The sequence below is a fragment of the Angustibacter sp. McL0619 genome (assembly GCF_049994355.1).
In the GTDB taxonomy this organism is placed as follows: domain Bacteria; phylum Actinomycetota; class Actinomycetes; order Actinomycetales; family Angustibacteraceae; genus Angustibacter.
The window spans coordinates 335,048-450,390 of the sequence record NZ_CP188257.1; the positions used below are offsets into that span (position 1 = coordinate 335,048).

Sequence of the window (115,343 nt, forward strand, 5' to 3'; positions counted from 1 at the left end):
GCTTCACGCTGGAGGAGCTGGCCGCTCGTGCCCCCGGTTCGTCCGTGGAGGTGCGGGTGCCGCCGTTCGGCGTGACCCAATGCGTGCAGGGGCCGAGGCACACCCGCGGAACGCCCCCGAACGTCGTCGAGGCGGACGCCGCCACCTGGCTCGCGCTGGCCACCGGCGCCCTCGACTGGGCCGGCGCGGTGGCAGCGGGCCGGCTGCAGGCAAGCGGCGAACGGGCCGACCTGTCTGCCTGGCTACCCCTGGTGCCGCCGTGACACGGCCGCGGCTCAGCCGCGCAGCGCCGCCGCGGCTCAGCCGCGCTGCACCAGCACCGCGAGCGGCACGTTCGCGCAGCGCAGCAGCTGCCAGTCGGGCTCGCCGGTGGCGCCGTCCCGCATCCACTCGGCGACCGGCACCTCGCGGACCAGGTCGCCGGTCACCCAGCCGGCCCCGGACGCCGTGACGACCCGCCCCGTCGCGCTGACCAGCGCCGCCGAGCCGGGCAGCCGAGCCAGGCTCGGCAGCACCCGGGCCTCCAGGGCGCGGACGAACAGGTCCGCGCCGACGACCCCGACCAGCTCGCCGTCGGCCATCACGGGTTGGGTGAAGGTCAGCGTGTACTCGTCGGTGCACAGGTAGTCGACGTACGGGCCGGTCAGGTGCGGCAGCCCAGTGGCCTGCGGTCCGGTGAACCAGGCGAGCGCGGTGTAGTCACGGAAGTCATCCGCCACCGGGTCGGTCTGCACCTGCAGCTGGGTGATCTCGGGAGTCGCCGCGTCCGGGTCGGTCGTCCACCACTGCAGCCAGTACGGGACGTCGGACAGCGCGTCGTGCGCGGCGACGAACCCAGCGCCGGCCAGCGGCAGGTCGGGCAGCCTGAGCATGGCGGCGGCCAGGTCGTCGATCCCGAGCTCACCGTGCGTGGGACGCCTCGGCCCGGTGAAGCTCATGCCGACGGCGAGCCGGAGCCCGTCCAGCAGTCCGTGCACCTGGCCGCCGATGGCGTCGGCCGCGGTCACGACGTCGGAGGCCGTCACCGAGCCGGTGCCGGGCGCGCCGGTCACGCTGGAGGGGTTGCTCACCGTTCCATCATCCACCGTGGCGGCCTCGCGGTCAGGAATTGGTCGCCGATCGGACCCCGGCTCACGAGCGGCTGACCTCGAGGTGCAGCGCCCGGACGGCGGCGAACATCTGCCCGACGTGGTCCTCGGCGGCCGCGCGGGCGGCTGCCCCGTCGCCGGCGGCCAGAGCGCGGTGCAGCCGTCGGTGCACCTCGCAGGCGGCGTGCACGGCGTCGTCGCCGGAGTAGGGCAGCCACAGCACCGGGCCTACCAGGCTCTGCAGCCCGATCTCCTCCCGGGTCAGCCGGGCCGACTGCGCGCCGGCGGCCAGCTCGAGGTGGTACTGGCCCTCGGCCCGCCGCCGGGCGCCCGCGTCCTTTGCGGTGGCGAGCCGGTCGTTGGCGGCCTCGAGCCGAGCCAGGTCCTGGTCGTCGGCCCGGTCGGCGGCAAGCCGGGCACAGGCGCCGCTGACCGCCGCGTAGTGGTCGGCGAGGTCCCGCAGCTCGCCGACGCTGAACGTGAGCAGCCGGGCTCGCAGCACCGAGGTCGCGGCGTCCGTGGGGGCGCACACGAAAGAGCCGCCGCCACGCCCGCGCCGGGTGCGCACCAGCCCCTGCTCGCGCAACGTGGTGAGCGCCTCCCGCACCGTCACGGTCGAGACGCCGAGCCGCTCGGCGAGGTCGCTCTCGCTGGGCAGCTGCTCGGCGTCCGGGAGCAGCCCGAGCGCGATCGCGTCGGAGAGCCGGCGGCTGACCGCCTCGGCGCGCCCGCTGGGTTCGAGCGGCGAGAAGACCGCGGCGCGGGCCCGTGAGGACATGTGGGACGGAGCGGACGCCGAGCTGCCGGTCGCGCTCACGTGCCCCTCCTGCCTGGTCGGTCACGAAACGGTAGCGGTCGGGTCGGAGTTCCCCGGAGCCCTTGCGCGTTGACCTATGAAGTCATAGGTTCACGCCCGTGTCCAGCCCTGCACCCCATAGCGAGACCTCGGTGACCGACCCCGCCACGACCGGCCCGGCGATCCGGCTGCGCGGCCTGGTGAAGACGTTCGGCGTCGGCACCTCGCAGGTCACCGCCGTGGCCGGGGTCGACCTCGACATCGTGGACGGCGAGTTCCTCACCCTGCTCGGACCCTCCGGGTCCGGGAAGACCACCGTGCTGCGGATGATCGCCGGCTTCGAGCTGCCCACCGAGGGCACCATCGAGCTGGCCGGCCGTGAGGTGACCCGCGTCCCGCCGTTCGACCGCGACGTCAACACCGTCTTCCAGGACTATGCGCTCTTCCCGCACATGAGCGTCCTGCAGAACGTCGAGTACGGGCTGCGGGTCAAGGGTGTGGCCAAGGCCGAGCGCCGGCGGCGGGCGGTGGACGCCCTGGATGGCGTCCGGCTGGGCGACTACGGCCAGCGCAAGCCGGGGCAGCTGTCCGGCGGCCAGCGTCAGCGCGTCGCGCTGGCCCGCGCCCTGGTCAACCGCCCCAGGGTGCTGCTGCTGGACGAGCCGCTCGGGGCCCTCGATCTCAAGCTCCGCGAGGAGATGCAGGTCGAGCTCAAGGTGATCCAGCGCCAGGTCGGCCTGACCTTCGTGTTCGTCACCCACGACCAGGAGGAGGCGCTGACCATGTCCGACCGGATCGCCGTGTTCCACGACGGCCGAATCGAGCAGGTCGGCACGCCCGCCGAGATCTACGAGCGACCGTCCAGCCCGTTCGTGGCCGGCTTCGTCGGCACGTCCAACCTGATGAAACCTGCTGCGGCACAAGCGATCCTGGGTCGCAAGGGCACCTGGTCGGTGAGGCCGGAGAAGGTCCGGATGGTCAGCGAGGAGGAGCCGGCCGGCGCCGACGAGCGATCTGCCGACGGCACCGTCGCCGAGGTGGTCTACGCCGGCGCGGCCACCCGCTTCCTGGTTGACCTGGACGCCGGCGCCCGGCTCACCGTGCTCCAGCAGAACCTGCACACCTCGTCGATGCAGGTGCAGACCCTGCGTGGCACCAGAGTCCGTCTGCTCTGGCGCCGCGAGCACGAGTTCCAGCTCGACTGATCACGTACGACCGACAAGCGAAGGAGATAACAGATGGCGACCAAGCGTCGTACGGCATTCGTGGCCGTGGGGGCAGTCGTGGCGCTCGCGATCGCCGGGTGCGGCAGCAGCGACGGCGACTCCGCCAGCGGTGGCACGCGCGCCAAGCCGCCGAGCATGAAGCCGCTGGCCAGCCTCGGAGCCGGCGAGGGCGCGGTCAACATCCTCGCCTGGGCCGGCTACGCGGAGAACGGCACGACCGACCCGGCGGTCGACTGGGTGACGCCGTACGAGAAGGCGACCGGCTGCAAGGCGAACGTCCAGGTGGCCAACACCTCCGACGAGATGTTCGAGAAGATGGGCACCGGCGACTTCGACGTCGTCTCGGCCTCGGGTGACTCCTCGCTGCGGATGATCTACGCGGGCAAGGTGGCGCCGGTCAACACCTCGCTGCTCACCAACTGGGCCGACATCGCGCCGTTCCAGAAGGCCCAGCAGTGGAACTCCGTCGGCGGCGTGGACTACGGCATCCCGCACGGCTGGGGTGCCAACCTGCTGTCCTGGCGGACCGACAAGGTCAAGCCGGCCCCGGACTCGTGGAGTGTGGTCTGGGACCAGAACTCGCCGTACAAGGGCAGCATCGGTGCCTACGACTCCCCGACCTACCTGGCGGACGCAGCGCTGTACCTGATGGCCACCAAGCCCGACCTCGGCATCAAGAACCCGTACGCGCTGGACCAGAAGCAGTTCGACGCCGCGGTCGCGCTGGCCACCCAGCAGAAGTCGATCCTGTCCGGCTACTGGTCGTCGTACACCGACGCGCAGAAGGCGTTCACCAACGGCACGTACGTGCTCGGCACCTCCTGGCAGATCATCGTGAACCTCGCCCAGGCCGACAAGGCACCGGTGGACGCGACGCTGCCCAAGGAGGGCTCGACGGGTTGGGCCGACACCTGGATGATCGACGCCAAGTCGAAGCACCCGAACTGCGCCTACCTGTGGATGAACCACATCACCACGCCCAGCGTTCAGGCGCAGGTCGCCGAGTGGTTCGGCGAGGCTCCGGCCAACCTGAAGGCCTGCACGCAGACCACGGACGCCGGGCACTGCAAGGTGTTCCACGCGGACGACGAGCCGTACTTCAAGAAGATCTGGTTCTGGGCCACGCCCCAGTCCGACTGCCTCGACGGCCGCACTGACACCAAGTGCATCCCATACTCGGAGTGGACGAAGGCGTGGAGCACTCTGCGCAGCTGAGACAGCCTGCGGCGCCGTCGGCTGTCCGCCCACCTGTTCCGCAGTACGCGCACCCGGCTGGCCACTCTGCTCGGGCCGCCCGTGCTGTGGCTCGGCCTGATCTACTTCGCGGCCATCTTCTCGCTGCTCTCGACCGCGTTCTTCAGCGTCGACGAGTTCACCAACGCGGTGGTACACACCTTCACCACCGCCAACTTCGTGGACGTCTTCACAGAGCCGGCCTACCTGCGCGCGACGCTGCTGACGGTGGGGATCGCGCTGTCGGTCACGGTCCTGTGCGTCTGCCTCGGCGTGCCGATGGCGTTCTTCATGGCCAAGATCGCCAGGCCGCGCTCGCGCGGGCTGCTGGTCGCACTGGTCATCACGCCGCTGTGGGCGTCCTACCTGGTCAAGGTCTACGCGTGGCAGGCGATGGTGCAGCCTGGCAAGGGCGTGATCGCGTGGCTCGGCCAGCCGTTCGGCCTCGACGGGCCGGGTTTCGGCCGGGTGGCGATCGTGCTGACCCTGACCTACCTGTGGCTGCCGTACATGATCCTGCCGGTGTACGCCGGGCTCGAGCGGCTGCCGGACTCGCTGCTGGACGCCTCCGGTGATCTCGGCGGGCGGACGTGGCGGACCCTGCGCAGCGTCGTGCTGCCGCTGACCTACCCGTCCATCGTCGCGGGCACGATCTTCACGTTCTCGCTGAGCCTCGGTGACTACATCACGGCGCAGATAGTCGGCGGCAAGGTGCAGATGCTCGGCAACATCGTCTACCAGAACTACGCCGCGAACCTGCCCTTCGCCGCGACCATCGCGATCATCCCGATCGCGATCATGCTGATCTACCTGGCCCTGGTCCGTCGTACCGGCGCGCTGGACAACCTGTGAGAGGGACGACGTGAACTTCTCCGGCCCCGCCCGCTGGGCGTTCCGGCTGGCCATGGCGCTCGGGCTGGCCTTCGTCTACGTGCCGCTGGCCGTCGTGGTGATCAACTCGTTCAACGCCAGCACCGTGTTCGCCTGGCCGCCGCAGAGCTACACGCTGCACTGGTGGCAGTCGGTGTGGGGCAACACCGGGGTGCGCGAGGCGATCCTCACCTCGGTCAAGGTCGGCCTGATGGCCACTGCGGTGGCCATGACCCTCGGCGCCCTGCTGGCGTTCGCGCTCAGCCGGTACAAGTTCTTCGGCCGCCAGACCCTGTCCTTGCTGGTCATCCTGCCGATCGCCCTGCCCGGCATCGTCACCGCCCTGGCGCTGCGCACCGCCTTCCGGACCATCCTGTCGATCGAGCTGTCGATCTGGACCGTCGTGGTCGCGCACAGCACGTTCTGCATCGTGGTGATCTACAACAACGTGATCGCGCGGCTGCGGCGCCTGGGCACCAGCCTCGAGGAAGCGTCGATGGACCTGGGTGCGGACACGTTCACCACGTTCCGCCGAGTGACCTTCCCCAACCTGCGAGGAGCGTTCCTGGCCGGTGGCGTACTGGCCTTCGGGCTCTCGTTCGACGAGATCGTGGTGACCCTGTTCACCGCGCCGCCCGGGGTGACGACACTGCCGATCTGGATCTTCCAGAACCTGTTCCGGCCGAACCAGGCGCCGGTGGTCAACGTCGTCGCGGCCGCGCTGGTCATGCTCTCGGTGATCCCGATCTACATCAGCCAGCGGCTGGCCGGCGAGTCCACCGGCGGTGGGCGGATCTGAGGCGGGTTACCGTCGGTGCGTGAACGAGCAGCCCGACACCGAGTCGTCCGACACCGAGTCGCCCAGCACCAAGCCGCCCAGCACCGAGTCGTCCAGCACCAAGCCGTCGCAGCACCCCCAGCCCGGGCAGACCCGGCTACGGGTCACCCGGGCGCCGCGCTACGGCAGGTTCCTGCTGACCGGCGCGGCAGTCGGCGTGCTGGTCGCACTGGTGGCCGGCCTGGCGGGCCCGGTGGGCGCCGACAGCGGCCGCGGGGCCCTCGTCGGCTACCTGGCTCTGCTGCTGGGCCTGTTGGGTGGTCTGCTCGGCGGTCTCGCCGCGATCGTCGTCGAGTGGGTGTCCCGGCGCCGCTAGGAGCACCTCGGCTGTGCGACACTCGTCAGGTGGCACGAGGCGACGGGCTGCTGACCCATGACCTGCTCCCCGGCGAGAAGTCCCCGCAGGACGCCTGTGGCGTCCTGGGGATCTGGGCCCCCGGGGAGGAGGTGGCCAAGCTCACCTTCTACGGGCTGTACGCGTTGCAGCACCGCGGCCAGGAGTCGGCCGGCATCGCGACCAGCGATGGACGCCGCCTGCTCGTCTACAAGGACATGGGCCTGGTCGCGCAGGTCTTCGACGAGACCGCCCTGAACTCCCTGGCCGGGCACCTGGCGATCGGGCACACCCGGTACTCCACGACCGGCGGCAGCGTCTGGGAGAACGCCCAGCCGACGCTGGGCAACACGGCCGGCGGCACGGTCGCCCTCGCGCACAACGGCAACCTCACGAACTCCGCCGAGCTGCGCGACGTCGTCCAGCAGCGCTACGGCGCTCAGGCCGCCGGTGAGCTGTCCCGGGGCAACACCACCGACACCGCGCTGATCACCGCGCTGCTGGCCGGCGACCCCGACCACAGCCTGGAGTCCACCGCACTGGAGATCCTGCCCGAGCTGCGCGGCGCGTTCAGCCTGGTCTTCATGGACGAGCACACCCTGTACGCCGCGCGGGACCGCAACGGCGTGCGGCCGCTGGTCCTCGGCCGCCTGGAGCGCGGCTGGGTGGTGGCCAGCGAGACCCCGGCGCTGGCGACGATCGGCGCGAGCTACATCCGCGAGATCGAGCCGGGCGAGCTGGTGGTGATCGACGCCGACGGCCTGCGCTCCTCGCACTTCGCCGAGCCCGACCCGAAGGGCTGCGTCTTCGAGTTCGTCTACCTGGCCCGGCCGGACACGACAATCAGCGGGCGCGTCATGCATGAGGCCCGGGTCGAGATGGGCCGGCTGCTGGCCGCCGAGCACCCGGCCGAGGCCGACCTGGTGATCGGCGTCCCGGAGTCGGGCACGCCCGCCGCGATCGGGTACGCGGAGGCCAGCGGCATCCCGTTCGGCCAGGGCTTCGTGAAGAACTCCTACGTCGGGCGCACGTTCATCCAGCCCAGCCAGACGATCCGCCAGCTCGGCATCCGGCTCAAGCTCAACCCGCTGACCGAGGTGATCCGCGGCAAGCGGCTGGTCGTGGTCGACGACTCGATCGTGCGCGGCAACACCCAGCGCGCCCAGGTGCGGATGCTGCGCGAGGCCGGCGCGGCCGAGGTGCACGTGCGGATCTCCTCGCCACCGATCAGCTGGCCGTGCTTCTACGGCATCGACTTCGCGACCCGGGCCGAGCTGATCGCGACCGGCCTGGGGGTCGAGGAGGTGCGCGCCAGCATCGGCGCCGACAGCCTCGGCTACATCAGCGAGGACGGCATGATCGCCGCGACGAACCAGCCCAAGGACCGGCTGTGCCGGGCCTGCTTCACCGGCCAGTACCCGATCGAGCTGCCGCACGCCGACCAGCTGGGCAAGAACGTGCTGGAGACGCTGCCCGGGCTCGAGGTCGGCCCAGCCGGGATGCGGGACGCGGACGGCGTACCGACCGGGTTGTCCGGGGGCGCCCCCGACGCGCTGTCCCGCCCGTGACCGCGGACCGGACCGGCGCCGTGGCGCCGGTGACCTATGTGGGCGCCGGCGTGGACACCGAGGCGGGCGACCGTGCCGTCGAGCTGATGAAGGAGTGGGTCGCCAAGACTCGCCGCCCTGAGGTGGTCGGTGGGCTCGGTGGCTTCGCCGGCCTGTTCGACGTCAGCGCGCTCAAGACCTACCGGCGACCGCTGCTGGCCACCAGCACCGACGGTGTCGGCACCAAGGTGCAGATCGCCCAGCGGCTCGACATCCACCACACGATCGGCTTCGACCTGGTCGGCATGGTGGTCGACGACATCGTCGTGGTCGGCGCCGAGCCGCTGTTCATGACCGACTACATCGCCTGCGGATCGGTCGTCCCCGAGCGCATCGCGGCCGTCGTCCGGGGCATCGCGGAGGCCTGCGTGAGCGCGGGCTGCGCGCTGGCCGGCGGCGAGACCGCCGAGCACCCGGGCCTGCTGGCGCCGGGTGAGTACGACGTGGCCGGTGCGGTCACCGGGGTCGTCGAGGCGGACGACGTACTCGGTCCCGAGCGGGTGCGCAGCGGCGACGTGCTGGTCGCCATGGCGTCGTCCGGGCTGCACTCGAACGGGTACTCGCTGGTCCGGCGGGTGCTCGAGGTGTCCGGGCTAGGCCTGGAGCAGCACGTCGACGAGCTCGGTCGGACCATCGGTGAGGAGCTGCTCGAACCGACCCGGGTGTACGCCCAGGACGTGCTCGACCTGGTTCGAGGAGGCCGCGGCGACGGCATCGACGTGCACGCGGTCAGCCACGTCACCGGCGGCGGTCTGGCGGCCAACCTGGCGCGGGTGCTGCCGCGCGGCCTCGAAGCGGTCGTGGACCGCTCGACGTGGACGCCGGGCCCGGTCTTCGGGCTGGTGCGGCGCCTGGGTGCCGTCCCGCTGGACGACCTGGAGCGCACGCTGAACCTCGGCGTCGGCATGATCGCTGTGGTCAGCCCGGACAGCGCGGATGCCGCGGTCGCTCGGCTCACCGCGCGCGGCCTGCCCTCGTGGGTGCTGGGCAGCGTCGGACCGGCGGACGGCAGCCGTCAGGACGGCGATGTGACGCAGGGCGCGAAGGGCGTGGACGGCGGAGCCGTCCGGATGGTCGGCGTCCAGGCCGTCTGACCTGCGACGCCCGCGAAATGGGCCCCGTCAGCTGGTGACAGGACCCATTTCGAGGGAAGTCGAGTTGGAGCGGACGAGCTCAGCGCTCGCCGGAGGCCCAGCTCTGGTAGTCGTCCTCGTCTTCGTCGGAGGGCGCAGCCCGGTCCGGCTCGGTATACGAGGGTGAGTCAGCGTGGAGCTCACGCTGGAGGGCAGTCAAGTCGGTGCTGGGGCTGTAGTACTTCAGCTCCCGGGCGACCTTGGTCTGCTTGGCCTTGGCGCGGCCGCGACCCATAGCGTCGACCCCCTCATGCGTCGACCGGGGCGGCGAGATGCGGCCCCGGAATTGTGTGATCTCGTCGTGAGGACAACGGTACATCGTCTCCGGGGGTTCCACCTACCCGGCGTCGACCGCTCATCGGCGGCCAGGCAGGAACAGCCGCTCGTTCGGCGCAACGCCGGCGATCCGACGCTCGGCCAGGCGGTCCGCAGCGACCGACGGGGCCACGTTCTCCTCGTCCGCCTCGCGCAGCACCGCGGCGGTCGCGTCGAAGATCCCCAGGGTGCGCTCGCGGGCCCGCTCGAACGAGAAGCCGCGCAGCTCGTCGGCCACCTGGATGACCCCGCCGGAGTTCACGAGGTAGTCCGGCGCGTACGTGATCGCGCGGGCCAGCAACTGGTCGGCGACGGTGGAGTTCGCGAGCTGGTTGTTCGCCGCACCGCACACGATCTGCGCCTTCAGGCCGGCGACGACCTCGGTGGTCAGGGCGCCGCCAAGGGCGCACGGGGCGTAGACGTCGAGGTCGGCCAGGACCAGCTGGTCGGTCGTGGCGGCGACGATCACCTGAGGGTGCTGACTCTGCACCCGGGCCAGCGCCGCCGGCGAGACGTCCGCGATCACGACGTCCGCGCCGTCGGTGACCAGCAGGTCGGTGAGCAGGTGCCCGACCTTGCCGACCCCGCTGATCCCGACCCGGCGTCCGGACAGCGTGGGCTGGCCCCACCGGTGCGCCGCGGCCGCGCGCATCCCCTGGAACACGCCCAGCGCGGTGAGCACCGAGGAGTCGCCCGCGCCGCCGTCCGCCTCGCTGCGTCCGGTCACGAAGTCGCAGGTCTGCGCGACGACGTCCATGTCCGCGACGTAGGTGCCTACGTCGCACGCCGTCACGTAGCGCCCGCCGAGGCTCTGCACGAAGCGGCCGTAGGCGCGCAGCAGCTCGGGGGTCTTGTCGCGGGCGGGGTCGCCGATGATCACGGCCTTGCCGCCGCCGTGGTCGAGGCCGGCGACCGCGTTCTTGTACGTCATGCCGCGCGAGAGGTGCAGCACGTCAGCCAGCGCGGCCTGGGTGCTCGGGTACGGGTAGAACCGCGTGCCGCCCAGGCCCGGCCCGAGCGCGGTGCTGTGCAGCGCGATGATCGCGCGCAGTCCGCTGTCGGGGTCGTGGCAGAAGACCACCTGCTCGTGGTCGGCCGCGAACGCGTCGCTGCCGTCCTCGATCGGCGGGTGGGTGGTCGGGCTCCCAGTCACGGTCACGGTAGTGGCTCCTCAGGTGTGCCGGGGTGATCGACCCTCGTGAGGTCGACACCCGCCGTCCGGGGGGTCTGCGACCCCGTATGCCTCCAGCCTAGAACTGTCCGGAGGTGACACTCTGGGGGTGTGCCCACCGTGACCCGTCGCCCGCCGTACCAGGCTCACCTGCGGGTGTACGAGCCGGTCGCCACGATGCCTAAGGACCAGCGGCGTCGCTGGACGGCGTATGCGGCGAACGCTCCGCCGCCGGCCGAGGTGGAGGCGCAGCTGTACGCCGATACGGTTCGCCGGCTCGCCGGCCGCCCGCCGGTGCCGGTGCCGGTGACCGAGAGCACGCACGGCCTGGTGATCGAGCAGGACGGCGCGCTGTACGTGTGCCCCCTGCAGCCGCGGCTGCAGGTCTGGACCCGACTCGGCGCCCCCGACGCGCCGGGTGAGCTGCTGCCGGGGGAGGGCGTGGTGCCGCCGGCGCTGCGCGAGCAGGCCGCCAGCGACCTCGCCGCATTCACCCGTTCGGGTGGTGATGTGCGCCTTTTCTCCCGTACTGCGGCCTGGCACGTGCCGGTGTCGTGGTTCGTCCCGTTCGCCGCCGACGAGCGTGAGCTGACCGTCGGCGAGCATCCCTCGCTTCGCTACCGGACGGCGATGTCGTCGGCTCGACGTCGTGCGGCAGTAGGGCTTCGGGCCGCGCGCGACGGTCTGGGCGAGATCGACGTGGTGGACGAGATCGAGCAGGTCGCGCGCTGGATGGAGGATTTCCACCCGCTCAGCCTGCTCGAGCTCGACTACGGCGGGCTGGCGACGCTGTTGGACGCCGAGCATCTGACCAGCGATGATTCTGCTTCGGACGTCGCGGAAGGTCTTGCCGCGCTGTCCGAGGGGGATGCGACGTCCGCGGCGGCCGCGTATCGGCGGTGGACGACGCGATGGCATCGGGTGCAGCTCCTGTCCAGAGCCTGCTGAGCCGGAAGATCGTCGGACTAGTCACCTTGTGGCCGGAAGCACCGTGTAACTAGTCCCGACGGTACGGAACACAATGATCCGTCCATAATGTTCCCTCAAAGCAGTAAAGGGGGCATCCTTGTATCAGCAACCGCGTCGACCGACGCGGGCCATCTGAAGGAGTAAGTCATGGCCACCAAGAGCCCCGACGCGCAGTCGCTGCTGACGCCGGCCGAGGTTGCGGCCCTGTTCCGCGTAGACCCCAAGACCGTCACGCGTTGGGCCAAGGCGGGCAAGCTCACCTCGATCCGCACTCTCGGTGGCCACCGTCGCTACCCCGAGGACGAGGTTCGCCAGCTGCTCGCGGGGATTCCGCAGCAGCGCAGCTGAGCAGTCCGTACCTGCACCGACGGCGCCGTCCACCCTGTGTGGCCGGCGCCGTCGTGCTGCCCGGGCCCGTACTGCCCGGCTCGAGCTCGACCGCACAAGGTCACGACTTAGGCGTAATCCACCCAAAGCGGTGCTCGGCCCTGGTGCGAGCCGTAGGGTGGTTGTGTGAGCAATCGTGAGGTGCACCCGACCGAGACCATCTCGGTCTCCGACCCGCCGCACGCCCCGGTGCTCGAGCTGCTCGACGGCCGCGAGGTCCCGATCAGCAAGACGAACCTGGTCAACCGCACGCTGCCGCACCGTGAACGACGGATGGTCGGCGCCTGGTGCTTCGTGGACACGTACGGGCCTGATGCCGTGATCACCATGCCGGGCATGCGCGTGCCGCCGCACCCGCACCTGGGCCTGCAGACCGTGAGCTGGCTGCTGGACGGTGCGGTGGACCACCGCGACAGCCTCGGCAACCACCAGCTGGTCCAGCCGGGGCAGCTCAACCTGATGACCGCCGGCCGCGGCATCTCGCACTCCGAGGAGTCCCCGGCCGAGCGGCCGCCGTGGTTGCACGGCGCCCAGCTCTGGATCGCCCTGCCGGAGGAGTCCCGGCACGTCGAGCCGCGCTTCGAGCACGTCGAGCAGCTCCCGGTGGTCCAGCTCGGCGCCGTCACGGCGACCGTGCTGGTCGGCTCACTGGGCGGCGCGACCAGCCCGGCTCGCGTCCACTCCCCGCTGCTCGGGGCGGACCTGGAGGTGGTCGGACCGGGAATCGTCCCGCTGGATGCCGGTTTCGAGCACGCTGTCGTGGTGCTGCGCGGGCGCATCGAGGTCGAGGGCGTGGCCGTCGAGCCCGGTCGCCTGCTCTACCTGGGCAGCGCGCGGGACCAGATCGAGCTGTCCTCGCTGGACGGCGGCCGCTGCCTGCTGCTCGGCGGTGCGCCGTTCGAGGAGCAGATCCTGATGTGGTGGAACTTCGTGGCGCGAACCCACGACGAGATCGTCGCCGCCCGGCAGAAGTGGATGGGCGGGCTGGACGGCGGGTCCGTGTTCGGGCGGGTCGAGGGGTTCGACGGCGGCCCGCTGCCAGCCCCTGAGCTGCCCGGGGTGCCGCTCAAGCCGCGGGGTCGGGTGCGCTGACCGCAGGGAATTGCAGGACCTGGTCCTACACTTGCGCGCGTGTCGAGACGTCTTGCAGAGGTAGCGCGCCGGGTCGGAGTCAGCGAGGCCACGGTCAGCCGGGTGCTCAACGGCAAGCCCGGGGTCTCCGACGCGACCCGCGAGAGCGTGCTCACCGCCCTCGACGTGCTCGGCTACGAGCGGCCGACGAAGCTGCGCGGCGAGCGGGCGCGGCTGGTCGGGCTGGTGATCCCCGAGCTGCAGAACCCGATCTTCCCGGCCTTCGCCGAGGTGCTCGGCGCGGGTCTGGCGCAGAACGGGATGACCCCGGTGCTGTGCATCCAGACCGCCGGAGGGGTCTCGGAGTCGGACTTCGTGGACCTGCTCATGCAGCAGCGGGTGGCCGGCGTCATCTTCGCCGGTGGGCTCTACTCCCAGCGTGACGCCGACCATGAGCACTACGAGCGGATCCTGGACCGCAAGCTGCCGGCGGTGCTGCTCAACGCGGCGATCGAGCACCTGCAGATGCCGCAGATCGTGTGCGACGACGCCAGCGCGATGGAACAGGCGATGGGCCACCTGCTGGCACTGGGGCACCAACGGATCGGGCTGGTGCTGGGACCAGAGGACCACGTGCCGTCCGAGCGCAAGCTGCACACTGCCCAGCTGATCGCGGCCGACGCCGGCATCGAGCTCGGTCCGGAGTACGTGGTGCGCAGCCAGTACTCGCTGCAGGCCGGCCAGTCGGCCGCGAACAAGCTGGTCGCCCGCGGGGTGACCGGCCTGGTCTGCGCCAGCGACCCGCTCGCGCTCGGCGCGATCCGGGCCGTCCGTCGGGCCCGGCTCAGCGTGCCGGGCGACGTCTCCGTGGTGGGGTACGACGACTCCGCCTTCATGAGCTGCACCGAGCCGCCGCTGACCACCGTCCGGCAGCCGATCGAGGCGATGGGCCGCGCGGCCGTCGACCTGCTGATGCGCCAGATCGGCGGCGAGAGCACGCAGAGCGACGAGCTGCTCTTCGAGCCCGAGCTGGTCGTCCGGCGATCCACCGGCGCAGCACCGACGTCCCCCGTCTGACCCCGCCCTCCTTCCCTCCCTCGCACGCCCCCCTCGCGCCCCCCGGCGTCCCCGGCGTCCCCGGCGTCCCCGGCGTCCCCGGCGTCCCCGGCGTCCCCGGCGTCCCCACTTGTGGCGAGCTATGGGGGCCTCGGCGGCCTCCGAGGCCCCCCAAACGCGTCACAAGTCGGGGAAGGGGGGCGGGTGCGGGGCGAGGTGGAGGTCGGGTTTAGAAAGTAATCTTGTCAAGTTCTTGCGTGATCCTGTTCACCCTGTCTAATGTCCTCGTTCAGAATCACCGACGATCTGAGGAGGGACTGCGTGGCACTGCAGGACGCCACCCGTGGCTCACTCGAGGTCGTACCGACTGCGGCCGCCGTCCGCACCGTCGACTGGTGGCGCAGCGCCGCGATCTACCAGGTCTACCCGCGCAGCTTCGCCGATGGCGACGGCGACGGCGTGGGCGACCTGCTCGGCGTCCTGAACCGGCTGCCCTACCTGCAGGACCTGGGGGTCGACGCCATCTGGTTCACCCCCTGGTACCCCTCGCCGATGGCGGACGGCGGGTACGACGTGGCCGACTACCGCGCGATCGACCCGGTGTTCGGCGACCTGCGCCTGGCCGAGGAGGTCATCACCACCGCCTCACGGCTCGGCATCCGGACGATCGTGGACGTCGTCCCCAACCACGTCTCGGACCAGCACCGCTGGTTCCAGGAGGCGCTGGCCGCGGCCCCCGGCTCGCCCGAGCGCCAGCGGTTCTGGTTCCGCCCCGGCGTCGGCCCGGACGGCGCGCTGCCGCCCAACGGCTGGCAGTCCAACTTCGGCGGACCGGCCTGGAGTCGGACGACGGACGCCGACGGCAACCCCGGCGAGTGGTACCTGCACCTGTTCGCCCCCGGCCAGCCCGACCTCAACTGGGGCTGCCCGGTGGTCCGCGCCGAGTTCGAGGACGTGCTGCGGTTCTGGTTCGACCGCGGGGTGGCCGGCGTCCGGATCGACTCCGCTGCGCTGTTGGTCAAGGACCCGTCGCTGCCCGAACTGCGCGAGAAGCTGGGGCCTGGCGAGCACCCGTACGTCGACCGGGACGAGCTGCAGGACGTCTACCGGTCCTGGCGGCAGATCGCGGACGAGTACGGCGACCGCGCCCTGGTCGGCGAGATCTGGCTGCCGGACGTCGAGCGCTTCGGCCGCTACCTGCGTCCGGACGTGCTGCACACCGCCTTCAACTTCGACTTCCTGACCTGCGCATGGGACGTCGACCGGCTGCGGCGCTCCATCGAGACGACGCTCGCGGTGCACGAGCAGGTCGGCGCCCCTGCAACCTGGGTGCTGGCCAACCACGACGTGACCCGACCGGCCACCCGATACGGGCGTTCGGACACCTCGTTCGCGTTCGAGCGCAAGCGTTTCGGCACTCCGACGGACCTGGACCTCGGGTTGCGCCGGGCCCGCGCAGCCGCGCTGCTGAGCATGGCGCTGCCGGGCAGCGTGTACGTGTACCAGGGCGACGAGCTCGGCCTGCCCGAGGTCGAGGACCTGCCGCTGGACCAGCTCGAGGACCCGATGCACGAGCGTTCGGGCGGTATCGACCCCGGTCGGGACGGCTGCCGGGTGCCGCTGCCGTGGTCCGGTCAGGAACCGCCGTACGGCTTCAGCGCACCCCTGCTCGGTGCGGGTGCCGCGCCGACCTGGCTGCCCCAGCCATTGTCCTGGAACGGGATCAGCGTGCAGGCGCAGCAAGGTGACGTCGGCTCGACGCTCTCGCTCTACCGCGAGGCCCTGCGGCTGCGACGCGAGCACCCGGACCTCGGCGACGGTCGGCTGCGCTGGCTGACCGCGTCCGAGACGGACGTCGAGGGCGTGCTCGCGTTCCGCAGGGGCCCCTCGCTGGTCTCGGTAACGAACCTGCGCCCCGGACCGGTCGACCTGCCGGCCCACCACCGCGTGCTGCTCAGCAGCGCTCCGCTGGAAGGAGGTCGGCTACCGGCGGACACCACCGTCTGGCTCGACGCCCCGACGACCTGAGCCACCGCACCTGCGCAGTACGCGACAAACCTTCCGCAACACAGGACGAGCCGGCACCGCCGGCCGCATGACCAAGGAGCGACGACGATGTCCTCACGACGACGGACCACGGCCTCGGCGGGCGCGCTCGCCGTGCTGGCAGTGAGCATGCTGGCGGCTTGCGGCAGCTCGGTGAACGCGGCCGACGGCAAGGCCAGCAAGGACGGCAAGGTCACCATCTCGGTCGAGGGATGGCGACCCGGCAGCGAGCAGGCAACCATCGACACCTTCAAGGCGCAGGCGGCTGCGTTCATGTCGGCCAACCCGAAGATCACCATCGAGCCCAAGGAGTGGGAGTGGAAGGGTGAGACGTTCGCGACGCAGCTCGCCGGCGGCACGCTGCCCACGACCTTCCGGGTTCCGTTCACCGACGCCCGCGGCCTGATCGAGCGCAACCAGATCCTGGACGTCAGCAAGCAGGTCAACGCGCTGCCCTACGCGAAGAAGTTCAACCCCAGCGTGCTGGCGGCGGTGCAGAGCACCGACGGCAAGATCTTCGGCCTGCCGACCGGGGTGTACGGCATGGGGCTGCACTACAACCGCGACCTGTTCAAGGCAGCGGGCCTGGACCCGGACAACCCGCCGACGACCTGGGCCGACCTGCGCGCCGACGCCAAGGCGATCCACGACAAGACCGGCCAGCCCGGCTTCGTCACCATGAGCAAGGGCAACACGGGCGGCTGGGACCTGACCACCTTCACCTACGCCATGGGTGGCCGGATGGAGTCGGCGGACGGCAAGACCGCGACCGTGAACAACGACTCGACCAAGCAGGTCCTGGCACAGCTCAAGGCCATGCGCTGGCAGGACAACTCGGTCGGCACCGGTGCGCTGCTCGACTGGGGCGGCATCAACCAGGCGTTCGGCGCGGGCAAGGCCGGCATGTACGTCAGCGGCTCGGACGTGTACAACGCGCTGGTGCAGCAGAACAACGTCAAGCCCGGGTCGTACGGCCTCGGCCTCCTGCCGATGGCCGACTCCACGGACGCCGGCGTGCTCGGCGGTGGGTCGATCGCGGCGGTCAGCGCCAAGGCGAACCAGGCGCAGGCCGATGCAGCGGTGAAGTGGAACGACTTCTACTACATGCGCAAGCTGAGCGAGCAGGACGCCGCGGTCGCGGACGCCAAGACGCTCAACGAGGGCAAGCAGCCGGTCGGCACGCCGCAGCTGCCGGTGTTCGACGCGGCCACGCTGACGTCGTACAACGACTGGATCAAGCCGTACGTCAACGTGCCCATCGACCAGATGTCCGCGTTCACCAACGGCATCAACAACCAGAAGTTCCTGGCCGAGCCGGTGGCGCACACCCAGGAGGTCTACGCGCTGCTCGACTCCGTCGTGCAGAAGGTGCTGACCGACAAGAACGCCGACGTGAACCAGGTGCTCGACAAGGCCAACACCCAGGCCCAGGCGCTGCTCGACAAGTGAGGACCGCAGTAACCGATGTCGAGCACCTCTGAGCTCCTGCGCCGTCGCCCGCCCCGCTCTGCGGCCGGGCGGCGGCGCAGGACTGCCCTGACCTGGGTCCACGACGGCGGCCTGACCACCCTGCTGTTCGCCGCACCACTGCTGATCGTGTTCACGCTGTTCTCCTGGTACCCGATCGTGCGCGCGGTGGTGATGAGCGTGCAGCAGACCAACCTCGTCACCAAGCCGGTCTACGTCGGCTGGGCGAACTTCCACCAGGTGCTGTCCGACCCGCTGCTACCGACGGCGGTGCGCAACACCGGCTACTTCGCTGTGCTGGCACTGGTTCTGGGCTACCCGGTGCCGCTGTTCCTGTCGGTGCTGATGAGCGACCTGCGCCGCTCGCGGGGGCTGTTCACGGTGCTGGCGTACCTGCCGGTCGTCGTCCCGCCGGTGGTAGCGGTGCTGCTGTGGCGCTTCTTCTACGACTCCAGCCCGGACGGGGTGTTCAACACGATCTTCGGCTGGGTGCACCTAGGACCGTTCTCCTGGTTGGACTCCGCGCGGACGGCGATGCCGTCGCTGGTGCTGGAGGCGACCTGGGCCGCTGCCGGCGGAACGGTCATCATCTACCTCGCCGCGCTGGTCGCCGTACCGCCCGAGCTGTACGACGCAGCGGACGTCGACGGCGCCAGTACCTGGCGCAAGGTCTGGCACGTGACGGTCCCGCAGCTGCGCGGCGTCATGCTGATCACCTTGATCCTGCAGATCATCGGCACGGCGCAGGTGTTCATCGAGCCGTACCTGTTCACCCGGGGTGGTCCGGACAACTCCACGACCACGGTGCTGCTGCTGATCTACGACTATGCCTTCGGCAACAGCCTCGGCGGTGACTACGGCGCCGCCGCCGCGCTGAGCCTGATGCTCGCTGTGTTCCTCGCGGTGTTCTCGTTGCTGTTCTTCCGCGTCACCCGCTCCTGGAGCAGCTCATGAGCCTGGGCGTGGACGCGCTGCGCGACGCCGAGCCTGAGGCGGTGGCGATCGCCGAACAGCCTGTGCGGCAACGCCGTCGGCGGGTTCGCCGTCCGGTCGCGGACGACGCGAGCCAGCGCGGCATCACCACGGTGCGCAACGCGCGCACCCCGTGGGCACGCTGGTCCCGTCGGGTGGTCTACGGCGCGTTGCTCGCAGGTCTGGTGGTCGCCGCCCTCGGCCCGTTGCTGTGGCTGGCGAAGTCCGCGATCACCCCGACGCAGGACACGTTGCGCCAGCCAATGGCGCTGTTCCCGCACGGCACCGACTGGACGAACCTCAAGACGGCCTGGGTCGACGTCCAGCTGGACCGGTACTTCCTGAACACGCTGATCATCGCGGCGGGCTCCTGGGCCTGCCAGATGGTGGTCGCGACCACCGGCGGCTTCGTGCTGTCGGTGCTGCGCCCGCGCTATGCGAAGGTGCTGAACGCGATGGTGCTGGTGACACTGTTCGTGCCGGCCGTCGTCCTGCTGGTTCCGCTCTACCTGACAGTGCTGGACGTGCCGGTGATCCACCGCTCGTTCATCAACAGCTGGTGGGGCGTGATCCTGCCGGCCGGCGCGAGCGCCTTCAACGTCGTGCTGGTGACGCGCTTCTTCGACAGCCTGCCGCGGGAGGTGTTCGAGGCGGCCCGGGTGGACGGCGCCGGGCCCTGGCGGCTGTTCTGGTCGGTGGTGCTGCCGATGTCGCGGCCGGTGCTGGGCGTGGTGTCGGTGTTCGCTGTGCTGGCGGCCTGGAAGGACTTCGTCTGGCCGCTGCTGGTGCTGCCCGACCCGGTGAAGCAGCCGTTGTCGGTGAGGTTGCCGACCCTGCAGCCGATCATCGAGCTCGACGTGTTCCTGGCCGCGCTGCTGATCTCGACTGCCGTGCCGCTGGTGATCTTCCTGGTGTTCCAGCGGTTGTTCCTGCGCAGCGGCGAGCTCGGAGGCGCGATCAAGGGCTGATCCCGGGCTCAGGAGTCCGAGCGAGGCTCACCCCGAGTACGTTGGGTGCCGGGGTGGTGAGATGAAGGGGCTGATCGTGCGGTCCGGTCACCGACCAGGTGACGGTGCCCGCATAGCAGATCGCGGCCACGCCGGCGGGCCGTCGTCGTCCAGCGACGCGCTCCTGCGGCTGCAGCGCTCGGCGGGCAATGCCGCTGTCAGCGAGATGGTGCAGCGCTATGCCTCGGGCGAGCACGCCAGTCAGGGTGACCGTGCCCCGGGCTCGCAGCGACTCACGATCGGCAAGGAGACCCTGACATCTGGCGAGGTGAACGCGCTCGCCGACCTGTACGGGAGGCCGGAAGACCTGCTGAAGGCGAACCCTGTGGAGCTCGCCGCGGTCCTTGCTCTGGTACGCAGGGAAGCCGCCGGCGGGGCGGTCAAGGAGGAGGAGTGGGACACCGCGACCAACGGTCGTTACACGAAGCTGAACCTCAAGAACGCCGCGCACTTCGCCCCCCGAGACCCCGCGCTCATCTCGCCCCCCGCAAGCGCCGGAGCGGCCGGAGACGACAACGTCGCTACGTTCCTTCGCTACTACGCCGAGACCGTGACGACCACGTTCCAGTCCGTGGATGTGGCCAGCACCGATCCAGGCAAGGCCAAGGAGCTCAGTGATCGGGCCGCGGTGACCGCCGGGTTCGCCGAGCACTTCCTGATGGATGCCTTCAGTGCCGGGCACCTGATCAACAAGGACGACTTCATCGCCAAGCTGAAGGAGAACCTCGATGCTCTCCCGGCAGGCAAGCTCACCGCTCTGTTCGAGGCCGTGGCCAATGGCGTGCTCGCCGATCCGGCGTCGAAGTCGCTGCTGGACACCTACGAGTCCGCCGATGCGTACCACCTCGGATGGCATCCCAACTTCAGCAGGGCGGGCGCGTTCAAGGTGCTGCTCGAAGAGCTGTACAAAGACCCTGACGGGAAGCAGGCTGTCTACAGCGGTCTCGTGAAGTTCGTGCACGACCAGCTCAGCACGCGCAACGGCGGTAGCGGACTCGTCGGGGTCGAGGTGCAGAACAAGTTCGAGACCTGGGTGATGAGCGGGGACAAGACGCTCGCGAAGAGCCCGGACACCCAACGGGTGATCGAACAGGCAATGACCAGGTTCCGTGCCCTCGTCAAGGACTACCGAATGGCGCCCAGGTCGATGGCGTCCCCGATCGCGGACGCTGACCAGGTGACTGACTACTTCCCGCATCCGACTCCGGCATCCGCCACGATGATCTCGGCGCTCGTCACGAAGGTCACGGATCCGGCTGGCGGGGCGGCGGCGTCGCTGATCTCCGTCGTCAAGGCAGAACTGCCTGCGATCATGTTGGCGCTGCTGGCCCGTGGAAAGATCCGCAGGGCCTGATCGAGATTGACACCTTCTGTTGCGCTCGTAGCAAGATGAGGCGCGGTCTCGGCTGGCGGTGCCGCGCGGAAGGGGGTTGGTGGTGACGTCGATGCGGGCTGTCGGGCGCACCCACCCCGGCCTGCGACGGCCGACCAACGAGGACTCGGCGTTCGTCGGACGCCGGCTGGCGGTGGTCGCCGACGGCATGGGCGGCCACGAGTTCGGTGAGGTCGCGAGCGCCATCGCCACCGACGCGGTCATCTTCCTGGACGACGGTCCGGGTCCGAACGGACTGCCCGAGGAGCTGGCCGCGGCGATCGAGCTCGCCGACGAGCGGTTGCGCTCCGCGGTGGAGAAGACGCCGTCGTTGCGGGGGATGGGCACCACCATGACGGCGATGTTCGTCGACGGCGAGCAGGTGGCGATCGGGCACGTGGGCGACTCCCGGGCCTACCGGCTGCACGACGACGAGCTCGAGCAGCTGACCACCGACCACACCGTCGTCCAGCTGCTGGTGCAGCAGGGCATCCTGACGCCGGAGCAGGCCGTCTCGCACCCGCGCGGCAACCTGATCACCAACGCCCTTCAGGGCGAGCCGGGTGGCGCCCAGGTCGAGACGACGACCCGGCGGGCCGTCGTCGGCGACCGCTACCTGCTGTGCAGCGACGGCCTGCCCGACTACGTCTCGGACGCCGACATCCGTGACGCCCTCGAAGAGCCGGACCCGGACGTCGTCCTGGACCGGCTGCTGCAGCTGGCGCTCGACACGGGGGCGCCGGACAACATCACCTGCGTGGTCGCCGACCTGGTGCCGGACGACCAGTCCGGCGACGCGGGCGAGCACCCGCCGTACCTGCTTGGCGCGGCTCGCGAGGTGGCCGATGACCTGGCTGCCCGGAACAGCGCCGGTTGACGCTCAAGCCTTGCCTTACTGAGCCGATGATCAACTGAGCGTTCCGTCCGGCATTTCCCTGAGTGTCCGGGCGGCCCGTCGTCATGATGCGGAGGAGCTGTGTCAGGCACCTTCGCGCGCACAAATACCGCAGGCAGCGCCGAGCGCAGACTAGGGCAGGCGGCGCTGGTCGTCGCCGCGGTCGGCACCGGCTCGGCTGCGGTGCTGCCCGGCGGCTCGGACGGCCCGGCCATCCGGACCGCGCTGGTCATCACCCTCGCCCTGTTCTTCGTCATCCAGCTGACCCGGTTGCTGTTCGCCGCCGGGCGGGACCGGTCCCGGCGGGCCGCGCTGCTGGTGCTGCTGGCCGGGGTGACCGCGTGGGCGGCCGGTTCGGCCATGGTCAGCGCGAGCCAGGCGGTCGCGACGGTGACGTTCCCGGCGCCCGGCGAGGTGCTCTACGTGATCTCCTACCTGGGGATGGCGGCCTTCCTGATGCTGGACGTCCCGCGTCCGCGGCTGCCCGCCGCGGCGCTCTGGCTGGACGCCGCCGTCGTCTGCGGTGCCGCGGTGTGCGTGTCCAGCTTCGTGGTGCTGACGCCGCTGGCCAGGGGCTTCGACCAGGGGGGCGTCGCGCTCCTGCTGGCGATCCTCTACCCGCTGCTCGACCTGCTGCTGGCCACGATGGTCTTCGCCCAGATGCTGCTCGGCCACCGCAGCCGCTCGCGTCGGACGGCCTGCCTGGGAGCGGGCTTCATGGCGCTCGCGATCGCGGACTCCAGCTTCGTCATGACGCTGACCAGCGACGCGCGGGACGCGTACACGACCAACATCGGGCTGGACGTGATCTGGGGTGGGGCCTTCGCGCTGATCATCGGCGCCGCCTGCAGCCGCGAGCGCTCAGCCGAGTACTCGCCGACCGACCGCCAGCAGTCGCGCATCCTGGTCGCCGCGGCGTCCGTCGCACTGGTCGCCCTGGTGCTGCACCCGAGGGGGACGATCGGCTGGTGCATCACCCTGCCGGCCATCGTGACCCTGGTCTGCGCCGGCGGCCGGCTGGTGCTCGCCCTTAATGAGGCGCGCGGTGCGGCTGAGGCGTTGCGGCTGTCGATGACCGACGAGCTGACCGGCCTGCCCAACCGACGGGCTGTGCTCGCGGCCACCGACGAAGGGCTGCGCGGGGACTCACCGCTCGGCTTCATGCTGCTCGACCTGGACGGCTTCAAGGACATCAACGACAGCCTCGGGCACGGTACCGGCGACGAGGTGCTGCGCACGGTCGCGCACCGCATGCAGCTGACGCTGCCGAACCAGGTGCTGGTGGCGCGGCTGGGCGGCGACGAGTTCGCGGTGCTGACCGACACCGAGGACGAGCTGGCGCTGCTCGAGCTCGCGCACGAGGTGCGCCGGGTGCTGCTCGCGGCCGTACACGTGGACAACCTCGACCTGGCGATCCGCGCGTCGATCGGCATCACGGTCCGCGACCCGGGCGACGTCTCGGCGACCGACCTGCTACGCCGGGCGGACGTCGCGATGTACGAGGCCAAGCAGGCGCGCGCCGGGGCTCTGCTCTACGACCCGTCGCAGGAGGTGTTCACCCGGCAGCGGCTGCGCCGCAGCGAGGAGCTGCGCGACGCGATCCGCGAGGGCCAGCTGGTGCTCTGGTACCAGCCGCAGGTCGACGCCGCGAACCGCGAGCTGCTGGCGATGGAGGCGCTGGTCCGCTGGCAGCACCCGACCGAGGGGTTGCTGTCGCCGATCGAGTTCCTGCCGGACGCGCGTCGAGCGGGGCTGATGCCGGCCTTGTCCGAGTGGGTGATGCGCCAGGTGATCAGCGACGCGGTCTCGTTCGCGGCGACCGGCTCGAGCTTCCGGGTAGCGATGAACTGCGCTCCGCTGGAGCTGCTCGGCGGGCAGCTGCTGCCGCGGCTGTTCCACACGTTGGAGGAATCCGGGCTGCCCGGCGACCGGGTGCTCATCGAGGTCACCGAGGAGTCGTTCCTGTCCGACCCGGAACGCGCGCGCGAGGCGATGTACCAGCTGCGCGAGCACGAGGTGCAGGTCGCGATCGACGACTACGGGACCGGGTTCTCGTCGTTGTCCTACCTGCGCGCGCTGCCGGTCCAGGAGCTGAAGATGGACCGCTCGTTCGTCAGCACGCTGCTGACTGACGAGCGCACCCGGCTGATCGTGGCGACCACGACGAACATGGCGCACGCGATGGGGATGCGGCTGGTCGCCGAAGGGGTGGAGGACGAGCAGACCGCGCAGGTGCTCGTCGAGATGGGCGTGGACGTCCTGCAGGGCTACCACATCGCCAAGCCGATGCCGGTGGCCGAGATCGGCCCGTGGGTGCGCCGCTGGGCCGCCCAGCCGACGCCGCAGCGCGCGAGCTGACTAGCTGCCGGACAGCCGCGACAGGTCGTCCGGCAGGTCGAACCCGGCATCGAGCGCGGCCAGGTCCGCGTCGAGCGTGTCGAGCGCGGCGAGGTCGAGGACCAGCTCGCGTTCGCGACGGCGGAAAGCCGCACGCTCAGGTACGACGATGCCGTCCAGCCCGATGCCGAGGGTGACCAGCCGGTAGGCGTCCGGCAGGTCGCGGCGCTGGGCGTCGAGCATCGCCGCGAACGGCGAGTACACCGGCGTGCTGTGCGCCGACCCGAGGTAGGGCGCGGTCCGGACGCCGGGCAGCGGGCGGGTGGTGATACCGACGCTGGACAGCAGCCGGCGCACGCGCTCGTCCAGGATGGCGATGAACGCGCTCATCCCGTTGACCTGCGCGACGGTCATCAGTCCGTGGTAGAGCGCGAGAGAGAGCCGGCTGCTTCCGGCCACGCCGGCCCGCACACACAGTGTGCCGACCTCCCAGGTGGTGGAGAGGTCCAGTCCGGCGGCGGCGGCGGACCGCGCGCCGTCCACCTGCCAGGGTGCCTGGGCGACGTCGTCCAAGGCCTTGAAGCCGGAGCGGCCGGGCGCGATCAGCCGGACGGCGGCCACCACCTCGTCGCCGGCGTCCGCGATGACGAGGAAGATCGAGTCGGCCTCATAGGGCCCGTACTCCTCGTCGAGCTCGGCGCGGGTGTTGCCGAACCAACGCTGGAACACCTCGGCCTCGCACTGGCGCGCCGACTCCAGCAGGTCGCCGCGGGCGTCGAAGTGCATCCAGTACTGGTTCCTCATCAGAACTCCTTCGAGACCAGCTCGTAGGCGTCGAACGACTTTTCGGTGAGGTCGAGGACGGTCTGCGCGGAGAACGGCTTGCAGGCGTAGATGTCGACACTGAAGAACAGCCGCGGCACGTCCCAGGCGTAGAAGTGCGCCCCGGAGGTCTCCCAGTGGATCCAGCCGGCCCAGCCGTACAGCGGTGACTGGTGGGTGACCGGCTCCATCAGCGACACCATGTCGATGGCCGTGGAGAGCTCGGACAGGTAGGTGCGGATCGAGGCGGCATCGATCGGCTCGTGGCACAGGCCTTCGACAACGAGGCGCTGGCGGCAGATCTCTGGGGCAAGGTCGCGCACTTCAACTCCATGACAAGGGCCCGGGCATTGCCCCGGGCCTGCGAGCGAATCCTGTCACCTGATAGCCCAAACGTGAACACCTGTCACCATGAGTGCCGGAAAGGCGCAAAAGTACGGCAGAGAGTGCCCATTTGGTGACTCTATGGAGTCACTCGGCGTAGGATACGTCGACCGACCCGCCGCTGGAGTGCGCCACAATGGTCCGCGACGAGGACGGGTCGGTCCGCACCGAGACGTCGCTCGAGCCGGCGCTGGAGTCCGCCTCGACCCGGTAAGCCTCGTCGCCCTGGGGCAGCAGCACAGCGACCGAACCGGCGCTGGACGTCGCCTTGACCGAGGTCGGCGCGGTGCTGAACGACAGCTCCACCGAGCCGGCCGAGGAGTCGGCCTGCACGTTCGCCGAACCGAGCCGGACGCCGTCGACGTGCCCGGCGCTGGACGACAGGTCCAGAGCGCCGGTCAGCCCGGTCACCCCGACGTAGCCCGCCGAGCTGTGCGCGGTCACCTGGACGTCGGCCGGGACCACCAGGTGCACCTTGCCCGAGCACCCGCGCCCGAAGTCGATCCCGCAGCTGGAGCGGATCACCAGGTGGTCGCCCTCCTGCCGCTCGCTGAAGGACGGCTTGGTCAGCGACCAGGAGATGGTGCGGTCCAGCCGGGTGACGTCGTCCGTCCCGGCGACGATCTGCACGGACTCGGCGCCGACGTCGACCTCCACCACCCGGATGCCCTGGTAGCTCGCCTGACGCTGCGCGGAGTCGCGGCCGATGGAGCCGATGATGTTCATCGTCCCGGCCAGCACGGACAGCACCGCGAACGCGATGCCCAGCCCGATCAGCAGCGGCCGTGCGCTCCCCGCGGGCGGCGGCGCTCCTTCGGGCTGGGTCTGCTGCGGGACGTCTTGGACCGTCATCACGAACCTTCCAGGTAGCGCAGGACCGCGAGCACGCGGCGGTGGTCCTGGTCAGCAGGGGGCAGCGCGAGCTTGAGGAAGATCGAGCTGACGTGCTTCTCGACGGCGCCCTCGCTGACCACCAGCTCGGCGGCGATGCCCTGGTTCGAGCGGCCCTCGGCCATCAGCCGCATCACGTCGGTCTCGCGCGGAGTCAGCCCGCCCAACGGGTCGACCCGACGGCTGCGCACCAGCAGCTGGGAGACGACCTCCGGGTCGAGCGCGGTCCCGCCGTCGCCGACCCGGCGGACGGCGTCCACGAACTCGCGGACATCGGCGACCCGGTCCTTGAGCAGGTAGCCCACCCCACGGGTGTCGGAGGCGATCAGGTCGGTCGCGTAGCGCTCCTCGACGTACTGGCTGAGCACCAGGACGGAGACGTCCGGGTGCTGCGCGCGGATGACCAGCGCGGCCCGGATGCCTTCGTCGGTGTGCGTCGGCGGCATCCGGATGTCCACGATGCAGATGTCCGGCAGCAGCTCGTCCACCTTGCGCAGCAACGCCTCCGGCTCGTCGACGGCGGCGACGACGTCCAGTCCGGCGTCGGTCAGCAGCCTGACGATGCCTTCACGCAGCAGCACCGAGTCCTCGGCGATCACGACTCGCACGGCACCTCCACAGCAATGGTCGTGCCGACGCCCACCGGGCTGATCAGCTGGAAGGTCCCGTCGACGGCGCGGACCCGGTCTCGCAGACCGACCAGCCCGCTGCCGGCCCCTTCGGTGGCACCGCCGTCGCCGTCGTCCACCACGGCCACCTGCAGCCGGTCGCGGCCCGCCGCGTCGTGCCGGAGCTCGATGTGCACGGACGCCTGCTTGGCGCCCGAGTGGCGGGCGACGTTGGTCAGCGACTCCGAGACGACGAAGTACGCGATGGCCTCGGCGGTCGGACCGGGCCGACGCTCCAGCCGGACGTCGAGCCGCACCGGCACCGGCGAGCGTGCGGCCAGGGCGGACAGCGCCGCGTCCAGCCCGCGGTCGGTGAGCACCGCCGGGTAGACGCCCCGGATCACGTTGCGCAGCTCGGTGATGGAGTCCTTGGCCTCCTGGTGCGCGCGGATCACCAGCTCCTTGGCGGCCTCGGGGTCGGAGTCGAGCTTCTCCTTGGCCATCCCGAGGTTCATCGCGAGCGATACCAGGTGCTGCTGCGCGCCGTCGTGCAGGTCGCGCTCGATCCGGCGTCGCTCGGCGTCGGCCGCGTCGACCACCCGGGCGCGCGACTCGGTCAGCGAGGACACCTCGGCCTTGAGCAGCTCGGCGCCGCTGGGCGCCAGCAGGGTGCGCACGAGGGCGAGCTCGGCGTCCGCCAGGGCCTTGGTCAGCACCGGTGCCAGCTGCAGTGCCAACAGGCCGATGCCGAAGCCGGCCAGCACCTCCAGCCACGGCGTCCAGTGCAGCCAGGTGACGACCTGGCCGCCGTACAGCGCGAAGCCGTAGGCGGGCAGCAGCACGCCGGCAAGCCCGATCGCCCAGACCGCCACCGCCAGGCTGTAGAACACGGTGCCGACCGGCAGCATCAGCAGGCAGTACGCAATCTCCTTCCACGCCCCGCGTGAGGAGATGAGCGCCCAGGCCCGACGGGCGGCGTTGGTGTCCTGCGGCGTCAGCCGAGGGCGCTTGGGCAGGTCGACGCCGAGAAACAGGTTCGCCCGGCCGCGTTCGAACGAGGCCAGGCCGTGCGCGGTGTAGACGGTGGCTACCAGGATGACCACGCCGGTCCCGAAGAGCGGCAGCAGGCCGATGCCGAGCGACAGCCCCACCAGGACGACGGTGAAGGTGATGATCCCGACCGGCAGGCCGAGCGTGACGTAGGCCAGTGCCAGCCACGTCTTCGACCCCCATGAGTTGCGCATGTGCCCACCGTATTCAGGGGTGTCCCTGAGCCGCCATGACGCTGGCAGCCGGATCGAACCGGGGGTTTCCCCTACCCCCATTGGGGCGCTTCCCGGACAGACACCGGGGTGGCCCGGGGGTCAGGGTTAAGAGACCGAAAACGACTGAGCCGCTAGGGGAACGACCATGACGCTCACCGCACCACCGCATCTTCAACCGTCCTCGCCGGACGACGCCCAGCCCGCGTCCGGCACGGTGCTCCGCCTCGCCCGATGGAGCACGAAGCACCGCACGAAGGCGCTGATCGGCTGGTTCCTGTTCGTCGCCGTCGTGTTCGTCGGCGGCAACCTGGCCGGCACCCGACTGCTCGAGGGGGCGCAGACCGGTACGGGGGAGTCCGGTCGCGCCGACCGCATCGTCGAGCAGGCCGGCTACCCGGCCACCCCGACCGAGCGGATCCTCGTGCAGGCCCGCTCGGGCAGCCTGGACGCCGCCACCGCCACCGCGGTCGGCAACGAGCTGCGCGGTCGACTGTCCGGCATGAAGCAGGTCGGCGAGGTCGGTGAGCTGATCCGCTCGCAGGACGGCCGCTCCGCCCTCTTGCCCGTCGTGCTCGACGTGAACGGCAAGACCGGCAACGCGGCCTACGACGTGGCCGGCGACCAGGTGCCCGCAGTGCTCGCGGTGACCGCGGACGTCGCCAAGGCGCACCCAGATCTGAAGATCGCCCAGGCCGGCGACGCGTCGCTGGACAAGGCGATCGGCGGGCAGGTGTCCAAGGACTTCTCGCGGGCCGAGAAGCTCAGCCTGCCGGTGACCCTGGCGATCCTGATCCTGTCGTTCGGTGCGCTGATCGCGGCCGGCGTGCCGGTCATCCTCGCGCTGTCCGCCGTGATGGCCGGGATCGGGCTCAGCTCCCTGGTCTCGCACGTGGTGCCCGTGATGGACTCGCTGAACAGCGTCATCCTGCTGATCGGGATGGCGGTCGGCGTCGACTACTCGCTGTTCTACGTGCGTCGGGCCCGTGAGGAACGCGCTCGCGGCGCCAGCCGCCGCTCGTCCGTCGAGATCGCGGCGCAGACCAGTGGTCGGGCAGTGGTGGTCTCGGGACTCGCAGTGTTCATCGCGATGTCGGGCCTGCTGCTGTCCGGGGACGCGACCTTCGTCTCGATGGCGGTCGGCACCATGCTCGTGGTGGCCGTCGCCGTCCTCGGCTCGCTGACGGCCCTGCCGGCGATGCTGTCCGCGTTCGGCGACAAGGTCGACCGGCCGCGTATCCCGTTCGTGCACCGGCTGCGCCGGGCCGACGGCGAGGGTCGCTTCTGGCCCGCGGTCATGCGCGTCGTCCTGCACCGGCCGGCGATCTCGCTGCTGCTGGCAGGGACTGCGATGGTGGCGCTCGCGCTGCCGGCGCTCGGCATGCGGACCGGTGAGGCGGGCGCCGACTCGCTGCCTCGCTCCATCCCGATCATGAAGACCTACGACGCGATGACGGCGGCGTTCCCGCAGACCGGGTTCGCGCACACCGTGGTCGTGCACTCCGGCTCCGCTCGGATCGACCAGGCGGCGCTGGACGCCGGTGTCACCAGGCTCGTCGCCGACGCCAAGGCCACCGGCCAGTTCACCGGCCTGGACGACGTCCAGCCGAACATCGCGCCGGACGGACGGACGGCGACCATCGACGTCCCGATGACCGGTGACTTCAGTAGCAAGGCGGCCGGCAGGTCGCTGACCACGCTGCGCGAGCGGCTGGTGCCGACCCTGTCCGCCGGGCTGCCCGGCACGCAGGTGATGGTCACCGGACCGACCGCCGGATCGACGGACTTCGCCGCCTCGATGCGCTCGCATCTGCCGTGGGTGATGGGCTTCGTGCTGGGCCTGACCTTCGTGGTGCTGGTGTTCGCGTTCCGCTCCGTCGTGGTCGCGGCGACCGCGGTGGTGCTGAACCTGCTTTCGGTCGGTGCCGCGTACGGGCTCATGGTGCTGGTGTTCCAGCACGGGATCGGAGCCGGTGCGCTGGGTCTGGCCCAGACCGGCTTCATCGTCGACTGGCTCCCGCTGTTCCTGTTCGTGGTGCTGTTCGGCCTGTCGATGGACTACCACGTGTTCGTGGTCAGCCGGATCCGCGAGCAGCACGACTCGGGGCTGCCCACCAAGCTCGCGGTGGCTCGTGGCGTGACCTCGTCGGCCGGCGTGGTGACCAGCGCGGCGGCGGTGATGGTCGGGGTGTTCAGCATCTTCGGAACGTTGTCGCTGCTGGAGTTCAAGCAGCTCGGTGTGGGCCTGGCCGCGGCGGTGCTGATCGACGCGACCATCGTCCGCGCGGTGCTGCTGCCCTCGGCGATGACGCTGCTGGGGCACAAGAACTGGTGGCTACCCGCCGCCCTCGAGCGCCGGCTGCCCGCTCAGTCGCACTAGGCGGTACGGCGTGCCAGGAGGCCCGGTCAGGTGGAACGCGCACCTGGCCGGGCCGGCCGCTGTCAGCCACAGGCTCGCTCCTGCGCCGAGCCCATCAGGGCCGTGAGGTCGACCGCGGTAGTGACGTCCTGCGGGACGGTGTGCTCGACGGCGATCGGCACGCCGACCAGCAGCAGGTAGCTCTGCTCGTTCAGCGAGTCCAGCGCCTGGCAGCCGCGCACCTGCACCCGCAGGGAGAGCGTGATGTCGTCCTCTGCGGACAGGATGACCGGCAGTGACGGGAACGTCGTCACGGTCGTCGGTGGTCCGACCGCGCCGACCCGCGCGGACTGCGGCAGCGGCCCGGTCACCGGTGGCCGCAGCCGCACCGGCGAGTCGGCATCGACGATGATCGCGACGGCGTGGTGGGTCGCGTTGCGCAGGACCAGCTGCGGGTTGCGGACCGTGCCGACCAGCTGCGAGGTCAGCAGGGCGCCGTCCGGGTCGCCGCAGACCGCCCGGCGGTTGACCCGGTAGGTGTCGAGGTTCTCGTCGCGGACCGTCAGCTGGTGCGTCTGCCCGTCCGGCCCGCGGACTGAGATCTGTGGGGTGACCGGCGTCTGCGTGCCACAGATGATGCCGACCAGCGCGACCACCTGCTGTGAGCCGCCGGGGTCGATCCGGGCCGAGCCGTTGGCCATGCCCACCACGGTGGCGCCGGCGAACGGGCGCGCGACCGGCGGTGAGACCAGCACGTCCACGGGGGCCTGTCCGAGGTTGACCAGGCTGATCCGCACCGAGGCCGCGGTGATCCGGCCGGCCAGCGTCATGGTCGCCGGCTGGGCGACCGCGAGGACTCGCACCTGGGCTGCCGCGGCGGTCTGCTCGCGAACCTTGGACCGGTGGTCTATCCAGACGCCGACGCCGATCCCGGCGACCAGGGTCGCCGCGGTGAGCGCCGCCGCCGTCCACCGGGTGGGACGTCGCCGTCCAGCTGACCGCCGTTCCGCGTCCGGACGGGGCTGCGGGAGCGACTCGAGATCGACGACGTGCATCCGCCCGGCCGGCGCGCGAGGCGCGTCCGCCTCGCCGGAGCGGGCGTGGCCGACGTCCAGGACCTCGTAGCCCATCCGCCCAGCATGCGCGCCGAGCTCGCCGGACGGAAGGGCGTGGCTCGACGGGCAGCTCGACGGTCGGGTCGGCGGCACGCAACACTGACGTGTGCCGCACCCCCTGATGTACGACCCCGGCGACCCGCTGCTGGCGCGGCTGCGCGAGCTGTGCCTGCGCTTCCCGGAGGCCGCCGAGAAGGTGTCGCACGGCCGGCCGACGTTCCGGTCGCGGGTGATGTTCGCGGCCTACTCCGGCATGGTGAAGGGTGCGGTGCCCGGCCAGCCGATGCTGCAGTACCCACGGTCGGTGCTCTTTGTCGCGTCCGAGGTCGAACGCCCTGCGCTGGAACAGGATCCGCGGTTCTTCCTGCCCGCCTACTACGGCGCCTACGGCTGGATCGGTCTCGACCTGGACGCGGCTGCGGTCGACTGGCAGGAGGTTGCCGAGCTGGTCGACGTGAGCTTTCGCGAGGTCAGCGGCCCGCGGCTGGTGCGGCTGCTCGACGAGATCGGTTCGCCGGCCGACCGCTGACGCTCAGTCGGACGTCGGCTGCGGGGCCAGGTCCTCGATCGGCACCACCACGCCGTGCTCGAGCAGCACCTTCGCCGACCCGAGCACCTTGGTGAAGCCGGCGGTCGAGCCCAGTGCCTTGGCGGTCGTCGTGTCGGCCTCGCCGGTGAAGCCGGTCTCGGTGATGCGGACGACGGTCGCGTGGGCGGACGTCTCGGCGAAGTTCCACTCCACCCGGGTCGGTGGGTCGTCGTCGCCGGACCACTGCATCACGATTCGCCGGTCCGGCTCGAGCTCGAGCACGTCGACGGTGGAGGAGACCCCGAACATCTCCCAGGTCCACTCGACCCGGGCGCCGGCAACCAGCGGTCCGGTGCTCTTGCTGAACCAGAACTTGGTGGTCGTCGCCGGCTCTACGAACGCCGCGAAGACCACTTCGACCGGACGACGGATCAGGATCTCGGCGTTCATCACCGGCGGCTTGGTCAAGGTGCCGGCCGGGGTCGAGGGCTGGCGCCGCAGCTGGAGGAAGCCGGGGAACTCGCGGCGGCTCAGCACCTGCCGGATCAGCGGCCCGGCGGCGGCGACCGCGACGTCCGACCCGACCAGCTGCGGATCGGTCGTCTGGTGGTCCTCGCCCTTCCAGGTCAACGTGCAGCCGCCCGCGGCGAGCACGTTCTGCACCCAGTTGGTCTGCGGACCCCACGGCAGCCCGATCACGAACGCCTCCGGCGTGACCATCACCGCAACCGGGATCGAATAGGGGCTACCGCTCTTGCGGCCGCGGTGGTGCAGCACCGCCCACAGCGGGAACCAGCGGTGACCAGCGAGCCGGCGGGCGAAGGGAGCGGTGGCCTTGACCATCCGAGCGGGTGGTTTGGCCGTCGGTGTTCCGTCGCGGGAATCGGTCATCGCTTCAGCATGCCTACCGAAATCACCGGTTGGAAGGGCCTGCGGCGGTTAGGCTCTTGCGACACTCGTCACTTGGGGAGACATGGATCCGTACCAGCCGACCGGCCCGCTGCTGCCGCCGCAACCGCCCCGTCGCAAGCGCACCGGGTGGGAGATCTTCGCGATCACGGTCGCTGTGGTGGTCGGCGTGATGGGGCTGGTGGCGGTGGCCGGCGTCATCCTGGTCATGGTCGCGCTCAACTCGTGGGCGGACAACAAATGAGCGACCTCGTCGCGCGGGTGCGGCTCGTCGTCCTGATGGCGCGTCCGGCGCTGGTGCTGCTGCTCGGCAGCTACGCGGCCATCGGCTTGGCACAGCATGGAAACGCCGGGCGGCTGTGGCTGCTGTTCGCCTCGCTCGTCGTGGTGGTCGGATACCTGCTGGTGTCGGTGGTGCTGAACGACCTCGCCGACGCCGAGGTGGACCGGATCAACCTGGCGGGGGACCCTCGCCGTCCGCTCGCGTCCGGCTCGGCACCCCGCGACCTGGTCGTCGTCGCCGTGACCGGTGCGGTACTCGCGGTCGGCTTCGCGGCCGCCCTGGGCTGGCCGGTGCTGCTGGTGCTGGTGGTCGGGTTGGCCGTCGGTGCGGCCTACTCGCTGCCGCCGCTGCGGTTGTCCAAGCGTGGGGCGCTCGCGTCCCTGGTGCTGCCACTGAACGTGGTCGGGGTCCCGTACCTGGTTGGTCTGCTGGCTGGCGGTGAGGCGGTCCGCCCGGCTGACCTGATGCTGCTCGGCGGCCTGTACTCGGCGGTCATCGGACGGTTGCTGCTCAAGGACTTCCGGGACGTGCGCGGCGACGCGCTACTCGGCAAGCGCACCTTCCTGGTGCGGTACGGGAGGGTCGTCACCTGTCGGGTGAGCGCTGTGCTGTGCGTGGTCGGTGGCGGGTTGCTGCTGGCCGCCGTGCCGGACCGCACGCTCACCCTGGTCGCCGTCTACGTCGTGGGTCTGGTGGCTGTGGTGGCGCTGCTCGTGCGGCTGTCCCGGGTGAGCAGCCCGCGTGAGGACACCGTGCTGGTCGGCGCGATCACGGTGCTGGGCCGCGGGATGCTCGTGACGCTGCTAGCGCACCTGTCGATGCGGCCGATGGGCTGGACGGTCTGGCAGCAGGCGGCCACCCTGATCGCCCTGGGGCTGCTGACCGGCGGACTCGCCTCCGACCTGCTGCGGCACGGTCCGCAGGTGCGCGGACGGGTACCCGCCGAGCGCTTGCCAGCGTCCGACGTCCTCAGCTGACGCGCGACGAACGGTAGCGTTGAGACGCGACGAACGGTAGCGTTGAGACGCGACGAACGGTAGCGTTGAGACGCGACGAACGGTAGCGTTGAGACGCGACGAACGGTAGCGTTGAGACGTGACGAACGGTAGCGTTGAGACGTGACGAACGGTAGTGTTGAGGCGCATGAGCGGGCTTGCGGACGGCGGTAGCGGCTATCAACGGCGGGTGGTCGACGACGAACTCGACGAGCTGATGCGCGACCTTCCCGCAATCAGCCTCGACGGGCCCAAGGGGGTCGGCAAGACTGCTACCGCCGCGCAACGGGCTGGGTCGTCCTTTGCGCTGGATGACCCAGGCACCCTCGATCTCGTCAAGGCGGATCCGCAACGGCTCGCGGCGGCCACAGCACCGACGCTGATCGACGAATGGCAACGGTATCTACCGAGCTGGGACGTCGTCCGGCGCGCGGTGGATGCGTCACCCTTGCCCGGGCGCTTCCTGCTCACTGGCTCGGCTTCGCCACAAGCACCCGGGACGCATTCAGGTGCGGGCCGCATCGTGAGCCTTCGCATGCGACCCATGACGCTGGCAGAACGAGGCGTCGAGACGCCCACGGTCTCGCTGGGCGAACTGCTCAGCGCACCCGCCAGGACGGGTGCGCGCGCGCGGGTCTCGGGCTCGACCAGCTTGACCCTGGCCGACTACGCCGAGCAGATCGTCGGCGGCGGCTTCCCGGGCCTGCGTGCTGACACGGCACGAGGTCGTCGGGCTGCTATGCGGTCGTACGCGGAGCTGATCGTCGACCGTGACTTTCCGGAGGCGGGGCGGGCGCCTCGTAGCCCTGCCGTTCTGCGCCGCTGGCTTCGCGCCTACGCGGCAGCGACTGGGACTGTGGCCTCCCTGGAGACCATCCGCGACGCCGCCACGTCCGGGCTGGCGGACAAACCCGCGAAGACCACGACCATCCCTTACGTCGACACGCTGCAGCGCATCTGGGTGTCCGACCCGGTTCCCGCCTGGACGCCTGCTCGCAACCACCTGAATCGACTGACGCTCGCGCCCAAGCATCACCTCGCGGATCCAGCTCTCGCCGTGGCCCTCACGGAGCTCTCGATCGAGGATCTGCTGGACGCAAAGGCGCCGTCCACACCCATGCCGCGAGACGGCACCTTTCTCGGTGCGCTCTTCGAATCACTGGTCACTCTGGATGTGCGCGTATACGCGCAAGCACTGGAGACCACTGTGGGACACCTACGCACCAAGGGCGGTCAGCACGAGGTCGACCTCGTCGTCATCGCCCCAGGTGGCAAGGTCCTCGCGATCGACGTCAAGCTGTCCCAGACCGTGGGCGACAGCGATGTCAGGCAGTTGCGATGGCTCGTCGACCAGCTTGGAGCCGACCTGGTCGACGCCGTCGTCGTCACCACGGGAAGGGACGCCTACCGACGACAGGACGGCATCGCGGTCGTACCCGCGGCTCTGCTCGGTCCCTAGGATGCAGCGATGGAGCAGCCGCAGCTGGATGGCACGTGGATCGGCACTGGCGCTGACGGCCCGCTGATCGCACGACCCGGACCGGACGACGCGTGGCTGGTGGATCGCCCTGGCGCACAACGGTTCGGCGAGCCGGCCCCCGCCGCCTGGCAGGACGGCGCACCGCGGCTGGACGGGGTCACTATGCGGCAGGTCGTCTCGCTGCCGGCGCGGTGGGGCGAGCTGTCCGGCTGGTACGGGAACGAGGCGAGAACCGTTCTGCTGACTCATATCCCCGAGGCATACTTCGGCGAGCCGATGGTTCTGTTGGTCGAGGGTGACCGCGTCCAGCGTGCCTACGGGCTGGGCGAGAGCCAGCTGCTGGTCGAGGACGGCACTGCGATCGAGGTGACTTCCGAGGGAGCGCTCAGGCTGAGCTCGGGCGACGGGACCTCAACCACGCTGGCCAGGTCGCCGCGCTGGCAAGAGCAACCGGTCGACTTCGAGATCGGTGGCGCGACGATCCGGGCGACGGTGATCACCCCGACCACCGGTGGACCGCACCCGGCCGCGGTCCTGCTGCACGGCGCGGCCGGCGGGCAACGCGACTTCTGCCGGATCCAGGCGGCGGCCCTGCTGGAGGCCGGGATCGCCGTCCTGATCTACGACAAGCCCGGTCACGGGCAGTCCGGCGGGCCGGACGACCCGTCGATCTTCGACCAGGCGCATGCCGCCGAGTCGGCACTGCGCACTCTTGGCGGGCTGCCCCGCATCGATGCCTCGCGGATCGGGCTGGCCGGCTTCTCGAACGGCATGTGGTCTGCGCCGATGGTCGCGGCTCGCACCGGCGCCGCGTTCCTGGTGGGGGTCGGATCGCCCGGGGTCACGATGGCGGAGTCGGAGGTGCACCGCCGGACCAAGGTGCTGCGCGACGTAGGCGTGGGCGAACCCACGTTGGACGCGATCGGGGAGGCGTGGCGCTGTCTGTTCGGTATCGTCGCGCGGGCCGCCGCGCCCGAGCTGGTCGAGCGGTTGGGTGCGGCACTCGAGGCGGTCGCTGCCGCGCCCGACCTGGACCGCTACGAGGCGCCCGGGTTCGTCATGCAGAACCCGATGCTGTCCCCTATCCCGCCGCTGGTGCCGGTCGGGGAGCTGGTGCCGATGTTGGAGGACGCCCACGACGCGCAGCTCGGACACGACCCGGCGTCCGACTACGCGCGGGTCAGCTGCCCGGTGTTCCTGCAGTACGGGTCGCTGGACACCAGCGTTCCGGTCTCGGTCTCCGTCGACCGGATCACCGCGGCGCTCGCGGACGCCGGTCGGTCGGGGACGATCCAGGTCTACCCGGGGTTGGAGCACATGCTCAACGTCCCCTCGACGCGGCTGACCGGGCTGACGCCCGAGGACGCGATGTACCAGTTCCACGACTTCGCGTTCGGGGCCGGCGTCTGGGCCGACCTGACCGGCTGGCTCCGCGCGAACGTGGTCGGCGCCTGAGTGGCGGGCGCAGGTCCGCGCGCTGGATCGTGAGCCTCGGCGGGTCAGCGCGGTCGGGAGGGGCTACGCGTCAGCGGCAACGCGTCGAGCACACTGCGAGAGCCATCGCTCAGCGCGAGGCCCTGCCACTCGACCGCCTCGGGATGGTTGGCGCCGTAGACGTCCCGCAACGCGGAGATCATGGTGTGGCCTGCGGTGTCGAAGGTGCTCGCGTCGCCGGAGGCAGGCAGCCGCAGCCACCAGCTCGTCCGTTGCGCTGCGCGCTCAGCCGCCTCGCTGAGCGGTGGCGAGAAGCCCGCCTGGCTCAGGATGTCCCGTTGCGGTGGCGACAGCTCGACGGGCTCCACCTCGTCGTGAGGACCACTGGCGAGAATCCAAACGTCGGAGGCGTCGCGAGTGATGGTCATGACGACCCGGTCGTCGACGGCGAACGTCGCGAAGTCCAGGTCCGCCAGCCCGTTGATCAGCTGCCCCAGCCCATACGCCAGAACGTTCCAGCGGCTCGCCGCCTCAGCCTGGGACGCGTCATCCGGCACCGCTCTCACCCGCCCTCTCGTCGGCGGCGGCTCTCCGTGTGAGCGAGAGTCAACGTCACGGTGATCCCGAGATCTCGCAGTTCGAGCACGTCGTCGTCCCACGCCCAGTCCGCGCCCTTCTGCCTCGGGCGCTCTTGCGGTCCGCCGAGGTCGGTGCTCAGCTTGGTGTGGCACTCCTGGTAAAGCCCTTCCAGGCGGGCGCGAGCGTCGGCGTTCGCCTCGTCACTGACCTCCGCCAACGTCACGGAAACCGTCACGACGGTCGACTCGCCGACGATGGTCGTCACGAAGCCGTCGACGCCGGGCAGTTCCGGATGCTCGAACGGAATTGTCATGTCGTCGACCGGCTCGTGCAGCTGGAGCCCGGCGGCGTCCATCGCGGTGTCGAGCTCATCGGTCGACCAGGCCCACTGGTGGGAATGCAGCTTGCGCAGCGCCTCGACCGCAGAGGTGATGGCCAGGGTGCGGACTGGTGGGTCGCTCATCGCGTCACCTTGAGGTGGAACTCGTTGATCAGGACTTCCTGTCCACCGGGTGCGCGAACGAGGTGGTACTCGACCTCGATCTCGCCCGACTCGATCATCTTGAGCAGGCCTTGGCGCTTGGCCGCCTCGCGGAAGGCTCGGTCGTTTTCAATCATCCACTTAAGGTATTCCGGCGTGCCCTGCTGGTAGGCAGTGCCTGCGATGTTGCGGGTACCGACCTGGCTGGCGCCGCCCTTGGCCTCGACGACGTACACCGTCTTCGGCGGACCAGGCTTGTAGTAGGCCGCGTCGAGCGTTCCAGATGTGCCCGGCTTCCCCATGTACAGCTCACTTGCCCCACGCTGTGCCGCGAACTCGCCTGCTGCCACCTGCCCGAGCTGCTCCGACTGCTTGACGAGCTCGTTGCCGAGCCGCTTGTAGCTGACGTCGAGGGCTTCGAGCTTTCGCGCCTCGGCGAATCTGCGCTCCTGCTGCAACTTCTGGACGGCCTCTGCCGCGCCGTCCGGCTCGACTCCGAGCTTGCCCATCGCGGTGCGTATTGCGGCGCGCTTGTCGATGAGCGCCTCTCGCGCCTTCTGGATCTCGTCCATCTTGCGCCCGGCTGCTTTGGAGACCGTGATCTCCTCAGTGACGCCGGTGAACTCCGCGGGCACGAAGTTCTCCCGCCGCGCCTGTGCACGCTTCAGCAGCGCCTGGTACTCCGCCTCGGTCTCCGCAGCCGAGAGCTCGCCGTTCTCGAGCTTGCGGATGAGCTCTGCGAGCTCCTTCTGCTCCGCGTCGAGGAAGGTGTCCTCCGCGGCCTGGATCCGGTAGCGCCTGAGCTCACCGAGCACCTTGCTGCGCTCGAGCGCCTGCGCCTTGCGCGCCGCATGCGTCTCCTCGGCCACCTTCTTGGCCGTGCGCGCGTCGGCGGCGGCCTGCTTGGCTGCCGCCGCACGACCAGCGGCGAGTCGAGCCGACTCCGCCTTTGCGGTGGCCTCCTTGACTGCCTCTGCCTTGGCAGCCGACCTCGGCGCAGCCGCAGCGGCGGCCTTCGCGGCCTCAGCGCGGTCGGCCGCTCCCTTGGACGCCGCAGCGGCGTTCTTCGACGCTCTGGTGGCCTTCGCCTCTGCCTTGGCTGCGGCCTTGGCGTCGTTCTCTGCCATCTTCAAGAGCTTGCGCTCGAGCTCGACGGGGTCGAAACGGCACGGCGAGTGACATCCCAGGACCTCCCACAGCTTGATCCTGTTGAACTTGCCGAGCCGTTGCAGCATCTCTCGCGCCTTGGGTGACATCTTCTCAAGGGCCAGCAGGCCTGCATCCGTGATGCGTGCGATCAGCTTCCCCGGGAACCCCAGGACCTTCATCGCGAACTTCTTCGCATCGCTCAGGGCTTTCGCGGTCACCCGCGCCGCCTTGACGACCGCTCTTGCCGGTGCGGAGGCCTTCACCGCCTTCGCGGCGTTTGCGACAGCCTTGACCGGCCTCGAGCTCTTGACTGCGACGGCGGCGTCCCTGACCGCGACCGCAGCCTTGCTCGTCTTCGCGGCCACGCCGACCTCTTCGATCGCGTGGAAGACCTTGGCGCCGTACGTGGTGGCCTTGATCAGCTTGATCAACGCCCCGAACTTCTCGGCAGCCTTCGCCATCAGCGCCTCACCGCCGGAGAAGAAGGTCAGCAGGACCTCGGCCACGATGTAGCCGATGATCCAACCGCGCCAGTACCAGCGCTTGACGACGCTCGGGTTGTTCCACCGGTCCTCGAGCCAGCCGGCCAGGGCCCCGAGGGCCGCTCCTCGGGTCTTCGGATCGGTGAACAGTTTGGTGAGCCCATCGGCCAGATCCTCCAGATCGGACAGCATCGAGCCCGTCACGACCGACTTGATCAGTTTCCACACCATCTCGACGAGGCCGGCAACGGTGTCGTACACGCATTCCAGCGCGCCCACGATGAGCCCGGCGGGGAAGGCGATGAAGGCGGCTGCCTTCTCCAGCCAGCCGCCGATCTTGTGATCGATGTCGCGGACCCACGACCCGGAGCTGACGTCCAGCGAGTCTGCGAACTCTCGCGACGGGACGACGATCTGGCGATTCTCCTTGGTCGCCGCATCGAGGTAGATGAACTTGCCGGTGCGCTTCCAGGCCTCGCGCGCGAGCCGCATCTTCTCCTGCGACGAGGGCTCGTAGATCCCGTTGCGTCCGATGGCATGGTTGACCTCGACGAGGCCGTTGGCGTAGAAGCGGAGGTTCTTGAAGCCCTGGAAGTCGACGTCGTAGTGGTTCTTGATGATGTCGAACGCCGACTCGTCGGCGTCGATGCGATGGAACTTCGAGTTGGGATCCTGCAACCGGGTCTCGACGAGGTCGACCGCCATGTAGCCCGTGCGCCCTGAGCCCTCGACCACCACGTGGTACCAGGTGCCGATCTTGCGATCGGCGATCACGCGGGTGTTGACCGGGAACTCGGCGATCTCCTTGACGTCCGTGGACGGTGTGGGCCGCAGCTTCGTCTTCGGGCCACGCTGAAGCTTCTCGCCGTCCGGGCCGATCCCGTCGTTGTGCAGGACACCGATGAGCGTGACTGACTCACCCTCGGTGGGCGGACGCTGGTCAGCCTCTGGGCTCAGCACCGTTTGGCCCCCCGGCCCGCCCCCCGGCCCGCCCCCCGGCCCGCCCCCCGGCACGCGCTGTGCGGTCGTCGTCGACGAAGGGCTAGCCAGGGCCGACGCGGGTCGGACGGGTCGCCGGCCCTGCTGACCCGTCATCATCGCGGCCACGGCCGAGTTGCCGGCGGAGCGCTGCAACCCGAGCAGGCTCGCTCGAACGACTGATGGCGGCCCCGTCGCCGAAGCCGGATCGGGAGGAGCCTCGGTCTGCGATCTGGGCCGCCGAACCGCGGTCCGCGGTCGGTTGCTCTCGCGCGCATCGCTCAGCATGAGCTGGTTCTCGGCTCAGACCTCGAGCTGCTGCAACGGCACAGCCGAAGGGCCGTGCTGTTCGGGTGTCGTTGCCGGGGCGGACTGCTCGGAAGGGTTCTGGCTGCCTGGCTCTGAACCTTCGTTGCAGGGGCATTCGTCCGACGGGATGGGACCGCACCGCTGCACCGTCAGGAGACCGGAGGTGGCCCGATTGCCGGCAAGTCGTTGCAAGGCGAGCAGTTGCGCGACGTCCTTCGGACCAGCGATGGACGGCGTCTGACTGGGCATCCGGTGTTTGAGCACGGCAGGAGCCGGATGGGGCTCAGGCCACACCGGCCGTGCAAGAGGCATCGCGACTCCTCGGTCGAAACGACGCTATTGCCGCATGTCGTAGCGGCAGTGCCCGAAAGGGCAGCCCAACGTGTCGCCGCGGTTGCCCCCTCCGCTCCGCCGCCGCACTGGTGCTGCGACACCGTCGACGTCCCAGACCGGATGGTTCACCTGGGCAACCACCCCGAGGTGAACCTGTGCGTGCGGTGCGCGCGCCCTTCGTGCACCAGCAGGCATGGGAGATCGAGGACGAAGGCAAGCGAGGGCCGGCCGCGTTCGCCCGGGACCAGTTCTGCAACCTACGGGCCGAGGTGATCCGGCGAGAATGGCACCAGACCAGGTTCATCGGTGGCGAGCTGCGCTGGCTCGGCAAGCACCTGCCCTGACCAAGCACATCGAGCTGCCCGTCGTCCTGGGCTGCTCCGCTCGCATGCCTGCGACGAGACGATCATTGTGATCGTCGCCAGCACAGTTGATCAATCGGTGAGCAAACCTCAAGAATGGGAGGTTCGCCTTGCGGGTGCTGGTGGCCAGGGGCGGGGTCGAACCGCCGACCTTCCGATTTTCAGTCGGACGCTCGTACCAACTGAGCTACCTGGCCTTGCTACGTGCGCTGTAGGGCGGACCAGCGCCACGTGGCGACCCCGACCGGACTCGAACCGGCGACCTCCGCCGTGACAGGGCGGCGCTCTAACCAACTGAGCTACGGGGCCTTGGAACTGCTGCCGCACGATCGTACCGGCAGCGTAAGTGGTACCCCCAACGGGATTCGAACCCGCGCTGCCGCCTTGAAAGGGCGGTGTCCTGGGCCGCTAGACGATGGGGGCGCCGTGACGCCTCCGAACGTGCCAGCGTCGAGGACGCGGTTCAGCATAGGGGACACCTGCCGCGAACTCCAAAGCGGGAACATCCGAGCGGCCCAGCGGGCTGTCGCAGAGGTCAGCAGACGCGACGAGAGGACCTCCATGAAGACCCGCACGCTCGGCACGGCCACCGTCTCCGCGATCGGTCTGGGTGGCATGCCTCTGTCGATCGAGGGGCGCCCGGACCGCGAACGCGCCCTGCGCACCATCCACGCCGCGCTCGACGCAGGCGTGACGTTCATCGACACCGCGGACGCGTACCACCTGCACGCCGACGAAGTCGGCCACAACGAGGAGCTCATCGCCGAAGCGGTGCGCACCTGGTCCGGCGACCGCGACACCATCCTGATCGCGACCAAGGGCGGCCACCTGAGGCCGGGCGACGGCTCCTGGACCCTGGACGGCTCACCCGAGCACCTGCGTTCGGCCGTCCAGGGCTCGCTCAAGCGGCTCGGCGTCGAACAGATCGATCTCTACCAGTTCCACCGACCCGACCCGGGCGTGCCCTACGAGGAGTCGGTCGGCGCAGTCCGCGACCTGCTCGACGAGGGCCTCATCGTCCAAGCCGGGATCTCCAACGCCAACCCGGACCAGATCGTCCAGGCCCGCACCATCCTGGGCGGGCGCCTGGCGAGCGTGCAGAACCAGTTCTCGCCGCGGTTCCGGTTCAGCGAGCCCGAGCTCAGGCTGTGCGACGAGCTGGGCATCGCGTTCCTGCCATGGAGCCCGCTCGGCGGCATCGCGAGGGCCGCCGGCCTGGGGTCGTCCTACGCTCCGTTCGCCGAGGTCGGGTACTCGCACGGAGTGAGCCCGCAGCAGGTGGCGCTCGCCTGGGAGCTCGCAAAGTCGCCGTGGGTCATCCCGATCCCGGGCTCGAGCCGTCCCGAGACGATTCTGGACTCGGTGCGGGCCGTCGAGCTCGTGCTCACCGTGGACGAGCTGGCTGCACTCGACGCCACCGCGATCTGACGGTCGCCCGAACAGGAACGGCCGGTCAGGAGGGGCGTCCCCGAGCACGACGGCGCTCGCCAAGTCACGGCCGGTCCTGTTCGCGCGACCGCATCGCGGCGACCCAGGGCAGACTGAGCGCGTGGTCGAGATGAGCGAGGCGGACTTCGAGGCGGCGGTCTCGGCCGGGCTCGACATGGTGCCCCCGGACCTGACCGCCCTGATGCGCAACGTCGTGGTGCTGGTCGAGGACGAGCCGCCGCCGAGCGAACCCGACGACACGCTCGGCCTCTACGTCGGGATCCCGCTCACCCACCGCGACGACTGGGGCGGCGGCAACCTCGCCCTGCCGGACCGGATCATGATCTTCCGCGGGCCGACCCTGCGGGCCTGCGGGAGTGTCGAGCAGGTCGTCCGCGAGGTGGGGATCACCGTGGTCCACGAGATCGCGCACCACTTCGGGATCGGCGACGAACGCTTGCACGATCTCGGCTGGGGCTGAGCGCCCGCAACGATCAGGTCAGGCCGGCGTCGTGCGCCAGGATCGCCACCTGCACCCGGTTACCGGCGTCCAGCTTGCTGAGCAGCCGGGACACGTGCGCCTTCACGGTCGCCTCGCTCATGAAGAGCTCGCGCCCGATCTCGGCGTTGGACAGCCCGCGCGCCACCGCCACCAGCACCTCGCGCTCGCGCGGGGTGAGCGCCTCCAGCCGGGCGAGCGCCATCCGCTGCCGGGACGACGGCCCGCTCCCTGCGAAGTGACCGATCAGCCGCCGGGTCACTGCCGGCGACAGCATCGCCTCCCCCGCCGCCACCACCTGGACGGCGCGCACCAGGTCCCGCGGCGGGGTGTCTTTGAGCAGGAACCCGCTCGCGCCGGCCTCGAGCGCGCGGAACACGTAGTCGTCCAGGTCGAAGGTGGTCAGGACGACGACCCGCGGCGCTTCCTCGAGCGCGAGCACCGCGCGCGTCGCGGCCAGCCCGTCCAGTCGCGGCATCCGGATGTCCATCAGGACGACGTCCGGTCGGTGCGCGCGCACGGCGTCCACGACGTCCGCGCCGTCCTCGGCCTCGGCGACGACCTCGAGGTCGTCGGCCGCGGACAGGATCATCCGCAACCCAGCGCGCACCAGCGCCTCGTCGTCCACGATCAGCACCCGCGTCATGCGGCATCCCCCTCAGCCGGGGCGGCCCAGGGCAGGTGCGCCTGCACCCGCCAGCCGCCGTCCTCGGCTCGACCCCACTCGAGCTCGCCGCCGACCAGGCCGACCCGCTCGCTGAGCCCGACCAGGCCCATCCCGGCACCCGGCAGCAGCATCGCGGCCGACACCGGCACCCGGTTTCGCACCTCGATGTCCAGCCCCGACCCCGGACCGCCGGACAGCGACACCACCGTGGTGGCGGCCCGGGCGTGCTTGTGCACGTTGGTCAGCGACTCCTGGACCACCCGGTAGGCGGTGCGGCCGAGCTCGGCCGGTGGCTCTCCGTGCACGTCCCGGCTCAGCTCGACGTCCACCCCGGCGGTGCGCGAGGACTCGACGAGCCGGTCGATCTCGGCCATCCCCGGCGCGGGAGCCAGGTCCGAGCCGTCCGGTGAGTCGTCGCTGCGCAGCACGCCGAGTACCCGGCGCAGGTCCTCCAGCGCCTCGCGGGCCGTGGTGCGGACCAGTGCGGCAGTGCGCTCGACCTGTTCGGGACCGGCGTCGGCATTCACCTCCAGCGCGCCCGCGTGCAGGGCGATCAGCGACACCTTGTGCGCCAGCACGTCGTGCATCTCCTGGGCGATCCGGTGCCGCTCACCCAGTCGCGCCTGGTCGGCCCGCAGCTCGCGCTCGGCCTCGGCGGTCTCGGCCCGCTCGCGCAGGGTGCGGACCAGGTCGCGGCGGGCGCCGACGTAGGCGCCGGCCGCCAGCACCGCACCGAAATACAGCATCGACGTCGCGATCATCGAGACGAGGTTCGTGGTGTCGTCCGTGAGCGCGGTGCGGACCACGTCCACCACGAAGCAGAGCCCGGTGATCGACCACAGCACGCGGTCGCGCCGGCGGATGGCCAGCGTGAACAGCGCCACCGTCAGCGCGGCGGGGATTCCGGTGATCGTGGCGCAGACCAGGGTGAACAGGGTGACCGCGACCGGGTGGCTGCGCCGCCACCACAGCGCGACGGCGGGGACGATGCCCACCACGACCAGCACAAACACCCAGTTGTCGGCGCTCTTGCCGTCCCGGCTGGCCGCGTAGCCGAGGTTGATCGCCAGCGTCGCCAGGATGAACGCGACGTCCCGGGCCCGCGGGCTGACCCGCGTGCCGAAGGCCCGCGCGCGCCGCCAGCGCAGGCGCTGGGCGGTCAGCAGGGAGGTCACGGCGTCCAGGGTAGGGCGGCAGGGGCGGCTGGCACGTCGTCCGGACGTCGGTCCTGCGATCGGTGGCACCCCCGACGAAAGTCGGGGGTGGCTCGGGACGAACGGGCGATCCGCGGCCGGCGCCGTCCCGCCAGGATTGACCCCATGATCACCGTCACGAACCTCACGAAGCGCTACGGCCACACCCTGGCCGTGGACGACATCAGCTTCACCTGCGCCCCGGGGACCGTCACCGGCTTCCTCGGCCCGAACGGCGCGGGCAAGTCCACCACGCTGCGCATGCTGACCGCGCTCACGCCGCCGACCGCCGGAACCGCCACGGTCGACGGTCGCGCCTACCGCGACCTGCCCAACCCGGGCCGGGTCGTCGGCGTGATGCTGGACGCTGCTGCCGCGCACGCCGGCCGGACCGGCCGCGAGACGCTGCATGTTGCCGGGCAGGTCCTCGGCGCCGGCAAGGGGACCGCCGACGAGATGCTCGAGCGGGTGGGACTTGCCTCGGCGGCTGGACGCCGGGTGGGCCAGTACTCGCTCGGCATGCGCCAGCGCCTCGGCATCGCCGTGGCGCTGCTCGGCGACCCGGCGGTGCTGGTTCTGGACGAGCCCGCCAACGGCCTGGACCCGGAGGGCATCCGATGGATGCGCGAGCTGCTGCAGGACTTCTCGCGCCGCGGTGGCACGGTGCTGCTGTCCAGCCACCTGCTCAGCGAGGTGCAGGCCACCGTCGACCGCCTCGTCGTGATCGGCAAGGGACGCATCGTGGCCGACGGCGACCTGGCCGAGCTGCTCGCCGGCTCCGGCATCAAGGTGCGCGGGCTGGACCCGCAAGGCCTGCACGCCGCCCTGGTCGCGGCCGGACTCAACCCCACTGCGCTGCCGGACGACGCGTTCACCGTGGACGCGACCCCCGAGCAGGTGGGCCGGGCCGCGGCAGCCGCCGGACAGGTCCTGCTCGAGCTGCGCGCCGCGGACGGCGCCGGGCTCGAGGAGCTCTTCTTCACCCTCACCGCGGGCACCGAGCTCGCTGACGACAAGGACGCGGCATGAGCACCGTCACGCAGCCCCGGCCGGCGCAGACCCGGTCGGCCCTGGGCCCGGTCGTGCGACCGTCGTTCGTCCGGCTGACCCGGATCGAGCTTCGCAAGTCCGTGGACTACCGGGCCGGGCGGTGGATCCTCGGCGTGATCGTCGGGCTCGCCGTCCTCGCTCTCGCCTGGATGGTCTGGACCTCCTGGCACGACCCTCAGGGCCACATCAACTTCCGCGACTTCGCGGGCGCGGCCCTGGCCGCGGCGGCGTTCCTGCTGCCGGTGCTGGGCATCCTGGCGATGACGAGCGAGTGGAGCCAGCGCACGGCACTGACCACGTTCACGCTCTCGCCGCGAAGGGTCCCCGTGCTGCTGGCCAAGCTGATGGCGGCGCTGCTGCTGATGCTGGCCGTCATGGTGTCGATCACCGTGCTGGCCGCGCTGGCGACCGCACTGGCCGGCGCGATCAGTGGCGACCCGGTCAGCTGGGCCGGGGCGGACCCGTGGCAGTACTGGGGTGGCCAGTACCTGACCCAGGCCATGTTCGTGCTGATGGGTGCTGGGTTCGGCGCGCTGATCCCGATCACCGGGGTGGCGCTGACCGCGTTCTTCGTCGCACCGTTCCTGTTCGCCATCCTGGCCAGCACGCTGCTCAAGCACATCGGTTCGTGGTTCGACGTGTTCAGCGCCTTCGACCGCATCGGGCAGTTCAAGCTCGACGGCAAGGGCTGGGAGTCGCTGACCTCGGTCCTGATCTGGGTGGTCCTGCCGATCGCTGCGGGGCTGTTCCTGAGCAACCGCCGAGAGGTGAAGTAGGCCAGCCCGGCTCGCACCCGGCTCAGGGACCGGTTGCGAGGCAGGGCTCAGCGCGGGGCGCGTCGTCGAGCAGACGGCGCGCCCCGCAGCATGCGCAGGACCGCGCGCTCGATCGCGCCGTGGGTCGCAGGATGGCCTGGCGCGACGTCCTCACCGAGCCGTCGCAGCGCGGGCTCGATGGTCGTACCGTCCTCGAACAGGTCGACGACCCGCGGGTCGACGTACGACCCGCGGGCGACGGCGGGGGTGTTGCCGAGGTAGTCGGCCACCTCGCGCATCGCCCGGGCCACCGCGCGCTTGCGGGACGACGGTGTGCTGGCCGCGTTGGTGGAGACGGCCAGTGCGACCGCGGCCAGGACCGTGCCGTGCCAGGTGCGGAAGTCCTTGGCCGAGACCTCACCGCCGACGACCTCCTTGACGTACGCGTTGATGTCGTCGCTGGTGACGTCGTGCCATCGCCGGTCGGCCTGGTAGGCCAGCAGCTCCGAGCCGCCAGAACGCCTGCGCCGCAGGATGTTCACGGCCTCGAGCAGCTCGGGATCGCCCAGCGCGACGTACCGCTCCTGGCCGGACTTGGCGGTGTAGTCGAAGACCAGCTGGCCGTCGTCGATGCTCACTTGGTCCTTGGTGATCGTGGCCAGGCCGTAGCTGCCGTTCTGCTCCGCGTAGCTCTCGCCACCGATCCGGAAGAACCCGAGGTCGAGGAGCCGGAAGGCAGTGGCCAGCACTCGCTCGCGTGGCATGCCGTCGCGGGCGAGGTCGTCGGCGGCGCGTTCGCGCGCCTTCGGCAGTCGTGCGGCCACGGTCAGCACCCGGTCGTGCTTGGCCTCGTCGCGCTTGGCCCGCCACTGCGGGTGGTACAGGTACTGACGCCGGCCCGCGGCGTCCGTCCCGACGGCCTGGATGTGCCCGTTGGCCTGACGGCAGACCCAGACGTCCTCCCACGCGGGCGGGATGACCAGCGCCTTGATCCGCTCGATGGCCTGGGGCTCGGTGAGTCGCTCACCGGAGTCGAGGTAGACGAAGCCGCGTCCCTGCCGTCGACGGGAGATCCCCGGGTCGGACGGCGAGACGGTGCGCAGGCGGGGCATGTGCGCATCTTGCGGGCGCCGTGGCGCAGCGGCAACCGCAACCCGCGAGCGGGGCTAGGGTTCCGGGATCAAGGGAGGCCGCCATGATCGTCCGCCGGACCGTTGCACGGGTGGTGCTGCGCGTTGCCCGCTGGAAGGTCGTCGGTGAGGTGCCTCCCTTCGGCATCACCGTGGGCGCACCGCACACCTCGTACTGGGACTGGGTGGTGATGCTCCTGGTGATGTGGCACGGCGGCGGCAAGCCGAAGGTGCTGATCAAGAAGGAGATCTTCGTCGGGCCGCTGGGGTGGCTGCTGCGGGCCACCGGCGGGGTGCCGGTCGACCGCGACCAGCCGAGTGCGCTGATCCGCACCTTGATGAAGCAGGCCAAGAGCGGCGAGCCGTACCTGCTGGTGATCGCGGCAGAGGGGACTCGCTCCAAGACCGACTACTGGAAGCCGGGCTTCTACCGGATCGCCCGCGCGTCGCGGATGCCGATCGTCCTCGGCTTCGTGGACGGCCCCACCCGAACCATGGGTTTCGGTCCGAGCGTGATGCCGACCGGTGACGTGGTGGCGGACATGGACGTCCTGCGGGCGTTCTACGCGGACAAGCACGGCATCCACCCCGACCAGCGGACCGAGCCGCGACTGCCGGAAGAGGACAAACCTCAGCGGCGGCCGCGCCCGGTCACCGAGAACTGACGGCGGACGAACGCGTCCCAGGCGCGGTCGCCACCGAACCGCCGCAGCGCCACCATCGCGCGGGCGGCCGGCGTGATCAGGTAGCGCGAGCGCGGGCGCTCCGCCTCCACCGCTCGTCGGACGATCTGGGCGACCTTGCCCGGCGGCACCGAGAACGGGCCGCGGTAGCCGTCGGCCATTACCTTGTCGGCGCTGGACCGCAGCGCGTCGTACGGCGAGGAGCCGTCGGTGGACGTCGAGTCGAGGGTGCCGGCCGCGACCTCGCCGAAGCCGGTGCGGATCATGCCGGGCTCGACCAGGACGACGTCGATGCCGAACTGGGCGACCTCGACGCGCAGCGCGTCGCTGATCGCCTCTACCGCGTACTTGCTGGCGTGGTAGTACCCACCGGCCGGGAAGGTGATGCGGCCGCCCATCGAGCCGATGTTCACGATGCGCCCGCGCCCGGCCTCGCGCATCGCAGGCAGCGCGAGCTGGATCAGCCGGGACAGGCCGAACACGTTCGTCTCGAACTGCCGTCGCACGGCGTCCATCGAGACCTCCTCGACGGCGCCGTACTCGCCGTAGCCGGCGTTGTTCACCAGCGTGCCGACCTGGCCGTGCTCCGCCTCGACGGCGCGAACCGCCGCGGCCATCGACGCTTCGTCGGTGACGTCCAGCGCGAGCACCTTCGCCCCGGCGGCGACCAGCTCGTCGAGGGTCTCGGGGCGACGCGCGGTGGCGTAGACGGTGTGGCCGTTGGCCAGCAGCTCGAGGGCGACGGCCCGGCCGATTCCGCTCGAGCACCCGGTGACGAGGACGGGGTCGTGGGTTGTCATCCGGCGCGCTCCAGGCAGTAGCGGGTGAGGCGGTCACGCCAGGCTAGCCACCCCGCCGCAGCCCCTGACTTTGACCACGTTAGGAAGGCGGCGACCTACTTCTCGAGGGCTCTTGCCCTGGTGAGGTAGGCCTACGGCTGCCTAACGTGGTCAACGTCAGAGGTCAGGCGGACGTCCGGGTTGTCCACATGCTGGCGCGGACGGTGCCAGATCGTGGACGTTGTGCGACCATCGATGGGTGATGCCCGTGCAGCCCCACCTCGTGAGTCGACGCCACGTCGACCTCGGTCGCACGCGCAGCATGATCTGTCGCGGCATCTGACCCGCCCTGGACGACGACGACGTCGTCACCGAGTGCGCGAGGCGACCGCTGCATCGAAGGCCATTGGCCATCTCGCCGTCTGCGTGCCCAAGATCTCGATGAGGACCACCCATGACTGCGACGATCCCGACCTCCCGCCCCGGCCGGGCGCCCGTGCCCCAGGGGCAGTGGGCCCTCGGTGACCGCACGCCGCTGAACGCGAACGAGCGCTTCAAGGCCGAGGACGACGCGCTGAACGTCCGCGCGCGCATCGAGCAGGTCTACTCACGCGAAGGCTTCGACGCCATCACCGACGACGACCTGCACGGCCGGTTCCGCTGGTGGGGGCTGTACACCCAGCGCAAGCCCGGCATCGACGGCGGCCGCACCGGCTCGCTCGAGCCGCACGAGCTCGAGGACAAGTTCTTCATGCTGCGCGTGCGGGTCGACGGCGGCGCCCTGACCACCGAGCAGCTGCGCACCATCGGCGAGGTCTCCACCGAGTTCGCCCGTGACACCGCCGACATCACCGACCGGCAGAACATCCAGCTGCACTGGGTGCGCGTCGAGGACATGCCGGCGATCTGGGGCAGGCTCGAAGCCGTCGGCCTGCTCACCACCGAGGCCTGTGGCGACTGCCCGCGGGTCATCCTGGGCAGCCCGGTCGCCGGGATCGCGCTGGACGAGATCGTCGACCCGACGCCGGCGATCGAGGAGATCCAGCGCCGCTACATCGGCGACCCGGCGTTCAGCAACCTGCCGCGCAAGTTCAAGACCGCCATCACCGGGATGCCGACGAACGACGTCGTGCACGAGATCAACGACGTCGCGTTCACCGCAGTCGTGCACCCCGAGCACGGCCCGGGCTTCGACCTGTGGGTCGGCGGCGGCCTGTCGACCAACCCGCGCCTCGCGGTTCGGCTCGGCGCCTGGGTGCCGCTGGACGAGGTGCCGGACGTCTGGGCCGGGGTCACCTCGGTGTTCCGCGACTACGGCTACCGCAAGCTGCGGCACAAGGCGCGGCTGAAGTTCCTGCTCGCCGACTGGGGACCCGAGCGCTTCCGCGAGGTGCTGGAGACCGAGTACCTCAAGCGTCCTCTGCTGGACGGCCCCGCGCCGCAGCCGGTGTCCGACCCGGGCGACCACGTCGGCGTGCACAGCCAGCGCGACGGCAACAAGTACATCGGGGCCGCGCCGATGGTCGGTCGGGTTTCCGGCGAGCTGCTCAGCGGGCTGGCCGACCTGGCCGAGGCGCACGGTTCGCGTCGGGTCCGGCTGACCCCGCACCAGAAGGTGCTGGTGCTGGACGTGCCCGAGGCGGACGTCGAGCCCGTCGTCGAAGGGCTGCTCGGGCTGGGTCTTGATCCGCGCCCCAGCGTGTTCCGCCGGCACACCATCGCGTGCACCGGGATCGAGTACTGCAAGCTCGCCATCGTCGAGACCAAGGCGGTCGCGACGCACGCCGTGACCGAGCTGGAGCGCCGGCTCGCGGACATCGCCGACACCTTGGACTCGCCGATCTCGTTGCACGTCAACGGCTGCCCGAACTCGTGCGCCCGCATCCAGGTCGGCGACATCGGGCTCAAGGGCCAGATCGTCACGGACGACGACGGCCAGCAGGTGCCCGGCTTCCAGGTGCACCTCGGCGGCGCGCTCGGCCTCGACCCCGGCTTCGGCCGCAAGGTCCGTGGCCTGAAGGTCACCGCCGAGGAGCTGCCCGACTACGTCGAGCGCGTCGTACGCCGCTACGCCGCCGAACGCGAGCCGCACGAGCGCTTCGCCACCTGGGCTGTCCGAGCGGACGAGGAGGCACTGGCATGACCACCGCCACCGACACGCTGCGCGACCGCGTGCAGGAAGCCGCTCGTGCGCTGGACGGCGCGCCCGCCCTCGAGATCGTCCGCTGGGCGGTCGAGGCCACCGGCGGCAACATCGCCGTCGCGGGAAGCATGCAGGACTCCGTGACCTCACACCTGGTGTCCCAGGTCCGGCCCGGCGTCGACGTGCTGTTCCTGGACACCGGCTACCACTTCCGCGAGACGCTGCGGATGCGCGACCGCGTGCAGGGGCAGCTCGACGTCAACGTGGTCGACGTGCTCCCCAAGCAGACCGTCGCCGAGCAGGACGCCGAGTACGGTCCCCGCCTGCACGACCGCGATCCCGGACTGTGCTGCTTCCTGCGCAAGGTCGCCCCGCTCGCCGAGGCCCTCGCGCCCTACGACGCGTGGGTGACCGGCCTGCGCCGCGAGGAGTCGGCCACCAGGGCCAACACGCCGGTCGTCTCCTGGGACGACAAGCACGACATGATCAAGGTCTGCCCGCTGGCCACCTGGACGGCGGACGACGTCGAGAACTACCAGGTCGAGCACGGCCTGCTGCGCAATGCTCTGGTCCTGCAGGGGTACTCCTCGATCGGCTGCGCGCCGTGCACCCGCCGGGTCGACCCGGGCGCGGACCCGCGGTCCGGCCGGTGGGCCGGTACCGACAAGGTCGAGTGCGGCATCCACATCTGACCCGCCGCTGGCGGTAGCACCGCTCACTGAGTGCGCTCCCTTCACCCGCATGGCGTACAGGCGAAAACCCCCCAAGGGGTGCTGAAGCGTGCCACCATGTCGCTGGCACGTGGTCTGGGACGGGAGGGCGCCCATGGTCGACGGGTGGCGCGAAGCCCTCCAAGAGCCCACCGTCATGGGCTCCACGGCCGATGCTGAGCCACCGGCCGGTCGGTGGCTCAAGGCCGTGGTCGAGGCCCAGCAGCACATCGCCCGCTCCGGCCCAGGTGCCGTCGACATCGCCGTTGCGCTCGCCGAGGAGGCGCACCGCGTGCTCGGCTGCACCGTGCTGGTGCCGCTGCTGGACGAGGGTGGCCTGCGGATCGCGGCGGTGGCCGGCGATCCACCGCCCAGCTTGGGCGTCGGACGTCGCTTCGAGGTGCTGACCGCGCTGACCGAGCGCACGCTGCACTCCGGCGAGGCGGTGCTCTGCCAGGACACCAGCGGCGAGTCCTCGATCGCCCCCGAGCTGTTCAACATGCTCGGCATCCGGTCCGCGGCCCTCGCGCCGCTGCGCTACGGCGCGGTGTCGCTCGGCGTCGTGGTGGCGCTCGCTCCCACCACGCACGCGGTCAGCCAGGAGGACTGCGACGTGCTGTCCGTCCTGGCGTTCTCGGCGGCCCCGGCGATGGTGGGCTCGACGATCGAGACCGACCTGGCCGGCGAACGGCTCCGGTTGTCCGCGACGTCCACGCTGACCGGAGCCGGTCAGTGGCGCTGGGACGCGCTGACCGACGACCTGCAGTGGTCGCCCGAGATGTTCGCGCTGACCGGCCTCGACCCGGTGACGGTCACTCCCTCGCTGCGGCTGTGGGAGTCGATGCTGCACCCCGAGGACCGTCGGTACGACGACCTTGCGGCCGCCGTCGCCGCCAACCCGGACGGGCTGCTCGAGACGTTGCGGCTGCGCCACCCCGACGGCACCTGGCGCGAGCTGGTGGCCTGGTCCCGGGCGATCGTCGAGGGCGACGTGGTGACCTGCGTCTTCGGCGCGACCGTGGACGTGACCAGCCAGCGCGGGGCCGAGCGGGAGCTGGCCCGGCTGGCCGCCCGGGACGGCGTCACCGGCTTGGCCAACCGCAGCGTGCTGGACGACCTGCTGCGGCGCAGCCTCGCGACGCTGCCCCCGCCGTCCGACCTGCTCGACGACGTCACGCACGGCGACGTCGCTGCCGACCTGCCGGACGCTTTGGGCCCGTTGACCGCCGTCCTGCTGCTCGACCTGGACCGGTTCAAGCTGGTCAACGACACCCTCGGCCACACCGTCGGCGACGCCCTGCTGGTCGCGGTCGCGGACCGGCTGACCGCCGCGCTGGAGCTGCACGACGTCAGCGACTGCTCGCCGACGGTGGCGCGACTCGGCGGCGACGAGTTCGTCGTACTGCTGCCGTGGGTCGCCGGAGTCGAGGCTGCCTGCGACGTCGCCGGCTGGCTGCTCGAGGAGGTCCGGCACCCGCTGGTCATCGAGGGCCAGGACATGGTCTGCACCGCCAGTATCGGGGTGTCAGTTGCCTCGCACTCAGGTCGTTCGGGCAACGAGCTGTTCCGCGAGGCGGAGCTGGCGATGTACCGGGCGAAGTCCGCCGGCCGCGACGGCGTGGCCCTGTACGACGGCAACCTGCGGGCCGAGGCCGAGGCCCGGATGCTGGCCGAGCGCCGGCTGCGCACCGCGATCGAGCAGGACCGGCTGGTCGCGGTCTACCAGCCGATCGTGCGGCTGGACGGCGAGCAGGTCGTCGGCGTCGAGGCGCTGATGCGGCTGATCGACGACGACGGCCGGATGCTGCTCCCGGAGGGCTTCATCGACGTCGCCGAGGACACCGGACTGATCGTCGAGCTGGACCACCGCATGCTCGAGCGCGGCGTCGCCAAGCTCGCCGAGTGGATCGAGCAGGACGTGGACCTGACCGTGCAGGTCAACGTGTCCGCCCGCACCCTCGGCCTGCCCGGCTTCGAGGAGCGGGTGCACGAGCTGCTCGCGCAGTACGGCGTCCCGCCGACGTCGCTGCAGCTCGAGCTCACCGAGACCAGCCTGGTGCCCGGTGGCTCGCCGGCACAGGACGCGATGAGCCGGCTGGCCACGGTCGGGATCCGAACCGGTATCGACGACTTCGGCACCGGCTACTCGGCGCTGGCCTACCTGCAGGATCTGCCGGTCTCGTTCATCAAGATCGACCGGGCGTTCGTCAGCCGGCTGGACGGCACGTCCCGTCCGAGCGCCGTGGTGCGCGCGATCGTCCAGCTCGCCCACGCCCACGGCTACCGGGTGACAGCCGAGGGCGTGGAGAGCCAGACGCAGGCAGATCTGTTGCGGGACATGGGTTGTGACTACGCCCAGGGCTGGCTGTTCGGCCGCCCTGCGGTGCAGGGCCTGCCGCAGCGGACCTGGGGCGAGAACCGGCGCGGTGCGCCGGCCGGTCAGCGGGGCTGACGCGGCCCGCGCGGGGTCGCCTCGCGACGTCCGGACCGGGCGCCTTCGCGGTTGCCCGCGTGGCCACCCTCGCGACGGGGTCCGCCGCTGCTGCGACGTCCGGTGTAGCCACCCGGACGGCGAGCCGGCCGACGCGGCGGGAACAGGTCGCGCTCGGCGACCAAGATGCCGCTGGGGACGGCGCCCCGGGTGACCTGGAGCAGTGCGTCGTCGTGCGGGGTGACCTGCTCGGGGGTGGCGTCGACACCGGCCGCCGCGGTGAGCCGGTCGACCATCCGGCGCTGGTGCGGCAGCGCGAGGGTGATCACCGTGCCGGTGCCGCCCGCCCGCGCCGTCCGACCGGAGCGGTGCAGGTAGTCCTTGTGGTCGGCCGGCGGGTCGACCTGGACGACGAGGCTGACGTCGTCCACGTGGATGCCACGGGCCGCGACGTCGGTCGCGACGAGCACCGGGACGTGGCCGTCCTTGAAGGCGGACAGCGTGCGGTTGCGGGCGCCCTGGGCCAGGCCACCGTGCAGCGCGGCGGCGCGAACGCCCTGCTCGCGCAGCTGGCCGGCGACCCGGTCGGCTCCGAGCTTGGTGCGCACGAACACGACGGTGCGGCCCTCACGCGAGGCGAGCGCGGCGGTGACCGGAGCCTTGTGCGCCGGCTTCACCAGCCACACATGGTGCGCCATGGTGGTCACCGAGGCGGTGGCGTCGCTGGTGGAGTGGGTGACCGGGTCGTTCAGGTAGCCGCGCACCAGGGTGTCGACGTCGCCGTCCAACGTCGCCGAGAACAGCAGGCGCTGGCCGCCGGCTGGGGTGTGGTCGAGTAGCTCGGTCACGGCGGGCAGGAAGCCCATGTCGCACATGTGGTCCGCCTCGTCCAGGACGGCGATCTGCACCTCGGACAGGTCGCAGGCGCCGCGGTCGACCAGGTCGGTCAGCCGTCCCGGCGTCGCGACCAGCACCTCGACGCCGCGCTCGAGTGCGCTGATCTGCTTGTGGTAGGGCAGGCCGCCGGCGACGAGCTTGATCCGGACGCCGATGACGTGAGCGAGTGGCTCCAGGCTGTCGTGCACCTGCATGGCCAGCTCGCGGGTCGGGACCAGGATGATGGCCAACGGCTTGCGGGCGTTGGCCTTGCGGCCCTGCAGCCGGGCCAGCATCGGCAGGCCGAACGCGAGGGTCTTGCCGGAGCCGGTCTGGCCGCGGCCCAGGACGTCACGGCCACCGAGGGTGTCGGGGATGGTCGCGGCTTGGATCGGGAACGGCTCGGTGATGCCGTCGCGGGAAAGGCGCTCGACGAGCCGCTCGGGCAGGCCGAGGGCGGCGAACTTGTTGCTCAGGTCGGGCGTCGACACAGAGAGAACTCATTTCGTGACACAGGCGCGCGCAACCACTTGTGGTGGGCGTCGACGCCGGGCGCTCCAGGGGCACCCTCGGCACCGGGCGGCAGCAGGTCGCTGGCCGGCGGGGTGTCGGAGCGCCGAATGAAGCCTGGGGGCCGTCGTCCGCCCTGGTGACCCAGTGCGTTCGGACGGCGCGCGCCGACCCCTCAACCCTACCCGGCTCAGCTGGGTGCTTCGTACCGCGGCGACCGAGAGCCCGGTCACGCCCGGTGCATCGCAGGTGCTCGCTCCCGGTGGCCGACCGCTGCGGGTGGGCGTAGAAACGGTGGTGCGCACGTGACCTACGAGTCTGGAGTAGTCCCATGTCCGACCTGTCAGAGAATGCCGAGAACGGCTCCACGCAGCAGCTCAGCGAGCACCACGGCAAGGTGATCATGCTGTCCGTCGCCGCGGCGGTCGGGGGCTTCCTGTTCGGCTTCGACAGCTCGGTGATCAACGGCGCGGTCGACGCGGTGCAGAACAACTTCGGGCTGACCTCGTTCGTCACCGGGTTCGTGGTCGCGATCGCGCTCCTCGGCTGCGCGGCTGGCGCGTGGTACGCCGGACGGTGGGCGGACCGCTGGGGGCGCACCAAGGTGATGCTGATCGGCGCCATCCTGTTCTTCGCCAGCTCGCTCGGCGCCGGGTTGGCGTTCTCGGTGTGGGACCTGGCGTTCTGGCGACTGGTCGGTGGCGTCGGCATCGGCATCGCGTCGGTGATCGCGCCGGCCTACATCGCTGAGATCGCACCCGCGGCGATGCGCGGACGACTGGGATCGTTGCAGCAGATGGCGATCACCACCGGGATCTTCGTCGCGCTGCTCTCGGACGCCTTCTGGGCGAACACCGCCGGCGGCGCCAACGAGGTCATCCTCGGGATGCAGGCCTGGCGCTGGATGTTCCTGGTCGGCGTCATCCCCTCGCTGGTCTACGGCGTCCTCGCCGTGCAGATCCCCGAGTCGCCGCGCTACCTCGTCGCGACCGGTGAGCTGAAGCGGGCCGCCGACGTGCTCAAGCGGTTCGTCGGGATGAGTGCGCCCGAGCGCAAGATCGAGGAGATCCAGGAGACGCTGGACCGCGAGCACGCTCCGTCCCTGCGTGACCTGCGAGGTCCGGCGGGCAAGCTGCTGCCGATCGTCTGGGTGGGCATCGCGCTGTCGGCGTTCCAGCAGCTCGTCGGGATCAACGTGATCTTTTACTACTCGACGACGCTGTGGCAGGCGGTCGGGTTCTCCGAGTCCGACTCGTTCGTCATCTCGGCGATCACCTCGGTGACCAACATGGCGGTGACCGTCGTCGCGATCGCCCTGGTCGACCGGATCGGACGCCGGATCCTGCTGCTGTGCGGGTCGGTCGGCATGTTCCTCGCGCTGGGTGCGATGACGCTCGCCTTCACCCAAGCTGTGATGACCACCGCCTCGGACGGCTCGCAGGCGCCGCAGCTGGGCTCGCCGTGGAACGCGGTCGCGCTGGTCGGTGCGAACCTGTTCGTGGTGTCCTTCGGTGCGACGTGGGGTCCGGTCGTGTGGGTGCTGCTCGGCGAGATGTTCCCGAACCGTATTCGCGGTGCAGCCCTGTCCGTGGCGGCCGCGGCTCAGTGGTTGACCAACTTCGTGGTCACCACCACGTTCCCGCCGCTGTCCTCGTTGTCCCTCGTGCTCGCCTATGGGCTGTACACCGGCTTTGCCTTCCTGTCGTTCTTCTTCGTGCTGTGGAAGGTGGACGAGACGAAGGGCCGCGAGCTCGAGAGCATGACCGGTGAGGTGCGCAGCAGGCACGTCGCGGCGACCGGCTAACCCTCCGGCGCCCGTTCGTATTTATCGGCTGCACCCTCGGTCATATAGGCCGTGAGCGCGGAGTGCCCGAGTGCGTTCGGCGACCACGCGAACGGGGGCGAGGGCCGTCACCGAACGGATGCAAGGGGGAGCAAGACATGAAGAACTTCGTCAAGGCAGGCATCGCACTGGGATCCGCGTCGATCCTCGCGGGGGGACTGCTGGTCAACGGCGCGTCGGCCAGCAGCAGCGTCGCGAACGTTCCCGACGGACACTCCAAGGCGGTCGCCATCACGTCCAAGGCGCTGCCGCGAGTGTTCGCGGTCATCAACTCCAACGCCGCCGCGGTTCGCGGCAAGGGTCTGACCAGCAGCGTGAAGCTCAGCACGGGCACGTACGACGTGCGGTTCAACCGCAACATCAGCACCTGCGCGTGGACCGGCACGGTTGGTCTCGGCGGCTTCGCCGGGTCCACCGGGGCCGCGGAGATCACCATCACCGGCCGCGCCGGCACGACCAACGGGCTGTTCGTCACGACGTTCAACGGCACTGGAGCCCTGACCGACGAGCCGTTCCACGTCGTGGTCATCTGCTCGTAGACCAGCCGCGTCTGGCCCCGACGATCACGCAAGCACCTCGCGTGACCGGCCGGGGTCAGCGTGCGCTCCAACCCCCGTCGATCGTCCACGAGGCCCCGGTGACCATCGCCGCCTGCGGGCCGGCCAGGTACGCGACCACACCGGCTACCTCGGCGGGCTCGACCAGACGCTTGATGGCGCTCTCGGTCAGCAGCACCGTGTCCAGCACCTCGCTCTCGTCGATGCCGTGGATGCGTGCCTGCTCGGCGATCTGCTTCTCCACCAGCGCGGTTCGCACGTAGCCGGGGTTCACGCAGTTGCTGGTCACCCCGTGCTTGCCGCCCTCGAGCGCGGTGACCTTGGACAGGCCCTCCAACCCGTGCTTGGCGGCGACGTAGGCGGACTTGTACGGCGAGGCGACCAGCCCGTGCACCGACGAGAGGTTGACCACGCGCCCGAACCCGCGTTCGTACATCGCGGGCAGCGCGGCCCGGACCAGCAGGAAGGGCGCCTCCAGCATCAGCGCGACGATGAGGTGGAAGGTCTTGGGGTCGAAGTCCTCGATCGGCGCCACGTGCTGGATGCCCGCGTTGTTGACCAGCACATCGACGTCAAGGCTGAGGTCTGCGAGCGCATTCAGGTCGGTGAGGTCGACCTGCCAGGCCGTGCCGCCCAGTTCATCTGCCAGCCGTTGTGCAGCGTCGCCGTCCAGGTCCGCGACCTGCACGCGGGCACCGCGGGCAGCCAGCTCGCGGGCGCAGGCCGCACCGATGCCGCTCGCGCCGCCGGTGACGAGCGCGGTCCTGCCGGTCAGCGGACGGTCGTCCGGGGCGTCATCCGGGTTGGTCATCAGGCCTCCGTCGGGCGGGTTGACGCGTCCTGCGGATCGTCACCCGGCTCCTGGGGGCTGTCAAACGGAGCGGAGCTGCGATGCAGACGCCTCGCCTGGGCCGCAGGCTCCCGCTCTCGCTCAGCCCTCTTGTCCATCCGTCGTTCGTCCCGCGGTGGCAGCTGGATCTCCGTCTCCGCAGGCATTCCGGCCTTCTCGTCATCCGGCCGCGATGTCACGCAGGTCGGCCGCCACTCCCGCCGGCGTGCGCCCCAGCCGCCGGTCGCTCGTGGTCACCGGGCTGGCCGTCGTGGTGATGCAGCGCGCACCGGGCAGCTGCCGCACCGCAGTCGCCAGCAGGGCATCCTCGTGCGCGCTCACCGGCTGGAAACCGCCGCAGGCCAGGTAGGTGCTCGCGCGGACCCCGAGGTTGGCGCCGTGCACGTGCGGGTGGTCGTGGAGGCCGATGACCTCGACGTACCGCTCCCACCACGTCCTCGCGACCTGGTCGCGGGCAGTCGACGGCAGCCGAACCGTCCCCAGCACCAGATCGGCACCGGCGGTGGCCAGCGCGACCTGCGTGGCCAACCAGTCCGGCGGCACCCGGCTGTCGGCGTCCGTCGTGGCCAACCAGGTGCGCTGCGCCGTCTCGGGCCGAGCACTCGCGCCGAGCAGGTCGAGTCCGAACGTGGCTGCGGCATGCCGGGCCTCGCCGACCAAGGCACCGACGAGTGGCACCGCGTGCACGTGCGGCCGCCGCCGGACGACGTCCAGCGTCCCATCCGGGCCTGCGCCGGTCTCGACCGCCACCACGACGAGGATGGTGGCGGCCACCCGCCCGGCGGCGTCGTCCAGCGCGTCGAGGCAGCCCGGGAGCAGCTCTGCCTCCGCCTTGGCGGGCACCACGACCACCGCCTGGGTGGGGCCATCCATCACAGGACACCGGTACGTCGGGCGACGCTGCCGCCCGGAGGCGGCACGAGCACATCGAGCAGGAAGTCCTCCTCGATGTGCTGGACGAGCGAGGTCAGCCCGGTCCGGTCCCGCAGGACCTGGTGGACGTGGTCGCCCGGGGCCAGGTGGTCACTGGCCGGGTGACGCCAGTGGCAGATCGCCAGCACGCCGTCCGGGTCCAGGGAGTCGACGCACCTGCGGGCAAGGAGCGCGAGGTCGTGCGCGGAGCAGTAGTAGCCGATCTCGCTGAGCACCACGAGGTCGAACGCGCCCGGTGGCCAGTCGGCGGGCACGCGACCTCGCTGCACCTGCACGTTCGCCATGGCGCCGGTACGACGGCGAGCCTCGTCGACCGCCGCGGCGACGGGGTCCAGCGCGAGGACCTCGTCGCACCGCTCCGCGAGCGCCGCGGTGGTCATGCCGATCGAGCAGCCGGGCTCGAACACGCGCCGGAACCTCGGCCGCGGCAGGGCCGCCATCAGGAGCGCGCGCTTGCGTTGCTCGTACCAGCGCTCGGCCAGGCCCCAGGGGTCGGGTCCTTCGCGGTGGTACAGGTCCGTGAAGTACTCGGCGTCCAGCGAGCTCGGCGCCGGCGTCCGGAAGTACACCTCGTACGGCCGGTCGAAGTGCTCGAGCACGCCCGGAAGAAGCAGGGCCTCGTCGCCGGGCTGGTCCGACAGCGGCACCAGCTGGCTGACGTGTGCGCGCACCGCCTCGCGCTTGCGCCGGCGCGCTGAGTCCGGCAGCGGCAGGCGCGCCGCCGTCGGCCACGGCAGAGCGGGGTGGCCCGGGTCGGCCCAGTGCCAGGCCCACAGCGGGTACTCGAGCAGCTCGCAGCCGAGCTGCGCCGAAACTGCGACGGCGGCGGCGCCGACCGCCTCGTGATCCGGATGGCCGTCGCCTCGCCAGGGGCTGACCAGCAGCGGTGGTGCGCCGTCCGCGTCGAGCAGGCGACGGGCCAGGGCGACCACCTGCTCTGCCAACGTGTCCGGACGCCGGGACAGAGTGCCGTCCGGGAGGTCGAGCTCATGCAGCCGGGCGCCGGGATCCAGCCTGCGGACCGCCTCGCGCAGCTCGGCGCTGCGCCGCAGTGCCAGCTCGTCGGTGGACGTCGTCGGCGAGCCCGGGTGCGATCTCTCGCCCGCGGTGGCCACCACGACGACGACGCTCGCCGCGAGGGGTCCCGCGGTGGCGATCAGGCCGCCGGCACCGAGCGTCTCGTCGTCCGGGTGAGCGGCCAGCACCAGAAGCCTCCGGCCCTCGACGGCCCCGGCCAGGTCGGCTACGGGCAGCGCGTGCAGGACGGCACTTTCCTGCCAGCACCCTTCGGGTGTCCCCGTCCCGTCGTGGGTGAAGGTCACCACGACGTTCCCCCGGCGAGCAGCGCCGCGCCGAGTGCTGCGACGTCCCGCTCCGCGTGGTGCTGGCGCAGGTAGACGGTCAGGTCGGCCACCCGGCGGGCGTGGTTCTCGTCGCGGGTCAGCGGTGCAGGGCCGGTCGCGTGACCGGTGCGCTCCAGCACAAGCTCCGCGCTCTGGGCGACCACGGACCTCGTGCGCAGCGCGAGCAGGTCGCCGGCCGCACCCTGCGCGGCGCCGCCGTCGACCACGCCGGCTGCGTGCCGAAGGGCCAGCCGGGCGGTGTGCAGCGCGAGGTCGAGGGACCCGAGGTGCCAGCTGGCGAGCTGGTCGGGTGGACGCCGGTCGGCGGCCTCGCGCACCACGGCGGCGACGGCGAGCGCACCGCCCAGCCAGCAGGCCGCGACCCCGATCCCGCCGTGCCCGAAGCCCGGCCGGCGCAGGTACCAGCCCGTCTCGCCGACCGGTGTCGCGGGAACCCGCTCGAAGTGCACAGGACCGGACGGGACGTCGACCAGCCCCCGCGCGTGCCAGGCACCGGGCTCGACGTGGACCCCCGGATCGTCCAGCCGGACGGCGAAGAGCCGGCGCCCGTCCTCGACGTGCGCCGTGACCAGGGCATGGCTGAGCCGCCCGGCCAGCGAGCACCACGGCTTGGTGCCGTCCAGGACCCAGTGCCCGCTCTGCGCCGCGGCGTCCAGCCGGACGCCGGGTCCCTCTGCGGCGAAGACACCCCAGGTGTCCTGCGGCCCGGGCACCAGCGCGCCCTGGCACTGCTGGGCCGCCTCGGCCAGGATCGCGACGGCGTCAAGATGCGCCTCCGCCACCCGCGCGACCGTCAGGTCCCGCGCCGCGAGATCGACCAGCAGCTGCCAGCGCTGCGTCGTCCGGCCTGAGGCGGGCAACGGTGCCAGGGCGGAGAGCTTGGCCGATAGGCGGAGGGCGTGCTCGACGTCGGGCCCGTCGACCTCGGCGACGAGCTCGGACAGCTCGGGCGCCAACGGTTCATCGATCAGCATGCCGAACGGTCCTGCAGGACGCTGACGCTCACCGGGCACCTCCGTTTTCGCGGCTGCGGTCAGGTTCGCACCGGCCCGCGGAACCCGCGCGGCGAAGGCGTTTCGGCCCCGGAGCCGAGATGGCGCCGCCCCGTCCGACGCTGTAGCGCAGTGTCCCGAACGGAGCACTGCGCGCCCTCGGGGTCACACCACGTGACCCGCGCCGAGCCCACCCGGGTGATCCGTCGTCCGGACCCGCAGGATCGCGCCAGGCCGGCCGAACCGGCAACCAGATCCGCGCGCACGGACCCAGGCGTCGGCTGGTCGGTTCGCAGAGTCAGAGGGAAGAGGACGAAGTTGCAACGAGCGTCGAGGTTGGCCTTCACCGCCGTAGCAGCCCTGGCGGTCACGGCGGTCTTCGTGCCCCGCGCGCTCGCCGCTGGCGACGGTGCCACGTCCGGCCCGGACGGGACCGGGACGCAGGCTGAGCTCGGGGCTGCGCCGGTGGCGCAACCGGCTCCGCGCGGGCAAGCTGTCGTGGCCCTGCCCGCCGTCACCTCAGCCGCCAAGAACGCCGCTGCCGGCAAGTTCACGTTCGAGGAGTCGGGCACGTACGGCCCGGTGCGATGGAACCCCTGCAAGACCTACCGGTGGAAGATCAGCTTCAACCAGGCCGCGCCGGCCCGGGAGCTGGCCCGGGTCAGCGCAGCCGTCACGACGATGGGCTCCGCGCTGGGTATGCGTTTCGTGTATGCCGGCACCACCACCTTCGTCCCCGACAGCGCGAGCGTTCCCAGCTGGGTGCATGCCGACTTCGTGATCGCCTGGGCCAAGCCGGGCGAGGGCGCGACGCGCTCCAGCATGCTTCCCGGCGGCAGCACGGTCGGCATGGGCGGCTACGGCTGGTCGTCCGTGGCCGGCGGTTCGCGGATCGCCGAGCAGGGTGCGGTCGTCCTGGACACGGACGGCTACCGGCCGCTGTCCCCGACCCAGCGCACCGAGCTCCTCCTGCACGAGCTCGGGCACGCGTTCGGGCTGGGCCACGTCGACGACCGCCGCCAGGTCATGTCGCCCGGCATCCACCACCCCGGGCTGGCCAGGCTCGGTGCGGGTGACCGTGCCGGGCTGGCCGAGCTGGGCCGCAGAGCCGGCTGCCTGCCGCTAGCGGGTCAGCCCACGGGGCGGCCGACGACCATGCTGTCCAGCAGGTCCGGCGCGAACGTCGCGGCGGTCTGCGAGTCCAGCTGGGTGCCGAGCCCGTCCAGGACGGCGGTGAAGAAGCACCGCGCTGCCGCCGCGAAGACGACGTCAGCGACGTCGGCGTCGGACAAGCCGACCTCGCGCAGCCGGTCGACGTCCTGCTGCTCGACCGACGAAGCGTCCACCGCGACCTTCGCCGCGAACTCGTAGACGGCGCGGTCCTGGGGTTCGAGCCCGGCGCCGTCCGGCCTTGCGGCGATCGACTCCATGGTCACCGCGTCACCGCAGACGTCGCGCAGGAACTTCGAGTGTGCCGCGGTGCAGTATGTCGAGCTGCGAGCGCGGGCGGCCGCGATGGTCGCGATCTCGAAGCGCCGCCGGTCCATCCCGTCGCGGACCGCGGAGTTGAGTGCGGCCCAGGCCTGCGCGACGTCCGGTCGGGTCGAGAAGGCGGCTGCGTAGTTGGGCAGGAAGCCCCAGGCCTTGCGCTGGCTGCCGTAGTAGTCGGCGAGAGGACCCTCGGCGGCGTCCTCGTTCACGCTGGAGATGAACATCCGACCATTCTGCTCCCGTGCGGCAGCCTCGGCACAGGGCTCCGGTCACCCCCTGCGGGGGATGCCTGCGCATTCGGGTCGGGCCGAGGATGCCCACAACGACACGAAGGAAGGCTGACCATGGCGAAGGACGACAGGGATGTCGAGCGCTTCTACTCGGTGCCAGAGCTCGTCGCGAAGCTGCGCCGCCTGGCCGATGCGCTGGAGGCCGACAAGCCGTTCCGGATCCAGATAGCCGGCGAGCGGATCTGGGTGCCGGTGCGAGCTCAGTTCTCCATCGAGCACGAGCGTGAGGACGACGAGGAGGAGATCGAGTTCCAGTTCACCTGGAAGCTGGATCCACAGGCGGACGTCGAGTCCGACGACGCGCCCGTCGTGTAGGGCGGGGGCGACGTCGTGCAGTGGCGCTTCGCCCGGCCGGTGGGGACGATGGCCCGATGACCGAGACGACGGCTGCCGGCCCGAGCGAGCTCGAGAAGGTCGACGCCTACTGGCGCGCCGCGAACTATCTCTCGGTGGGGCAGATCTACCTGCTGGACAACCCGCTGCTGCGCGAACCGTTGCTGGCCGAGCACGTCAAGCCGCGCCTGCTCGGTCACTGGGGTACGACGCCCGGTTTGAACTTCGTCTACGCGCACCTGAACCGGGCGATCCGGGAACGGGACCTCGATGCGATCTACGTGACCGGGCCGGGGCACGGCGGCCCCGGTCTGGTCGCCAACGCGTACCTGGAGGGCACCTACAGCGAGGTCTACCCGCACATCGGCCAGGACGAGAGCGGGCTGCGCGCGCTGTTCCGGCAGTTCTCGTTCCCGGGCGGCATCCCGAGCCACGTCGCTCCGGAGACGCCGGGCTCGATCCACGAGGGCGGCGAGCTGGGCTACGCGCTGGTGCATGCCTACGGGGCCGCGTTCGACAACCCGGACCTGCTGGTGGCGTGCGTCATCGGCGACGGCGAGGCCGAGACCGGCGCCCTGGCCGCGAGCTGGCACAGCAACAAGTTCCTCAACCCGCGCCGGGACGGCACGGTCCTGCCGATCCTGCACCTGAACGGGTACAAGATCGCTGCACCCACCGTGCTTGCGCGGATGCCGGAGTCGGAGCTGCGCTCGCTGCTGGTCGGGTACGGCCACCAGCCGTACTTCGTGGAGGGGGACGCTCCGGCGGCGATGCATGCACTGATGGCGCAGACGCTCGACCGGGTGCTCGACGACATCGAGGGCATCCGCCAGCAGGCCTCGGACGGCTCGGTGCAGCGACCGCAGTGGCCGATGATCGTGCTGCGCACCCCGAAGGGCTGGACGGGCCCGAAAACGGTGGACGGCAAGCAGGTCGAGGGAACGTTCCGAGCCCACCAGGTTCCGTTGTCACAGACCAGGACCGACGACGCGCACCGGGCCCTGCTCGAGGAGTGGATGCGCAGCTACCGCCCGGGCGAGCTGTTCGACGACGCCGGCGCACTGGTCACCGAGCTCCGGGCGATGGCGCCGTCCGGGCAGCGTCGGATGAGCGCCAACCCGCACGCCAACGGCGGTGTGCTGCGCAGAGAGCTCACACTGCCGGACTTCCGGGACTACGCCGTCGACGTCGAGGAACCCGGCGCCGACACCAGTGAGCCCACCGCGGTGCTGGGCACGTTCCTGCGGGACGTCGCGGCGGCCAACCCGACGTCCTTCCGGGTGATGGGGCCGGACGAGACAGCCTCCAACCGCCTGCAGGCGCTGTTCGAGACGACCGCCCGCACCTGGCTGGACGGGATCCAGGAGGGCGACGAACACCTGGCTCCTGACGGACGGGTGATGGAGGTGCTGAGCGAGCACCTGTGCCAGGGCTGGCTGGAGGGGTACCTGCTGACCGGCCGCCACGGGCTGTTCAACTGCTATGAGGCCTTCATCCACATCATCGACTCGATGTTCAACCAGCACGCCAAGTGGCTCAAGGTCACCCGTCAGATCCCGTGGCGGGCCCCCATCTCGTCGCTCAACTACCTGTTGAGCTCGCACGTGTGGCGTCAGGACCACAACGGCTTCTCGCACCAGGACCCGGGTTTCGTCGACCACGTGGTGAACAAGAAGGCCGAGATCATCCGGGTCTACCTGCCGCCCGACGCCAACACGCTTCTCTCCGTGGCCGACCACTGCCTGCGCAGCACCGACTACGTGAACGTGATGGTGGCGGGCAAGCAGCCCACGCCGTCCTGGCTGGCGATGGACGACGCCATCGCGCACTGCGCCCGCGGCCTGGGCGTGTGGGGATGGGCCGGCGCCGAGGCGCCCGGCCAGCCGCCGGACGTCGTGCTGGCCTGCGCCGGCGACGTGCCGACACTGGAGACCGTCGCGGCAGCGGCGCTGCTGCGAAAGCACCTGCCGGACCTGAAGGTGCGGGTGGTGAACGTCGTCGACCTGATGCGGTTGCAGTCGGCCTCCGAGCACCCGCATGGCCTGTCCGACAGGGAGTTCGACGGGATCTTCACTGCCGACCGGCCGATCATCTTCGCCTACCACGGCTATCCCTGGCTGATCCATCGGCTCACCTACCGCCGCAACGGGCACGGCAACCTGCACGTCCGTGGCTACATGGAGGAAGGCACCACCACCACGCCGTTCGACATGGTGATGCTCAACGACCTGGACCGGTTCCAGCGGGTCGTCGACGTGATCGACCGGGTACCCGGACTGGGCGAGCGCGCAGCCGAGCTGCGTCAGCAGATGGTCGACGAGCGGCTGCGGCACCGCGTCTACACCCGCGAGCACGGGGACGACCCGCCGGACGTCAAGGGCTGGCAGCTGCCGGACGACGACGTGCAGGCCTGAGCCGTGTCGAGCGTCCTGGTCGTCAACGCGGGATCGAGCAGCATCAAGCTGCGGCTGCTCGGCGACGACGACGAGGTGCTGGCGACGTCCGACCTGCAGGCGGATCGGCGCGGGTTCGACGAGGACGGCCTCCGCGCGTTTCTGCACGACCGCCGTCCGGACCTCGTCGGCCATCGCGTGGTGCACGGCGGTGAGCGGTTCACCGAAGCGGTCCTGCTGGACGACGACGTGGTCCGGGCTCTGGATTACCTGACCGAGCTGGCCCCGCTGCACCAGCCCGCCGCGGTCTCCGGGGTCCGTCATGTGCGCGAGGTCATGCCCGGCGTCCCGTCCGTCGCCTGCTTCGACACCACGTTCCACGCCAGCCTGCCTCCGGCGGCTTCGACGTATGCCCTTCCAGCGGCCTGGCGCGGGCGCTGGCCGTTGCGCCGCTTCGGTTTTCACGGACTCTCGCACGCGTACATCGCCCGACGCAGCGCCGAACTGATGGGGACGGCGGGGGAGTCGCTGCGGGTGGTCAGCGCCCACCTGGGTGCGGGCGCCTCGCTGTGCGCCATCGCCGGCGGACGCTCGGTGGACACCACCATGGGCTTCACGCCGTTGGAGGGACTGGTGATGGCGACCCGGTCCGGCAGCGTGGACCCAGGACTGGTGCTCTGGCTCATCCGGCAGGGCGGCCTGTCGGCCGCCGAGGTCGAGGAGGGCCTCGAGCACGACTCGGGGCTGAGAGGGCTGACCGGCGAGCCGGACGCCGCCGCGCTGGTGGACGAGGCCGGTCAACCGGTGTCGGACATCGCGGCGCTGGCGCTGGACGTGATGACGCACCGCCTCGTCGCCGCGATCAGCTCGATGACCGCGGCCATGGGCGGTCTGGACGCCCTGGTGTTCACGGGTGGTGTCGGGGAGAACCACGCCGCGCTGCGCGCCCGGACCGCCGCCAGGTTGACCTTCCTCGGCGTGGCCATCGGCCAGGCGGCCAATGTCGCGGCCTCGTCGGATGCCGAGCTCAGCGCCGAGGGAGCGGACGTCCGCACGTTCGTCGTCGCCGCCCGTGAGGACCTGCAGATCGCCCGGGAGGCAAGAGCTGTCCTGCAGAGCTAGCGCCCCGCAGGCGAGGAGGTCAGCGCCGGCGATGGCGTCCACGCTGCTCGAGGTGGCTTCGAGCATTCCAATGACTGCGGGTCGGCAAGTCGGCGTCGAACGGATAAACTATCCGGGCCATGAAGCAGGCCGTGGCGGTCCCGGTGCGTGACGGGGCCGCAGAGGGGACTGTGTTAGGAGCCGATCGTGGCCATCAGTCGTCGCACCGTGTCGGTGCAGTCCGAGGTAGCCGTAGACGCCGACGAGGCGTACCACTTCTGGAACGACCGGTTGGCGTACCCGCAGTTCATTCCTGGGCTGGAGTCGGTCGAGATCATCGATGCGGTCTGGAGCCGCTGGTCGGTGCTCGGGCGAAGCGATCCCATCGAGGTCGAGACGACCGACAACGTGCTGCACCAGTACGTTGCGTGGCGGATGCGCGATCAGCACGGCGAACGCGTCAGCCTGTGGGTCGAGCCGGGCGCCGCGGAAGCCTCAGCGCTGCTGCGGCTCGAGATCTCGTGGCGTCCCGAGCCGGACGCGCCGCCGGTGACCGCGCAGCTGCAGCGGGCGCAGACGACTCTCGACCGATTCCACACTTTTCTGGCCAACGAGCTGGAACGTCAGCCTGCGGGTGTCCGGGAGAGCTCCATGAGCGAAGGCTGATGCAGCGGCTTCGCTCTGAGGTGCGCTGGTGACGATTAGCCGATAGACCCGTTCAGGCAGGGAGGCTCGAGACCACGGGCGTCCTGTCCCGTGTCTACGGCGCGGGGGTGGGGCACCGGACGCGTCGGGTGCCCCACCGCTCGTCTACCGGCCGTCCAGCCGGCGGGCGGACGACCCGCCGCCGCCCGGCGGCGGGATACCAGTGGATGGATCTGGCTGAGGAGTCGGCGCATCTACGCGAGGCCCTGATCAGCCGAGAGAGTATCGACGAGGCCAAGGGCATCATCATGGCTATCCGCGCTTGTACCCCGGACGAGGCGTTCGCCGAGCTCGTGCGAGTGTCGTCGCACCACAACGTCAAGGTCCGCCAACTGGCGGCGGCAATGGTGACCTGCGCTGCCTACGATCGGGACCGGATCGCCCGGGTGGCGTCCGAGCTCCCCATCGCCGGCATCGTCTACAACGAGTGGTCCCGGTTCCTTCCGTCGGCGGGTGCACAGCCGGGCTGCCATCTCGGGCACCCCTACCGTCGACACGGCCGCCTTCGGCCACAGGGCCTGCAGAAGCTATTGCGGTCGGTTTGACTCGTGTGCTCCACTATGTGAGACGTGGTCGAGCCTGCTGCCACCGATCCCTTTGACGGACGGAGCCGGCCATGACCACCTTTGATTCCCGCCCCTCCCAGCTCGGCCTCGTCGTCAGCGAGCAGAGCCAGCACGCGTTGCAACGACTCCTGGCGGGCGCCTACGCGGAGCGGTTGTCGTGCCTGCGCTGCGATGCCTCGGATGACGAGCTCGCGGAGAACGCCGCGCTGATCGCCGAGCTGGAGCGCCGGTACCGGTCAGCACGAACGTCCGCCGCACCACTGGTCGTGCTCAAGGACCCCGCCCACTACCTCGGCTGAGGGTCCACCGGGCCTTCCCTGCTGCCTCCGGCGATCGTGCTGCCCCACGGCAGGTCGTCCAACCGCCCTCGATGGGCGACCAGGGTTGCGGCGACCTCGCGCTGTTTGTCGTCCTCGATCGTGGGTGATCGGGCGCACTGAGGGGCGCGCGACCGCAGCGGCGTCCGGTCGCGCTTGCGCCTAAGATGGCCGCAACTCGAATGGCCGAGGTCGAGGATCCCGGTCTGTCCCGCGGAGGTCGCCGTGACCGATCGGTCGGTCCTGCTCTCGCGTCTGGCAGCGGCGGTCGCGCGCGCCCCGCAGGACGACCCGCTCACCTGGCGGGTGTGCCAGGCCGCCAAGGAGCTTCTCGGCGTCAGCGGCGCGTCGATCACGCTGGAGAACAGCACCCCGAACCGGCTCACCTTGTGTGCCACCGACGAGCGGTCCAACGAGCTGGAGAACCTCCAGGACATCCTGGGTGAGGGGCCGTGCCGCGACGCCTTCGACCTCGACGTCACGGTCGGGACCGCGCTCGACCGTTCCGCGGCCGAACGTTGGCCGCGCTTCGTGCCGGCGGCCGCCGAGGTCATCGGTCAGCAGGGCAGGCTGTGGTCCGTCCCGATGCGCTCGGGTGGCCAGGTGATCGGCGCTGTCAGCATGTACAGCCTGCACGACGGCGTGCTCGCGGAGTCCCCGGACGACGTGCAGTTCCTTGCCGACGCGGTGGCCGTCACGTTGGTCCGCGACCCCCTCTCGACGACGTCACCCGGTGACCCAAGGGACTGGGGCAGCCGCTCCCAGGTGCACCAGGCAACGGGCGTGCTCATCGGCCAGCTCGGGATGAACCCGGACGACGCGCTGGCGATCATGCGCGCCTACGCCTTCGCCCAAGGAGCCCAGCTTGGGGACGTCGCGCGCGACATCATCGCGCGTAGGATAGACCTGTCCGGCACTTGATCAGCCGAGGGCGAGTGCGATGCCCCCATGAGGAGGCAGCATGAGCCCCACGGGACTGCGATCATGACCACGGCCGCCGGCGCGCTCGCTGCCGCGACGGCTTCCCTGGTGGTCAGGCACGACGTGGTGGGCACGATGTCGGCCATGGTGGAGGACTGCGCGGAGGTGATCGGCGCGCAGGCGGCCGGGTTGATGATCGCCGACGGCGAGGGGCCGCTCGAGGTGCTGGTCTCCAGCCCGCGCGCAGCGCGAGATCTCGAGATGTACGAGCTCCAGGCGGGAGAGGGTCCGTGCTTGGACGCGTTCAGCTCGGGCGTCGCCGTGCAGGTCGTCGGGAGCGACGAGCTGCTCCGTCGCTGGCCGGTCTTCGGTCGGCAGCTGGTGGACAGCGGGCTGCGTTCGGTCTGCGCGTGTCCGTTGCGGTGGCGCGGTGTCACGATCGGAGCGCTCAACGCGTTCCTCGAGACGCCGGATGGTCTGTCCGAGGATCAGCAGGTCGTGCTGCAGGCGTTCGCCGACGTCGCGACCATCGCGGTCGTGCACGCCGGGATGCCGGACCTGCCCGACCTCGGCGCACTGACGCACGCGGCGCTCGAGGCGCGGACGGTGGTCGAACAGGCAAAGGGCGTCCTCGCCTTCCAGCGCGAGGTCTCCATGGACCAGGCCTACGACCTGCTGCTGCATCAGGCCTGCGAGTGGGGGGACCCGCTCGAGGACACGGCTCGCTCCATCATCGACTCGGCGGTCCGAGGCAGGAGCCGCTGATTCGCTGACCGGTTCCACCGCACGTCCAGGATGCGCGTCGGGGCCCCGGCCAGGCGAGATCGCACTCGTCCAGGTGGGCGGTGAGACTCAGGCGCTTGCTCAGGGGCTCTCTCCTTCTGGGTTCTGTGGCACCGCGGAAACCTCGGGAAGGGACGGCGGAGTCGGCGGGTCGACGCCCAGCGCGCCCTCGCTGTCGTGGTCCGGATCGCCGTAGCCGTCTCGGCATCTCGTCGTCATGACGCTCCACCCTCGGGAGCCCGTCGTCTCTGCGCAGGCTCAACGTTGACGCCGCCTGCTGGACGTCCTTCCTCCACCCTGCCCTGAGATTCGAACCCGTGCATCTCGAGGATCACCGAGCCGGCGCCTCGCGGATATTCGTTGCGCTGCAGGGTAGATGGAAGGCGAAGGGGAACGAGTGCGCACCGGCAGGATGAGGAACGGATGACTCCCGTCCAGCTCTGAAGGTCAACCTTCGACGTGCGGGTGCCCGGGGGCGGGGCCATGCTGTAACCAGTGGTCAAGCCGTCGGCCTTCCGTCAGGTCGATGCCAGGAGTGAGCAATGGCCACAGTCCCGTGCCAGCAACCGTCGTGAGGCGTGCGAAGAGCGTGCGCGGCCTGATCCGTAGGACGTCCCGACGCCTCGGCGGCCTCAGGCCTGTCATGCACCACCGAAGGAGAGGACCAGTGATGGTGACCAAGCAGCGCGACCCCGGGCCGAGCGTGAAGGACAAGGGGCTGTACGAGGACCTGCGCGAGGAGGGCAACAGCAAGGAGAAGTCCGCTCGGATCGCCAATGCCGCGGCCAACACCTCACGCAAGGCGGTGGGCGAGAAGGGCGGCAAGTCAGGCTCGTACGACGACTGGACCGTCAAGGACCTGCGCAAGCGAGCTGGTGAGATCGGCATCGACGGCCGTTCTAAGATGTCAAAGGCTGAGCTGATCAAGGCGCTACGCAACCACTGAACGCTGACCTCAGTCGGATGCCTGCTCCCGCGCGCGCATCTCGGCCTCGTAGACATGACGTCGGCCCAGCATCAGCTTGTCGCGCGGGGTGCGTTCGTACTCTCGGAAGACGAGCGAGTAGGAGTCGTCGTACTCCTCGACCACGTTGTACGTCCACCGTCCGGGTAGCACGTTCTTGCCCACGAGGTGCTGGTCGAACGCGTCGGCCAGGTCGCTCGAGCGCCTCCGTCACCTTGCCCACGGCGCTCACCGTCGCGTCGTTCAAGTTCTGCGGTCGAACGTGTTCGTCCATCGTCACGACCCCTGGACGTTCTGCCTTGCTGCACAGGCCGATACGGACACTAGCTCCGTTCGCAGCGGCTCGCAGTGCGATCTCTGCGCGACAGGGGGAGGCTGAGAACATGGACATCGCAGACACCTCACATGGAACCGATCAATCGCTCGCCGAGGACGAGGCCCAGGCGGCGACCCTGCTGGCGAAGGAGCAGCTGCAGGAGATCGTCACCGATCTTGCGCGCTACGGGCCAAGCCGAACCGAGGCGGACCTGCGCCTTCGGCTCGAGGTCGCGATCGCCGAGGCCGGGCTGCCCGAGCAGCCTGCGCGCTGGGTCGAGGCGGTCGCGATCGAGGCTGCGGCCGGCCGGATCACGGTGCTGGACGCCCGCTTCACCGTGGAGTGAGCGACGTCCGTCGTCTTGGTCCCCGTGACGAGCGCGAACCCGATGCCGGCGCCCATGTCCTCGAGCATTCGCGTGACCGGACTGTCCTGGTCCTGCTCAAGTGATCGCGACCAGATCAGCCAGTCCTCGCTGCCGCCCTCCTGCATCCGTGCCGTGACGTCGTCGAGCATCCCGCTGAGCGTCCAGTGCCTCGCCCACCAGCCAGGGGAGTGCCAGGCCGCAACCTCCCATCCGAAGAGGTCGGTGACGCACACCGGCGGCGCGGCCTCGTACGGGTCCTCGCGCAGTGCCGGGGTGCTCATGCCCAGCGAGCCGGCTGGCTTGAGGACCCGAAGCAGTCTCGGAAGCAGGTGGACGTCCGTGCCGAAGTACTCGAACGCGTCCACGCTGAGGATCGCATCGAACTCGCCGTCACCGAACGGCAGGTCGAGAACGGTGCCGTGCACCGGAGTCACCTGGGCTGCCACCCCCGCTGCCTCTAGGTTCGTGCGTAACTCCGCTTCGCTCACCCACAGGTCGAACGCCACGACCTCGACCCCGAGCTCCCTGGCCAGGAAGACCGACGTCGCGCCCTTCCCGCAGCCAAGGTCCAAGACCCTCTGGCCAGGCCGTAGCCTCATCTCGGTGAGCAGGTCCTCCAGCTGCCACAACGGATTCGGACCCATCTCGAGGTCCACGATCCAACGAGGGTCGTACTTCGAGGACAGCGGGTACCGGTCCGGACGAAACAGGCTCTCGATCGAGGTCGGCACTGGTTCAGCGTGCCACCGGGACCGTCTCAGAACACGTGAATATTGAGGTCGACGAAAGGAAATCCGATGCCAGAGCTGTTGGTGGACTTCATCACCTCGCTCGACGGCTACGCCGCCGCAGAGGGTTGGCCGGGCTACTGGGGGCTGGAAGGGCCCGAGTACCTGGCGTGGCTGGAGCAGTCGCCGGAGCGCGACTATACGGTGCTGATGGGCGCGACGACCTACCGGTTGATGGCGGGCTTCGCGGCGACGTCGGACGACGACAGCTTCGCCCAGCTGGCCGAGATGTCGAAGGTCGTGTTCTCCTCGACCCTGGAAGGGCCGTTGGACTGGGCCAACACGCGCCTGGTCGGCGGCGACGCGGTCGAGGCCGTCCGGGAACTGAAGTCCGGCGGCTCGCCCGGGCTGCGCACGCTCGGCAGCCTGACGCTGTGCCGGTCGCTGCTCGGGGCCGGGCTCGTCGACCGCTTCCGCGTGGTTGTCTTCCCCGTGATCACCGGCAGCACCGGCCGGGAGCGGATCTACGACGGGCTGCCGGACGTCGGGCTCGAGATGGTCGCCAGCCGTACTTTCGACGGCAGGCTCCAGCTTCTGGAGTACGTGCCCACGGTTCTCACCGGTCCGCCGGGAAGCGACCACCCGGCGACCTGATGTCTGCGTCATCATGTGGGGGTGTGCGTGACGTCGGACGACCGCCCCGCAACCGGTGCGGTGTGGGTGCGGTGGGCCCGGGTCACGGACGACCCGGCGGCTGCGGTCGACCTGGACGACGTCGAGCGCTCTCGGATGGCGGGGCTGGTCCACGAGGCCGACCGGCGGCGGTTCCGCACCTCACGGGTCGCGCTGAAGGGGCTCGTGGCCGACCTCGTGGGTGCGTCGAGCTCGGCGGTACGCCTTGACTACGCGTGCCCTCGTTGCGGGCGGCAGCACGGCCGTCCGCTCGTCGTGGCGCCGCACCAGGCGCTGAGCTGGCAGGTCAGCCTGTCGCACTCCGGCGACCGCGTCCTGGTGGCGGCGAGCGACGTGGGTCCGGTGGGGGTCGACGTGGAGCTGGTCAGCGGCACCGAGTTCGCCGGCTTCGCCGAGACCGCGCTGGCCCCGACCGAACGCCGTGCGCTGCAACAGGTCTCGACGATAGGCCGGGCCCGCGCAGCCGCCACGCTCTGGACGCGCAAGGAGGCCTTGCTCAAGGCCACCGGGCAGGGTCTGTCCCAGGACCCCAGCGCGTTCGATGCGGCTCAGACCGAGGCCCTGCACGGGGTGCAAGCCCGGATCCTGCCCGCGGGTGACGAGCACGTCGCGGCGGTAGCGGTGCTGACGACGCTCCCGGTGACCTGGCATCTGCCGGACGCGTCAGGCCCGGTCTAGCTCCGGTAACGCCGGGTGGTGGATCCAGGCGGCGAGCAGTCCGTCGGTGGCGCCGTGGCGACGGGTGTGCTCCTCGAAGAGCTCGGTGCTGATCGAGCCGAAGCGGTGGTCCTGCACCCACTCGCGCAGCATGGCGAAGAACGCGCCGTCGCCGAGATCGGCGCGCAACGCGTGCAGCACCAGCGCGCCTCGCTTGTACAGCCGGTCGTCGAACATCAGGTCGATGCCGGGGTCGGCCACCACGAGGTCCTGGTCCAGGTCGGCGAGCTCGGCGTGGTGCTTCGACGCGAGCGAATGCGCGCTCGCCCGGCCCGAGTGCTCCGACCACAGCCACTCGGCGTAGCAGGCGAAACCCTCGTGCAACCAGATGTCGCTCCACCGTCGAACCGTCAGGCTGTTGCCGAACCACTGGTGGGCCAGCTCGTGGGCCACCAACCGGTTGAGCTGCCCGGATCCGTCGAGGTGGTTGCTGCCGAAGATCGACAGACCCTGTGCCTCCAGCGGGATCTCGAGCTCGTCGTCCGTCACGACAACCGTGTAGGCCGGGAAGGGGTACGGGCCGAACAGCTCCGCGAACAGGGACAGCATCTGCGGCTGCTCGGACAGGTCGAGACGCGCGGCGTTCGCGACACCAGCGCCGGCCAGAAGGTGTTGCGGCACACCCGAATCTGGCAGGTCCAGCCACTGGTACTGCCCGATCTGCACCGTAGCCAGGTAGCTGGCCATCGGCTCCTGCTGGTCGAACACCCAGGTGCTGCGGCTCGCGCCCCGGCGGTGGTCGGCGAGCTGCCCGTTCGCCGCCACCGTGTACCCGGACTCGGTGGTCACTGTGATCCGGTAGCGGGCCTTGTCGCCCGGCCGGTCGTTGCAGGGGAACCAGGACGGCGCGCCCGCCGGCTGGCCGGCCACGATCACGCCGTCCGACAGCTCCTCCCAGCCGACGTGGCCCCAGGCGCTGCGCACCGGGCTCGGCTGGCCGCCGTAGCGGACGAACACCACGAGTCGGTGGCTCTCCGGAACGGCCTCGACGAGCTGGATCCGCAGCCGGCCACCACGGGTGACGTACTTCGCCGGACGCCGCCCCTGCACCAGGACCTTGCTGACCTCGAGTCCGCGCAGGTCGAGCTCGAACCGGTCCAGCGCGGTACGCGTGACCAGCGTGACCTCCGCCTCGCCGTCCAGCCGGTTGGTGGCGACCCGGTAGTCCAGCGTCAGCGCGTAGGACTCCACGTCGTAGGTGTCGTCACCGTGACCCGGAAGGTAGGGGTCGGTGCCCGGCGTCCGGCGGTGGCCCGGCAGGTGCGAGGTCACGTCCACGGTGCGATCGGGTTGCCGGTCCACTGCGAGCCGGGTGGGACCTCGTCGCCGCGCAGCACGAGCGAGGAGGGGCCCACGACAGCAGCGGCACCCAGTGCGGCGGCCGGCAGGATGACGCTGTTGGGTCCCAGGGTCGCACCGGGCCCGAGGGTGACCGTGTCCATGCTCATGATCCGATCATGGAACAGGTGGGTCTGCAGCACGCAACCCCGGTTCACCGTCGCGCCGTCGCCCAGATGCACCAGATCGGGCTCCGGCAACCAGTACGTCGCGCACCAGACGCCGCGGCCGATGTGCGCGCCGAGGGCGCGCAGCCAGGCGACGAACAGCGGTGTGCTGATCGCCGGCTGCACGAACCACGGCACGGCGACCAGCTCGATGAACATGTCCGCCAGCTCGTTGCGCCACACGAACGAGCTCCACAGCGGCCGCTCGACGGCGCGATGACGGCCGACCAGGAGCCACTTCGCCGCGACCGACACGACCGCCGCGAGCAAGCCGACGAACGCCAGCAGCGGCACCCCGGCCAAGAGCGCACCCGCGACGCCCCAACGACCGGTCGCAGCCAGCAGGCTCAGCACGACGCCGAGCGCCAGGCCCGCCGTCACGGCCGCCGGAACCAGGCGGCACAGCTCGACCAGGGCCCGCTGCACCCGTACCGAGGTGGTGGGCTCGTACGTCCTGCTCTGGTCGCCGGACGCGGCCGAACGTTGCAGCTGCACCGGCGGGCTGCCCAGCCACGACGTGCCCGCCTTCGCGCGCAGCGGCGCCGCGGACAGCACGGCGACCAGGCTGTTCTTGGGGATCACCCGTCCAGGTCCGGCCATCCCGGAGTTGCCCAGGAAGGAGCGCTTGCCGACCTTGGCCCGTTCGATCCGGATCCACCCACCGGCGAGCTCGTACGAGCCGATCAGCGTGTCGTCCGCGAGGAACGCGTGGTCGCCCACCACGGTCATCGCCGGCAGCATGAGCACGGTCGACGCCTCGACCCCGCGTCCGACGTCCGCTCCGAGCCGGCGCAGCCACCACGGCGTGAGCAGGCTGGCGTAGAGCGGGTACAGGTAGGTGCGGGCGTCGTCCATCAGCCGCTCGGTCGCCCAGACCTGCCAGCCCACCCGGCTGCGCACCGGGTGGTAGCCGTCCGTCAGCCCCAGACCGAGCAGCCGCACTGACGCCCAGATCAGCAGCGCATGGACGGCGAGGGCGACGATCGTGGCCGGCAGGATCAGCAGGGCCACGGCAGCGGCCGCCTCCGCCGCGGACGACGTCCCGCGCAGCTCGGACCACAGCACCGCCAGGCCCGCGGTGGCCGACACCATTGGTAGGCAGGCCAGCGCGGCTGCGGTCGCCGCGTAGATCGGCACCCAGTACGGACGGGTGGTGGGTCGGGCTCGAGGCCAGTCCCGGTGGGCCACCGCGACCCGGAAGGCCGGCGACCCGGCCCACAGCTCGCCCGGTGGGACCGAGCCGTCGATCACGCTGCCCGGCGCGACCTCGGCGTCCTGGCCGACCCGCGTCCCCGGGAGCAGGACGGTGCGTGACCCGACGCTCGCGCCGGCTCCGATCCGGATGCGCCCGACGTGCAGGACGTCGCCGTCCAGCCAGTGCCCGCTCAGGTCGACCTCGGGCTCGACCGAGGAGTGTCTGCCGAGGGTGAGCAGGCCGGTCACCGGGGGCAGCGCCTGCAGCTGGACGCCGCGGCCGACCTTCGCACCGAGCGCCCGCGCGTACACGCTGATCCACGGCGCGCTGGCCAGGTTCGCCGCGCCGAGGGCGTCGACGGCGGCCTCGGCCGCCCAGATCCGCAGGTGCACCCGGCCGCCGCGCCGGTACCGGCCGGGCCGCACGCCCCGCAGCAGTCCGCGCGCGGCCGCGACAGCCAGGGCCATCCGGCCCCATGGGCTGATCAGCAGCAGCCACCCCGCCAGGACCAGCCACCACGAGGTCTGCGGCACCCACGCCGGCCCGCCCTGCGCGGCCAGCAGGTTGCCGATCGCCGAAGCCCAGACGAGCCACCGCGCGCCGGGGACCACCAGCAGCACCAACGAGACCGCCTGCTGCACGAGCTGAGCTCGCCGCGGCACACCGGGAACCACCCGGACGTCGGCGGCCGGGCCGACCGGGGTCAGCTCGTCCAGCCGGTCCGCGAGCTGCTCGAGGTGGGCGTTCTCGTAGACGTCCGCGACGGTCACATGCGGGAAGCGCTCGCGCAGCAGCGAGACCAGCTGCGCGGCGGACAGGCTGCCGCCGCCGTCGTCGAAGAAGTCGGACGCGTCGTTCGCGCGGGTTCCGAGCACCCTGGCCCACAGCTCCGCGAGCCAGGCCGCCGTCCCGGTCAGCGGCACGGCCTCGGCGTCGGTCGGCACGGACTCCAAGGGCCACGCGAGGCCGTCGCGGTCCACCTTGCCGGAGGTGCGGGTCGGGATGTCGTCCACGACGGCCAGCAGCGGCACCAGGGCGGCCGGCAGGTCACGGCGCAGCAGCTCCAGCGCGGCTGGTCGGTCGAGCTCGGTGTCCGGGTCGGTGAGGGTGACGTAGCCGACCAGCACCTTCGTGCCGACGTCCGTGGTCCGCACCGCAGTGGCTGCGGCGCCCACGGCGGGCAGCCGGAGCAGCGCCGCATCGACCTCGCCGAGCTCGATCCGGCGTCCACCGACCTTCACCTGGTCGTCGGCGCGGCCGACGAAGACCAGGCCCTGCGGGTCCTCGCGGACGAGGTCGCCACTGCGGTAACCCCGCTGCCAGCCCAGCCCAGGAACGGGTGCGAAGCGCTCGGCGTCGCGCTCGGGATCGAGGTAGCGGGCCAGGCCTACGCCCCCGATGATCAGCTCGCCGACCTCGCCCGGCGGCAGGCGCTGCAGGTCCTTGTCGACGACGGCCAGGTCCCAGCCGTCGAGCGGCAGGCCGATCCGGACCGGGTCGTCGGCGGCAAGCCGGGCCCCGCAGGCCACCACGGTGGTCTCGGTGGGGCCGTAGGTGTTCCACAGTTCGCGGTCGCCGACGGCGAGCCGGGAGACCAGCTCGGGAGGGCAGGCCTCGCCACCGAAGATCAGTAGCCGGACGGCGTCCAGGGTGCTGGCCGGCCACAGTGAGGCGAGGGTCGGGACGGTCGACACCACCGTGACGCCGCGGTCCACCAGCCATGGAGCCAGGTCCATCCCGCTGCGCACGAGGGCCCGTGGTGCCGGGACGAGGCACGCGCCGTACCGCCAGGCCAGCCACATCTCCTCGCAGGAGGCGTCGAAGGCCACTGAGAGGCCGGCGAGCACGCGGTCCCCGGGACCGAGGGGTGCGTCCTGCAGGAACAGCCGCGCCTCGGCGTCCACGAACGCCGCGGCCGAGCGGTGGGTGACCGCGACTCCCTTCGGGGTGCCGGTGGAACCGGAGGTGAAGATGATCCAGGCGTCGTCGTCCGGGGTCGGCGGATCCTGCGACGCCGAGCCGGCCGCGCCGCGGACCTGGATCCGGCTGCCCTCGCGCAGCACGGCTCGGACGTCGGCCGTCTCCAGGACGAGTCGGGCGCGTTCGGGCGGGTCGTCGTTGTCCACGGGTACGTAGGCAGCTCCGGCGGCCAGCACCCCCAGGATGGCGACGTACAGGTCGGCCGCGCCGGACGGCATCCGCACGCCGACGCGGTCGCCGTGCCGGACGCCGGCGCCGACGAGACGACGTCGCTGCTGGTCAACCGCCGAGAGCAGGCGCGAGTAGGTGAGCACCGTGTGACCGTCGTCGACGGCCGCTGCGTCGGGGTGGTTGGACGCGGTGTCCTGCAGGATGTCCAGCAGGGTGCGCGCGGGCGGCGCGTGGGAGCTGCGTTCGAGCTGGCTCACCGGCGCTGCCCCGCTGCACCCGCGACGCGCTGAACGTCCGGCTCGCCGCCGCCTGACCGCGCGCCTTGTCGCGCAGCACATCGACGAGCCCGGGACCGGTAGGTTCGGGCGATGATGGAGCCATGATGTCACCCGGCCGGCGCCTGCAGCGCTACGAGCCCGTCGACGAGGGCACGATCCCCGACGTCGCCGTGATCCTCGGTGGGGTGGAGCACGACGAGCGACTGGTGGCGGCAGCAGCCCAGACCGGACGCGTCGTGGTCGAGCAGTTCGACACGCAGGACCGGCGGCTGCGTGCCGCCGGGGCCGCGATCAGCCGGGTCGAAGGCGGCGACGACGAAGGCTGGCACGCCGATCTGACGGGGCGCGGCTCTGGCGAACGCCCGCTGCGACGCTCGTCGTCCCTCGCGCGGGGACGGCGCACGGTGCCGGTCGGGCTGCGCCGCCTGATGTGGACGTTCGCCGGCGACTCGCCGCTGGTCCCGGTGGCCCGGGTCACCACGGACCGCACCGTCCACCCCCTGCAGTCCCAGGACGGCGAGACGCTGGCCGTCATCGCGACCGAGCAGGTCGAGGTCGAACGCATCGACGCGGGTGAGCCGACCCGGCTGGCCGGCTGGGTCGAGCTCCGGCTGGAGTCGCCGGAGAGTGACCGGAAGGTGTTCCGAGCGCTCGACGAGAGGCTGCGCTCGCTCAACCTGCAGAGGTCCGCGGAACGACCCGAGGTCGACCACCTTCTGGGGACCGGACGCCGCGTCGCCGGCCCACGTCGTCCGGCGACGTCGTTCGGGCCGAAGTCGGCTGTGGGTGAGGTCGTCGGCGCCTACGTCGCCCGCCAGGTTCACGTGGTCGTCGCAACCGACCCCCTGGTCAGGCTCGACGTGCCCGCCAGCATCCACCACATGCGGGTGGCGACCAGGCGCCTGCGCGGCTGCCTGAAGACGTACCGCAGCCTGTACGACGTCGAGGCCCTTGCGGACCTGCCGGCCGAGCTGCGCTGGCTGGCCGCGGAGCTGGGAGCCGCGCGGGACGCCGAGGTCCTGCAACACCGACTGCTGGCCGGCCACGGCGACGAGCCGACGTTCGCGCGGCCGCTCCGGTTGGCCGCCGGGCAGCTTGGCCGGGACTACCGAGCCGCCCACCGGAACCTCCTGGACGCGCTCGAGTCGGATCGCTACCACGCCTTGGTCGACGGGCTCCGAATGCTGGCCGCAAAGCCACAGGGCACCAAGACGGCGGCCAAGCGCGCTGATCGGACCGGCGCTCGCAAGGTCGCCAAGGCCGACCGTCGACTGCACCGGACGATGACGGCCGGGGTCGGGCTACCCGCCGGGGTCGAGCGCAACCGGGCTCTGCACGACGCCAGGAAGGCGGCCAAGCAGGCCCGGTACGCGGCCGAGGCCGTCGCGCCGGCACTCGGCAAACCGGCTCGCTCCTTCGCCGATGCGATGAAGCAGCTGCAGAAGAAGCTCGGGGCCCGGCAGGACGCGGTCGTGGCCCAGGGACGCCTGCTCGAGCTCGCCTCGAACCAGCGGTGGGACCTGGCCTTCCTGTGCGGGCAGCTGCATGCTCGCGAGGTACGCCGGGCCGCCGCCGTCGACGAGGCGCTGGACAAGATCTGGCGCGCCGCGTCCGACGAGGGCATCCGCGCGTGGCTGCGTGCCTAGCGCGTGGCTCAGCCGACGCCGCGTAGCACGCAGCGCATGTTCGGCTCCGCGGCGAAGCTGGCGGCAGCTGTCCACTTGGCGTCCCCGCCGGCGGGCACCTTGACCTTCGTCGTGGCGTAGTCCAGCACCGTTGCCGCGGTCGTCGTGAAGAACACCGTCACGGTGAGGTGGACGTCCTTCTTGCTCGGGTTGACGGACTTCCCGCTGGCCTGCCAGCCGCCCGACTTCGACGTGCAGCTGGTGATCTCGGTCGTGCGGCGCAGCTCCACGTCGTTGCGGATCTTCGACGGTGCAGGCAGCGGCTTCTGAGTGGGGAGGTGGGTCGCGGACGTCTTGCTGCCCGAGGAGGCCGCACTGGGGCTCGGTTTCGAGCCGGACGACGTGCAGCCGGCCGCCGTGGCCGTCACCGTCACGGCCACCAGGACAACGGCAGACTTCGAGAGCACGCCACTCCTCACAGCTCCGATCATGCCTCATCCCTTCGCCGAGGGCCGTGGGTGCTGGCGAGGATCAGAAGGACCCCGAGCAGGACCGCGCCCAGGCCGAGGGCGACCGACTCCCGAAGCGCCTGCACCCCGGTGAACGGGAGCCCGGAACCCGGCTCCGAGACCGCTCCGCCGGAGCCCCCGCCGGCTTCGAGGAACACCTCAGCGCTCGCTGTCGCCGAGGTCACGGTCGAGCCGCCCCGGACGCTCGTGCCCGTCGCCGAGGCGGTGTTGACGATGCTGCCCGCTGCGGCCTGCGCTGCCGTGATCGTCTGCGGCGCCGAGGAACAGGTGACCGTGCGGCCGGGCGCCACCGTCGTCGTCGGGCAGCTGACCGGACCGGCGAGCTCGTCGTGCACGGCGATGTCGGTCAGAGTCGTGTTGCCGGTGTTGGTGGCCTGGAAGATCCACCGCAGGCTGTCGCCGACGCCGGCCACGCCGTCCCCGTTGGTGTCGGTCACCTGCGCCTGCTTGACGAGCTCCAGGCCAGGGCTGTCCGGTAGGGGGACGGTGGCGCTGGAGGGCGCTGAGATCACCGGGTTGCCGCCAGTGGCCGTTCCGGTCGCGGTGGCGGTGTTGGTCACGAACCCGGCGTCGAAGTCCGCCTGGTCGAGCACGTGCGGTCGGTCGGCGCTGCAGGTGGTCGAGCCGTTCGGCGCCAGCGTCGTGACCGGACAGGTGACCGGGCCGGCGAGGCTGTCCTGCACGGAGATGTCGAGGGTGAGCTGGCCGGTGTTGGTGACCAGGAACGTCCAGGTCACCTGGTCGCCGACGTCGAGCACGGCGTTGTCATTGGTGTCGTCGACGACGGCCTGCTTGACCAGGGTGATCGCGGGTGGCCCGGCGAACACCGGGATCACCGCGGTCGACGGGTCGGCCGTCGCCCCTGTGCCGTTCGGGTCCGTGGCATCGGCCGTCGCGGTGTTGGTAATCATGCCGTGGTCGATGTCGGCCTGGGTGACGACGTAGTCGGCCGTGCACGTCATCGAGGCCGCCGGCGGGAGCGGCGTGGTTGGGCAGACCGGCGTCAGCGCGGGTCCGGCCGGTGACTCGAAGGTGTCCGTGATGACGACGTCTTGCATCGTCACGTTGCCGGTGTTGGTGACCAGGAACTCGTACGTCACCGACTCACCGGCGGTGGAGACCAAGGTGTTCGGCGACGACTTGACCAGCGCGAGCGACGGCGAGGCAGGTGCTGCGACGTGGGCCGTCGACGCCGGCGAGACGATGCCGGCTCCGGTCGGGTCGACGGCGCTGGCCACCGCGCTGTTGTCGATGCTGCCGTGGTCGACGTCGGCTTGGGTCACCGGGTAGGTCGAGGTGCAGCTGGTCGTATCGCCCGGGGCCAGCGGGGCGTCCGGGCACACGATCGTGGGCTCGGGCCCGGCCGGCGCGGTGAACGTGTCGGTGACGGAGACCCCGGACAGCGTGACGTTGCCCGTGTTGGTGAGCCGGAACGTGTACGTCACGTCGAGCCCGGCGCGCGCGACCGTCGTCGGCGAGGCCGACTTCGTCAGTGTGAGGGCAGACGCCGGGGTGACGTCCACGACGGCCGCGGACGGATCGGACGAGACCTGCTGACCCGCTGGGCCGACGGCCTCGGCCACGGCGGAGTTGTCGATGCTGCCGTGGTCGATATCGGCCTGGATCACGACGTAGTCGGCGGTGCAGGTCGTGGACGTGCTGGGCGCGAGGGTCGTTGCCGGGCAGTCGATCGTCAGGGCCGGCCCGGCGGGTGGGGTCAACGTGTCCAGGATCGTCAGCCCGGTGACCGTGACGTTGCCGGTGTTGGTCGCCAGGAACTGGTAGGCCACGTTTTGGCCGGCCTGGGTCACCGTTGCCGGCGTCGCCGTCTTGGTCAGCGTCAGGGCAGGTGACTGGGTGGCACTCACCGCGGCGCTCGACTCGTTGGAGGTGACCGGATCCGCGTGTGGGTCGACGCCGGTGACGGTCGCGGTGTTGTCGATCGCGCCGCTGTCCAGATCGGCCTGGGTCACGGTGTAGCTCGCCGTACAGGTGGTCGACGCACTCGGTGCGAGGCTCGAGACCGGGCAGCTGGGGGTCAGCGCTGGGGCAGCGGGGGCCGCGAGCAGGTCGTCGATCGCCAGCTGGCCGATGGTGTCGTTGCCGATGTTGGTGACCAGGAACTCGTAGTCGATCACGTCGCCGACCGCGGACACGCTGTCCCGGGTGGCCGCCTTGACCAGGGTCAGGGCGGGGTCGGCAGGGATGGTGACCGTGGCCGTGTCGTCGGCGGACAGCACCGGATCGCCGGCCGGATCCAGGGCCGTGGCGTGCGCGCTGTTGCGCACCTGGCCGTGGTCGACGTCCGCCTGGGTGACCGTGTAGGTCGCGGTGCAGCTGGTCGAGTCGTTCGGCGCGAGAGTCGCACTCCCGCAGTCGATCGACGCCAGTGGTGGGCCGGCGGGTGCCTCGAACGTGTCGTCGATGGCGACGGCGTCCACGGTGACGTTTCCGGTGTTGGTCACGATGAAGCCGTAGCTGACCGTTGCGCCGGCCTGCGACACCGTCGTCGGCGTCGCGGACTTGGTCAGCGACAGCGCGGCCGCTGCCGTGACGGTGACCGTCGCCGTCGAGGTGTTCGAGGTGACCGTGCCGCCGCCCGGTGCCGCGCCGGCCGCCGACGCCGAGTTGTCGACCGTGCCGTGATCCACGTCGGCCTGGGTCAGGACGTAGCTGGCGGTGCACTCGGTACCCTCACCGGGCGCGAGCGTGATGGCCGGGCAGGTGATCGGGGTCAGCGGACCGGCCGGTGCCGAGGGGGTGTCGTCGATGACCAGGTCGGTGATGGTGGTGTCACCGCTGTTCGTCACGGCGAACGTGTAGCTCACCCGGTCGCCGGCGTCGTGGGCGGTCTGCGGGGTGACCGACTTGACCAGGGTCAGCGCCGGCGCCTGCGCGATCGGCACGGAGGCCGTGGACGGGTTCGACTCGACGCTGTCGCTGCTCGGGGTGACGCCGGCGGCGGTGGCCTGGTTGTCGATCGACCCGTTGTCCACGTCGGCCTGGGTCACGGTGTAGCTGGCCGTGCAGCTCGCCGTGCTGCCGGGCGCGAGGGCGTCGGTGGGACAGGTGACGGTGAGCGCGGGGCCGGCCGGTGCGGCCAGGCTGTCGGCGATCGACAGGCTGGTCAGGCTCACGTTGCCGGTGTTGGTCAGGGCGAACTCGTAGGCGATGCTCGCCCCCGCTCCGGCGACCGGGCCGCCGGAGGACGCGCTCTTGACCAGCTCCAGCCCACCGCTCTGGACGACGTCGACGGTGGCACTGGCCTGCGGCGAGCTGACCGGACCACCTGCCGGGTCGAGCCCCTCGGCGACCGCGGTGTTGCGGATGGTCCCGTTGTCGATGTCGGCCTGGGTCGTGCTGTAGGTGGCGGTGCAGGTCGAGGTCGCTCCCGGCGCGATGCTCGTCGGGGCGCAGTTCGGGGCGTTGGCGCCACGGAGCGGCGGGTCGGCGATCGCGAGGGAGTCGACGGTGACGTTGCCGGTGTTCACGACGGTGAAGGTGTAGGTGATCGGCTGCCCGGCGCCGTCCACCGTCGTCGGGTCGGCCGACTTCGCCAGCGACAGGGACGCGGTCTGGTTGACGACCACCGCTGCCGCAGCGAGGTTAGAGGTGACGGCGGTGTTGCCCGGGTCGAGGCCGGTCACGGTCGCGCTGTTGTTGATGATGCCGTTGTCCACGTCGGCCTGGGTCGCGACGTAGGTGGCCGAGCAGGTCGTGCTCTCTCCCGAGGCGAGCGTCGTCACAGCGCAGTCCGGCGTGAGGGCGGGACCGGCCGGCGCGACCAGGACGTCGTCCACGAGCAGTGCGTGGATCGTGACGTTGCCGGCATTGGTGACCGTGAAGCGGTAGAACACCTGCTGGCCGGCGCTGGCGATCTGGGTCGGCGTGGCCCGCTTCTGCAGCAGCAGCTCCAGGTTCGCGTCCGCGGTGACGATCGCGCTGGACGGGTTGGACTCCACCGCGCCCTGCGGACCAACGGCCTTAGCTGTCGCGGTGTTCGTGATGGTGCCGTTGTCGAAGTCGGCCTGGGTGGACGTGTACGTGGCCAGGCAGGTCGTCGTCTCGACTGGGGCCAGCACGGTCACCGGGCAGACAGCGGGTGCCACGAGCGCGTCGTCGATCGTGAGGTCGGTGACCGTGACGTTGCCGGTGTTGGTGACCCTGAAGGAGTAGGTGACCGACTGCCCCACGGTGGTGAGTGCCTGCGACAGCGCGGACTTCACCAGCTGCAACGTCGGGTTCTGGCTGGCCGTCACGATCGCGGTCGCCGGGTCGGAGGCGACTGCGGTGCCTTGGGCGTCGCGGCCGTCGGCGACCGCGGTGTTCCGGATCGCCCCGCTGTCGATGTCGGCCTGGGTCGTGGTGTGCGTCGCGGTGCACGTCGTGGACGCCTGCGGCGCCAGCGAAAGGGCTGCGCACACAGGCGCGTTCGCGTCGGTGAACATCGGGTCCGCGACGGCGATCGAGTCGATCGAGACGTTGCCGCTGTTCGTGACGGTGAATGTGTAATCGATGACCTGGCCCGGCGCGGTGACTGTGCTGCGCGAGGCGGTCTTGGTCAGGGTGAGGGCCGAATCCTGGTCCACGGCAACGGAGTTGCTCGATGGTGGCGAGACGATCGTCGTTCCGGTCGGCGTCTGGGCGCTGGCGGTTGCGGTGTTGGCGATCGACCCGTTGTCGATGTCGGCCTGGGTCGCCGTGTATGGCGCGGTGCAGGTCACGTTCGCGTGCGGGGCGATGGTCCGCTGCGGGCAGCTGACGGTCAGCGGGGGTGCGGCCGGCGCGGCCAGGGTGTCGTTGATCGACAGCAGCGACATCGTGACATTGCCCGTGTTCGTCACCGAGAACGTGTAGCTGATCGCCTGTCCCGCAGCGGTGATCGTCGCGGGGGTGGCGCTCTTGACCACGATGAGCCCGGCGGCGACGGTGACGGCGACTGCCGCGGTGGACGGCTGTGAGCTGACTGGGTTGCCGGCCGGGTCGGTGCCGCTCGCGGTCGCCGTGTTAGTGATCGAGCCGTTGTCGATGTCGGCCTGGGTTGCGGTGTACGACGTGGTGCAGTTGGTTGCCGCGCCCGGCGCCAGAGTCGTTGCAGCGCAGCTGATCAAGCGTCCGGTCGGCGCCGCGGGGTTGGTGAAGGCGTCGGCGATCGACAGGCCGTCGATGGTGACGTTGCCGGTGTTCGTGACGCGGAACGTGTACGCGATCGACACGCCGGCGGCGCTGATGGTGGTCGGGGTCGCCGTCTTGACCAGGCTCAGCGTCGGCGTCAGGTTCGCCGAGGCCGTCGCGCTGGACGGCGGCGAGGTGATCGTGCCGCCGGCCGGCTCGGTGCCCCGTGCGGTTGCCGTGTTCTGGACCGATCCGGCGTCCAGGTCCGCCTGGGTCACGGTGTGCCGGGCCGTGCAGGTGGTCTGGGCAGTAGGCGCGAGGGTGGTCACCGCGCAGGTCGCGGCGTCGGCGCCCGTGAACATCGGGTCCGCGACGGCGAGTGCGCCAACGGTCACGTTCCCGTCGTTGGTGACCGTGAAGGTATAGGTCAACGACTGGCCCAGGGTGTCGTACGTCGTCGGGGTCACCGTCTTGCTCAGGACGAGCGAGGGGCTGGCCGAGACGTCGACGCTCGCCGTGGACGGTGCCGAGACGACTGGGCTCCCGCTCGGGTCCTGCCCCGCCGCGGTGGCCGAGTTGTCGATGGATCCGTGGTCGACGTCGGCCTGCAGACTGGTGTAGGTCGCACTGCACGTCGTGCTCGCGTTCGGAGCCAGCGTCGTGACCGGGCACGAGATCGGCGCCAGCTGCGGGGACGCCGGCGCCGCGAGCGTGTCCCGGATCACGATGCCGGTCACCGTCAGGTTTCCCGTGTTGGTCACCAGGAAGGCGTAGGTGACCGTTTGCCCGGCCGTGGTGATTGTGCCCGGCGTGGCCGACTTCACCAAGGTCAGGGAGGCCTGCCGGGCGACCCCTACGGTCGCGGTCGACGGGTTCGAGCTCACCGGGTCGCCGGACGGGTCACTGGACCGGGCGATGGCGCTGTTGCTGACCGACCCGTTGTCCAGGTCTGCCTGGGTGACGGTGTGGCTGGCCGTGCAGGCAGTGCTTGCACCCGGCGGCAACGTGGCCTTGGGACAGGTGACCGACAGTGCAGGCACCGCGGGCGGAGCCAGCGTGTCGTCGACGCTGATCGGCGCCAGCGTCAGGTTCCCGGTGTTGCGCACGGTGAAGGTGTAGTCGACCACCTCCCCGGCTGTGCTCACTGTCGCCGGTTCGGCCGTCTTGGTCAGGCTCATCGCCGGTGACTGCGTGATGGTCACCGTCGCCGTGTCCGGCGGTGCGGTGACGGATCCGCCGTTCGGGTCGGTGCCGCTGGCGGTCGCGGTGTTCTCGATGCGGCCGTTGTCCACGTCCGCCTGCGTCGCGGTGTACGAGGCGGTGCAGGTCAGGCTCCCGCCCGGGGGAAGGGTGGTGTTGGGGCAGACCGGTGTCGCCGGCGGGCCTGCTGGCCCGCTGAACGAGTCGGCGATCGAGACGCCGGTGATCGTCACGTTGCCCCGGTTGGTCACCACGAAGCTGTAGGTGACTCGCTGTCCCGCGCCGTTGACCGTGGTCGGCGCAGCGGTCTTGACCACCGACAGGGCCGGTGACTGGATCACGGTGACGATGGCGGTGGAGGCGTTGGAGGACACCGGGTTGCCGCCCGGGTCGAGACCGCTGGCGACCGCGGTGTCAGCGATGGAACCGTGGTCCTGGTCGGCCTGGGAGGCGATGTAGGTAGCGGTGCAGGTCGTCGAGGCGCCGGCAGCCAACGAGGTCGCCGCGCAAGTCACTGGGCCGGACAACGGCCCGGCCGGGGCGCGGTTGATGTCGGTGATGGCGATCGTGGTGACCGTCTGGTTGCCGGAGTTCGTCACCGCGAACGTGAAGGTGACGGTTTGGCCGGCGTGGGTGATCGTCGTCGGCGAGGCGGTCTTGGTCAGCGACAGCGCGGCGTTGGTGATCGCACTGACCGTGGCTGTCGACTGGTTGGACGTGACCGGGTTGCCGCCGGGGTCGCTGCCCGCCGCGGTGGCCGCGTTGCTGATCGAGCCGTTGTCGACGTCCGCGGCGCGAGTGAGGTAGGTGGCGGTGCAGGTCGTCGATGCGGCGGGCGCGAGATTGGTTGCGCCGCAGACGATCGGGTCGAGCTGCGGGCCGGCGGGGGCCGCGAGCGTGTCGTTGATCGTGAGGGCGGCCACAGTCACGTTGCCCGTGTTGACGACCGTGAACGTGTAGGTGATCGTGCTGCCCTGGCTGGCGAAGGACGCCGGGCTGGCCGACTTGGTCAGCAGCAGCCCTGGGGTGGTGGACGCCGTCACCGTGGCCGACGCCTGGGCCGAGGTGACCCTGCCGCCCTGCGGCGTCGTGCCGCCGGCAGTTGCGGTGTTGCGGATGGAGCCGCGGTCCATGTCCGCCTGGGTGCTGGTGTACGACGCCGTGCAGACCGCAGTCGCCCCCGGCGCGAGGGTGGTGACCGCGCAGGCCGGCGCGTTGGCGCCGGTGAACATCGGGTCGTCGATCCCGACGGTCGAGATCGTCGTCTGGCCCGAGTTTGTGACCGTGAAGGTATAGCTGACGTTCTGCCCGGCGCCGCTGATGGACGTCGGCGAGGCCGCCTTATGCAGGGTCAGCGCCGAGGTGACGTCCACCGTCACCGCTGCCGTCGAGGAGTTGGAGGTGACGGTCGCCCCAGTTGGGCTCACGGCCCTCGCGGTGGCCGTGTTGTTGATCGAGCCGTTGTCGATGTCGGCCTGCCCCACCGTGTACGTGGCGGTGCACCGCGTGCTCGCACTCGGGGCGAGGGCGGCGGGCGGGCAGGAGATCACGAGGGGCGGTGTCGCCGGCGCGGCGAGCGAGTCGGTGATGCCGACGCTGGACAGGGTGACGTTGCCGGTGTTGGTCGCCAGGAACTGGTAGCTGACCTGCTGGCCCAGGGCGGTCACCGTGGTCGGTGTCGCGGTCTTGACCAGGCTCAGCGTGGCCGTCGCCGGTGCGGTCACGGTCGCCGTCGCCGCCGGCGAGCTGACCGGGCTGCCGCTCGGGTCGCTGCCCTGGGCCACGGCCGAGTTTCTGATCGTGCCGTTGTCGATGTCGGCCTGGGTCGCGGTGTAGGTGGCGGTGCAGCTGGTGAACGTCCCGGGGACGAGGGTCGTTGCGGGGCAGCTGACTACCGGTGTCGGACCGGCGGGCGAGGTGAAGGTGTCGGCGATCGCCACGTTGCGGATCGTGACGTTGCCCCTGTTCGTCACCACGAACGTGTAGGTCACCTGCTGGCCGGCGGCGGTGACCGTTCCGCGTGACGCCGTCTTGGTCAGGTCCAGCCTCGGCGTGGCGGTGACCGACACCGACGCGTTCGACTGCGCGGAGGCGACGGGGTGACCCTGCGCGTCGGTCGCGTGCGCGATCGCGGCGTTCAGGATCGTGCCGTTGTCGATGTCGGCCTGGGTGGCGCTGTATGAGGCGGTGCAGGTCGTGGTCGCGTTGGGTGCGAGCTGCGTGACCGGGCACGTGACGTTCGGCGCGGGGCCGCTGGGGGCGGTGAAGGTGTCCGCGATCGAGAGTCCGGTGACGGTCAGGTTGCCGGTGTTGGTGACCTTGAAGGAGTAGGCGACCGGCTGTCCAGCGGCCGTGACGACCGTCGGTGAAGCGGTCTTGACGAGGGCGAGCGACGCGCCGGACGCGGCGCTCACGCTGGCCGTTGAGGACCCCGAGGTGACCGGGGCGTTGGTCGGGCTGAACCCGGAGGCGGTGGCGGTGTTGGTCACCGACCCGTGGTCGATGTCGTTCTGGGTGGTCGAGTAGGTGGCTGTGCATGTCGTCGCGGCGCCTGGCGACAGCGTGGTCGCCGGGCAGCTGATGGTCGGGACGGGCCCGGCCGGTGCGGCGAGGACGTCGGCGATCGAGATCCCGTGGACGGTGACGTTGCCGGTGTTGGTGACGACGAAGGAGTACGCGATCGACTGACCCGCGGTGCTCACGTTTGCGGGCGAAGCCGTCTTGCTCACGGACAACGCCGGCGAGCGGGTCACCGTGACGGTCGCCGCGGACGGGCTCGACGCCACCGCGCCACCGGCGATGTCCACGCCGTTCGCGACGGCGCTGTCCAGGATGGCGCCGTTGTCGACGTCCGCCTGGGTGACCGGATAGGTCCCGGTGCACGTCGTCGACGCCGCAGCGGCGAGCGAGGTCACCGGACAGGTGATCGCGGGCACAGGGCCCGCGGGGGCGGTCAGGGTGTCGGCGATCGAGATCGAGCTGACCGTCGAGTCGCCGGAGTTGGTGACCCTGAACGAGTAGGTGATGATCTGGCCGGCGGCGGTCGCCGTCGTGGGTGCGGCTGACTTGACCAGGGTCAGCGCCGGCCGGATCACTGGCACCGGCACCGTCGCCGACGCGTTCACGGTGCGATTCAGTGAGTCGCTGCCGCTGACCGTCGCGGTGTTGCTGTTGCCCGTCACGGGTGCGATCGCGGTGCAGGTGTAGCTCGTCGTCGCCCCGGCGGCCAGGTTGCCGATCGTCCTCGCGCAGGACGCGGTGGTCCCATCGGTCACGGCGACGCTGGTCAGGTTCGCGTTGCCGGTGTTGTTGACCGTGATCGTGTACGTCACCGTCGCGCCGACCCGGTAGCCGGGCTGGTCCGTGGTCTTGGTGATCGTGATGGACGGGTTGAGCACCGTGACCGGGGCCTGCGCCGTCCCGGACAGCGCGTCGCTCTGGGCGTCCGTCCCGGTCACGTTCGCGACGTTCGTGAAGCTGCTCGACCCAGCCGTGCCGGTGCACTGGTACGTCATCGAGCCGGTCAGGCTCCCGATGTTCCGGTTGCAAGCAGGGGTCAGCGGATCGTTCACCACCACGTTGGTGGCAGTGCTGCCTACGGTCGGGTTGGTGACGGTGATCGTGTAGGTGACGGTGTCCCCGGGGTGCACGGTCGTCGGCGATGCCGTCTTGGTGATCTGCAACGTCGGGATGGGCACCGACATGACCAGCTCTTGGGCGAGGTAGGAGTCGCCGGACGTGCTGAAGCTCAGGCTGGCCGACGTGTCACCCGGTTTGATCACCGTTGGGGAGACGGCGAACTGCTTCGAATCGACCGAGAAGTTGTTCGGTGCCTGGCTAGGAGTCCTGAACTGCGCGTACGAGGTGAAGAAATTGCTGCTCGACGGGTTCGGCAGGCCCGGATCGGTCTGCGCGGTGCCGTTGATGGAGAACTGGTCGCCGGTGAGACCCCAGTCCCCCTCGTACGCGACGACGCCGACGTTGGCCTGCCCGCTGACCCGGAAGCCCGAGACCGTCGTCGTCGTGGCCGGGTCGCTGGAGTTCTGCCGGACGTGGCCGTCGTAGACGAACACCTCGCGCTTGGTGGGGGCGTGCGTCGGGTCGGCCTGGGGGTAGGCGTACACCAGGACGAGCGACCAGCCGCCCATGCAGCCGAACCCTGCCGGCGTCCAGACGTTCGCCGCCGTGATGGTAAGGGGCGATCCGGTGGGCACCCCGGCGAACAACGGCGTGACGTTGGCGGCCGCCGAGTAGTACTGGGGCTGGTTGACCGCGACGTTGGCGATCTTGTCGGTGGTGAACCGGCTCGCCGTGACGGAGACCGTCGCCTTGTTCCCGACGGTCAACTGGACCGGTGCGGTGTCCGCTGCGCCAGGCGGCTGGACCGCCGCGGGAGAGTTGTTGGAGTCGCACCGCGAGTTGACTGTGGTGTTGGTGCCGGTCCGAAACAGCCCGGTGTCGCCGGCCCACAGCAGCCGCGCGTAGGCGATCGAGGCGCCGGCCGGGATGGTCGGGTTGATGCTTGAGGAGTTGAACCAGCCATTGGCCGCGTTGGCGCCGGTCTGCGTCATGTAGAAGTTGTTGTTGATCCCGGAACTCTGGGTCCCCTGGCGGTTCGTCGCGCTAGTGCAGTCCGTGTTGCCGGCCGGGCAGACCAGGACGGCGTTGCCGCCCATGAGCGCGTCGCCGTACACCTGTTGGTTGAAGACGAGCGACAGCGGAGCCTCTACTGCTGCAGCCGCCTGGACCGCCGCGATCGCGCCGAGCGCAAAGCTCAGCGCGACGACGAGTAGGGCCGCCAGCAGGCGACGCCACCGAGGCAGCGGTCGCACCCAGTCAAGACCTCCGCCCCCGGATCTGAACAACAGTGTTCGTTCCGCGACTCTCAGGCTCTCAGTCCGCTCGACCCGCGTCCAGTGCCAGCGGCTACCCGGCTTATTCCTCGGTTGGTGGCATCGCGTTGTGGGACAGCCTCATCCAAGATCACGAAGGACGAGGATGACGGACGGACGATAGATACTGACCGAGGGGTCAGGGCTCGGATCGCGGATCACCGGCCAGGGTGATCCGGTCCATCGTGCGGAGCGTCCGGATACTCGCCGTCAGGGGGCGGATCGGCGACTCGGTGCGACCCTGCGCGATATCCCGGGCGACGGCGGCCGCCTCGTAGTGCAGCCCTTCGTGGGCGACCGCCGGCTCGTCCCAGACCAGCTCGGTGCCGCGCCGATCCCGCGCAGTGAAGCGGCCGGGCATGTAGAACGGCCCGTCCAGGACGAGCTCGCCGTCGGTGCCCGCGATGACGGCGGTGGTGGGCGTCAGGGAGTCGATCGAGGAGAACAGCGAGGCGACGGCGCCGGTGCTGGTGCGCAGCACCGCGCCGAACTGGGCGTCGACCTCATCGGCCCGAGTGGCCAGCGCGACGACGTCCGCGGGTTCGCCCAGGACCCAGGTCGCCAGGGTCACCGGATACGTGCCGAGGTCGAGCATGACTCCGCCGGCCAGCTCCGCGCGCCGGATCCGGTGGCTGTCGGCGAACCACTCGCCGAGGTCCGCCATGACCGCCGAGGGTTCCCCGATGGCGCCGTCGTCGATCAGCTGCCGCAGGACGTCGAACTTGGGCAGGAACAGCGTCCAGAGCGCCTCGACGCAGTAGACACCTGCTTCGCTTGCCGCCGTAGCGATGCGCCGTGCCTCGTCGGCGTTGACGCCGAGGGGCTTCTCGACGACGAGGTGCTTGCCGGCAGCGATCGCACTCAGCGCTGCTTCGAGATGATGGTTGTGCGGTGTGGCGACGTACACGACGTCGACCGACGGGTCGCCGAGCAGCTCCGAGTAGGAGCTGTACGCCGACTCCATACCGTGCCGGGCCGCGAACTCCGCTGCCCTTCCGGGTGTGCGAGCGCCGACCGCGTACGGGACCTGCTGGGTGTGGGAGCGCAAGGCCGTGACGAACCGCTCGGCGATCCAACCGGTCCCCATCACTCCCCACCGCAGTGGTGGCGCTTGGAGTGAAGGTGGGACCCGGCTTGCCGGCAGCGCCGCGCTCAACATCAGCTAGCGCTCGTCGACCATCAGGTTGATCGAGTAGTCGGCCGCTCGGTAGCAGTGGCTGCCGTACTCCACGGCGTTCCCCGCGGCGTCGAAGGCCATCCGGGTCATCGTCAGCACCGGTTGGCCGGCCTTCATGCCCAGAGCGCGACGCTCCTTGGGGGTTGGCATCCGCGCTCCGATGGTCTGCTGCGCGACGACCGGACGCACCCCGCGGTCACGCAGCGCGGCATAGAGCCCCTTGGCCTTCAGCTCTTCCAGGGTCATGTCACTGGTGGCCGGTGGTAGCCAGTTGTGCATCAGCGCCAAGGGGGTGTCCTCCGCGCAGCGGACCCGCTCGAGGTGCAGCAGCGGGGTGTCGACGGGCAGGTCGAGCGCGAGCGCGGCGTGGTCGTCCTCGACGACCTCGTGCACGAGGACCTGGGTCGTGGGCTTGCGACCGTCGCGCTCGAGGTCGTCGAAGAGGCTGCTGAGCTCGAACTTTCGGTGCACCTTGCGGTTCGCGACGGTGGTGCCGAGGCCGCGCCGCCTGACCAGCAGTCCCTGGTCGACCAGCTCCTGGATGGCCCGTCGCACAGTCGGTCGAGAGAGCTGCAGACGCTCGGCCAGCGCCATCTCGTTCTCGAACGGGTCCCCGGGCTGGAGGCGACCGTCGGCGATCGATGCCGTGAGCTGCTCGGCGAGCTGGTGATAAAGCGGGACCGGCGACGATCGGTCGATACCCACGGGCACACGGACGGCTGTCATGGGGCGAGTCTAGTGGTCCGGCAGGGTGACTTGAGGACGTGTATACATATTGACAATCTCGACAAGGTTCGCATTGGCGACGGCAATCCGCAGCGGATCCCTCATGCGCTGATCTCGACGGACTCACCGCTCTGGCAGGAACGGATGACGGCCTCCTCGACGACCAGGTTGCGCAGCCCGTCAGCGAACGTGGCCGGGCGGGGCAGCCGCGACAGGCCCGCGATCTCGTCCAGGAACGCCCGCGCCTGGTAGGTGAAGAAGTCCTGGCCGCCATGACCCACGCCGGCGAACGGCATGGACTGCCCGGCCGCCACATACGGGTGGTCAGGGCCCACGAGGACCCGGCGCCAGCCGTTGGTGGCGGGTTCGGGTCCGTTGTCGACGAAGCCGAACTCGGCGTTCGCGGACAGGTCGAAGGAGGCGGCGCCCGTCGTGCCGAAGACCTCCAGGCCCAGCGTGTTGGCGTGCCCGACGGCCACGCGCGAGATCGAGAAGGTACCGGCGCCGCCGTTCCCGAACTCGACGACGAAGGTCGCGAGGTCGTCATTGGTCACCGGCTCGCGGACGTCGCTCACCGCGGTGGCAGCGTGCCCGAGGGCGGCTCCGAGGGGCACCGGCCGGTCCTTGATCACGGTGGGCAGCAGCGCCCCGGTCACTCGGACGATCGGGCCGCAGAGTTGCTCGGCGGTGTCGATGAGATGGCTACCGATGTCGGCGAGGGCACCGGAGCCGACCGGGCCGGTGTAGCGCCAGCTCGTCGGGCTGTCCGGGTTCGCGCCGTAGTCGCACCAGTAGCGACCGTTGAAGCTCAGCAGCTCACCGATGGCCCCGCTGCGGATCTGCTCGGCGATGGCAGCGATGGCGGGGGCCCGCCGGTAGGAGAAGCCCGTTGCGGTAACCAGTTCCGGTGCCCGCTCGGCGGCATCGACCATGGCCTTGGCGTCCGCGACGCTCGAGGCGAGCGGCTTCTCGCAGAGCACGTGCTTGCCGGACGCGAGCAGCGCCTCGGCGATCTCGCGATGCAGGCCGTTGGCTACCACGATGCTTACGGCGTCGATGTCGTCGGCCTCGGCCACCGCTTCCCAGCTCGTCTCGGTGCGTTCGAAGCCGTAGCGCTCCTGGGTGTGCCGGGCGAACGTCTCGTTGACGTCGGCCACCGCGACCAGGCGGGTGTCTGGTGCGTCGCTGCCGAAGACGGTCTGGGCGGTCCGGTACGCGTGCGCGTGCGAGCGGCCGGCCATCCCGGCACCGATGACGGCGACCCCGATGGGGGCGGTACGGGTCATGGGGACTCCTGGTGAGTTGTCGTGGGGTGGTGTGCGACGGTCAGGCCCGGCGGGCCGCTTCGATCAGCGTCTCGGCCGCGGAGCGGAGCCCGCCGAGCTGGTCGAGCTCCTGGTCCTCGTGCTCGATGTTCACCGCCATGTCCGGGTCGACCTCGGCCAGCGCGGCCAGGAACCCGGCTCACCAGTCGAGGTCGTGGCCGCGGCCGACGGCGACGAAGTCCCACGAGGACTGCTCCGGCCAGCCGCTGAGGGTGTGTCGGCCGCCCAGGCCCAGCGAACCGGGCTGCCCCGTCGGGACCCAGCGGAACGCGTCGTCCAGGTTGCCGTTGATCCGCGACATCGGGTTGATCCGGGTGTCCTTGGCGGCGGCGTTGTAGACCAGCGAACCCAACGACCGCACTGCCTCGGTCGGGTCGATGCCCTGCCAGAACAGGTGGCTGGGGTCCATCTCGGCGCCGATGTGCGTCGCGGCGGTCTGCGTCACGAGCCGCTCGAGGGTGCGCGGGTTGAACACGATGTTGCCGGGGTGCATCTCGATGCAGACCTTGACGTCGGCGTCGGCCGCGACGGCCTGGACCTTCTTCCAGAACGGGATGGCGACGTCGTCCCACTGGTAGTCGCGGGTCTCCAGGAACGCGCTGTGCCAGGGCAGCGGGTTCCACACCGGTCGGGTGGACGACGACTCCGACCCGGGCGTGCCGGACATCGCGACGACTCGCTTGACCCCCAGCAGTGCAGCGAGCTCGATCGAGGTCAGCAGGTCCTGGGCCTGCTTGGCGCCCTCCTGGTCCGGGTCGAGCGGGTTGCCGTTGCAGTTCAGGGCGGTCAGCTCGATGCCGGCGTCGGCATACTGCCCCAGGTACTCCGAGCGTGCATCGGCGCTCGCCAACAGCTCGTCCACTGGCAGGTGCGGGCTGGGCAGGAAGCCACCGGAGTTCACCTCTGCGCTGGTCAGCCCGAGGTCGGCCAACGTCTTGAGTGCGGCGGGCAGCGGCAGGTCGTGCAGGCAGGCGGTGTAGGCGCCAAGCTTCATGGCTGTTCCTCGGAGGTTGACGGGTATGGAAGACTAGACCGGTCTAGTCGCCGAGCATACGCGGCTACGACGTGCAAATGTCAAGACATTCACGCAACCTGGTGGAGGCGGTATGCCCAAGGGTGCAGGCGCACCGTTGCGACCGACCATGCGGGATGTCGCCGGGGAGGCCGGCGTATCCAAGGCGCTCGTCTCGATCGTCTTCCGCGGGGCGGCCGGCGCGAGCGACGAGACCAGGGCCCGGGTCTTCGCGGCGGCCGAGCGGATCGGGTACCGGGCCAACCGGACGGCGAGCCTGCTGGCCCTTCACCGCACCCGCCACCTTGGCGTCGCCCTGCACATCGCGAACACGTTCCACGGCGAGCTGGTCGACGTCGTCCAGGCCGCCGCCGACCAGGCCGGGTACGAACTGGTGCTGAGCATCGTGACCCCCCGGCACGACGAGACACGAGCGGTGGAGACCTTGCTGGAGTATCGGTGCGAGGGCCTGATCCTGCTCGGCTCGCTGCAGTCCGCGGAGGAGCTGGCCCGACTCGGCGACACCATCCCGCTCACGCTCATCGGGCGCAGTGACGCGCCGGGCAACGTCGACGTCGTGCGCAGCGCGGACGACGTGGGGCTGGGTCTCCTGGTGGACCACCTGGTTGGTCTGGGGCATCGCCGGATCGCACACGTGGACGGCGGCCGGACGGCCATCTCGACTGACCGGCGGCGTGGCTACCGCGCGGCGATGCATCGGGCGGGCCTGACCGACCGCGTGCTGGTGTTGCGCGGCGGACTCACCGAGCAGGACGGGTGGCGGGCAGCCGAGCAGCTGCTGCAGCTGCCGGAGCCCCCCACCGCGGTGGTCGCCTTCAACGACCACTGCGCGTTCGGCGTCCTGGGTCGGGTCCAGCGAGCAGGGCTGCGGGTGCCCGACGACGTCTCGGTGACCGGCTACGACGACGCGTGGATCGCCAGGTACGCGTCGGTCGACCTCACCACCGTGAGCCAGGACGCCGAGACCCAGGGCGCGTGGGCCGTGCAGTCGGCGGTGGCCCGGCTGGAGGGCCGCCCCGAGGGCCCCCGCGAACGCGTCGTCGAGCCGTTGCTCGTCGTTCGCGGGAGCACGGGGCCGCCCGGACGGCCGGCCGGACCCGTGGAGTGTTGACGTCGGGCGAGGGGGCACGCAGCCTTGACGGACGAGGCCCGCCCAATCTGCATAGCACCCTCAGGTGGCCCGTGTTCGCTCGCCCGAGACCCGTGGGGGTATATCTGATGCCAGTCGAGCTGCTTGCCACTTGCTGGACCCACACCGGTGATGCGATGCCGCTCGTCGGTCGGCACCTGAGCCCGAGGGACCTGCGTGCCAGGGCGCAGGCCGTGGCCGCTGCCGGCTTCACCGGTCTCGGTTTCACCATCCACGACCTCGCAGCCGCCGCGCCGACCTACCCCTTGGCGGACGTCAAGCGAATCTGCGAGGACCTCGGACTGGTCCACCTCGAGGTCGAGCTGCTCGAGAACTGGTGGACTACCGGCGGACGTCGTGAGGAGTCGGACCGGGTCCGGGCTTCGTTGCTGGACGCCGCCGAGGTCCTCGACGCACGACAGATCAAGATCGCGCCGGAGGTGGACGTCGTCGAGGGTGTCGTCCCACCGCTGACCGATGTCGCGCACTGGGCGGCTGAGCTGCACCAGCTGGCCGGGCAGGCCGCCGACGTCGGAACCCGGGTCGCGCTGGAACCGCTGCCGTTCTCCAACATCGCGGACTTCCGGTTGGCCGCAGAGCTCGTCGCGGCCGCCGATCACCCCGCAGCCGGCCTCGTGGTGGACATCTGGCACCTGGAGCGAGGACCGTCCACACTGGCCGATCTCGCGAGGATCCCCGGCGAGAAGGTGTTCGTCGTCGAGCTCAACGACGCTCCTGAACCGCAGTCCACCAACCTGTTCCACGACACGATCAACCACCGGGTGCAGTGCGGCACCGGGACGTTCGACCTCGAAGGCTTCGTCGAGACGCTGCAGAGCATCGGCTTCGCCGGACCTTGGGGCGTCGAGATCATCTCCGACGAACAGCGCCAGCGACCCCTGCAGGAGGCGATGGACGACACGTACCGCTGCACGATGGCATTGTTCGACAACGTGACCGTTGTCACTGACCCACAACGACTCTGACGCTCACGCTCGCGAGCCGCCTCGTGAACGTTCCCTACTCGAGCACCTCGGTGAGGGTGGCGCCCGCCGCGACGAGCTGCGTGACCAGGTCGGACTCGTTGTCGCGGATGTCCTCGGCAAGACCGGCGAGTGACAAGGTGCCTCGTAGCCGTCCAGCGGGGTCGAGCAGTGGGATGCCAAGGGCGGCGATGCCGTCGGTGACATCCTCGTCGGACACGCTGTAGCCACGGTCCTGGGTGCGCTTGATGTCCCGCCGCAGCTGTGCCGCGCTGGTCAGCGTTCGGCGAGTCAACGCCGGGAACGGGGCCAGCTGGAGATACGACGCGGGATCCTCACTCCTGAAGGCGAGGGTGGCCCGACCTGCCGCGCCCGCATACAGCGGAAGTGCGCGTCCAGGCTTGAGGACGAGGACGTTGATGCCGCGTCCCTGGGCCCAGTCGACGCACACTGCATGGTCGTTGCGGGGCACGCTGAGGAACGTCGTCTGACCGCTGTCGTGGCACAGCGCGTCCAGGGTGGCTCTTGCCGGCTTCCACTCGTGCATCGCAGCTCGGGAGGCGTCGGCCAGACGCAGCCACCGCTCACTGATCCTGATCCGCGAGTCGGGCATGCTGACGGTGAAGCGAGACTGGTTCAGCGCCTCGACAAGTCGGTAGACACTCGACCGTGGGATCCCGATGTGCTCGGCGATGTCGCCAGGCGTCAACGGTCCCTGCTCCGCAAGGAGGTCGACCAGGTCTGAAGCCTTCTGCAGGACACCCATCGGGCGTTCAACGCTCATCAGGACGCCTCGTCGCCGAGTGCGACGCTGACTGCGCTTGCCGCCTGGATGAGCATTGCGCTGTTGCGTCGAAGCTTGGATCCAAGAATCTGGGCGCGCAGCCCGCTGATCGAGATACTGGCGACCAGCTCGTGCCGATGGTTGAACACCGGCGCTCCCAGGGCGGCGATCCCCGTGGTGACGTCGCCGTCCGAGACCGCATATCCGTTCCTGCGCACGTCGGCCAGGATTCGCTCGAGCTTGCCCGCCGCAGGCCTGTGCGGATCCCCGGGGAGCTCAGACCCTTGGCGCAGAACGAGTTCTTGTTCTGGCTCGGGCAGGAACGCGAGAAGGGCGAGGGGAGCTGCGCCCGCGTACATCGGTAGCGAGCTGCCGAGCTGCATCGCCAAGGATCGTACGGCGCGCCCTTCGAGCCGGTCCACGCACACGGCTCGTGATCCGCGGCGCACGCACAGGAAGCTGGTGCTGCTGGTCTCTCGCAGCAGGAGCTGCAGGCTCGGGCGAGCCACCTCGCGAATGTCGAGGCTGTCCTCGACAAAACTTCCGATGGTCATCATCGGCAGGCCGAGCCGGTAGTACCCGCGTCGGGGGCTCCGGTCGATCCAGCCGACACCGGTCAGGCTCTGAAGCATCCGGTAGGTGGAACTGAGCGGCTCGCCCAAGGCCTCAGCCAGCTCTGCGGCGGTCATCTCGCCGTGGCGTTCCAGCAGGGTGATGACGCCGTCGACCTTGAAGATGAGCTCGAGTCCAGCCGGGCTGTCGGTGCCCGGCGCCGGCACGCGCGCTGACACGCCTCCAACGTTTTGGGCAGCGGGCACCGAGGCCAGGCGGCGGCTGGGTCCTGAGCTCAAAGTGCCTGCCTCGGTCGTCGGTAGCGGCCCATCTAATTTATCACCCAATGAACAGACTTATCGGCAAGTGAGGTTTTTCGTCTTCGTCCGGTTTAGTCCTGACCGCCGATCACCTGCTGGTCCCAGTCGATGACGGACCCGGTGACCACCCCGCTGTGGTCGGACAGCAGGAAGGCGACGAACTCGGCGATCTCGTCGGGACGGCCGATCTTGCCCATCGGCACCGAGGCGTCGGCCTGCGCGAGCCAGTCGTCGCCAGCGCCATGTGCCGTCTTCTGCGCGATGCCCTCGGCTTCGGTGGCGGTCCAGCCGATGTTCACTCCGTTGACGCGGATCCGGTCCCACCGGTGAGCGTGAGCAGCGTTGCGAGTGACGCCGGCCAGGCCTGACTTCGCCGCGACGTAGGGCGCCAGGAAGGACTGACCCCCTCGTTCAGCGATGGAGATGATGTTGACGATGGCGCCGGGGGCTGATCGTCCCTGCAGGTGCCGGATGGTCTCGGCCATGATGAAGAAGGGGGACTTGAGGTTCACCGCGATATGGGCGTCGAAAAGCTCGGGGGTGGTGTCCAGCATGCTTCCGCGGGTGGTCAGTCCAGCCGCGTTGACGACCCTGTCGAGGCGCCCGAACTCGGCGATCGCCTCGGCCACTGACGCGCGGGCCCGGTCGACGTCACGGAGGTCCACCTGCAAGAACTTGGCGCGCGCGCCCGCTCCTTGCAGCTCTTCGGCCACAGCGCGGCCGGCCTCGTCACTACGACCTGTCACCAAGACGGCCTCAGCGCCTTCAGCGGCTACCCGCCGGGCAATCGCAGCGCCGACGCCCTGGGTTCCGCCGCTGACGAGTACCACCTGATCCTTCAGCCATCCGGAACTCATGTCACGTGCCTTCCTGTTGTTGGGGTCGGTCGCGGTGGTCCGGCCCGCTGGTGAATCGTCAAACCGGCAGATCCACGTCGTCAGCGTGGTGCGCGCTGTGGCCGGGCGACACCTCGCTGACGGCTACGGGTTGCCTCGTGTGCATCGACCGGACGAGAGCTTGGGCCACCAGGGTGGAGCGCAGCCCATCGCTGACCGTCGCGAGCGCGGTCGCTCGGCCGCTGCTGGTCGCGTCGACCCAGGCTTGGAGCTCGAGTCGGTAGGCGTCGGCGAAGAACGCGCGCCAGTCGGTTGCGTGGGCGTACCCGTGGGCCAGGTCTCGGTCGGTGAGAATGGGGACGGACGCGGCCAGCCGCACGGTCCCCCGTTCGCAGACCAGTTCGTAGCGCACGTCGTACCCGTACTGGGCGTTGACGAACAGGTCGACACTGATGAGTACTCCGCTGGCGGTGCGCAGGTGGATCAGCTGCGGGTCGTGGCGGTCGCGGTCCAGGGACGTCGGCTTCGGCGCGAACCAGCCAACCTCGGTGATCGGGCTACCCAGGAGCCACTCGGTGATGTCGATGTCGTGCACGGCCGAGTTGGTCAACGTGCCTACGGAGCCGCCGGTCGGGTAGGCGCGGACGTTGCGATGGGACGCCAACGCCAGTAACGGTTCGCCGAGTACGGCGGAGTCGAGCTCGGCCTTCATCGCCGTGAAACCTGGGTGGAAGCGCCGCATGAAGCCGATGGACACGAGGTCACCCATACCGCGCTGCTGCTGCGCGGTCAGGATCTCCTGGCAGTCCTCGATCGAGGGAGCGAGTGGCTTCTCGCACAGCACCGGCTTGCCCGCCCGGATGCAGGCCAGGACCTGTCTCGCGTGCGCGCTGTCATGGCTCGCGATGATGACCGCGTCCACGTCAGGGGACTCGATGAGCTCGTGGTCACTGGGGTGGACGCGAGCGCCCGCGATCCCAGCCACCATCGCAGCGCGTTGCCGGTCGGTGTCATGCACGCCGGCCAGCCTGGCGCCGGCGACCGAGTGGCGCAGGGTGTTGGCGTGGTCCGCCCCCATGACGCCGGCTCCGATGAGGCCCACCCGCAGTGTCAACTGGTCCCCCCCGCCGTGCTGCGCTGCTCGTTCCCGCCCGTCAGGGGTGCAGCGCCACCCTGGCGCGGTCGGAGGCCGGCGGCCAGATAGCAGGCATCGATCATCTGCATGTTGGCGATCGCGTCATCTGCGCCGGTCGGGAAGGGCTGACCGTCGATGACCGCCGCGCCGAGGGCGTCCATCTGGTAGTGGTAGGTGCTGCGAAGCCCGAAGTGCTCGACCTGCTCTCCTTCAGCGGTTCGCAGCGTGAGCCGGTCGTCGTGATGAACGTTGACGAAGTTGCCGATGGTGGCGCTGCCCCGTGCGCCGACGGCCTTGATCGAGAACTCCCACGGTCCGTCCATGCTCACGTCAGCGACGGCCGGCACCCCACCCGGAAGCAGGAAGTCCAGGTGGGCACTCTGGTCGATCTGCGGTCGGCCGGCTCGTTCCACGGTGCCCGCGGCGATCAGCTCCGGCGTACCGCCCAGTCGTTCGGCGACCGATCGGATGACGTGGATGGTGTAGCAGCCGAGGTCCATCAACGCACCGCCGGCCAGTGGCCATGACCATCGCAGGTCGTCGTCAGCTGGTGCAGGCATGGACATGGTGACCTGCAGGTGGGTCAGGGACCCGATCGTGCCGTCCGTGCTGACCTGGAGCAGGCGATCGAAGATCGGGTGGTACCGGTAGTGGAAGCCCTCGAACACGACCTGGTCACGACCCGCCGCGACATCGCGGACGATCGCTGCCTCGACAGCGTTGCTGGCGAAGGGCTTCTCGCTGAGCAGGTGCTTGCCAGCCTCGATCGCGGCGATGTTCCACGGTGCGTGCAGGCTGTTGGGCAGTGGGTTGTACACGACGTCGACCTCGGGGTCGTTGACCAGGTCGGCGTAGCTCGGTACGACGCGCTCGACCTGCCGTTCGTCGGCCCACTTGCGGGCGCGCTCAGGATCCCGGGCCGCGACCGCGACGAGTCGGTGGCCGGCGTCGAGCGCGGGGGCGACCAAGGCCAGGTCGCTGATGCGTGCCGCACCGAGCAGACCGATGCGCAGCTGGGTCATCGTCTGGACCCTTCCGTCGTGACTGGTCCGGCTGACACGCGGCCGTCGCCCCGGTCGGCGGCGCTCAGACAGGTCAGAGCGGCCTCGCGAGCTTGGACCAGGACCTCGTCGATCGGCTGGGAACGGGAGACGGTCGACATATGCTCGATCCCCCACGGGCCGGTCCAGCCCACCCGTTGTACGGCGCGGATGAACTCGGTCACGTCGAAGACGCCCTGGCCACAGAGCAGGCGGTTGTCGAAGGTGTCTTCGAGGTCGAGGCCACGGGCCGAGTGGTGTCCGTCGTCCAGCTCGACCCCGACCAGCTGGCTGAGGTCGAGCAGCCGCGGGAGATCCTCGTAGAAGGTCCCACCTCGTTGGGCGTGCCAGATGTCGAGGATGAGTCCGGCGTTGGGATGCCCCACATCGCTGATGAACCGGATGGCCGCCTCGGTGGTCTTGACGTGCCCGAACGGCGTGTTCTCGAAGCCGATCCTGACGCCGACCTCTGCGGCGTCGCGGGCCAGGTCGTGCAAGCCCTCGCAGAGCTGCTCGTAGGCCGCCGGCTCACCGGTGTCGTCGGCGCCGACCTTGATGTTGTCGGCGTCGAGCGCCTCGGCGGCCTCGAGCAGGTTCCGGCGCACCACGTCCGAGCGCTGTCGCTCGGCCCCCATGGCCCACCAGTCGGTGATCCACTCCAGCTGCACCGTGTCGATCCCGTTGTCCGCGAGCATGGCCGCGACAGCGGGCAGCCCGACGGTGTCCCGGGCGGTCGTGATGTCCTCGTGGGTCACGCCGAAACCGACGTAGCCGGCCCGGGCGACTGCCTCGATCCGAGTGCGGATGTCGATGGTGCTGTGCGTCTTGCCCCGGAAGGGCACGACGTCGCCGGCCGAGAGCCAGCACGCCGCCAGGAACGTCGGAGCCGCGGCCATCAGGGCAGCTTGGACAGGACGGAACGGATGTACTCGGCGCTCGCTCGCACGTCGGCCGCCGGTCCCTCATCGAGGGGTTCCTCGGTGAGGATGGCGTCCTGCTCGAGGACGTACCAGCCGTCATAGTCGTGTGCCTCCAGGTGCTGGACGACGCCGGCGATGTCGACGTCCCCTTGGCCCAAGGGCTTGTACATACCGATCTTGACCGCGTCGGTGTAGGTCAGCTCGCCCGACTGGACTCGCTTCGCCAGGGGCAGGTCGACGTCCTTGAGGTGCGTGTGGGCGATCCGGTCGGGCGCTTGCCGGGTGACCGCGAGCGGGTCCGAGCCGCCGATGAGCATGTGCCCGGTGTCCAGGCACAGGGAGATGGTGGAGCCCGCCAGCACCTGCTGGACGTCGTCGCCGGTCTCGACCATGGTTCCCACGTGGGGGTGGAGCACGGCGCGCACCCCTCGGTCCGAGGCCAGATCGGTGAGCCGGTCGAGGTTTCCGAGCAGGGTGCGCCAGCCGTCCTCGTCCAGCGCGGGTCGGGCGTCGTAGCCGAGCAGCCCGGTGATCGCGGACAGGACCAGCACGCGGGCGCCGACGGCCTCGAAGCCGTCGAGGACGCGGTCCACCTCGGGGCGCGGGTCATGGTTGGGATCGTGCAGCAGGACCGGGGTGAAGTTTCCCAGGCCGTGGAGCCCGTACCGGTCGAGGGTCTCGGCCTTGCCCTCGGGGCTGGCCGGGAGGAAGCCGTCCGAGCCCAGCTCGGTGGCGGTCAGTCCGAGGTCGCGCATCTCGGTGAGGACCCGCTTGGGATCCATCTGGTACCCCCATCCGGGGACCTCACAGACCCCCCAGGAGATGGGAGCGCCGGCGACTCGTTGCACTGCGGCGGTCATCGTGTGGCCTTTCGTGAGCGGACGTCGTCCAGAGAGATGGGGCGGTGGTGGCGCAGGGACAGGGCCGCCGCCTCGGCGATCCAGCCGACCTCGACGGCGTCGGCGACGGTGCAGGGGCTGAGTCGGGTGCCGGCGACGACCTCGGTGAAGGCGGCCAGCTCGGCACGGAATGCGTCGGCGAACCGATCCATGAAAAAGCTGTGCGGGGTGCCGGATGGGAAGCTGGTGCCCGGTTCGGTCGAACGAATCGGCCAGCGATCCTCCAAACCAGCGGCGACGCTGTCCTGGGAGCCGTGAAGCTCGAGTCGCACGTCGTAGCCGCGTGCGTTGTATCGGGAGTTCGAGACCACGGCCAGGGCTCCAGAACTGAGCGTGAGGGTCGTTGCCGCGGTGTCCACGTCGTCGTTCTCAGCGAAGATCGGCGCAAAGCTGTTCGTCCCGGTGGCGTACACCTCGACCACTTCCTGTCCGGTGACGAAGCGGATGGCGTCGAAGTCGTGCACGCTGCAGTCGCGGAAGATTCCCCCGGAGTGCCGGACGTAGTCGTCTGGGGGCGGGGCGGGGTCCAAGGTCGTGGACCTGACCGTGTGCACGGTTCCCAGCTCGCCGGACTTGACTGCGTCGTGGGCCGCGATGAACGCCGCGTCAAAGCGCCGAGGGTAGCCGATCTGGACGGCGATCCCGGTCTGCTCCGTGCGGGCCAGAATCTGTTCGCCCTGCTGGGGGTCGGCCGCCACGGGCTTCTCACAGAACGTGGGAAGCCCGGCCTCCAGGCTCGACAGGATCAGCTCGGGGTGAACGCTCGTAGCAGCAGCGATCACGATCCCGTCGACTCCGGCCTTCATCAGCTGGTCGGGACTGTCGGCAGCCTCGACTCCGAGCCGGTCCACGGTCGCCTGGACGGCAGCCCGAACCGGGTCGTAAACAACCAGGGATTCGACGTTGGGCAGGGCGCTGAGCGTCGTGGCGTGGAACGCGCCGATCCGTCCAAGGCCGATCACGCCGAGACGCATGGTTCCTCCGAAACGCCCAGGGATGACATGACGCGAGCGGAGATCCGTTCGGCGGAGAGCCCGTACTTGTCGAGCATGAAGTCGTTGGGGGCGGACTCCCCCCAGGTGTCGTTGATACCGATGCGCTCGATGCGCGGCGCCGGACCCCCGGTAGTGAGGGTCTCGGCGACGAGACCACCGAGGCCCCCGTACACGGTGTGCTCCTCGGCGGTGACCACGAGGTCGTGACCGGCGAGCAGGCTCCTGAGTCCGTCGGCGTCCACCGGCTTGAGGCACGGGACGTGGACCACGGCCGCGGAGACGCCGGCGCTCGCGAGCTGGTCATGGACGACGAGCAGTCGGCCAGTCTGCGGGCCCGTCCCCACCAGGACGACGTCGGTGCCCTGACGCAGCTCGTGGACGGCACCGGGTACGAAGGTGTATCCGGGCTTGACGACGTCGGGAACCGGATCGCGGACGATACGCAGGTACACCGGACCCTCTACCTCGTTGGCCCAGTCCATCATCGCCAGCAGCTCAGTGTTGTCCGCCGGCGCCAGCACCGTCATGTCGGGCATGGCTCGCATGATCGCCAGGTCCTGGATGTCCAGGTGGGTCTTGCCGACCGCGCCGATGAGCAGGCCGGAGTACGAGCCGACGATCTTGACGTTGGCGTGGCTCTGCGCCACGAGCATCCGGATGGGATCGATGGCGCGGTGCGTGAAGAAGACCGTGAACGAGCTGGTCCACGGCACGTATCCCAGCGACGCCAGGCCGGCGGCTGCGCCGATGAGGTTCTGCTCGGCGATGCCCATCTGGAAGAACCGGTCAGGGTGAGCCCTGGCGAACATGTCGGCCTTGGTGGAGTTGGCCAGGTCTCCGTCCAGGACGACCGTGCGCGGGTTGCTGCTGCCGAGCTCGACGAGCTTCTCTCCCCAGGCGTCGCGCATGGCCTTCATGCTGAGGCTCCGTTCTTCTGCACCAGCGGGTCTCGTTGCTGGTGCGGTCGGCTGAGCTGGTCGCGGTCACGCTGGTCGAGCAGCTCGATCTCGTGCGGGTCCAGCTCTTGTCGAGCTCGTTCGAAGTCCTCGGCCGAGGGGACGGTGCTGTGCCAGGTGTGCACGCCCTCCGCGAGCGACAAGCCCCTGCCTTTGACCGTGTGCGCGATGATGACCGTGGGCCGTGAGCTCACGTCTCCGGCCCGGGCGAGCCGGTAGGCGTGCCCGATCTGGGCGTAGTCGTGCCCGTCGATCTCCACCACCCGCCACCCGAACGCCGTGAACACTGCGGCCAGGTCGACGCCGAACCAAGGGTCTCGACGGTCGCCGCGGTCGGTGCGGGTGGTCTCGTTGCTGGACGGCAGTCCGAACTGCTGCAGGCCGTTGCGATCGATGATGGCCGTCAGGTTCGCCAGCTTGTAGCGGGAGGCTGCCTGGACGGCTTCCCAGACCATCCCCTCCTGGATCTCGCCGTCCCCCAGCAGCACCCAGGTGTGGAAGTCCCGGGCCGCGAGCTGGGCGCCCAGTGCCATTCCGACACCGACTGACAAGCCTTGGCCCAGGGAGCCGGTGGAGGCGTCGAGGCCCGGTAGCCGGGTGACGTCGGGATGACCCTGAAGCCGTGAGTTCCCCTTGTCGAACGTGGCCAGCTCCTCCAGGGGCAGGAAACCACGAAGGGCCAGGACCGCGTACAGGCCGATCGACGCATGCCCCTTCGACAGGATGAACCGGTCGCGCTCAGGCCAGTCCGGCTCCTGCGGACGGATGTTGAGCTCCTGGAAGTACAGGCTGATGAGCAGGTCCATCATCGACAGCGGACCGCCGATGTGACCGGCCTTGGCGTTGGTCACGGTCTTGATCACCTCCCAGCGGGCCTGCTGGGCGAGGCGGGGAAGGTCCGGCTGCTCGGTAAGCACATCAGTTGTCACGGTTTGCCCCTGATCGGCAGATGGTGGGTCTTGCGGGTGGTGGTCCTCGGTGGTTCTAGATGGTGGGAACGTCGATCCAGCGGCGCTCGGCCGCCGACTGCTCGACCCTCTCCAGGACCTCCGAGACGTGCCAGCCGTCCCTGAAGTCGCCGTCGGGAGTGCGGTTCTCGGCGATGGCGTTGAGCCACTCGTGGACCTCGATGGTCTTCAGTTCGTGGACCCCGAGCGGGACGCCGGCGAACGGCCAGAAGGCGCCGTAGTCGCCATGCTGCGGCCCGAGCTCGATCTCCCGGTAACCCTTGCGGTCGGCGGTGTCTCCGGTGAGGTAGAGCCGCAGTGTGTGGATGTCCTGTTGGACGAACTGCAGCGCACCCTTGCTGCCGATGACCTCGATGCTCTGGTGCCACGTGCGCCCGGTGGCGACCCGTGAAGCCTCGATGGTGCCGCTGGCGCCGGATGCGAAGTCGATGAGGAAGGTGGTGGCGTCGTCGTTCTCGACCTCGCGTCGGGGTGCCTGCAGGTCCGCGCCGCTGCCGTAGCCGAACACACCCGTCGGCTCCGGTCGCGTCGTGATGAACGTGCGGCTCTGGCTGGCCACCGACGCGATGGGGCCGACCAAGCTCAGTGCCAGCGAGATCATGTGGGCTCCGAGGTCGCCCAGCGCCCCGCTGCCAGAGAGCTTGCGCTCGAAGCGCCAGGTGAACGGCACGTCCGGATCGGTGCAGGCATCGAGGACGAAGCGCCCGGTGAACGTCCAGATCTCGCCCAGCGCACCACTGGAGATCAGTCGACGCGCCTCCGCGATCGCGGGGTTGCGCAGGTAGTTGAACCCGACGAGCGTCTTGACCCCGGCCGCCTCGGCAGCGTCATACATCTCCTTGGCGTCGGCCGCGTTCAGCGCGAGCGGCTTCTCGCAGTACACGTGCTTGCCCGCGCTGATCGCCTCCATCGCGATCTCCTTGTGCAAGAAGTTGGGCGTGACGATGTCGACGACGTCGACGGCGGGGTCGCGCACCGCCTCACGCCAGTCGGTGGTCCAGCGCCGATAGCCCAGGGACTCCGCCCCGGTGCGTGCCAGGTCGGCCGTCGCGTCGGCCAGCACCTCGAAGCGCGGGCGGTAGGGCGTCGAGCCGTACACGCTCTCCACGTTCCGGTAGCCCATGGTGTGCGACTTGGCCATGAGCCCGCTTCCGATCATCGCTACGCCCAGCTCGGGGACGTTCAACGAGACGTTTTCGAGGGTCAACGTTGGCTCCAAGGTGTGTTCGGCCGGGATGAGCGGCGAGGGACATTGCGCTTCGCGGTATGACGTCCCAGGTTGAAATTATCAGCCACTGGACGTCTCGTCTGGGACACGATACATTCTCGGCGTCGGTAAGTTCAACCACTGATTGGACACACCGTCTGATGCACGAGACACCCACGACGACCCGGAAGAGGGCACCACGATGAGTGAGCCGAAGATCCTGACCCGCGGCTGGGATCCCATCACCCCTGCCGATGCCGGCTGGACCTTCGTCTCGTTCGCCGTGCACACCCTCGCGGCGGGTCAGTCCCTTGACCTGCCTGCCGACGGTCAGGAGCGAGCGCTGGTCCCGCTGGCTGGCACCGCCTCTGTCACCGCTGGAGAACAGCAGTGGAAGTTCGGCGGACGGGACTCGGTCTTCGACGGTGTCGGGCACTGCCTCTACCTGCCACTGGACAGCGCCGGCGTGCTCACCGCCGTCACCGACTTGGAGATCGCCGTCGCAGCGTCCCCGGCCACGACGCGGTACGACGCCGTCCTCGTCACTCCCGACGACACGGAGATCGAGCTGCGCGGCGGCGGAAACGCCTCACGCCAGGTGAACAGCCTGATGCCGCCGGCGTTCCGCGCCGATCGGCTTCATGTCATCGAGGTCTGGACGCCCGGCGGGAACTGGTCGAGCTACCCCCCGCACAAGCACGAGCACGACCACGACGGGGAGTCCGAGCTCGAGGAGACGTACTACTACCGCCTGCGCGATCCCGAGAACGGTTGGGCCCTGCAACGGGTCTACTCCCCGGAGCGTGGCTTCGACCTCGCCCAGAGGGTGGGTGACGGCGACCTGCTACTGATCCCCTGGGGTTACCACACCACGGTCGCGGCCCACGGTCAGGACCTGTACTACCTCAATGTGCTGGCCGGTCCGGCGCCGAAGCGCACTCTGCAGGCCTTCCAGGACCCGAGCCTCAAAGCGGCCCAGGACGCGTGGCCCGCCGCCGGCATCGACGACCGCCTGCCCATGATCTCCAACGACCCCCGCTGACCCTTCGAAGGAGAAGGACATCGTGCCGTACACGACTGACACCACCCGCCTGACCGTCGGCCAGGCCGTCGTGCGCTTCCTCGCCGCCCAGCGGGTCGAGCGCGACGGCGACTCGCAGCCCTTCTTCGGCGGCGCCCTCGGCATCTTCGGCCACGGCAACGTCGCCGGGATCGGGCAGGCCCTCCTGCAGTACCGCGAGGACTTCCGCCTCTACCAGGGACGCAACGAGCAAGGCATGGTTCACATCGCCACCGGGTACGCCAAGATGCGCAACCGTCTCGGCGCGATGGCCGTCACCACCTCGATCGGCCCGGGTGCCACCAACATGATTACCGGCGCCGCGACCGCGACCGTGAACCGACTGCCAGTCCTGTGCCTGCCGAGCGACATCTTTGCCAGCCGGCGCACCGGTCCGGTCTTGCAGCAGCTGGAGTCGAGCTTGTCCTGGGACAGCTCCGCGAGCGACGCCTTCAAGGCGGTCTCCAAGTACTGGGACCGGATCAATCGTCCAGACCAGCTGCCCACCGCACTGCTCGAGGCCATGCGGACGCTGACCAGCCCCGCCGACACCGGCGCCGTCACCCTGAGCCTGCCGCAGGACGTCCAAGCAGAGGCCTGGGACTTCCCGGACCTGCTCTTCCGCGAGCGGACGTGGCACGTCCCTCGGGCCCGGGCCGACCGCGCAGCGCTGCGTCGCGCCGCTCAGGTCATCGCCGCCGCTGAGCGGCCGGTGATCATCGCCGGGGGTGGCGTCATCTACTCCGCCGCCACCGCCGAGCTGGAAGCCTTCGCCGCCCGAACCGGGATTCCGGTCGGCGTCACCCAGGCCGGCAAGGCCAGCCTCCCCTTCGGTCATCCGCAGATGGTCAACGCCCTGGGCGCGTCCGGGTCGGTGTTCGCCAACCAGCTCGCCAACCAGGCCGACGTGATCATCGGCATCGGCACCCGGTACACCGACTTCACCACCGCCTCGAACACGCTCTTCACCAACCCGGACGTGACGTTCGTCAACCTGAACGTCACCGAGCTCGACGCCCAGAAGGAGTCCGGGCTCGCGCTGGTCGGCGACGCGCGGGAGTCCATTGGCGAGCTCGACGAGCTTCTCGCCGAGTACACCGTCCCGGCCGCCTACCGCGCCGAGGCCGAGAAGGCAGCCGCGGACTGGCGAACCGAGGTCGATCGCATCCTGGAGATCCAGGACGCACCCACGCTCTCGCAGGCCGAAGCCATCGGCATCGTCAACGCCGCAGCAGGCGACCACCACGTGGTGGTGAACGCGGCCGGCTCGATGCCCGGCGACCTGCATCGGCTGTGGCGGCCGAGCGACCCCAAGGCCTATGACCTCGAGTACGGCAACTCCTGCATGGGATACGAGGTCGGGGGCGCCCTCGGGGCCAAGATGGCCGATCCCACCCGCGACGTCTTCTGCTTCATCGGCGACGGCACGTTCCTGCTCTCCAGCCAGGAGATCATGACCGCGGTCCAGGAGGGCCTGAAGCTGACGGTGCTGCTCGTCGACAACTACGGGTACGGCTCCATCGCGGCCCTGTCCGAGACCCGCGGCTCCCAGGGCTTCGCCTGCCGGTTCAACTATCGGGGCGAGGACGGCCAGTACAACGACGACCGGATCAACGTCGACCTGGCAGCCAACGCCGCCAGCTACGGCGCCGACGTGCTGACGGCAACCACCGCCTCCGAGCTCAAGCAAGCGCTCACCGACGCGGCCACGATCGACAACACCGTCGTGATCTACGTCAGGGTCGACGCCAAGGGACGGTTCGGCGGGTCGGGCGCCTGGTGGGACGTTCCCGTCCCCGAGGTCTCGGAGCTGGACAGCACGCAGCAGGCCCGCAAGGAGTACGAGGAGCAGGTCACGGTGCAGAGGCTCTACCTATGAGCACACCCACGGACACCTCGACTGTCCCGCCGCACATCCAGCGCGTTCTGGATCGCATCCCCACCGACCTGCTGATCGGCGGTCAGCACGTCCAAGCCTCCGACGGCGGCACCCTGGACGTGATCGACCCAGCCACGGGACAGGCCTTGGCATCGGTGGCGAGCGGGACCGTTGACGATGCGCTCGCCTGCGTCAGCGCCGCGCACCAGGCGGCGACCGGGTGGGCTGCCACCGCCCCCCGACGGCGCTCCGAGATCCTGCACCGGACCTATGAGCTGCTGATAGAGCAGGCCGACGACCTGGCACTGCTGATCAGCGCCGAGAACGGCAAGGCCCTGCCGGACGCCCGCGGAGAGGTGCTGTACTCCGCGGAGTTCTTCCGCTGGTACGCCGAGGAGGCCGTCCGGATCCGCGGGGAGATCCAGACCGCCCCCGGCGGCAGCAACAAGATCATGGTGCTGCGTCAGCCGGTCGGCGTCTCGGTCCTGGTCACGCCGTGGAACTTCCCGGCAGCGATGGCCGCCCGCAAGCTCGCACCGGCGCTGGCCGCCGGGTGCACCACCGTCCTCAAACCGGCGCGTGAGACCCCGTTGACCGCTCTGGCGATCGCCGCGCTGATGGAGGAGGCCGGGGTGCCCGGCGGCGTCGTCAACGTCCTTCCGTCCACCCGATCGGGCGATGTCGTGGCCGCGATGCTGGCTGACCCGCGGGTCCGAAAGCTGTCATTCACGGGATCGACGCAGGTCGGGCGGACCCTGCTCAACCTGGCCAACGAGCACATCGTGAACTGCTCGATGGAGCTCGGGGGGAACGCCCCGTTCGTGGTGTTCGACGACGCGGACCTGGATGCCGCACTCGAGGGAGCCATGGTCGCCAAGATGCGCAACGGCGGCGAGGCGTGCACGGCAGCCAACCG

General features: G+C 70.3%; 97 protein-coding genes, 3 tRNA genes and 3 pseudogenes (2 of these 103 running past the window's edge). 54 read left to right on the forward strand and 49 right to left on the reverse strand.

Annotation, left to right across the window (positions count from 1 at the left end):
* A protein-coding gene (locus tag ACPPVT_RS01645) for a sterol carrier family protein (RefSeq protein ID WP_426564848.1) crosses the window boundary here: on the forward strand, positions 1-263 show its 3' portion. Its footprint begins 109 nt before the window's first position; 263 of the gene's 372 nt are visible here — the last part of the coding sequence; its start codon lies off the left edge, out of view; the stop codon is at positions 261-263.
* 36 nt (positions 264-299) lie between these two features.
* On the opposite strand, the gene ACPPVT_RS01650 is transcribed toward ACPPVT_RS01645, so the two are convergent.
* Complete coding sequence (locus tag ACPPVT_RS01650; protein ID WP_426564850.1) at positions 300-1,070, reverse strand: cache domain-containing protein; 771 nt, start codon at positions 1,068-1,070, stop codon at positions 300-302.
* Between the two features lie 61 nt (positions 1,071-1,131).
* Positions 1,132-1,866 (reverse strand): FadR/GntR family transcriptional regulator, encoded by a 735-nt coding sequence (locus ACPPVT_RS01655; protein ID WP_426567026.1) that lies wholly within the window; start codon positions 1,864-1,866, stop codon positions 1,132-1,134.
* A gap of 170 nt (positions 1,867-2,036) precedes the next feature.
* Between ACPPVT_RS01655 and ACPPVT_RS01660 the strand changes: the two genes are divergently transcribed.
* The 7 genes from ACPPVT_RS01660 to purM are packed head-to-tail and all read left to right on the forward strand — an operon-like array spanning position 2,037 to position 9,086.
* A complete protein-coding gene (locus tag ACPPVT_RS01660; RefSeq protein ID WP_426564852.1) occupies positions 2,037-3,089 on the forward strand; it encodes an ABC transporter ATP-binding protein in 1,053 nt (350 codons plus the stop codon).
* Between the two features lie 33 nt (positions 3,090-3,122).
* Positions 3,123-4,325 carry an ABC transporter substrate-binding protein gene (locus ACPPVT_RS01665; RefSeq protein ID WP_426564854.1) on the forward strand — a complete coding sequence of 401 codons (1,203 nt, stop codon included), beginning with the start codon at positions 3,123-3,125 and terminating at the stop codon, positions 4,323-4,325.
* Between the two features lie 6 nt (positions 4,326-4,331).
* Positions 4,332-5,195, forward strand: coding sequence for an ABC transporter permease (locus tag ACPPVT_RS01670; protein ID WP_426567027.1), 864 nt, complete (start codon positions 4,332-4,334; stop codon positions 5,193-5,195).
* Positions 5,196-5,205: 10 nt separating this feature from the next.
* On the forward strand, positions 5,206-6,012 hold the full coding sequence (locus ACPPVT_RS01675; protein ID WP_426564856.1) for an ABC transporter permease: 807 nt from the start codon (positions 5,206-5,208) through the stop codon (positions 6,010-6,012).
* Between the two features lie 19 nt (positions 6,013-6,031).
* Positions 6,032-6,367 (forward strand): hypothetical protein, encoded by a 336-nt coding sequence (locus tag ACPPVT_RS01680; RefSeq protein WP_426564858.1) that lies wholly within the window; start codon positions 6,032-6,034, stop codon positions 6,365-6,367.
* 29 nt (positions 6,368-6,396) lie between these two features.
* Entirely contained in the window at positions 6,397-7,953 is a 1,557-nt protein-coding gene (purF, locus tag ACPPVT_RS01685; protein ID WP_426564860.1) for an amidophosphoribosyltransferase, read from the forward strand.
* Entirely contained in the window at positions 7,950-9,086 is a 1,137-nt protein-coding gene (purM, locus tag ACPPVT_RS01690) for a phosphoribosylformylglycinamidine cyclo-ligase (protein WP_426564862.1), read from the forward strand. Before purF ends, purM begins: the two co-directional genes overlap by 4 nt.
* Positions 9,087-9,165: 79 nt before the next feature.
* On the opposite strand, the gene ACPPVT_RS01695 is transcribed toward purM, so the two are convergent.
* Both ACPPVT_RS01695 and ACPPVT_RS01700 read right to left on the reverse strand, forming a co-directional pair.
* The gene (locus ACPPVT_RS01695; RefSeq protein WP_426564864.1) at positions 9,166-9,360 is read right to left on the reverse strand and encodes a DUF3073 domain-containing protein; all 195 of its coding nucleotides are present in this window, start codon (positions 9,358-9,360) and stop codon (positions 9,166-9,168) included.
* A gap of 120 nt (positions 9,361-9,480) precedes the next feature.
* A complete protein-coding gene (locus ACPPVT_RS01700; protein WP_426567028.1) occupies positions 9,481-10,563 on the reverse strand; it encodes a Glu/Leu/Phe/Val dehydrogenase dimerization domain-containing protein in 1,083 nt (360 codons plus the stop codon).
* Positions 10,564-10,722: 159 nt separating this feature from the next.
* Here ACPPVT_RS01700 and ACPPVT_RS01705 point away from each other — a divergent pair, with 159 nt between their 5' ends.
* The 11 genes from ACPPVT_RS01705 (at position 10,723) to ACPPVT_RS01755 (ending at position 24,211) form a co-directional block, all read left to right on the forward strand.
* The gene (locus ACPPVT_RS01705) at positions 10,723-11,559 is read left to right on the forward strand and encodes a hypothetical protein (protein WP_426564866.1); all 837 of its coding nucleotides are present in this window, start codon (positions 10,723-10,725) and stop codon (positions 11,557-11,559) included.
* 168 nt (positions 11,560-11,727) lie between these two features.
* On the forward strand, positions 11,728-11,928 hold the full coding sequence (locus ACPPVT_RS01710) for a BldC family transcriptional regulator (protein ID WP_345715678.1): 201 nt from the start codon (positions 11,728-11,730) through the stop codon (positions 11,926-11,928).
* 165 nt (positions 11,929-12,093) lie between these two features.
* Complete coding sequence (locus ACPPVT_RS01715; protein ID WP_426564868.1) at positions 12,094-13,059, forward strand: pirin family protein; 966 nt, start codon at positions 12,094-12,096, stop codon at positions 13,057-13,059.
* Between the two features lie 39 nt (positions 13,060-13,098).
* Positions 13,099-14,115: a LacI family DNA-binding transcriptional regulator gene (locus ACPPVT_RS01720; RefSeq protein ID WP_426564870.1), complete on the forward strand. Its 1,017-nt coding sequence runs from the start codon at positions 13,099-13,101 to the stop codon at positions 14,113-14,115.
* A gap of 390 nt (positions 14,116-14,505) precedes the next feature.
* On the forward strand, positions 14,506-16,122 hold the full coding sequence (locus ACPPVT_RS01725) for a glycoside hydrolase family 13 protein (protein ID WP_426567029.1): 1,617 nt from the start codon (positions 14,506-14,508) through the stop codon (positions 16,120-16,122).
* Positions 16,123-16,209: 87 nt separating this feature from the next.
* On the forward strand, positions 16,210-17,589 hold the full coding sequence (locus ACPPVT_RS01730; RefSeq protein ID WP_426564872.1) for an ABC transporter substrate-binding protein: 1,380 nt from the start codon (positions 16,210-16,212) through the stop codon (positions 17,587-17,589).
* Between the two features lie 15 nt (positions 17,590-17,604).
* Positions 17,605-18,561: a carbohydrate ABC transporter permease gene (locus ACPPVT_RS01735; protein WP_426564874.1), complete on the forward strand. Its 957-nt coding sequence runs from the start codon at positions 17,605-17,607 to the stop codon at positions 18,559-18,561.
* Positions 18,558-19,547 carry a carbohydrate ABC transporter permease gene (locus ACPPVT_RS01740; protein WP_426564876.1) on the forward strand — a complete coding sequence of 330 codons (990 nt, stop codon included), beginning with the start codon at positions 18,558-18,560 and terminating at the stop codon, positions 19,545-19,547. Before ACPPVT_RS01735 ends, ACPPVT_RS01740 begins: the two co-directional genes overlap by 4 nt.
* Before the next feature lie 61 nt (positions 19,548-19,608).
* Positions 19,609-20,940 (forward strand): hypothetical protein, encoded by a 1,332-nt coding sequence (locus tag ACPPVT_RS01745; RefSeq protein WP_426564878.1) that lies wholly within the window; start codon positions 19,609-19,611, stop codon positions 20,938-20,940.
* Between the two features lie 91 nt (positions 20,941-21,031).
* Positions 21,032-21,835 (forward strand): PP2C family protein-serine/threonine phosphatase, encoded by an 804-nt coding sequence (locus ACPPVT_RS01750; RefSeq protein WP_426564880.1) that lies wholly within the window; start codon positions 21,032-21,034, stop codon positions 21,833-21,835.
* Positions 21,836-21,934: 99 nt separating this feature from the next.
* Positions 21,935-24,211 carry a putative bifunctional diguanylate cyclase/phosphodiesterase gene (locus tag ACPPVT_RS01755; protein ID WP_426564882.1) on the forward strand — a complete coding sequence of 759 codons (2,277 nt, stop codon included), beginning with the start codon at positions 21,935-21,937 and terminating at the stop codon, positions 24,209-24,211.
* Here the strand turns inward: ACPPVT_RS01755 and ACPPVT_RS01760 are convergent, their stop codons facing one another.
* The 5 genes from ACPPVT_RS01760 to ACPPVT_RS01780 form a co-directional block, all read right to left on the reverse strand.
* Complete coding sequence (locus tag ACPPVT_RS01760; RefSeq protein WP_426564884.1) at positions 24,212-24,994, reverse strand: hypothetical protein; 783 nt, start codon at positions 24,992-24,994, stop codon at positions 24,212-24,214.
* Positions 24,994-25,335, reverse strand: a complete 342-nt coding sequence (locus ACPPVT_RS01765; RefSeq protein ID WP_426564886.1) for an S-adenosylmethionine decarboxylase — start codon at positions 25,333-25,335, stop codon at positions 24,994-24,996. The genes ACPPVT_RS01760 and ACPPVT_RS01765 overlap by 1 nt, the downstream gene beginning before the upstream one ends.
* 148 nt (positions 25,336-25,483) lie before the next feature.
* Positions 25,484-26,248, reverse strand: coding sequence for a DUF4097 family beta strand repeat-containing protein (locus ACPPVT_RS01770; protein ID WP_426564888.1), 765 nt, complete (start codon positions 26,246-26,248; stop codon positions 25,484-25,486).
* A complete protein-coding gene (locus tag ACPPVT_RS01775) occupies positions 26,248-26,895 on the reverse strand; it encodes a response regulator transcription factor (protein WP_426564890.1) in 648 nt (215 codons plus the stop codon). The genes ACPPVT_RS01770 and ACPPVT_RS01775 overlap by 1 nt, the downstream gene beginning before the upstream one ends.
* Complete coding sequence (locus tag ACPPVT_RS01780; RefSeq protein WP_426564892.1) at positions 26,883-28,139, reverse strand: sensor histidine kinase; 1,257 nt, start codon at positions 28,137-28,139, stop codon at positions 26,883-26,885. The genes ACPPVT_RS01775 and ACPPVT_RS01780 overlap by 13 nt, the downstream gene beginning before the upstream one ends.
* Positions 28,140-28,305: 166 nt before the next feature.
* Here ACPPVT_RS01780 and ACPPVT_RS01785 point away from each other — a divergent pair, with 166 nt between their 5' ends.
* Positions 28,306-30,537: an MMPL family transporter gene (locus tag ACPPVT_RS01785; protein WP_426564894.1), complete on the forward strand. Its 2,232-nt coding sequence runs from the start codon at positions 28,306-28,308 to the stop codon at positions 30,535-30,537.
* 62 nt (positions 30,538-30,599) lie between these two features.
* Here ACPPVT_RS01785 and ACPPVT_RS01790 read toward each other — a convergent pair whose 3' ends face one another.
* Positions 30,600-31,646 (reverse strand): hypothetical protein, encoded by a 1,047-nt coding sequence (locus ACPPVT_RS01790; RefSeq protein ID WP_426564896.1) that lies wholly within the window; start codon positions 31,644-31,646, stop codon positions 30,600-30,602.
* 91 nt (positions 31,647-31,737) lie between these two features.
* Between ACPPVT_RS01790 and ACPPVT_RS01795 the strand changes: the two genes are divergently transcribed.
* Entirely contained in the window at positions 31,738-32,160 is a 423-nt protein-coding gene (locus ACPPVT_RS01795; RefSeq protein ID WP_426564898.1) for an MmcQ/YjbR family DNA-binding protein, read from the forward strand.
* Between the two features lie 3 nt (positions 32,161-32,163).
* Here the strand turns inward: ACPPVT_RS01795 and ACPPVT_RS01800 are convergent, their stop codons facing one another.
* Entirely contained in the window at positions 32,164-33,051 is an 888-nt protein-coding gene (locus ACPPVT_RS01800) for a nitroreductase family deazaflavin-dependent oxidoreductase (protein WP_426564900.1), read from the reverse strand.
* 82 nt (positions 33,052-33,133) lie between these two features.
* On the opposite strand from ACPPVT_RS01800, the gene ACPPVT_RS01805 reads away from it, so the two are divergent.
* The 4 genes from ACPPVT_RS01805 to ACPPVT_RS01820 all read left to right on the forward strand — a co-directional run bounded on the left by ACPPVT_RS01805 (position 33,134) and on the right by ACPPVT_RS01820 (position 37,282).
* Complete coding sequence (locus ACPPVT_RS01805) at positions 33,134-33,313, forward strand: hypothetical protein (protein WP_426564902.1); 180 nt, start codon at positions 33,134-33,136, stop codon at positions 33,311-33,313.
* On the forward strand, positions 33,310-34,329 hold the full coding sequence (locus tag ACPPVT_RS01810) for a UbiA family prenyltransferase (protein ID WP_426564904.1): 1,020 nt from the start codon (positions 33,310-33,312) through the stop codon (positions 34,327-34,329). Before ACPPVT_RS01805 ends, ACPPVT_RS01810 begins: the two co-directional genes overlap by 4 nt.
* A 166-nt stretch (positions 34,330-34,495) precedes the next feature.
* A complete protein-coding gene (locus ACPPVT_RS01815; RefSeq protein ID WP_426564906.1) occupies positions 34,496-35,806 on the forward strand; it encodes an ATP-binding protein in 1,311 nt (436 codons plus the stop codon).
* A 9-nt stretch (positions 35,807-35,815) separates the two neighbouring features.
* Complete coding sequence (locus ACPPVT_RS01820) at positions 35,816-37,282, forward strand: alpha/beta hydrolase family protein (protein ID WP_426564908.1); 1,467 nt, start codon at positions 35,816-35,818, stop codon at positions 37,280-37,282.
* Positions 37,283-37,326: 44 nt separating this feature from the next.
* Here ACPPVT_RS01820 and ACPPVT_RS01825 read toward each other — a convergent pair whose 3' ends face one another.
* From ACPPVT_RS01825 to ACPPVT_RS01835, 3 genes are read right to left on the reverse strand one after another with little or no spacing between them, the layout of a single operon-like run.
* A complete protein-coding gene (locus ACPPVT_RS01825) occupies positions 37,327-37,818 on the reverse strand; it encodes a TY-Chap domain-containing protein (RefSeq protein WP_426564910.1) in 492 nt (163 codons plus the stop codon).
* A gap of 5 nt (positions 37,819-37,823) precedes the next feature.
* Entirely contained in the window at positions 37,824-38,303 is a 480-nt protein-coding gene (locus tag ACPPVT_RS01830; protein ID WP_426564912.1) for a DUF6301 family protein, read from the reverse strand.
* Positions 38,300-40,912, reverse strand: a complete 2,613-nt coding sequence (locus ACPPVT_RS01835; protein WP_426564914.1) for a hypothetical protein — start codon at positions 40,910-40,912, stop codon at positions 38,300-38,302. Before ACPPVT_RS01835 ends, ACPPVT_RS01830 begins: the two co-directional genes overlap by 4 nt.
* Positions 40,913-41,727: 815 nt before the next feature.
* Here ACPPVT_RS01835 and ACPPVT_RS01840 point away from each other — a divergent pair.
* The gene (locus ACPPVT_RS01840; protein ID WP_426564916.1) at positions 41,728-41,916 is read left to right on the forward strand and encodes a hypothetical protein; all 189 of its coding nucleotides are present in this window, start codon (positions 41,728-41,730) and stop codon (positions 41,914-41,916) included.
* Positions 41,917-42,054: 138 nt separating this feature from the next.
* Here the strand turns inward: ACPPVT_RS01840 and ACPPVT_RS01845 are convergent.
* The 3 genes from ACPPVT_RS01845 to ACPPVT_RS01855 form a co-directional block, all read right to left on the reverse strand.
* Positions 42,055-42,131: transfer RNA gene (locus tag ACPPVT_RS01845), tRNA-Phe, on the reverse strand.
* A gap of 35 nt (positions 42,132-42,166) precedes the next feature.
* Positions 42,167-42,243 (reverse strand) — tRNA-Asp (locus ACPPVT_RS01850).
* 38 nt (positions 42,244-42,281) lie between these two features.
* Positions 42,282-42,357, reverse strand: a tRNA-Glu gene (locus tag ACPPVT_RS01855).
* Positions 42,358-42,495: 138 nt separating this feature from the next.
* On the opposite strand from ACPPVT_RS01855, the gene ACPPVT_RS01860 reads away from it, so the two are divergent.
* Together ACPPVT_RS01860 and ACPPVT_RS01865 are read left to right on the forward strand one after the other, a co-directional pair.
* Positions 42,496-43,362 carry an aldo/keto reductase gene (locus ACPPVT_RS01860; RefSeq protein ID WP_426564918.1) on the forward strand — a complete coding sequence of 289 codons (867 nt, stop codon included), beginning with the start codon at positions 42,496-42,498 and terminating at the stop codon, positions 43,360-43,362.
* Between the two features lie 121 nt (positions 43,363-43,483).
* The gene (locus tag ACPPVT_RS01865) at positions 43,484-43,843 is read left to right on the forward strand and encodes a metallopeptidase family protein (protein WP_426564920.1); all 360 of its coding nucleotides are present in this window, start codon (positions 43,484-43,486) and stop codon (positions 43,841-43,843) included.
* 13 nt (positions 43,844-43,856) lie between these two features.
* Here ACPPVT_RS01865 and ACPPVT_RS01870 read toward each other — a convergent pair whose 3' ends face one another.
* Together ACPPVT_RS01870 and ACPPVT_RS01875 are read right to left on the reverse strand one after the other, a co-directional pair.
* A complete protein-coding gene (locus ACPPVT_RS01870) occupies positions 43,857-44,507 on the reverse strand; it encodes a response regulator (protein WP_426564922.1) in 651 nt (216 codons plus the stop codon).
* Positions 44,504-45,703, reverse strand: coding sequence for a sensor histidine kinase (locus tag ACPPVT_RS01875; protein ID WP_426564924.1), 1,200 nt, complete (start codon positions 45,701-45,703; stop codon positions 44,504-44,506). The genes ACPPVT_RS01870 and ACPPVT_RS01875 overlap by 4 nt, the downstream gene beginning before the upstream one ends.
* Before the next feature lie 144 nt (positions 45,704-45,847).
* Here ACPPVT_RS01875 and ACPPVT_RS01880 point away from each other — a divergent pair, with 144 nt between their 5' ends.
* Positions 45,848-46,750, forward strand: a complete 903-nt coding sequence (locus tag ACPPVT_RS01880) for an ABC transporter ATP-binding protein (protein ID WP_426564926.1) — start codon at positions 45,848-45,850, stop codon at positions 46,748-46,750.
* Complete coding sequence (locus tag ACPPVT_RS01885) at positions 46,747-47,547, forward strand: ABC transporter permease (RefSeq protein ID WP_426564928.1); 801 nt, start codon at positions 46,747-46,749, stop codon at positions 47,545-47,547. The genes ACPPVT_RS01880 and ACPPVT_RS01885 overlap by 4 nt, the downstream gene beginning before the upstream one ends.
* Positions 47,548-47,594: 47 nt before the next feature.
* Here ACPPVT_RS01885 and ACPPVT_RS01890 read toward each other — a convergent pair whose 3' ends face one another.
* Positions 47,595-48,638, reverse strand: coding sequence for a DNA topoisomerase IB (locus tag ACPPVT_RS01890; protein ID WP_426564930.1), 1,044 nt, complete (start codon positions 48,636-48,638; stop codon positions 47,595-47,597).
* 83 nt (positions 48,639-48,721) lie between these two features.
* On the opposite strand from ACPPVT_RS01890, the gene ACPPVT_RS01895 reads away from it, so the two are divergent.
* A complete protein-coding gene (locus ACPPVT_RS01895; RefSeq protein ID WP_426564932.1) occupies positions 48,722-49,321 on the forward strand; it encodes a 1-acyl-sn-glycerol-3-phosphate acyltransferase in 600 nt (199 codons plus the stop codon).
* Here ACPPVT_RS01895 and ACPPVT_RS01900 read toward each other — a convergent pair.
* Positions 49,288-50,139, reverse strand: coding sequence for an oxidoreductase (locus ACPPVT_RS01900; RefSeq protein WP_426564934.1), 852 nt, complete (start codon positions 50,137-50,139; stop codon positions 49,288-49,290). The two genes, ACPPVT_RS01895 and ACPPVT_RS01900, sit on opposite strands and share 34 nt — an antisense overlap.
* Before the next feature lie 433 nt (positions 50,140-50,572).
* On the opposite strand from ACPPVT_RS01900, the gene ACPPVT_RS01905 reads away from it, so the two are divergent.
* The 3 genes from ACPPVT_RS01905 to ACPPVT_RS01915 all read left to right on the forward strand — a co-directional run bounded on the left by ACPPVT_RS01905 (position 50,573) and on the right by ACPPVT_RS01915 (position 55,423).
* Complete coding sequence (locus ACPPVT_RS01905) at positions 50,573-52,261, forward strand: nitrite/sulfite reductase (RefSeq protein ID WP_426564936.1); 1,689 nt, start codon at positions 50,573-50,575, stop codon at positions 52,259-52,261.
* On the forward strand, positions 52,258-52,953 hold the full coding sequence (locus ACPPVT_RS01910) for a phosphoadenylyl-sulfate reductase (protein ID WP_426564938.1): 696 nt from the start codon (positions 52,258-52,260) through the stop codon (positions 52,951-52,953). The genes ACPPVT_RS01905 and ACPPVT_RS01910 overlap by 4 nt, the downstream gene beginning before the upstream one ends.
* 133 nt (positions 52,954-53,086) lie before the next feature.
* On the forward strand, positions 53,087-55,423 hold the full coding sequence (locus ACPPVT_RS01915) for a putative bifunctional diguanylate cyclase/phosphodiesterase (protein ID WP_426564940.1): 2,337 nt from the start codon (positions 53,087-53,089) through the stop codon (positions 55,421-55,423).
* Here ACPPVT_RS01915 and ACPPVT_RS01920 read toward each other — a convergent pair.
* A complete protein-coding gene (locus ACPPVT_RS01920; protein ID WP_426564942.1) occupies positions 55,411-56,769 on the reverse strand; it encodes a DEAD/DEAH box helicase in 1,359 nt (452 codons plus the stop codon). The genes ACPPVT_RS01915 and ACPPVT_RS01920 overlap by 13 nt on opposite strands.
* 350 nt (positions 56,770-57,119) lie before the next feature.
* On the opposite strand from ACPPVT_RS01920, the gene ACPPVT_RS01925 reads away from it, so the two are divergent.
* Both ACPPVT_RS01925 and ACPPVT_RS01930 read left to right on the forward strand, forming a co-directional pair.
* Positions 57,120-58,592: a sugar porter family MFS transporter gene (locus ACPPVT_RS01925; protein ID WP_426564944.1), complete on the forward strand. Its 1,473-nt coding sequence runs from the start codon at positions 57,120-57,122 to the stop codon at positions 58,590-58,592.
* A 137-nt stretch (positions 58,593-58,729) separates the two neighbouring features.
* Positions 58,730-59,170, forward strand: a complete 441-nt coding sequence (locus ACPPVT_RS01930; protein ID WP_426564945.1) for a hypothetical protein — start codon at positions 58,730-58,732, stop codon at positions 59,168-59,170.
* A 55-nt stretch (positions 59,171-59,225) separates the two neighbouring features.
* Here ACPPVT_RS01930 and ACPPVT_RS01935 read toward each other — a convergent pair whose 3' ends face one another.
* The 4 genes from ACPPVT_RS01935 to ACPPVT_RS01950 form a co-directional block, all read right to left on the reverse strand.
* On the reverse strand, positions 59,226-59,999 hold the full coding sequence (locus tag ACPPVT_RS01935) for a 3-hydroxybutyrate dehydrogenase (RefSeq protein WP_426564947.1): 774 nt from the start codon (positions 59,997-59,999) through the stop codon (positions 59,226-59,228).
* Positions 60,000-60,197: 198 nt separating this feature from the next.
* The gene (locus ACPPVT_RS01940) at positions 60,198-60,911 is read right to left on the reverse strand and encodes a glycosyltransferase (protein WP_426564949.1); all 714 of its coding nucleotides are present in this window, start codon (positions 60,909-60,911) and stop codon (positions 60,198-60,200) included.
* A complete protein-coding gene (locus ACPPVT_RS01945; protein ID WP_426564951.1) occupies positions 60,911-62,293 on the reverse strand; it encodes a PIG-L family deacetylase in 1,383 nt (460 codons plus the stop codon). The genes ACPPVT_RS01940 and ACPPVT_RS01945 overlap by 1 nt, the downstream gene beginning before the upstream one ends.
* Positions 62,290-63,309: an acyl-CoA dehydrogenase family protein gene (locus ACPPVT_RS01950; protein ID WP_426564953.1), complete on the reverse strand. Its 1,020-nt coding sequence runs from the start codon at positions 63,307-63,309 to the stop codon at positions 62,290-62,292. The genes ACPPVT_RS01945 and ACPPVT_RS01950 overlap by 4 nt, the downstream gene beginning before the upstream one ends.
* An 867-nt stretch (positions 63,310-64,176) precedes the next feature.
* On the opposite strand from ACPPVT_RS01950, the pseudogene ACPPVT_RS01955 reads away from it, so the two are divergent.
* Positions 64,177-64,365: pseudogene (locus ACPPVT_RS01955) on the forward strand (matrixin family metalloprotease); the annotation flags it as partial.
* Positions 64,366-64,457: 92 nt separating this feature from the next.
* On the opposite strand, the gene ACPPVT_RS01960 reads toward ACPPVT_RS01955, so the two are convergent.
* The gene (locus ACPPVT_RS01960; protein ID WP_426564955.1) at positions 64,458-65,042 is read right to left on the reverse strand and encodes a peroxidase-related enzyme; all 585 of its coding nucleotides are present in this window, start codon (positions 65,040-65,042) and stop codon (positions 64,458-64,460) included.
* A 120-nt stretch (positions 65,043-65,162) separates the two neighbouring features.
* On the opposite strand from ACPPVT_RS01960, the gene ACPPVT_RS01965 reads away from it, so the two are divergent.
* From ACPPVT_RS01965 to ACPPVT_RS02000, 8 genes are all read left to right on the forward strand, one after another.
* A complete protein-coding gene (locus ACPPVT_RS01965; protein WP_426564957.1) occupies positions 65,163-65,423 on the forward strand; it encodes an amphi-Trp domain-containing protein in 261 nt (86 codons plus the stop codon).
* 56 nt (positions 65,424-65,479) lie between these two features.
* Positions 65,480-67,855, forward strand: coding sequence for a phosphoketolase family protein (locus ACPPVT_RS01970; protein ID WP_426564959.1), 2,376 nt, complete (start codon positions 65,480-65,482; stop codon positions 67,853-67,855).
* A gap of 3 nt (positions 67,856-67,858) precedes the next feature.
* On the forward strand, positions 67,859-68,956 hold the full coding sequence (locus ACPPVT_RS01975) for an acetate/propionate family kinase (protein WP_426564961.1): 1,098 nt from the start codon (positions 67,859-67,861) through the stop codon (positions 68,954-68,956).
* A gap of 186 nt (positions 68,957-69,142) precedes the next feature.
* Positions 69,143-69,601 carry an SRPBCC family protein gene (locus ACPPVT_RS01980; RefSeq protein WP_426564963.1) on the forward strand — a complete coding sequence of 153 codons (459 nt, stop codon included), beginning with the start codon at positions 69,143-69,145 and terminating at the stop codon, positions 69,599-69,601.
* A 206-nt stretch (positions 69,602-69,807) separates the two neighbouring features.
* Complete coding sequence (locus ACPPVT_RS01985) at positions 69,808-70,185, forward strand: ANTAR domain-containing protein (protein ID WP_426564965.1); 378 nt, start codon at positions 69,808-69,810, stop codon at positions 70,183-70,185.
* Positions 70,186-70,256: 71 nt separating this feature from the next.
* A complete protein-coding gene (locus ACPPVT_RS01990; RefSeq protein ID WP_426564967.1) occupies positions 70,257-70,505 on the forward strand; it encodes a hypothetical protein in 249 nt (82 codons plus the stop codon).
* 243 nt (positions 70,506-70,748) lie between these two features.
* Complete coding sequence (locus ACPPVT_RS01995) at positions 70,749-71,444, forward strand: GAF and ANTAR domain-containing protein (RefSeq protein ID WP_426564969.1); 696 nt, start codon at positions 70,749-70,751, stop codon at positions 71,442-71,444.
* Between the two features lie 63 nt (positions 71,445-71,507).
* Positions 71,508-72,209, forward strand: a complete 702-nt coding sequence (locus tag ACPPVT_RS02000) for a GAF and ANTAR domain-containing protein (protein ID WP_426564971.1) — start codon at positions 71,508-71,510, stop codon at positions 72,207-72,209.
* Positions 72,210-72,308: 99 nt separating this feature from the next.
* Here the strand turns inward: ACPPVT_RS02000 and ACPPVT_RS02005 are convergent, their stop codons facing one another.
* A complete protein-coding gene (locus ACPPVT_RS02005; RefSeq protein ID WP_426564972.1) occupies positions 72,309-72,446 on the reverse strand; it encodes a hypothetical protein in 138 nt (45 codons plus the stop codon).
* A 451-nt stretch (positions 72,447-72,897) separates the two neighbouring features.
* On the opposite strand from ACPPVT_RS02005, the gene ACPPVT_RS02010 reads away from it, so the two are divergent.
* Positions 72,898-73,173: a DUF7218 family protein gene (locus ACPPVT_RS02010; protein WP_426564974.1), complete on the forward strand. Its 276-nt coding sequence runs from the start codon at positions 72,898-72,900 to the stop codon at positions 73,171-73,173.
* 9 nt (positions 73,174-73,182) lie between these two features.
* Here ACPPVT_RS02010 and ACPPVT_RS02015 read toward each other — a convergent pair.
* A pseudogene (locus ACPPVT_RS02015) lies at positions 73,183-73,465 on the reverse strand (hypothetical protein).
* 225 nt (positions 73,466-73,690) lie between these two features.
* On the reverse strand, positions 73,691-74,605 hold the full coding sequence (locus tag ACPPVT_RS02020) for a methyltransferase domain-containing protein (protein ID WP_426564976.1): 915 nt from the start codon (positions 74,603-74,605) through the stop codon (positions 73,691-73,693).
* Between the two features lie 66 nt (positions 74,606-74,671).
* Between ACPPVT_RS02020 and ACPPVT_RS02025 the strand changes: the two genes are divergently transcribed.
* Together ACPPVT_RS02025 and ACPPVT_RS02030 are read left to right on the forward strand one after the other, a co-directional pair.
* Positions 74,672-75,256 (forward strand): dihydrofolate reductase family protein, encoded by a 585-nt coding sequence (locus ACPPVT_RS02025; RefSeq protein ID WP_426564978.1) that lies wholly within the window; start codon positions 74,672-74,674, stop codon positions 75,254-75,256.
* A 27-nt stretch (positions 75,257-75,283) separates the two neighbouring features.
* Positions 75,284-75,973 (forward strand): 4'-phosphopantetheinyl transferase family protein, encoded by a 690-nt coding sequence (locus tag ACPPVT_RS02030; protein ID WP_426564979.1) that lies wholly within the window; start codon positions 75,284-75,286, stop codon positions 75,971-75,973.
* Here the strand turns inward: ACPPVT_RS02030 and ACPPVT_RS02035 are convergent.
* A complete protein-coding gene (locus ACPPVT_RS02035) occupies positions 75,959-77,290 on the reverse strand; it encodes a M1 family metallopeptidase (RefSeq protein WP_426564980.1) in 1,332 nt (443 codons plus the stop codon). The two genes, ACPPVT_RS02030 and ACPPVT_RS02035, sit on opposite strands and share 15 nt — an antisense overlap.
* Positions 77,281-81,201 carry a Pls/PosA family non-ribosomal peptide synthetase gene (locus ACPPVT_RS02040; RefSeq protein WP_426564982.1) on the reverse strand — a complete coding sequence of 1,307 codons (3,921 nt, stop codon included), beginning with the start codon at positions 81,199-81,201 and terminating at the stop codon, positions 77,281-77,283. The genes ACPPVT_RS02035 and ACPPVT_RS02040 overlap by 10 nt, the downstream gene beginning before the upstream one ends.
* Before the next feature lie 41 nt (positions 81,202-81,242).
* On the opposite strand from ACPPVT_RS02040, the gene ACPPVT_RS02045 reads away from it, so the two are divergent.
* On the forward strand, positions 81,243-82,787 hold the full coding sequence (locus ACPPVT_RS02045) for a CHAD domain-containing protein (RefSeq protein ID WP_426564984.1): 1,545 nt from the start codon (positions 81,243-81,245) through the stop codon (positions 82,785-82,787).
* Between the two features lie 8 nt (positions 82,788-82,795).
* Here ACPPVT_RS02045 and ACPPVT_RS02050 read toward each other — a convergent pair whose 3' ends face one another.
* The 6 genes and pseudogenes from ACPPVT_RS02050 to ACPPVT_RS02075 all read right to left on the reverse strand — a co-directional run bounded on the left by ACPPVT_RS02050 (position 82,796) and on the right by ACPPVT_RS02075 (position 98,725).
* Complete coding sequence (locus ACPPVT_RS02050) at positions 82,796-83,233, reverse strand: hypothetical protein (protein ID WP_426564986.1); 438 nt, start codon at positions 83,231-83,233, stop codon at positions 82,796-82,798.
* Between the two features lie 20 nt (positions 83,234-83,253).
* A complete protein-coding gene (locus ACPPVT_RS02055; RefSeq protein WP_426564988.1) occupies positions 83,254-94,443 on the reverse strand; it encodes a DUF7507 domain-containing protein in 11,190 nt (3,729 codons plus the stop codon).
* A gap of 199 nt (positions 94,444-94,642) precedes the next feature.
* Entirely contained in the window at positions 94,643-95,590 is a 948-nt protein-coding gene (locus ACPPVT_RS02060) for a Gfo/Idh/MocA family protein (RefSeq protein WP_426564990.1), read from the reverse strand.
* 75 nt (positions 95,591-95,665) lie between these two features.
* Entirely contained in the window at positions 95,666-96,406 is a 741-nt protein-coding gene (locus tag ACPPVT_RS02065; RefSeq protein WP_426564992.1) for a GntR family transcriptional regulator, read from the reverse strand.
* A 101-nt stretch (positions 96,407-96,507) separates the two neighbouring features.
* The gene (locus tag ACPPVT_RS02070; protein WP_426564994.1) at positions 96,508-97,692 is read right to left on the reverse strand and encodes a Gfo/Idh/MocA family protein; all 1,185 of its coding nucleotides are present in this window, start codon (positions 97,690-97,692) and stop codon (positions 96,508-96,510) included.
* A 40-nt stretch (positions 97,693-97,732) separates the two neighbouring features.
* Positions 97,733-98,725: pseudogene (locus ACPPVT_RS02075) on the reverse strand (sugar phosphate isomerase/epimerase family protein).
* 112 nt (positions 98,726-98,837) lie between these two features.
* Here ACPPVT_RS02075 and ACPPVT_RS02080 point away from each other — a divergent pair.
* Positions 98,838-99,875, forward strand: a complete 1,038-nt coding sequence (locus tag ACPPVT_RS02080) for a LacI family DNA-binding transcriptional regulator (RefSeq protein WP_426564996.1) — start codon at positions 98,838-98,840, stop codon at positions 99,873-99,875.
* Positions 99,876-100,030: 155 nt separating this feature from the next.
* Positions 100,031-100,879 carry a sugar phosphate isomerase/epimerase family protein gene (locus ACPPVT_RS02085; protein ID WP_426564998.1) on the forward strand — a complete coding sequence of 283 codons (849 nt, stop codon included), beginning with the start codon at positions 100,031-100,033 and terminating at the stop codon, positions 100,877-100,879.
* 34 nt (positions 100,880-100,913) lie between these two features.
* On the opposite strand, the gene ACPPVT_RS02090 is transcribed toward ACPPVT_RS02085, so the two are convergent.
* The 11 genes from ACPPVT_RS02090 to ACPPVT_RS02140 form a co-directional block, all read right to left on the reverse strand.
* Positions 100,914-101,660 carry an IclR family transcriptional regulator gene (locus ACPPVT_RS02090; protein ID WP_426565000.1) on the reverse strand — a complete coding sequence of 249 codons (747 nt, stop codon included), beginning with the start codon at positions 101,658-101,660 and terminating at the stop codon, positions 100,914-100,916.
* Complete coding sequence (locus ACPPVT_RS02095) at positions 101,660-102,451, reverse strand: IclR family transcriptional regulator (protein WP_426565002.1); 792 nt, start codon at positions 102,449-102,451, stop codon at positions 101,660-101,662. Before ACPPVT_RS02095 ends, ACPPVT_RS02090 begins: the two co-directional genes overlap by 1 nt.
* Before the next feature lie 152 nt (positions 102,452-102,603).
* Positions 102,604-103,389, reverse strand: coding sequence for an SDR family oxidoreductase (locus ACPPVT_RS02100; protein ID WP_426565004.1), 786 nt, complete (start codon positions 103,387-103,389; stop codon positions 102,604-102,606).
* 58 nt (positions 103,390-103,447) lie between these two features.
* Positions 103,448-104,470, reverse strand: a complete 1,023-nt coding sequence (locus tag ACPPVT_RS02105; protein WP_426565006.1) for a Gfo/Idh/MocA family protein — start codon at positions 104,468-104,470, stop codon at positions 103,448-103,450.
* Positions 104,471-104,478: 8 nt separating this feature from the next.
* On the reverse strand, positions 104,479-105,525 hold the full coding sequence (locus ACPPVT_RS02110) for a Gfo/Idh/MocA family protein (protein WP_426565008.1): 1,047 nt from the start codon (positions 105,523-105,525) through the stop codon (positions 104,479-104,481).
* Positions 105,522-106,439: a sugar phosphate isomerase/epimerase family protein gene (locus ACPPVT_RS02115; RefSeq protein ID WP_426565010.1), complete on the reverse strand. Its 918-nt coding sequence runs from the start codon at positions 106,437-106,439 to the stop codon at positions 105,522-105,524. Before ACPPVT_RS02115 ends, ACPPVT_RS02110 begins: the two co-directional genes overlap by 4 nt.
* Entirely contained in the window at positions 106,439-107,323 is an 885-nt protein-coding gene (locus ACPPVT_RS02120; RefSeq protein ID WP_426565012.1) for a sugar phosphate isomerase/epimerase family protein, read from the reverse strand. Before ACPPVT_RS02120 ends, ACPPVT_RS02115 begins: the two co-directional genes overlap by 1 nt.
* The gene (locus ACPPVT_RS02125; protein WP_426565014.1) at positions 107,320-108,336 is read right to left on the reverse strand and encodes a Gfo/Idh/MocA family protein; all 1,017 of its coding nucleotides are present in this window, start codon (positions 108,334-108,336) and stop codon (positions 107,320-107,322) included. Before ACPPVT_RS02125 ends, ACPPVT_RS02120 begins: the two co-directional genes overlap by 4 nt.
* Positions 108,321-109,274 carry a transketolase family protein gene (locus tag ACPPVT_RS02130; protein ID WP_426565016.1) on the reverse strand — a complete coding sequence of 318 codons (954 nt, stop codon included), beginning with the start codon at positions 109,272-109,274 and terminating at the stop codon, positions 108,321-108,323. Before ACPPVT_RS02130 ends, ACPPVT_RS02125 begins: the two co-directional genes overlap by 16 nt.
* Positions 109,271-110,242: a transketolase gene (locus ACPPVT_RS02135; RefSeq protein ID WP_426565017.1), complete on the reverse strand. Its 972-nt coding sequence runs from the start codon at positions 110,240-110,242 to the stop codon at positions 109,271-109,273. The genes ACPPVT_RS02130 and ACPPVT_RS02135 overlap by 4 nt, the downstream gene beginning before the upstream one ends.
* Before the next feature lie 55 nt (positions 110,243-110,297).
* Positions 110,298-111,488, reverse strand: a complete 1,191-nt coding sequence (locus ACPPVT_RS02140) for a Gfo/Idh/MocA family protein (protein WP_426565019.1) — start codon at positions 111,486-111,488, stop codon at positions 110,298-110,300.
* Between the two features lie 202 nt (positions 111,489-111,690).
* Between ACPPVT_RS02140 and iolB the strand changes: the two genes are divergently transcribed.
* The 3 genes in view from iolB to ACPPVT_RS02155 are tightly spaced (at most 22 nt apart) and all read left to right on the forward strand, a layout consistent with a single transcriptional unit that may run on beyond the window.
* Positions 111,691-112,530 carry a 5-deoxy-glucuronate isomerase gene (iolB, locus tag ACPPVT_RS02145; RefSeq protein ID WP_426565021.1) on the forward strand — a complete coding sequence of 280 codons (840 nt, stop codon included), beginning with the start codon at positions 111,691-111,693 and terminating at the stop codon, positions 112,528-112,530.
* A 22-nt stretch (positions 112,531-112,552) separates the two neighbouring features.
* Positions 112,553-114,427 (forward strand): 3D-(3,5/4)-trihydroxycyclohexane-1,2-dione acylhydrolase (decyclizing), encoded by a 1,875-nt coding sequence (gene iolD / locus ACPPVT_RS02150; protein WP_426565023.1) that lies wholly within the window; start codon positions 112,553-112,555, stop codon positions 114,425-114,427.
* A protein-coding gene (locus tag ACPPVT_RS02155; protein WP_426565025.1) for an NAD-dependent succinate-semialdehyde dehydrogenase crosses the window boundary here: on the forward strand, positions 114,424-115,343 show its 5' portion. 568 nt of this gene lie beyond the right edge of the window; 920 of the gene's 1,488 nt are visible here — the first part of the coding sequence; the start codon lies at positions 114,424-114,426; its stop codon lies beyond the right edge, outside the window. Before iolD ends, ACPPVT_RS02155 begins: the two co-directional genes overlap by 4 nt.

Coding starts and splice junctions, on each gene's coding strand:
- ACPPVT_RS01655 (WP_426567026.1), bottom strand. CDS start 1,866: ATGTCCTCACGGGCCCGCGCCGCGGTCTTCTCGCCGCTCGAACCCAGC.
- ACPPVT_RS01665 (WP_426564854.1), top strand. CDS start 3,123: ATGGCGACCAAGCGTCGTACGGCATTCGTGGCCGTGGGGGCAGTCGTG.
- ACPPVT_RS01695 (WP_426564864.1), bottom strand. CDS start 9,360: ATGGGTCGCGGCCGCGCCAAGGCCAAGCAGACCAAGGTCGCCCGGGAG.
- ACPPVT_RS01710 (WP_345715678.1), top strand. CDS start 11,728: ATGGCCACCAAGAGCCCCGACGCGCAGTCGCTGCTGACGCCGGCCGAG.
- ACPPVT_RS01730 (WP_426564872.1), top strand. CDS start 16,210: ATGTCCTCACGACGACGGACCACGGCCTCGGCGGGCGCGCTCGCCGTG.
- ACPPVT_RS01735 (WP_426564874.1), top strand. CDS start 17,605: ATGTCGAGCACCTCTGAGCTCCTGCGCCGTCGCCCGCCCCGCTCTGCG.
- ACPPVT_RS01740 (WP_426564876.1), top strand. CDS start 18,558: ATGAGCCTGGGCGTGGACGCGCTGCGCGACGCCGAGCCTGAGGCGGTG.
- ACPPVT_RS01745 (WP_426564878.1), top strand. CDS start 19,609: ATGAAGGGGCTGATCGTGCGGTCCGGTCACCGACCAGGTGACGGTGCC.
- ACPPVT_RS01750 (WP_426564880.1), top strand. CDS start 21,032: ATGCGGGCTGTCGGGCGCACCCACCCCGGCCTGCGACGGCCGACCAAC.
- ACPPVT_RS01760 (WP_426564884.1), bottom strand. CDS start 24,994: ATGAGGAACCAGTACTGGATGCACTTCGACGCCCGCGGCGACCTGCTG.
- ACPPVT_RS01770 (WP_426564888.1), bottom strand. CDS start 26,248: ATGACGGTCCAAGACGTCCCGCAGCAGACCCAGCCCGAAGGAGCGCCG.
- ACPPVT_RS01780 (WP_426564892.1), bottom strand. CDS start 28,139: ATGCGCAACTCATGGGGGTCGAAGACGTGGCTGGCACTGGCCTACGTC.
- ACPPVT_RS01785 (WP_426564894.1), top strand. CDS start 28,306: ATGACGCTCACCGCACCACCGCATCTTCAACCGTCCTCGCCGGACGAC.
- ACPPVT_RS01790 (WP_426564896.1), bottom strand. CDS start 31,646: ATGGGCTACGAGGTCCTGGACGTCGGCCACGCCCGCTCCGGCGAGGCG.
- ACPPVT_RS01800 (WP_426564900.1), bottom strand. CDS start 33,051: ATGACCGATTCCCGCGACGGAACACCGACGGCCAAACCACCCGCTCGG.
- ACPPVT_RS01805 (WP_426564902.1), top strand. CDS start 33,134: ATGGATCCGTACCAGCCGACCGGCCCGCTGCTGCCGCCGCAACCGCCC.
- ACPPVT_RS01810 (WP_426564904.1), top strand. CDS start 33,310: ATGAGCGACCTCGTCGCGCGGGTGCGGCTCGTCGTCCTGATGGCGCGT.
- ACPPVT_RS01815 (WP_426564906.1), top strand. CDS start 34,496: ATGAGCGGGCTTGCGGACGGCGGTAGCGGCTATCAACGGCGGGTGGTC.
- ACPPVT_RS01820 (WP_426564908.1), top strand. CDS start 35,816: ATGGAGCAGCCGCAGCTGGATGGCACGTGGATCGGCACTGGCGCTGAC.
- ACPPVT_RS01830 (WP_426564912.1), bottom strand. CDS start 38,303: ATGAGCGACCCACCAGTCCGCACCCTGGCCATCACCTCTGCGGTCGAG.
- ACPPVT_RS01860 (WP_426564918.1), top strand. CDS start 42,496: ATGAAGACCCGCACGCTCGGCACGGCCACCGTCTCCGCGATCGGTCTG.
- ACPPVT_RS01870 (WP_426564922.1), bottom strand. CDS start 44,507: ATGACGCGGGTGCTGATCGTGGACGACGAGGCGCTGGTGCGCGCTGGG.
- ACPPVT_RS01880 (WP_426564926.1), top strand. CDS start 45,848: ATGATCACCGTCACGAACCTCACGAAGCGCTACGGCCACACCCTGGCC.
- ACPPVT_RS01885 (WP_426564928.1), top strand. CDS start 46,747: ATGAGCACCGTCACGCAGCCCCGGCCGGCGCAGACCCGGTCGGCCCTG.
- ACPPVT_RS01890 (WP_426564930.1), bottom strand. CDS start 48,638: ATGCCCCGCCTGCGCACCGTCTCGCCGTCCGACCCGGGGATCTCCCGT.
- ACPPVT_RS01895 (WP_426564932.1), top strand. CDS start 48,722: ATGATCGTCCGCCGGACCGTTGCACGGGTGGTGCTGCGCGTTGCCCGC.
- ACPPVT_RS01900 (WP_426564934.1), bottom strand. CDS start 50,139: ATGACAACCCACGACCCCGTCCTCGTCACCGGGTGCTCGAGCGGAATC.
- ACPPVT_RS01905 (WP_426564936.1), top strand. CDS start 50,573: ATGACTGCGACGATCCCGACCTCCCGCCCCGGCCGGGCGCCCGTGCCC.
- ACPPVT_RS01910 (WP_426564938.1), top strand. CDS start 52,258: ATGACCACCGCCACCGACACGCTGCGCGACCGCGTGCAGGAAGCCGCT.
- ACPPVT_RS01915 (WP_426564940.1), top strand. CDS start 53,087: ATGGTCGACGGGTGGCGCGAAGCCCTCCAAGAGCCCACCGTCATGGGC.
- ACPPVT_RS01925 (WP_426564944.1), top strand. CDS start 57,120: ATGTCCGACCTGTCAGAGAATGCCGAGAACGGCTCCACGCAGCAGCTC.
- ACPPVT_RS01930 (WP_426564945.1), top strand. CDS start 58,730: ATGAAGAACTTCGTCAAGGCAGGCATCGCACTGGGATCCGCGTCGATC.
- ACPPVT_RS01935 (WP_426564947.1), bottom strand. CDS start 59,999: ATGACCAACCCGGATGACGCCCCGGACGACCGTCCGCTGACCGGCAGG.
- ACPPVT_RS01940 (WP_426564949.1), bottom strand. CDS start 60,911: ATGGATGGCCCCACCCAGGCGGTGGTCGTGGTGCCCGCCAAGGCGGAG.
- ACPPVT_RS01950 (WP_426564953.1), bottom strand. CDS start 63,309: ATGCTGATCGATGAACCGTTGGCGCCCGAGCTGTCCGAGCTCGTCGCC.
- ACPPVT_RS01960 (WP_426564955.1), bottom strand. CDS start 65,042: ATGTTCATCTCCAGCGTGAACGAGGACGCCGCCGAGGGTCCTCTCGCC.
- ACPPVT_RS01965 (WP_426564957.1), top strand. CDS start 65,163: ATGGCGAAGGACGACAGGGATGTCGAGCGCTTCTACTCGGTGCCAGAG.
- ACPPVT_RS01970 (WP_426564959.1), top strand. CDS start 65,480: ATGACCGAGACGACGGCTGCCGGCCCGAGCGAGCTCGAGAAGGTCGAC.
- ACPPVT_RS01985 (WP_426564965.1), top strand. CDS start 69,808: ATGGATCTGGCTGAGGAGTCGGCGCATCTACGCGAGGCCCTGATCAGC.
- ACPPVT_RS01990 (WP_426564967.1), top strand. CDS start 70,257: ATGACCACCTTTGATTCCCGCCCCTCCCAGCTCGGCCTCGTCGTCAGC.
- ACPPVT_RS02000 (WP_426564971.1), top strand. CDS start 71,508: ATGACCACGGCCGCCGGCGCGCTCGCTGCCGCGACGGCTTCCCTGGTG.
- ACPPVT_RS02005 (WP_426564972.1), bottom strand. CDS start 72,446: ATGACGACGAGATGCCGAGACGGCTACGGCGATCCGGACCACGACAGC.
- ACPPVT_RS02010 (WP_426564974.1), top strand. CDS start 72,898: ATGGTGACCAAGCAGCGCGACCCCGGGCCGAGCGTGAAGGACAAGGGG.
- ACPPVT_RS02025 (WP_426564978.1), top strand. CDS start 74,672: ATGCCAGAGCTGTTGGTGGACTTCATCACCTCGCTCGACGGCTACGCC.
- ACPPVT_RS02040 (WP_426564982.1), bottom strand. CDS start 81,201: ATGTGCTGCGCGACAAGGCGCGCGGTCAGGCGGCGGCGAGCCGGACGT.
- ACPPVT_RS02045 (WP_426564984.1), top strand. CDS start 81,243: ATGATGTCACCCGGCCGGCGCCTGCAGCGCTACGAGCCCGTCGACGAG.
- ACPPVT_RS02060 (WP_426564990.1), bottom strand. CDS start 95,590: ATGGGGACCGGTTGGATCGCCGAGCGGTTCGTCACGGCCTTGCGCTCC.
- ACPPVT_RS02065 (WP_426564992.1), bottom strand. CDS start 96,406: ATGACAGCCGTCCGTGTGCCCGTGGGTATCGACCGATCGTCGCCGGTC.
- ACPPVT_RS02070 (WP_426564994.1), bottom strand. CDS start 97,692: ATGACCCGTACCGCCCCCATCGGGGTCGCCGTCATCGGTGCCGGGATG.
- ACPPVT_RS02080 (WP_426564996.1), top strand. CDS start 98,838: ATGCCCAAGGGTGCAGGCGCACCGTTGCGACCGACCATGCGGGATGTC.
- ACPPVT_RS02085 (WP_426564998.1), top strand. CDS start 100,031: ATGCCGCTCGTCGGTCGGCACCTGAGCCCGAGGGACCTGCGTGCCAGG.
- ACPPVT_RS02090 (WP_426565000.1), bottom strand. CDS start 101,660: ATGAGCGTTGAACGCCCGATGGGTGTCCTGCAGAAGGCTTCAGACCTG.
- ACPPVT_RS02100 (WP_426565004.1), bottom strand. CDS start 103,389: ATGAGTTCCGGATGGCTGAAGGATCAGGTGGTACTCGTCAGCGGCGGA.
- ACPPVT_RS02110 (WP_426565008.1), bottom strand. CDS start 105,525: ATGACCCAGCTGCGCATCGGTCTGCTCGGTGCGGCACGCATCAGCGAC.
- ACPPVT_RS02115 (WP_426565010.1), bottom strand. CDS start 106,439: ATGGCCGCGGCTCCGACGTTCCTGGCGGCGTGCTGGCTCTCGGCCGGC.
- ACPPVT_RS02120 (WP_426565012.1), bottom strand. CDS start 107,323: ATGACCGCCGCAGTGCAACGAGTCGCCGGCGCTCCCATCTCCTGGGGG.
- ACPPVT_RS02125 (WP_426565014.1), bottom strand. CDS start 108,336: ATGCGTCTCGGCGTGATCGGCCTTGGACGGATCGGCGCGTTCCACGCC.
- ACPPVT_RS02130 (WP_426565016.1), bottom strand. CDS start 109,274: ATGAAGGCCATGCGCGACGCCTGGGGAGAGAAGCTCGTCGAGCTCGGC.
- iolB (WP_426565021.1), top strand. CDS start 111,691: ATGAGTGAGCCGAAGATCCTGACCCGCGGCTGGGATCCCATCACCCCT.